The following is an 83364-nucleotide window of genomic DNA, read 5'->3' on the forward strand; positions in this document are numbered from 1 at the left end:
TGCATGCGCGCGATGAGCGCGCGGTGTTCGGAGGCGTCCGGCAGGACCTCCACCACCGGCGGCTCGTGCGCCACGACGCGTTCGACGGTGAGGACGTCCTCACGGCCGCGACGGAGGCGGGGCGACGGTGTCGCCGCCGTGGCCGGTGGCGGGTTCACCGCGGTGACCGCCCCCGGCACATCTCCAGCAGCGCCTCGGCGACGCCCGCTCCGCCCTCCCCCAGCTCCTCGGCGTACCGGCCCCGGATGGAGACCTCGCGCCCGGAGTCGACGTGGGAGCCGCCGCTTCCGGTACGGATCCGCTGGATCTCCCGGGAGGTCTCCAGCCGTTGCTTGAGCGTGCCGATGAGGAAGCGGTCCAGGGCGTCGATCTGTTCGCGCAGCCGGGCGATGTCCCCGGACGCGGGCCCCGTGGGGCCGCCTGCTTCGGAGGTGATCTCGGTGTCCATCGTCTTGCTCCGTTCGTACGACGGGACATGGGCCGCCGAGGGGTACGACCCAAGGGACCTCAGCCCGGGTACGCGCAGCCGCAGGAGGCCGACGGCGCGTGCGGTCGCGGGCCGGTCGGTGCCGTCCGGGCAGTCGGCGAACAGGACCGATCCGCTGCGCCCGTCGGACACGGTCCGCAGGGACACGGCCCGCAGGAAGGGGTGGCGCCGCAGGCCGTCCACCAGCCCGTCGACGTCCTCCGGCCGGCCCGCCAGACGCCCGACCAGCGACGTGCGGTCGGCGCGGGCCGGGTGCCGGGTGCCCGGTCCGCCGGGGCGCGCGCACAGCAGGAACCGGGTGGCCGCGCCGGCGGTGTCCTGTATCCCGGTGAACAGGACCTGGAGACCGTAGTGGGCGGCGGTGAAGTCACCGGCCACGGCGGCGTCGCACTCCCCGTCCCTGACCCGGCGCGCGGCCTCGGCGTTGGACGGCGCCGGGATCCACCGCGCCCGCGGCACGCGCCTGTCGAGCCATCCCGCGACCTGCGTCCCGGCGTGCGGATGGCCGCTCACCGTGCCCACCCGCACGAGGGACGTACCGGGGCGGACCAGCAGGGCGAAATCGACGGGGAACACGACCTCCCTGAGCACGGTCAGCGCGGGTGACTCCGCGAGCGCGCGCACCGTGTCCGCGACGACGCCGGCCACCGTGTTGTGCACGGGCAGCATCGCCGCGTCCACGGCGCCCCGGCACACCAGGGCCAGGGCGTCCGCGGCGGTGGCGGCCGGTGCCAGCGGGGAGCCCGCGGCCTCCGGGAGCGAGCGCAGGGCCAGCTCGGTGAAGGTGCCCTCCGGGCCCAGATAGGCGAACCTCCGCTCCGGGTACGGGAGTCGACCCGAAGCGGGCCGCGCCGGGTTGTCCGGTACCGGCGTCCTCATGTCACGCGCTGGCCAGAGCGGCGTCCATGGTGCTCGCCACCGCGCTCTTGGCCCGCCGCAGTTCCTTGTCCTCCAGCAGCCCGGGGGCGAACGCGGCCGCGTCGATGGTGACGGTGGCCGCGACCCGTCCGGCCTGCTCCACCTCCACCGTCGTGCGGAAGGTGAGCCGGCTGGGTTCCGACACCTCGGACTCGTCCACCGTCAGCCGCAGCGTGGCGCCGACGGGGAAGAGGAAGTTGGAGAAGGTGGTGTTCATGGAGTTGAGGACGATGTAGTAGCGCTGCTGCGGCCAACGGGCCGTGAAGTAGCGCTCCACCACCGCGACGAGCATCTGGCGGGCCGCCTCCACGGCCACCATGCCCTGTACGTGCACGCGGTCCTGGACGTCCACGAGCAGTTCGTTGTGGTCGTGCAGGCGGAGGGCGGCCTCGTACGTGGTGTCGTCGACCTGGGTGAGTCCGGCGACCAGCACGTTGTCCTCGCGCGCCTTGTGCAGGTCCTGGCGGCGGGCGGGCTGCCCGGTGGAGTGCACCAGCACGATCCGGTCGTCCAGCTGCCGCCGGGTGACGGCGTCCTGGAGGTAGGAGATCTCGAACTCCCCGATCCCCTGGCCGGCGACCACGCGCACCGGCCCCTCGACGGTGTCCAGGTCGCCCGCGTCGAGCGAACGGGCCAGGCGCGAGAACGTCTCGGCGCCAACGGCCTCGGCGAAGTCGCGGAACCGGTCGCCGACGACGAGTCGGGAGGTGGCTGAGCTGCTCATGAACATGCCTCCTGGCGGGGGAAGGCCGCGGTCATGCGGAGCCGCGGAAGTGCATTCAGCGTGAAGTCCCCGAAATGGGCTCGCCAGTCGCCTGTTGGGAGTAGGTACGAGGTACTAGCCGTATCGGCCGACTGCCGTCGCCACGGCGCGTCGCGAATGCTGGTGCGGGGTCGCCGGCTCCCGACCGCGGGTGTGCGCACGGGAGTCACGGCCCCTGTCCCCGCGGCCGAAGGAGCCTCATCCACATGTCAGTTCTTGATCCGCCGGGCGTCGCCGAGGACGACGTGACGGCCATGCTGCCCGCCCCGCGACCCCTGAGCCTCATCGACGGCCCGGACGGCGAACGGGCCCTGGACGACCCGGTCCTGCTGGAGCTGTACCGGCAGCTGGTACGGGGACGTCGCTACAACGAGCAGGGACGGCGCTGACCAAGCAGGGCAGGCTGGCGGTCCATCCGTCCACCACGGGGGCAGGAGGCCTGCGAGGTGGGCGCCGTCCTGGCCCTCGACCGGACCGTACGGCAGGCCGCGCGGCGGGCCCGCGAGGGCGGCGGGCCGACTCTCGTGGAGACGGTGACGTACCGCCTCGACGCGCACACCAACGCCGACGACGCGACCCGCTACCGCGACGCGGCCGAGGTGGAGTTCTGGCGCCGCCGGGACCCCGTCGACCGCATGGAGCGGCACCTGCGGGAGCGCGGACTGCTGGACGACGCCGGGGTGGACCGGGTCCGGCGGGAGGCCGAGGAGATGGCCGCGGACCTGCGCGCCCGCCTCTCCGTGGGCCCGTCCCCCGACGCCCTGGACCTGTTCGAGCACGTCTACGCCCGGCGAACCCCCCAGCTCGACGAACAACGCGCGTTGCTGACAGCCGAGTTGGCGGCGGTCGCTACCGCTGGCGGCAGCGGCACAGAGGGGCAGGACAGTGACCGCCACCATGGACGACGTCACCGGTGCGTTCCCCGGCGCCGGGCCGGCCGCCGAGCAGGTGACGATGTCTCGGGCGCTCAACCGGGCCCTGCGCGACGCCTTGGCTGCCCATGCCCGATCACCGTCCGCATCCCCTACGGCGGCGGGATCGGGGGCGTCGAGCACCACAGCGACGCCTCGGAGGCGTACTACACGCACACGCCCGGTCTCCACGTGGTCGCGCCGGCCACCGTCCCTGACGCCTACGGCCTGCTGCGCGCGACCATCGCCTCGGACGATCCGGTCGTCTTCCTGGAGCCCAAGCGGCTGTACTGGTCCTCGGCCACCCTCGTCACGTACGGCCCCTCCCTGCCGGTCTGTCTGGACGCGGCGGAGGCGGCGGCGGCCGAGGGCTGGGACCTGAAGGTCGTGGATCTGCGCACCCTGGTGCCCTTCGACGACGAGGCGGTGCCCGCGTGAGGCATCGACACCCTCACGCGAGGGGCCGCGGCTGCCGCAAGTCGATTGCTTCCACTACGACTTGGGTGACCATTTTCGGGCGTGCGCCCGCCGATGGCCACAACCGCCGTGGCAACCTCCTCGTACAGGTGACCTCGTCCCGTTCGAACTTCATGCGCGCACCGCGCCCGTAGCCGAGCCTGCGCCGGGCCAGGTGGTCCGCCACCATGTCCGTGGTGATCGGCACGCCGGCGGTAAGGCCCTGCAGCGTCGCCACGAGTGCGGGACCGTGGGACTCCCCCGCGGTCAGCCAGCGCAACCTGCTCAACGGTGCTCCTTCAGCGGGACCGGTACGCGTGCAGGGTGACGTGCTCTGGCTCGCCGGGCCGGGCGGGGGCCGGGGCGGCGGCGCGTTCGGTGGCGGCCTCCGCCGGGTGCAGCCCGGTGAGGCAGCGCTGGGCCAGCTTCTGGTACTGGGCCGTCCCGTTGCCCTTCCAGGCGATCTCGTCGGCGGTGAGCTCGCGCACCACCTTGGCCGGGCTGCCCGCCACCAGGTGCCGCTCCGGCACCTGGAACCGGGACTTGACGAAGCTGCCGGCGCCGACGAAGGCCTGCTCCCCCACGACGACGCCGTCCATCAGGACGGACTTCATGCCGATCAGGCTGTCCCGGCCCACCCGGCAGCCGTGCAGCACACTCCCGTGGCCGACGTGCCCGTCCTCCTCCACGACCGTGTCGGCGCCGGGGAAGCAGTGCAGGACACAGCCGTCCTGGACGTTGGAGCCCGCCCGGAGTGCGATGTGCCCGAAGTCGCCCCGCAGGCTGGCGAGGGGGCCGACATAGCACCCGGGTCCGATGTCGACCGACCCGATCAGTACGGCGTCGGGGTGCACGAACGCCGTGGGATGCACGACGGGGACGTTCCCTTCGAAGGAGTAGATCCTTGCCATGTGTCTCTCACCGTTCGTCGATGGTCGTCGGGCCGGTCAGGTCGTCGCGGGCGCCACGGGCGCGGCCGGGGTTCGGGCCGGTGCCGTGGCCGGGCGCAGGGAGCCGAGAGGGTCGTGCCCGTGGATCCAGGCGAGGTCGTCGGGCAGGCCGGCCAGGCGGGCGTTGCGGGCCTCGGCCTCCGGTCCGTCGGGCAGCTGGAAGCAGCCGGCGTTCTTGCGGGAGCCCGCCTGCAGCAGCCGGGTGCGCGGTCGGCGCAGGCGCTCGTAGGCACGCAGGGCCGAGGGCACACCATCGGCGTCCGTACCCGCCAGGAGGTGGGCGAGGACCACCGCGTCCTCCAGGGCCTGGTTGGCTCCCTGGCCGTGGTGCGGCAGCATCGCGTGCGCGGCGTCGCCCAGCAGGGTCACGGGGCCGGAGCTCCAGGCGCGCTGCGGTTCCCGGTCGTACAGCGCCCAGCGGCCCGGGCGTTCGCAGGCTCCGAGGATCCCGGTGACGAACGGGTGCCAGCCGTCGAAGGCGGCCAGCAGTTCCGCGGCGTCGCCCTCCGTGGACCAGGACTCGACGGTCCACGTGCGGTCGGGCACGACGGCCAGGAAGTTCAGCGCGCTGCCGTCCGCCACCGGGTAGGCGATGAAGTGCCGGCCCGGTCCGAGCCACAGCCACAGGACCGGCTCGGCGAGTTCGGGAAGGTGCCGCAGCCGGTCCATGGGGACCAGGGCGCGGTATCCGCTGGTCCCCGAGAACACGGCCTCGTCGGGACCGAAGAGGCTGTGGCGGACCACGGAGTGGATGCCGTCCGCCCCGACGACCGCGTCGGCTTCCGCTTCGCTGCCGTCCTCGAAGCGGATCACGGCGCCGGCGGCCGTCTCCTCCACTCCGGTGCAGCGGGCGCCGAGGCGGACGTGCTCCGTGCCCAGTTCGGCGAGCAGGGCCTGCTGGACGGCCGCCCGTTCCACGGTCCAGAAGGGGGCGCCGAAGCGCTCCTCGTACATGCCGGTGAGGCGGTGCGACACCATGGACCGGCCGGTGCGCCAGTGTCGGAAGTCGGCCCGTACGGGCTGGGCGGCCGCTGCGGTCAGCCGCTCGGCGACGCCCAGTTCCCGCAGGGCCCGGTGTCCGTTCGCGCCGATCGCGATCCCCGCTCCCAGGTGGGCCAGTTTCCGCGCCTGTTCGTGGACGACCACCTCGACGCCCTGCCGCCGCAGTCCGAGCGCGACGGCCAGGCCGCCGATACCGCCGCCCACCACAGCCACGTACGGGCGTTTCCCGGCCATGGCGTCTCCTCTCCCGTTCGCTGCTGGGGGTCTCCGGTGTGTGCTCACGTCGCCGGTGCGACCTCGGTGAAGGTGCCGCGGTGGAAGACCAGGGGCTCGTGGTCGCGGCCGACGGCGCCCAGGACCTGTCCGACGACGAGGACGTGGTCGCCGAGCGTCTGGGTGAGGTGCAGGGCACATTCGAGCGTTCCGGGCCCGTCCGGCAGGACCAGGCAGCCGGTGTGCGGTCCGACGGCCCAGTCGGCGGCCTGCTCCACCGGCGGGCGCTGCGCCGCGGGCGTGGTGAGGACGCCGACCAGGGAGCGCGCCCGGTGTCCGAGGAACGACACGGCCCACTGGCCGGACGTCCGCACGCGCCGCAGGAAGGTCGAGTCGTCGCGCAGGTACATCGACACGAGCGGCGGGTCGAGGGAGACCGAGCTGAACGAGTTCACCGCGATGGCGTCGTGGCGTACTCCGGACCGGGTCTCGAAGCGGGTGGACACCGCGCACACACCGGTCACGAACTGTCCGAGGACGTGCCTGAGATGGGCCTTGTCCGGCAGGACGGAGACTCCGGGCGGGGCAGCGGGGCCGCCCGGAGCGGGGGTACGGCTGCTCACCTCGCGGCCTCGACGGGGGCGGTCGCCCCGGTGTCGGGGGTGCCGTTGCCGATGACGGTGGTGTCCTTGGGGTTGATGAGGTCCGGGACCTTCCAGCCGTTCTCGTCGTACTCCGACAGGCACTGGTCGACGAGCTGCTTGTAGTCGTCGAACTTCCCGGAGCCCTGCTGGGCGTGGAGGGCCTCGAAGCGGATCTGCTCGTGGTTGCCGGCGTAGTTCATCTCGTACAGCTCCCAGCGGGCCCCGAACTCGGTGCCGACCGCGTCCCACGCCAGCTTCATCAGCTTCACCCGGTCGATCGCCTCCACGCCCAGGCCGCGGACGTACTTGTCCAAGTAGGGCCGGACCTCGGGGTTCGACCAGTCGAGGGCGTGGGAGTTGTTGTAGATCAGCGCGCTGCCGAGGTCCCGCAGGAAGATCTCGCGCACCTTCGGGAAGATCGACGAGGACAGGACGCGGAAGGCCAGCGCGGTCTCGCCGTTGGGGGTGACGGTGCCGTCGGGCCACTTGGTGGGGTTCTCGGCCATGGAGTCGACCAGGGCCCAGAACATGTTGCGGTAGGCGAGGACCTCACCGAGCCGGCTCTGCACGCCGCGGAACTCCGAGGTGCCCGTGGTCTCCAGGCACTTGGCGAGCAGACCGGTCAGGAAGTCCATCTTCACGGCGAAGCGGACGCAGGCGTGGAACATGGCGCGGTAGAAGAAACCGGACCCGTAGAAGAAGTTGTTCGCCTTGTCCACGTCGTAGCAGAAGACGTTCTCCCAGGGGATCAGCACCTCGTCGAAGACGAGGATGCCGTCGTTCTCGTCCAGGCGGCTGCTGAGCGGCTGGTCGAAGGGGCTGCTGACGGTGGCCGAGGCGAACTCGTACGACGGCCGGGAGATGATCTTCAGGCCGGGGCTGTCGGTCGGCACGATGAAGTACGCGGAGAACTCCTTGGCGCCCTTCGGGATGACCCCGTAGCTGCCGATGAAGATGTGCTGCGTGAGTGCCGCGCCGGTGCCGACCACCTTGGCACCGGACACCACGAGGCCGGCGTCGGTCTCCCGGTCCACCGTCAGCATCACGTCCTTGAGTTCGGTCAGCCCCCGGTTGCGGTCGATCGGCGGGTTGACGATGCCGTGGCCGATGAACAGCACGTTCTCCTGCGCCTTGCGGTACCACGCGGACGCGTTGTCCTCGAACGGCGCGTAGTGCTCCTTGTTCGACCCCAGGGTGGACAGGAACGCGGCCTTGAAGTCCGGCGTGCGGCCCAGCCAGCCGTACGTCATGCGCGCCCACTCCTCCATGGCCCGCGCGGCGGCGCGCAGGTCGCCGGAGGTGTACGGGGCCTTGAAGTAGGGGTGCGTGAAACCGCCGTTGCCCGTGTCGGTGGGGACGACCAGTTTGCTGTTGCGCTCGGGGTCGTGGAGCGCGTCGAAGAGCCGGGCGACCATGCGTGAGTTGTTGCGGAAGGCCGCGTGGCTCGTGACGTCCCGCACCTTCTCGCCGTAGATCCTCACGTCCCGGCCGTCCCGGAGGCTCTCGAGGTACTCGTCCCCGGTCTGCGGACGGGACACGGACCCGGACGGGCTGGCGGTGCTGCTCATGCGGAATCACCTTTCGAGCCGGTGGCATGGAGAAATGCGGCGGCGGACCGCGCCCGCCGCCGAGTGCCGACGACGGTGTGCGCCTGCCGAAATGCTCCAGGAGTGCGACCGGCCCCGACAGTCGGCCGCTGGGGCTAGTACGCGGGTAGTAGATCCGCCCTTCTAGCCACAACGACCCACTGCCGGGACCCGGCGGCCGCGTGACAGGCTGCGCCCACCGCAAACCCGTGCCGTGCCCTCGGAACAGAAGGCGTTGAGGTTTTCAGCGTGAAATCCCTGGAAATGGACGAGAACTCACTGTCCGATCCCGCTGCCGAAGCGTGGCGGGCGCTGCCCGCGGCGCAACAGCCCGACTGGCCCGATCCCGTGGCGCTGCGGACGACCCTGTCGGCCCTGTCCACCGCGCCTCCCCTGGTGTTCGGCAGGGAGTGCGACACCCTGCTCGACCGTCTCGGAGAGGTGGCCCTCGGCCAGGCCTTCCTGCTCCAGGGCGGCGACTGCGCGGAGACCCTGGAGTCGGTGAGCGCGGAGTCGGTCCGCAACAAGCTGGAGGTCCTTCTCCAGATGGCCGCCGTGCTGACGTACGCGGCCGGCGTCCCGGTGGTCAAGGTCGGCCGGATCGCCGGCCAGTACGCCAAGCCCCGCTCGCAGCCCACCGAGACCCGCGACGGAGTGACGCTGCCCTCGTACCGGGGCGACGCCGTCAACGGGCTGGAGTTCACCGCCGAGGCCCGCACCCCCGACCCGGCCCGGCTGGAGCGCGTCTACCACGCGTCCGCCGCGACGCTCAACCTGCTGCGCGCCTTCACCGCCGGCGGGCACGCGGACCTGCACCGGGTGCACGAGTGGAACCGTGACTTCGTGGCCCTGTCCGCCGCGGAACGCCGCTACGCGCGGCTGGCGGACGAGATCGACGCGGCGCTCGCGTTCATCCGGGCCTGCGGCATGAGCACCTCGACCCTGCGTACCACGGAGGTGTTCGCCAGCCACGAGGCGCTGCTCCTCGACTACGAGTCCGCCCTGGTGCGCACGGACCCCGACACGGGGCGGCGGTACGCGCTGTCCGGGCACCTGCTGTGGATCGGCGAGCGCACCCGCCAACTCGACGGCGCGCACGTCGCGTTCGCCGCCGGCGTCAGCAACCCCCTCGGCGTCAAGCTGGGGCCCGACGCCGCCGTCGACGACCTGCTGACCCTGGTGGACCGGCTGGACCCGCAGCGCACCCCGGGCCGGCTGACGTTCATCGCGCGGATGGGGCGGGGCCGGGTGCGCGACCGGCTACCCGCCCTGGTGGAGGCGGTGCGTGCGGAGGGCGCCCGGGTGGTGTGGGTGTGCGACCCGATGCACGGGAACACCTTCACCGCGACGAGCGGCCACAAGAGCCGGCGTTTCGAGGATGTCCTGGACGAGATCACGGGCTTCTTCGAGGTGCACCGGGCGCTGGGCACGCATCCCGGCGGGGTGCACGTGGAGCTCACCGGCGAGGACGTCACCGAGTGCGTGGGAGGGAGCAACGAGGTCCTCTCCGACGATCTGCACCTGCGGTACGAGACCGCGTGCGACCCCCGCCTCAACCGGGGGCAGTCGATGGACCTGGCGTTCCGGGTCGCCGAGTGGTTCAGCGCCGAGAAGCGCCGCCTCGGCCGCCCCCGCCCCGAGTCCGCCTCCGTCCGTCCCGCGAGCGTGCCGGTGTACGCGGCGTCCTTGCGCTGACTCCCGTTCCCGACCGCTGCCGGACACCCGAGGCGCCCGAGCTCCCCCGAGACATCCGAGACACCCGAGACGAAGGAGCACTCACCGTGCGGCACTTCGAGCACTTCCGCGTCGGCGGCACCTACGAGCTGGGGACCACGCGGCTCACGAGCGAGGACATCATGGACTACGCCCGCGCGTGGGACCCGATGCCCTTCCACCTGGATCCCGAGGCGGCGGCCCGCTCCCCCTTCGGCGGCCTGGTGGCCAGCGGCTGGCACACCGGTGCCGTGGTCATGGGGCAGTTCGTCCGCGCGCTGCTCGCGGACTCCGCCTGCCAGGGTTCCTACGGCATGGACGAGGTCAGGTTTCTGCGCCCGGTGCGCCCCGGCGACGAACTGCGCGGACGGGCCACCGTGGAGGAGGCCGCGCCGCATCCCCGGCGCCCGGACACGGGCACGGTCCGTTTCGTCGTCGAGGCGGACAACCAGCAGGGCGAACCGGTGTACCGGATGCGGACGCGGCTGCTGTTCGGCCGCGCGGAGACCAGCGGCACCCGGCACGAGGACGCGGTCGCACGCCGCTGACGCGCCGCGCGCCGGCGGCTTCCCCCCTGCCCCCCGACTCCCGTTTCCCCTCGGACCTCCCCCGATCCAGGGGGAAACGGGACCCAACCCTCACCGCACATGGCGGATTCCCGCCCTTTGACCATACGCACCGTTGCGTCTAGTCTCGATGGGTCGATCTTCCCGGCCGGTCCTCTCCGACCGTCCCGGGACAGGCGCCGCGACGCGACGAGGAGGGCACGCCATCAACGCCCCACACGACACCCGGCAGCCGGCCGACGCGCCCGCCGCGCGCACCAGGAGCGGCCCGCGGCGCAGCGAGGCCGCCCGGGTCGCGGTCCTGCGGGCCGCCGACGACCTGCTGATGGACGTCGGCTTCCACGCGATGACGGTGAGCGCGATCGCCGAACGAGCGGGAGTGGCCAAGCAGACCATCTACCGCTGGTGGCGGTCGAAGGTGGCCATCCTCCTCGACGTCCTGGAGGAGGATCTCCACGACAAGGCGTCCTGGCCGGAGCTCCCGGACTCCGCACAGACCGCTCTGGAGCAGCATGTGACGCACCTGAGCCGGGTCTTCGCCCAGTCCCCCACCGGTCACGTCCTGTTCGTGCTCATCGGCCACGCCCTGCACGACCCGACGACCGCCGCGGTCCTGCGCGACCAGGTGCTGGACCGGCAGCGGCAGCACGACCGTGCACACGTCCGGCAGGCCCTGGCCTCCCTCCCCCGCGCCTCGGTGAGCCGGAACGAGGCGGACCGGCTCCTCGACCTGCTCGTCGGTCCCGCCTTCCACCGGGCCTTCACGACGGGACAACCGCTGGACCCGCGGTTCGTCGAGCGCCTGACCGCCACCGTCCTGGCCCGCCGACGAGAGGTTCCGTCGGCCGCCCCCTCCCTCTGAAGGGCTGTTCCCATGTTCCGCACCCGTCGCACCCGCTACACAGCCACGGTGGAGGCGGTCTCCCTGATCGCCCCGCGCATGGCCCGCATCACCCTGGGAGGGCCTGGCATGTCCGCCTTCCGCTGCGACGAACCGACGCAGTGGGTGAAGCTGTTCGTGACCGATCCCCTCGACGGGCAGCCGGCCGGCCGCGCCTACACCGTGCGCCACCACTCCCCCGCCGGACCCCGCGTCGACATCGACGTGGTGCTGCACGGCAACGGTCCGGCCGCACGCTGGGCCGAGACCGCCCGCCCGGGCGAGGAGGTCTCCTTCGGCGGTCCCAAGGGGTCCTTCCGTCCCGCTCCCGACACCGACTTCTACCTCCTGGCGGGCGACGAGAGCGCCCAGCCCGCGGTCCTCACCATCGCCGAGAGCCTGCCGCCCGGCATGCGGGGCGCCGTCTACCTGGAGGTGGAGGGCCCTGAGGCGGAGATCGCGGTGAGTCTTCCGGCCGGCCTGGACCTCGTGTGGGTGCACCGGGACGCCGGCCGGGCCAAGGGCGAGGCGCTGCGCGACGCCGTAATCAAGGCCGCCGTGCCGCCCGAGCGCGTCGCCGCGTGGGCCGCGGGGGAGTCCGGCGCCGTCAGGGACATCCGCCGCCACTTCACGGAAGTCCTCGGTCTGGACCGCCGGCGCGCCTACGCGAAGGGCTACTGGAAACGGGACGAGGCGGACCACCGCGATCCCCTGGCCTCGGACTAGCTACCGCCTGCCGTTCGGATCAGGCCCGCGCACCGTGGTCGAGTCCACGGCGACGACGGTCCAGTCGGCGGTGCCGACAGCGTCGCAGTGCTGCTGGACGTGGGCCAGGAGCCGGTCCCCGGTGCCGTCTGCCGACCATCGGCGGAAGCGCGACCCCACACCGGAACCAGCGGCCACACACCAGCCGGCCGCGTCACCAACCTCTCCGGACAGCACACCTAGTGCCGCAGCAGGTGCAGCAGCGGCTCCAGGGAGCCCAGGACCACGTCGGCCCCGGCCGCCCTCAGGAGCTTGGCCTTCCTTCCGTTGCGCGCGTAGCCCAGGAAGGGCACCCCGGCCCGCCCGGCCGCCTCGTGATCGGAGGGTGTGTCTCCGATCATCAGAGCATCGCCCGGCGCCACCCCCATCGCATGCAGTGCCCGGTTCAGACAGTGCGGATCCGGCTTCAGGTGGCGGAGTTCCTGGGTCCGGCCGTAGATGTGGGGGGCGAAGCAGTCGACGAGGCCGCGGCTCGCGAGGTACTTGCGGACCACCCGCGGCGAGTTGTTGGTGGTGACGGCCAGCCGCGAACCCACCGCGGTCCAGGTGCGTATCAGCGGATCCGCGTACGGCGTCGGCATCGCCGAGGTCGCGGCCCGCAGTTCCTCCTGGGTGAGACGCTCCTCCAGCTCGGCGACCAGGTCGCTGCCGGGGTGCCGGCGGTCCACGGCGCGCAGCACCACGTGCGGGTCGAGGGACTCCCGCTCGGCATCGGTCAGCAGGCCGTGCAGGCCCCGGCTCTCGAGCCAGGAGACCAGGTCGCCGGCCACCCGCTCCGCCGAGTGCCCGGCGAACAGGCGGCAGATGGGCCCGTCGAAGTCCCAGAGCACGACGCGCGCGCGTCTGGTCAGATCGCGGAGTTCGTACGGAACGTTCTCGGTCTCGATGGTCACCGCACCAGTCTGCGCCGTATCAGGAGTCACTAGGAGAGTGTCAGGTCCGTCGTGATGGTTTCCCAGAGGGCGTTGAACCACTTCTGGGATTCCTCCACGAACGCACCGTCCCGCCGGCCCGCTCGCCTGGCGAAGGCGAAGAGGAGGGACCGGGAGCCGAGGACGTCGTACATGTCGAGGGTCTGGCTGCCCCACTCCTCCTCGCGCCTGGTCAGCATGTAATAGCCGAGCAGGGCCTCCTCCTCGTTGAGGAGGTACAGCTTCACCGGCGGGGTGAACGGCAGCGCGCGGAAGCGGACGCGTACGTCGATGCCGTGGGTGGAGCGCAGGGCCAGCAGGTTGTGCTGGAGGACCTGGCCCTGGGCGTTGCGCATCGCGAGCCACCGGGTGTGGACCGGGTTGTCCTTCCCGTGGGCCTCGACCGGGACGGGAAAGGCCAGTTCGATGTCCCGGGAGGGGACCAGGATGCGGACGTCGATCGACTCGGGGCGGATGCGGCCCTCGTGGATCAGGCGCAGCGGCTCGCCGATGGCGACCATCAGCGTCTCCGCGGTGTGGCAGACCACGTCGACATGGACGGCCTTCGCCGAGAACGCCTCCGTCAGGCGCGGGGCCAGACCCACCATGGTCGGCTGGGGTTCGCCGCGGGCGGGGGCCGGCGCCGCGATCCGGGGCGGGCTGCCCTTGCTGACGTTGGTGAGCAGACCGTCCTCCTGGAGGACGCGCAGCGCTTGACGGACGGCGCCGCGCTCCACGCCGAACTCCTCCGCCAGTTCGGCCTGGGTGGGCAGACGGTCTCCCGGCTTGAGCTCACCGGCCTTGATGCGTTCGCGCAGGATGTCGGCGATCTCCTGGGGCGAGGACCTTCTGCTGCCGTTGACTGCCACGTTCTCCGCCACGCTCTCCTGGGTCACGACCAAACGCTACAACTCTGATCCATCTGGCGGGAGTTGTTTGAAAGTTGTTTATGACTAGGGGCCAAGTGGGCACAACTTAATCAGAGTTGGTTGCCAACTTCTCGGAGTTGGCGGAAGTTTTGCTTCCGGACTTCCGAAGGGGGAACACCGATGCCCGCCCTCGCACTCCTCTCCGCCGCCTTCGTCGTCGCGTTCGAACAGCTCGTCCAGTGGAAGTACGGTCCGGCCGGCATCGTCGGCCTGATCCTTCTCACCGTCGGCGTCAAGGCCAAGAGCCCGGCCGTCAGCTCCGCGGGAGCCGTGGTGCTCGCGCTGCTGATGACGGGGCCCGCCCGATGAGTCACCGCACCACCCCGGAACGACCCGTGGGAGACGTCAGCTCGTGAGCACCAGCTCCGAACTGATCGTCTCCCACAGTGCGTTGAACCACAGGTGCGACTGCTCCACGAACGTCGTGTCACGCAGCCCGGCCCCCTGCCGGAAGTCGAACAGCATGGACTGGGTGCCCTCGGCGTCGTACATCGCCGGCCGCTCCTGATCGGTCTCGGCCTCCCGGCGCGTCAGCGTGTAGTACGCGAACAGCGCCTCCGTGCCGTTGAGCAGGTACAGCTTCACCGGCGGAGTGAAGGGCAAAGCCCGGAAGGTCACATGGACATCGATGCCGTGGGTGGAGCGCAGGGCCAGCAGGTTGTGCTGGAGGACCTGCCCCTGGGCGTTGCGCATCGCCAGCCACCGCTCGTGCACCCGGTCGTCGTCGCGCCCCTCGACCGGCACCGGGAAGGCCAGGTCGATGTCCCGGCTCGGCAGCAGCACCCGGACGTCGACCTTGGCCGGTTTCAGCCGTCCGGCGTGGATCTGCCGCAGCGGCTCACCGATGGCCAGCGTGAGGGAGATGGACGTCAGGCACACGGCGTCGATCTCGACGTGCTCCGCCGCGAACGCCGACGCTATCCGGGGGGCGAGGGCCACCGTCGTGGGCAGCGGCGGGGCCTCCGGGCCGGTCAGCGCACCGACGGGGTCGGGGGCGACGGTCGCCGGGCTGCCCTTGGAGACGTTGGTGAGCAACCGCTCGGACTGCAGGATGCGCAGCGCCTGCCGCACCGCTCCGCGCTCGACACCGAACTCGTGGGCCAGCTGGGCCTGGGTGGGCATGCGCTCACCCGGCCGCAGCGCCCCTGATCTGATCCGGGCGCGCAGCTCGTCGGCCACCTCGTGATGTGTCCTCTGTGGCCGTTGCGACCTTTTCCGTCCATTGACGGAGTCGTGTTCCGGGTCCACAACTGAACAGTACAACTTCCCGCCATCTTAAGGCAGTTCAGGGAAAGGTGGTTATGAGCCGCTTCCAAGCGGAGATAAGTACAGTGAAGTTGGTCACCAACTTGGGGAACATGGTCAGACCTTCAGGGGGTTGGCCACCCGCCAAGGGACTCCCTTCCGGAGGGGAGCCGGGAGTCCCGCCCGGCCGGCACGGCCGCACGACAACCACAACCGAACAGCTCGCTACGGATGCGGGTCCCAGCACGCCGGCAGAAGGGAGCGGCTCAGAACATGTCCGGGCACCAAGGCCGCCTGGACGTACGCAGCAGGGCGTCGGCCTTCCGGGCGGCGCCCGCTCGTTCTTCGCGCACCCGCCCCAGCTCCGCCAGCCGCACCGCCGACTCGTCCCCGAGCCACAGTGCGCCCAGCTCGCCCAGACCCAGTTCGAGTTCCGCGCTCTGCGTGGTCGGCGTGCAGGACGCCCCCTCGGGCGAGGCCTCCAGCCGGTAGCGCCCGCCGGTCAGCCCGTCCACCCCGGCGACCTCCAGCACCAGCGCCCCCCGCCCCTCGTACGTCCGCGCCTCCAGGGCCCGTTCGACGTCCAGGATCCGCACCCACAGCCAGTCCGCCAGCGAGGTGATCCGCGCCGCCCGCGGGTCGGGCAGGAAGTGCGGGAGCAGGTCGTCGGGCGCCCGCCAGCCGCTCTTCACCTTCACGACCCAGTCGATGGAGCAGACGTACTCCCACAGCGCGCGTTCCGCGGCCGGTGTCACGCCGAGCAGCCACCGCACGCTCGCCGTGTTCAACGGCTGCTTGGCGTCGCCCCAGTTGTCGTCCACGTCGTACGCGGCCATGCCCTCGACCTCGCCGGACGCCGAGCGGTACACGGCGAAGAAGGGCACCTTCCACGACGGGTCCAGCCGCAGGGCGCCGGTGTTCACCTTCCACCAGGTCTCGTCGCGGTCGATGACACCGGGCCGGCCGCGGCGCAGCCGCTCGTGCAGCTCGGGGCCGTGCTTGCGGACGTCCTCGCCCTCCACCAGGTCGATCCGCCCGCCGCCCGCCGGGCCCGCCCAGCGGGCGTCGAGGCCCGCGCGCGGCACGTCGACCGTCCACTCCGCCATCCAGGTCGCCGGCCCGAAGCCGTAGCGGCCGTAGATCGGGTACTCGGCGGCGATCAGCGTCGCGACGACGTCCCCGCGGTCCTTCGCCGCCGCCAGGTCCCGCGCCATCATGCGGCTGAGCAGCCCGCGGCGGCGGTGGGTGGCCGTGACGGTGACCCCCGAGATCGCGTCGGCGGGGACGCTCGCCCCGCCCACGGCCGTGAGCTCCTGGTCGAAGGCCCCGAGATAGCGGCCCTCGACGAACTTCCCGCGCCGGCCCTCGATCTCCTCCTCGGAGAGGACGGGCACGCGCAGAAAGCCGGTGTTCACGGCACGCAGCCAGTCGGCGAACTCGGATTCGGTGATCGGGCGTACGTCGATGTCGTCGGCACGGGACATGGGGGTCATGAACTCACGCTAGGCGGAGGGCCGGTCGGTGTCGCGCAAATATCCGACCGCCGGCCCTCCCCCCGGGCCGGGAGGGGCTCACACCAGCAGGTCGTCGACCTGCGCCTCCCCCTCGCGGTACCGGCGTGCAATCTCCGCGCCGCACTCGTCGGCCGTGCGCTGGAGCCGCTGGCGGCGCCGGGAGATCTGCTGCTCGTAGCGCTCGAGCCGCCCCGTAGCCGTGCTCAGCTCCAGGTCCGTGCGCGCCCCCAGGTCGGACAGCTCGACCTCGGCGAGCATCTCCGCGGCCAGCCGCCGGTACTCCTCGCCCTGCGGGGTGCCCAAGGTGACATGGCGGGCCGAGGAGCGGTGCCGGGCCGGGGCGTCCCGCAGGATCTCCGCCAGCCGCTCCACCACCGACGTCTCCTCGGACACCGCGACGGAGGCCGCGCCCGCCGGTGCACGCCGGGCCACCTCCGCGCGCAGGATGTCGATCCGCCCCTGGAGCAGCCGCCGCAGATAGCTGAGGTCGGTCTCGTCGCGCTGGGCCTCGCGGCGCAGCGTGCGCAGCTCGGGCAGGCTCAGCGCGGGCAGCTCGGGCTCGGAAGCGTCCGAGGGCAGCCGCGGGCTGTCCGTGCGCTGTGTGGGCGGCCGGTGGTACTCCGACGCGCCGATCCCCGTGTACGTCGACCAGACAGCCGCCTGCTGCTGCCCGGTGCTTGATGTGCTCATGTGCCTCAACCGTCCCCTCGACCGGTGTGTGCAAGCATCGTGCCACCCCAAGTGCCCGCTCTGGGAACGAGTGCCCCCGATAGACCCCAGATGGGCGGGTAAGCAGCAAAATACGGCCGTGCAGGGGCTGTTGGCGCCCCGCGCAAACCACCCTTTCGGGCCATCCGCCGACCACCCGCGGCGCCGATGTCACCGCCCTGCATGATGGACGTATGCGAGCAGTGGTGCAGAGGGTGGACGGCGCGAGCGTCGTCGTGGACGGCGAGACCGTGGGGGCGATCGAGGGCGAGGGGCTGTGCGTCCTCGTCGGCGTCACCCACGAGGACACCAAGGAGAAGGCGGCGCAGCTGGCCCGCAAGCTCTGGTCGATCCGCATGCTGCACGACGAGAAGTCGTGCAGCGACATCGACGCCCCGCTCCTGGTGATCAGCCAGTTCACCCTCTACGGCGACGCCCGCAAGGGCCGCCGCCCCACCTGGAACGCCGCGGCCCCCGGGGACGTGGCCGAGCCGCTGGTCGACGAGGTCGTCGCCCAGCTGCGCTCCCTGGGCGCGACAGTGGCCACGGGCCGCTTCGGGGCAGCGATGCGCGTATCACTGACGAACGACGGCCCGTTCACCGTGCAGATCGAAATCTGACCCGAAAGATCTACAAGCCTCAGGGCTCGACGACGGCTTCCTGGGCCGCGGCGGTGTCGCCGGCCACCAGCGGGGCATCGACCGCCACGTTCCGCTTCACCAGAGCGAGCGCGACCGGGCCGAGCTCGTGGTGACGGGCGGACGTCGTGATGAAGCCGACCTTGCGGCCGTCGGGGCCGTCGTCCGCGAGCCGGAGCTCCGTCCCGGCCGCGGGCAGATGGACCTCGCTGCCGTCGAGGTGCAGGAAGACCAGCCGGCGCGGCGGCTTGCCCAGGTTCTGCACCCGGGCGACCGTCTCCTGCCCCCGGTAGCAGCCCTTCTGCAGATGCACCGCCGAGCCGATCCAGCCCAGCTCGTGCGGGATGGTGCGGTGGTCGGTCTCGAAACCGAGCCGGGGGCGGTGCTGCTCCACGCGCAGCGCCTCGTAGGCGAGGATCCCGGCGGGCGGCCCGGCCTGCGCGGCGTACGCCTCCAGGTCGGCGCGGGGCAGGAACAGGTCCCGGCCGTGCGGTGTCTCCCGTACGACGACGCCCTCGGGGATCTCGGCGATGGAGCCGGCCGGGAGGTGCACGACGGCGATGTCGGCCGTGCGGTCGGCGACCTCGACCTTGTAGAAGAACTTCATCGACTCCAGGTACGCGATCAGCGCCTCCTGGGTGTCCGGCTCCACATGGGCCCAGACCGTCCCGCCGTCGTCGACGAGGTACAGCGCGTGCTCGATGTGGCCGTTCGCGGAGAGGATCAGGGCTTCGGTGGCCCGGCCCGCAGGGAGGTCGCTGACGTGCTGGGTGAGCAGCAGGTGCAGCCAGGCGAGCCGGTCCTCGCCGGTGACGGCGACGACCCCCCGGTGCGAGAGGTCCACGAATCCGGTGCCGTCGGCGAGGGCGCGCTGCTCACGGAACAGATCTCCGTAGTGGGCGGCGACGCCTTCGTCCACGCCCTCGGCGGGGACGGCGCCGGGCAGGGTCAGCAGGGGGCTCTTCATATCCGTAAGCCTACGACTCGGTAGTTGAAGCCTTGAGCGTGCAGTCCTCGCACCGGCCGAAGATCGCGAAATGCTTCATGTCGGTGTCGAACCCGAACGTCTGCCGCAGCTTGGCGGTGAACTCGGCCGCCACCGAGACGTCCGCCTCGATCACGTTCTGGCAGTCGCGGCAGACGAGGTGGATGTGGTGGTGCCGGTCCGCGAGGTGGTACGTGGGCGCCCCGTGCCCCAGATGCGCGTGACTGACCAGGCCGAGCTCCTCCAGGAGCTCCAGCGTCCGGTACACCGTCGAAATGTTGACCCCCGACGCCGTCTTCCTCACTTCCACGAGGATGTCGTCGGGGGTCGCGTGCTCAAGGGTGTCCACGGCTTCGAGCACGAGTTGCCGCTGCGGGGTCAGCCGGTAGCCGCGCTGCCGCAGATCGCTCTTCCAGTCGGTGCTCACCACACCCAAGAGTCTAGGACTACTTGCATACGACTAGGTGAGGAAGACGTGCGGCTACTTGAAGAAGGCGATGCCGTCGTCCGGCATGTCGTCGGGCAGGGCCTTGGCCCAGCGCTCGACCTCCTCCGGGGTGACGACCTTCTTCAGGTGGGCGGACATGTAGGGGCGCAGCTCGACCTCGGGGGTCTGCTTCTCGCCGACCCACATCAGATCGCTCTTGACGTAGCCGTACAGCCGCTTGCCGCCGGTGTAGGGCTGGGAGGCGGCCGTGCGGGCGACCGCGTCCGTCACGAGGTCGATCTGCGGCTTCTTGTCGGCCAGCTCGCCGTACCAGATCTCGATGACGCCGTCGTCGCGGGTCATCGTCACCTCGACCTTGCGGCCGGCGTCGATCCGCCAGTAGCCGTGCTCGGACTCCAGGGGGCGGACCTTGTTGCCGTCCTGGTCCAGCACCCAGCTGTGGGACTGGTACTCCAGGAAGTCCCGGCCGTCGTGGGTGAAGGTGACCTCCTGCCCGAAGTTGCACTTCTCGGAGCCGGGGAAGTCGTGCACGCCGGCGCCCGCCCAGTTGCCCAGCAGGAAGGCGAGCGGGACGAGGTCCTTGTGGAGGTCGGACGGGATCTCGATCATGGGAACTTCCTAGACGTGGGTCAGCGCTGGCCCTGGTACAGCTTCTTCACGGTCAGTCCGGCGAAGGCGAGGACGCCGACGGCGACCAGGACCAACAGGATTTCGAAGAAGATCTCCACGGGGTGCTCCTTGAGCGGGGGTGCGAATGGGTGCACAGGGCCGAGCCCAGCTTACGCGGGCCCTTTCGGCACTACGATTCCGGCTATGGCGAAGAAGCTCGTGATCAAGGTGACGGCGGGGGCCGACGCCCCCGAGCGGTGCTCTCAGGCGTTCACGGTGGCGGCGGTGGCCGTGGCCAGTGGCGTCGACGTGTCCCTGTGGCTGACCGGCGAATCCGCCTGGTTCGCCCTCCCCGGCCGCGCCGCCGAGTTCGAGCTTCCGCACGCGGCTCCCCTGCCCGACCTGCTGGACTCCCTCCTCGCGGCCGGCCGCGTCACCCTGTGCACGCAGTGCGCGGCCCGCCGCGAGATCACCGAGCAGGACGTCATCAAGGGCGTCCGCATCGCGGGGGCGCAGGTCTTCGTCCAGGAGGCGATGGCGGACGAGACGCAGGCGCTCGTCTACTGAGACTCCGTGTACAGGCAGAACGGGTGCCCGGCCGGGTCCAGCAGTACCCGGACGTCGTCCTGCGGCTGGAACGCGGCGAGCCGCGCCCCGGCGGCGACGGCCCGGGCGGTCTCCTTCTCGAGGTCGTCGACCTCGATGTCGAGGTGGATCATCATCTGCTGCCGGTCGGGCTCGCCCGGCCAGACCGGCGGGCGGTAGGCGGGTTCCGTCTGGAAGGACAGCCCCGTGCCGCCGTCGGGCGGCCGGATGTGCACCCAGTCCGGGCCGTCCTCGCCGCGCCGTACGGCCCAGCCGGGCAGCAGCCGCAGATAGAAGTCCGCCAGCTCACGGGCGTCCGGTGCGTCCAGAGTCGCCGCAGCCAAGCGCATGGCCCCTCCCCCCGGCCGGATCTCACCGGCGCTTCTTGCCGTCCAGCTCGTCCCACCACTCGTCGGACGTGGGATCCCCGGACGGGTCGTCCCACCACCGGTCCTCCGGCCCGCGCCGGTTCGCGACCATGGCCGCCACGGGCGGGATGACCATGGCGACGACACACATCCCGACGGCGACGGGGACGGACCACAGGCGCACGACACCCCAGGCCAGCACGAAGAGGCCGATGCAGAGACCCATCATCGCGAAGTACGTGCGACGCCGCCGTGCGTACATACGTCCAGCGTAGGTCCGGGCAGGCCGAAGGGCCGCACCCCAGGCGTCCAACCCGAGGGGTGCGGCCCTTCGAGGACCTGTCGCCGTCAGACGGCGATCGCGACCTCCGCCAGGCCGCCCTGCTGGGCGACGACCGTGCGGTCGGCGGTGGCGCCGGGCACGAGGGCACGGACGGTCCAGGTGCCCTCGGCCGCGTAGAAGCGGAACTGTCCGGTCGCCGAGGTCGGCACCTCGGCCGTGAACTCGCCGGTCGAGTCCAGCAGACGGACGTAGCCCACCACGGGCTCGCCGTCCTTGGTCACCTGACCCTGGATGGTCGTCTCACCGGGCTTGATCGTCGAGGCGTCGGGGCCGCCGGCCTTCGCACCGCACATGTCGTACTCCTGAAGTCTGGAAAGGTCGGTCGGGGTTGCTTACTTGTTGGCGCCGAGCTCGATCGGCACGCCGACGAGGGAGCCGTACTCGGTCCAGGAGCCGTCGTAGTTCTTGACGTTCTCCACACCGAGGAGCTCGTGCAGCACGAACCAGGTCAGCGCGGAGCGCTCACCGATGCGGCAGTAGGCGATGGTGTCCTTGGCCAGGTCGACGCTCTCCTCGGCGTAGAGCTCCTTGAGCTCCTCGTCCGACTTGAAGGTGCCGTCGTCGTTGGCGTTCTTGGACCACGGGATGTTGCGGGCGGACGGGACGTGACCCGGACGCTGGGACTGCTCCTGCGGCAGGTGGGCCGGGGCGAGCAGCTTGCCGGAGAACTCGTCGGGCGAGCGCACGTCGACGAGGTTCTGCGAACCGATGGCGGCCACGACGTCGTCGCGGAAGGCGCGGATGGACGTGTCCTGGGCCTTGGCCTTGTAGTCCGTCTTCGGACGCTCGGGCACCTCGTCGCCGGCGACGAGCTCGCGGGCGTCGAGCTCCCACTTCTTGCGGCCGCCGTCGAGGAGCTTGACGCTCTCGTGGCCGTACAGCTTGAAGTACCAGTAGGCGTAGGAGGCGAACCAGTTGTTGTTGCCGCCGTAGAGGACCACGGTGTGGTCGTTGCCGATGCCCTTGTCGGACAGAAGCTTCTCGAAGCCCTCCTGGTCGACGAAGTCACGGCGGACCGGGTCCTGCAGGTCCTGCGTCCAGTCGATCCGGATGGCGTTGCGGATGTGGTTCTTCTCGTAGGCGGACGTGTCCTCGTCCACCTCGACGATGGCGATGGTCGGGTCGTCCAGGTGCTCCTGGAGCCAGTCGGCGTCAACCAGGACGTCGTTGCGGCTCATGCTTCTTCTCCTCCGGGGCAGTTACGGCGGGGCGTGCGAGGTCTGCAGGGCGCGCCCTTGAGGCAGGGCGGCGCACGGGTGCCCTTGATGCAGGGCTGCGGGGATGCGCGCGCCGACGCGACTGCCGACGCGATCGCTCAGAAGGTGCGACAGAGCATGGCGGCGACGCGGCACAGGTCTACTGCCCGCCGCTTCGTGAGGTCCGCCTGTCGCTTCATGCCGTCGATCGTAGGGACGGCAGGGCGGGCGTGTCACCGGTGTGTCGCATACTGAGACGCGAAGATCCGGCATGTGGGACCGGGGTGCCGTCGACGCGGCTCCCGCACGGCCCGTTATCGGATGTATCGACCGTCAGATCTACGCTACGGACTCCGCCGTCTCGCCCACCGGACAGCCCTGGTGGGGCCGTCGTGGGTCTCCGCAGGGATCCCGCCGTGCGCCTTCCTACCCGGCCAGCCGGACGTCGGAACCCTTCACCGTGATCTCGACGCCGTTCGGGGCGGCCTGGACCGTGTCCAGCTCGATGCCGCCGGGCAGGTCGTCGATCTTCTGCTGGAAGTCGGTGATGGCCCGGACGCGGTTCTCGGCGATGTCGACACCGCCGAACTTGGGCAGGCCGTCGGCGTGCACGCGGACGGTGCCGTTGTCGACCTTCACCGAGCTGAGCACGGAGACCGGCTCCGGGAGCTTGGTGCCGAGGACCGTGGCCTCGACGGTGACCTTGATCTTGCCGTTGCCGCCGTCGGAGAGGCCGACGACGTTGGCGGTGACGCCCGGGGCGACCTGGGTGGGCTCGGACTTCGCCGTCTTGAGCAGCTCGTCGTAGGCGATGGTCGCGGTGCCGGTGGCGCTGGAGGCGGTGGCGGAGCTGTAGTCGCCGGAGAACTCGACGCCCTTCATGTCGGCCTTCAGGTCGTCGATGCGGATCTTCTGGGCGCCGTCGCCCGTGGCGGCCTCGTAGTCCTTGATGCCGACCTCGATGTCGTCCAGGGAACCGCCGGCGACCTGGGTGAGGAACGGGAAGCCCTTGATCGACACGTCGGGGGTCGCCGACAGGTTCTCCGTCGTCTTCAGCCGGTCGGCGGCCTCGTCCTCGGCGAAGCCGACCGCGACGCGGTCGGCGATCACGAAGAGCCCGCCCAGGATCACGACGAAGATCAGCAGTATTCGCAGTGCGCGCATGCGGTGTGTCCCCACCCAGTCGGTTAGACGGCGGTCCCTGACGACCGGGTGGCCGTCCCTTGCGTGAGAGTAACCCTGTGGGGAAGGGGCGCCGGAGGATTGTTGATCATCTGTGACAGGGCGGCGGGCGCCCGGCGGCGGTGCCGGAGCTACGCCAGCGCCCTGCCCAGGACGTACACCGCCGGGGCCGCCGCGGCCAGCGGCAGGGCCACGCCCGCCGTGAAGTGGACGAAGCGGGACGGGTAGTCGTAGCTCGCGACCCGGTGGCCGATCAGGGCGCAGGCGGCGGCGCCCGCACCGAGGAGGGCGCCCGAGGTGCCGAGGTCCGTGACCTGCCCGGTCGCGATGCCCGCGCCCGCCGCGGCGAGGAGGGCCACCACCACCGAGGCCGGGGTCGGCAGCGGCAGGGCGCGGGCCAGGACGGCCACCGCCACGGCCACCGCGCCCACCGTCACCGCGTCCGCGGCGGCCGCGAGGTACCCGCCGGCCACGATCGCCAGCGCCGATGCGGCGACCGTCGCCATCAGGCCGTACATCCGCTCGTCCGGGTCGGCGTGCGACCGCAGCTGCAGGACCAGCGCGAGCAGCACCCACACGCCGAGGGTGCCCAGGATGGCCGACGGCGAGCGGCCCGAGACCAGCAGCGCCGCGTCCGCCGCCAGCGCGCCCGCGAAGCCCAGCGCGATGCCCTGCCGGGCCGGCCACATCCCGTTCAGCCGGAACCAGCCGGCCGCGGTGACGGCCTGGAGGACGACCAGCGGCACGAGCAGCGCGTACGTCCCGACCGCCGCCGCACCGGCCAGCAGCAGCCCGAGCAGCGCCGTCAGCGCGGCCGGCTGCATCCCGGGCTCGATGATCGGGGACCGCCCCTCCGCCCGGGCCCGCTGCGCGTCCGTGACGCGCTGGTTCCCGCCGACGGTGGCCGGGCCGTAGCCGGACGCGGAGACGTCGGCGTCGGCTCCGGCCGGGGCCGCGGGTCCCTGCGGCGTCCGGGGACTCCGGAGCGGCTGGGGCGACTGCGGTGTCAGGATCGCCGTCTCCGGATCCGGCGCCTGCGCGGACACCTGCTGGTGGTTCTGTGTCTCCCAGGTCTGCCCCTGCCACTGCTGTGTGTACTGCTGAGCGGCGTGCGGGTCCTCGTACCCCTGGTACCCCTGCCCGGGCCACGCCTGCGGCTGCTGCCCGTAGGGGTCGTACGGCTGGTTCGGCTGGTCGGTCATCGTCATCCTCCTGCGAACGGCGGGAGCACCTCGACCGTGCCGCCGTCGGCCAGCCGTACCGTCTCATGTCCGCGGGTGCCCACGGGGTCGCCGTCCACGAGGAACGAGCACCGGCGCAGCACGCGCTCGAGTTCGCCGGGGTGCCGCTCGCGCACCCCGTCGAGCGCCTCGGCGAGGGTGACCGCCTCGTACGGCTCCTCGGCCACCCCGGCCGCGGCCTTGGCGGCGGCCCAGTAGCGCACCGTGACCTTTGGCATCTGCTTCCTCAATGAATTCGACGGCGAACCCCGTCAGGCTAGCCCGCCCGGCCGGCGACCCATTCCCCGATCCGGGCCAGCAGTTCGTCGCCGGCCGCGTGCTCGGCATGCCCCATCTCCGGCTCCAGCCACAGTTCGCCCTGGTCACCGGCGGCAGCGGCCAGCATCCGCGGGTGGTCGACGGGGAAGTACCCGTCGGCCTCGCCGTGCACGATCAGCAGCGGCGTGGGAGCGATTCTCGGTACCGCCTCCACCGGAGAGAGCGGGACCGGGTCCCAGTCCCGGTGGTGGATGCGGGTACCGAAGCCGTAGCGGCCGACCATCCGGCCCTCGGGCCGCGTCACCAGCCAGTGCAGCCGCCGCATGGGGGCGGTCCCCCGGTAGTACCAACGGGCCGGGGCACTGACCGACACCACCGCGCCGGTCTCGCGGGGGTGCAGCGCCGCGTGCCGCAGCACCACCGAGCCGCCCATCGAGAACCCGACCGTCCCCACGCGGGCGTGCCCCAGCTCCCGCGCCCAGCGCACCGCCGCCGCCAGGTCGAGCACCTCCCGGTCCCCGACCGTGGACCGCCCGCCGGACGCCCCGTGGCCCCGGAAGGAGAACGTGACGACCGCCCCGTAACGGGCGAAGGCCTGCGCCACCCGTCGCACATGCGGCCGGTCAACGGCCCCGGTGAAGCCGTGCGCGACGACGAACACCGGGTGATCGGAAGGCGTCCGGGAGGCGTCGTATACAGCGGTGCCCGGGTCGTATACGGCGTCGATCGTCACACCGTCGGAAGTGCGCAGAAACGTCCTCGACGGCCGCCGAAGGGGCGTTCCCGCAGCCGTCTCGGAGTGTGGACGATCGGTGGAACGCGCCACATGACCTGCCGGACCAGAGCTCATGTGGGCTATTCTGCTGGGCAGAGGACTCGGGCAGCGTAGCCCCCGGGTCCTTTTGTGCTTTCGGAAGCGTTGTATACAACGCGGGAAACCGCAGGTGTACGGGGCCTTCGGGATCGCAGAGCGGTGCTGTGCCAACAAACGTCCTCGCAGGGACCGAGGAGGAACCAGACATATGAGTTCTCTGCTGCTCCTGACCAATGCCCTCCAGCCGTCGACGGAGGTGCTCCCCGCCCTCGGCCTGCTCCTGCACAACGTGCGTGTGGCCCCCGCGGAGGGCCCCGCCCTCGTCGACACCCCCGGCGCCGACGTCATCCTCGTCGACGGCCGGCGTGATCTGCCGCAGGTCCGCAGCCTCTGTCAGCTGCTGCGCTCCACCGGGCCGGGCTGTCCGCTCGTCCTCGTCGTCACCGAGGGCGGCCTCGCGGCCGTCACCGCGGACTGGGGCATCGACGACGTTCTGCTCGACACCGCCGGCCCCGCGGAGGTCGAGGCGCGGCTTCGGCTGGCCATGGGGCGGCAGCAGATCGTCACCGACGACTCCCCGATGGAGATCCGCAACGGCGACCTGTCGGTCGACGAGGCGACGTACTCGGCCAAGCTCAAGGGCCGTGTCCTCGACCTCACCTTCAAGGAGTTCGAGCTCCTGAAGTACCTCGCGCAGCACCCCGGCCGCGTCTTCACCCGCGCCCAGCTGCTCCAGGAGGTCTGGGGCTACGACTACTTCGGCGGTACGCGCACGGTCGACGTGCACGTACGGCGGCTGCGCGCCAAGCTCGGCCCCGAGCACGAGTCACTCATCGGCACCGTCCGGAACGTCGGTTATCGATTCGTTACGCCGGAGAAGGTGGAGCGCGCCGCCGAGGAGGCGAAGGCCAAGGCGGCCAAGGCAAAGCAGGACACCGCGGACAATCCGGTTGCCCCTGAGGCCGCCGAGGTCCGCGCGGAGGCGTAAAGAGGCGTAAAGAGGCGCCGACCTGGGCATCGCTTCCCGCACAGGGTGCCCCGGACGGCGGTCGGGATATCGTACGGAACCTCCTTTACGCCCTGCCCGGAGCGGGTATATCCGCGTAGACTCCGCGCGTGGCCAAGGTGACTCGGGATGATGTGGCGCGGCTGGCAGGGACTTCCACTGCCGTGGTCAGCTATGTCATCAACAACGGACCCCGGCCGGTCGCCCCGGCCACGCGCGAGCGTGTCCTCGCCGCGATCAAGGAACTGGGGTACCGGCCCGACCGGGTGGCCCAGGCGATGGCATCCCGGCGCACGGACCTCATAGGCCTGATCATCCCGGACGCGCGCCAGCCCTTCTTCGGGGAGATGGCACACGCGGTCGAGCAGGCCGCGTCCGAGCGCGGAAAGATGGTCCTCGTCGGCAACACCGACTACGTGGGCGAGCGCGAGGTCCACTACCTGCGCGCCTTCCTGGGCATGCGGGTCTCCGGGCTCATCCTCGTCAGCCACGCGCTCAACGACCTGGCCGCCGCCGAGATCGAGGCCTGGGACGCCCGGGTCGTGCTGCTGCACGAACGGCCCGAGGCCATCGACGACGTCGCCGTCGTCACGGACGACCTGGGCGGCGCCGAGCTCGCCGTCCGGCACCTGCTGGAGCACGGCTACGAGTACGTCGCCTGTATGGGCGGCATAGCCGAGACGCCCGCGGTCGGCGACCCGGTCTCCGACCACGTCGAGGGCTGGCGCCGCGCGATGGACGACGCCGGGATCTCCACGGAGGGCCGCCTCTTCGAAGCCCTCTACAACCGCTACGACGCCTACCAGGCCGCCCTGAAGATCCTCTCCGGCCCGGAGCGCCCGCCGGCGATCTTCTGCTCCACCGACGACCAGGCGATCGGCCTGCTGCGCGCGGCGCGCGAGCTGCGCATCGACGTCCCCGGCGAGCTGGCGGTGGCCGGCTTCGACGACATCAAGGAGGCGGCGCTCGCGGACCCGCCCCTGACGACGGTCGCGTCCGACCGTTCGGCGATGGCCCGGGCGGCGGTGGACCTCGTCCTCGACGACGGGCTGCGGGTCGCGGGGGCCCGGCGGGAGCGGCTGAAGGTGTTCCCGTCGCGGCTGGTGACACGGCAGTCCTGCGGCTGCGCGTAGGGCCCGGACGCGCCTTTATATCGGGCATACGAGGTTCTGTCGGGCTTCTCAGGGAGCACTCAGGAAGCTCTCATGGTCGGGCGACAAGCTCGGTTCCATGACCGAGAGCTTCCACCGCAGTGGCGAGTACGAGAACCCTTACGAGGGTCAGCAGCAGGCCCCGGTGAACCCCGAGTGGCCGCCCCCGCCGGCGTACGCCCCGGCGCATGCTCCGCATCCGAAGAAGCGCGGCCGTGGCCCCCTCGCCCTGCTCGCCGCCGTGGCGATCGTCGCGGCGGCGATAGGCGGCGGCACCGCCTACGGCATCCAGGAACTGACCGGCAACGACACCGTCACCTCCAGCTCCACCAGCACCAACGTGGTCCCGTCCAGCCAGAAGGGCACGGTCTCCGGGGTCGCCAAGGCGGTCAGCCCGAGCATCGTCGAGATCAGCGCCGACTCCAACGCCGGGTCCTCCACCGGCTCCGGCGTGATCATCACGGGCGACGGCGAGATCATCACCAACAATCACGTCATCTCCGGCGCCTCGCAGATCAAGGTGACGACCAACGACGGCAAGTCCTACTCCGCGAAGGTCGTCGGCACCGACAGCAAGAAGGACCTGGCGCTGATCAAGCTGGAGAACGCTGCCGGTCTGAAGGCGGCCACGCTCGGCGACTCCGCCGGGGTGCAGGTCGGTGACGAGGTCGTCGCGATCGGCTCGCCCGAGGGGCTGTCCGGCACCGTCACCAGCGGCATCATCTCGGCCCTCGACCGGGACGTCACGGTCTCCACGGACGAGAGCCAGGAGCAGCAGCAGGGGCAGCAGGGCGGCGAGTGGCCGTTCGAGTTCGGCGGCCGGGAGTTCAACGGCGACACCGGCTCGAACACCACGACGTACAAGGCGCTCCAGACCGACGCGTCCCTCAACCCGGGCAACTCCGGCGGCGCGCTGATCGACATGAACGGCAACATCATCGGGATCAACTCCGCCATGTACTCGGCGGCAGGTGCCTCCTCGTCCGCCGCGGCGGGCAGCGTGGGCCTGGGCTTCTCCATCCCGATCAACACCGTCAAGGCCGACCTCGCGAAGCTGCGGGCCGGTTCGACCGACTGAGTCCCACCGAGCGAGGAGTACGGCGATGATCCAGCAGGTTGTGCACACGGAGCCGAGCGGGGACCCGGCGGCGGTCGGGCCGGCTCTGGCGGTGGCGTCCGCACTGCACGCGCCGACGGGCCGGGCACCGGAGGTGGCGCCGGCGGCGACCCGTCGGGCGAGCCGGGCCGCGGCGGCCCGACGCCGGACCGCGCGGGGCTGACGCGCCTCCCGTCACCGCACGCCACCGAGCCGACGCTCCTGCCGTCCCGGTCCCCCGGCGTGCGACGCTGAGAGCGTCAGAGCACCCCCGTCCCCCTTCACCCCCGAGGACCTCCGACCCATGAGCCCCGCAGACGGCGACCGTGACCCGCAGCGCATCCTGATCGTCGACGACGAGCCGGCCGTACGCGAAGCGCTCCAGCGCAGCCTCGCGTTCGAGGGGTACGGGACCGAGGTCGCCGTCGACGGCGCGGACGCGCTGGACAAGGCGGCGGCCTACCGGCCCGACCTGGTCGTCCTCGACATCCAGATGCCGCGCATGGACGGTCTCACGGCGGCGCGCCGCATCCGCGCCACGGGCGACACCACACCGATCCTGATGCTCACGGCCCGTGACACGGTCGGCGACCGCGTCACGGGCCTCGACGCGGGCGCCGACGACTACCTGGTCAAGCCCTTCGAACTCGACGAACTCTTCGCCCGCATCCGCGCGCTGCTGCGCCGCAGCTCCTACGCGGCGGCCGTGGGCGCGGGGAGTCCGGCCGACGAGGACGCGCTCACCTTCGCCGACCTGCGCATGGATCTGGCGACGCGGGAGGTCACGCGGGGTGGCCGCCAGGTGGAGCTGACCCGCACGGAGTTCACGCTCCTGGAGATGTTCCTGGCACACCCGCGGCAGGTCCTCACCCGGGAGCAGATCCTCAAGGCCGTCTGGGGCTTCGACTTCGAGCCGTCGTCGAACTCCCTCGACGTGTACGTGATGTACCTGCGCCGCAAGACCGAGGCGGGCGGCGAGCCGCGGCTGGTGCACACGGTGCGGGGTGTCGGTTACGTGCTGCGGCAGGGCGGCGCGGAGTGAAGAAGGTCGTACGGCGGTTCCGCTCACTGCCGATCCGGTCGCGCCTGGCGCTGCTGGTGGCGGCGGCGGTGGCGTTCGCGGTGGCGGCGGTGTCGGTGACCTGCTGGTTCATCGTGCAGGGGAAGTTGTACGACCAGGTGGACGGGGACCTGAAGTCGTCGTTCCGGACCCTTCAGGCGGACGATTTCGACGCGTTGACGAAGACGTGCCCCCAGAAGCCGTCGAACACCCTCGGCGGGGCGCCGCGACCGCAGACCTACGCGCAGGTGGTCGGGTCCGACGGCAGGGTCTGCCTCTTCAGCAACCTGATGCCGCAGGTCAAGGTCACGAGCGGCGACAGGGACGTGGCGAAGAATCCCGACCCCAGGACGGCCGTACTGCGCAACGGCACGGACAGCGACGGCAACTCGGTGCGCGTGCTGACCACGGCGGTCGTCGTGAAGAACGGTCCCTTCCAGCAGGGCGTGGCCGCCGACTACGCGCTGGTCATCGCCGTCCCTCTCAAGGGAACGGAGTCCACGCTCAACGAACTGGCGCTGATTCTCCTGCTGGTCTCGGGTGTCGGGGTGGTGGGCGCCGGAGCGGCCGGCCTCACGGTCGCCAGGGCGGGCCTGCGGCCGGTGGACAAACTGACGGAAGCCGTCGAGCACGTGGCCCGCACGGAAGACCTGGACGTCCGCATCCCGGTGGACGACGCGAGCGAGGACGAGGTGGCTCGCCTGTCCCGCTCCTTCAACTCGATGACGTCGGCCCTGGCCAGCTCCCGGGAACTCCAGCAACAGCTCATCGCGGACGCGGGCCACGAGTTGCGTACGCCTCTGACGTCCCTCCGCACCAACATCGAACTCCTCACCCGCAGCGAGGAGACGGGCCGCCCCCTCCCCGAGGCGGACCGCAAGGCGCTGCTCGCGTCGGTGAAGGCGCAGATGACGGAGCTGGCGGCACTCATCGGCGACCTTCAGGAACTGTCCCGCCCGGACACGGGCCAGCACTCGGGCCGGACGCAGATCGTCGCCTGGCAGGACACGGTCGAGTCGGCGCTGCGACGGGCCCGGCTGCGGGGCCCGGAGCTGACGATCACGGCGGACGTACAGCCGTGGTTCGTCCGCGCGGAGCCGTCGGCACTGGAGCGGGCCATGGTCAACATCCTGGACAACGCGGTGAAGTTCAGCCCGGAGGGCGGCACGGTCGAGGTCCGTCTCGCCGAGGGTGTCCTCACGGTCCGCGACCACGGCCCGGGCATCCCCGCCGACGAACTCCCCTACGTCTTCGACCGCTTCTGGCGCTCCCCGAGCGCACGGGCGTTGCCGGGCTCTGGCCTGGGCCTGTCGATCGTGGCCCGCACTGTGCAGCAGGCCGGCGGCGAGGTGTCGTTGTCCCACGCCGAGGGCGGCGGCACGGTGGCGACGGTACGACTGCCGGGGGCGGCTGTGCCTCCGCCGGAGGATCTGCCCGCTACTTCGTGACGTGCGTGAGGAACGACGCCCAGGGGCCAGCGCCGAACACGAGTATCGGGCCGTCGGGCCGCTTGCTGTCGCGGACCGGAACTGTGCCGGGGCAGTTGTCGGCGACCTCGACGCAGTTCGTCTGCCCTCCATCGCTGTAGGACGACTTACGCCACACTGCGGTGCCGGGGTCGAGGGTTCGGTTCATGATCTGCACTCCTCCGAGAGACGCTTGATGAATGCTGTCGACTCCTCCGGAGTCAGCGCCGCGTCCCTCACGAGATCGTAGGACCAGCGGAAGGACAAAACCTTGTCCGGGTCGTCGATCAACTCGCCGAAGCTGTTGCCTTCCACATAGGCAACAGGGTCTCCGACTCGTTGCCACAACAGCGTGAGGTGGCTGTTCATGAGGTCGTGCACGCCTGCCGTGTGCGGCAGTACCTGAAGTGCGACCGAAGGCAGCTCGGCCGCGTCCAGCAAGCGTGACAACTGATCGGCCCACACCTTTGCGTGTGGCACGGGCCGTCGAAGGGCGCCCTCGTCCAGGATCACGCGGATGCTGGGCGCCGGTTCGCGGTACAGCAGTTCCTGCCGTCCCATGCGCAAGGCCACCTGTTCCTCGATCTCCTCGTTGTTGCCAGCCGTTGTCTGGGCTCTGGACAACCCTGACAACACCGTGCGGGCATAGTCCTCCGTCTGCAACAGTCCAGGCACCGCCAACTGGAACATCCACATCACCCGAGCCGTCGCCTCCAGCTCCATGAACGCTTTGTACTTGTCTTTGACGACCTCCCGTCGCGCGTCCCGCCACAGGCGAAGAAGCAGGTCACCGGAGTCGAAGTAGCTGTCCAAGTCCTCCATGACCGACCGCTTGGAAAGCCGCTCCCCCTTCTCCAGGCGGAAGAGATAGCTCTTGTCGTACGCGGTCTCCGCCGACAGCTGCGCAAGCGTCTTGCCTGCCTTCTCCCGCAGGAACCGCAGCGTCCGTCCGAGCTCGGCACGCCTCGATTCCCGGTTCCCGTCAACGAATTCGCCCATGTCACACCTCCCCGTTGCCTGGCGCCCAGACAACGCCAGCCCTCTTCCAGAGCGTAGGCCCGACCAGTGACCATCGAGGCACGAACGGTAATCACCGCTCGTCAAACCCCCTGCTCCGAGAAGGGACACCCCTGTGCGCCTTCGCCTCGCCGAGCTCTGCGAGTCGGCCCTGCTCGCCCTCGTACGGCTCCTGCTGCCCGCCCGGGGGCGACATCGGGCCACCGCGCCTCCCCCGCCGCGGCCACTGCCCCCGCCCGTGCAGCTCCCCCGCACTCTCCACGTGGAGCCCTTCGAAATGGACACCCCTCTCATCCGGCCGTACCTGCACGCCCTGGAGGTCTACGCATGAGGCTGCTCCCCTGGGCCGGCAGCGACGGCAAGCCCTGTTACCTCAGCACTGACAACCCCGACAGCCTGCTCTCGCGGCTCGCCGATGACGTCGAGGCCGCTCAACTCGCCTCCGCCGAGCAGGTGCTCGCGGGAGCCAGGGCCGTACTCGGGGACCCCGAAGCCGGTGAACGCGCCGTGCGTTTCGCGCTGACAAGGGCCGTGGAGTCCCTGGGAGACGTGCTGCGGATCGCCGTCAGCCGCAGGGGTGAGACCCGATAAAGAGGGACATGCCACTCGCCCAGCTGTCGATGTCCTGTCATACCCATCAGTAGCGCAAACTCCCGCCCCTGCTCTGGCATCTTCACTGCCGTCACAGAACCGCAAGCAGGAGTGAGCCAACCCCCATGCGTCTCATTCGCAAGTCAACTCTCAGGAAATGCGGCCTGGTTGCCGCTTCCACCGCCCTCGCCATAACCGGTCTGCTGACCGGTGCCGGGACCGCCGCCGCCGGGCCCGCCGGGGCGACCAACATCCGGGGTGTGGATCCCGGGGACACCGATCTGATGATCGAGCGGCTCTGCAGTCAGGAGACGAGCCTGACCGGCGTCTACGGCGCCCTCAACGTCGACACCGGTGAGTTCAAGACCCAGGACGAGTACCTGCGGGACGTCTTCGGGCTGTGGAAGCCCGCCGGGCCGTGGGAGCTGTTCCGCGGCTGGTGCGGGTACGCCGAGGCCTCGACCTGGTCCATCAAGGGCGACACCGTCCGCACGTCCCGGTGGATCGGCAACCAGGGCTCCGCCGACGACAAGGAGACCTTCGTCAGCAGCTACAGCACCAAGACGTTCGCGAAGAAGAGCGTCGGCAGCACCATCAGCCTCTCCCTCGCCAAGAGCATCTTCAGCGGCACCGTGGGCGGCAGCGCCGGGTACGAGTGGGGCTGGGAGAAGGAGTCCCGGTTCGAGACCCGGAGCGAGAAGACCATCCCGCCCTGCCGGCAGGTCGCCGTGACCTGGACGCCGTACCAGCGCGTGGTGCGCGTGAACCCGGTCTTCCATGTCGAGGACTACCAGTGGAACAAGGGCGACGGCGACCGGACCGTGCACAGCTGGCGTGACCGGGGCTACCAGACCATCTACTCGCACGGCTACTACATCGACGGCATCTCCGACAAGCTCCTCCCCAGCGGCCAGCCCGACGGCCGCGAGGACAAGATCGAGGAGAAGCTCGACCCCAAGTCCTGCACCGAGTAAGGCAGATACCGTTCCTAATCAGTGAGCAGGAGTGAGTCTTGTACCCATTCCTGGTCACTGCGGACACCCCGAACGGTTGTGGATGTCCTGGTTGCCCGCGTACTCGCCGCGTCCGGCGGCACGGATCGTGTCCGTGGTCCGGGGATGCGGGGGCGGGGTCCCTCACGCCCAGGGGCACGCCGGTCGGCCTGGACGGTCCGATGCCCGTGCACATCGCTCTGGTGTGCACGGGGCGGTGTCGTCCGTCGCCGGATCGAGTGCCCTTGGGCGCGTCGTCCGATCGCGATGCTTGCCGCATCGTGCCGGGTGGTCTTACGGGTGGGGCCGGCCATCGGTTTCTGCCAGTGCTGGGCGCCCCACTTGCTGGTGTAGGCCGGGTCTACGGCGATGATCGCGATACCTGTGGCGTCGGCCATGGAGGTCAGCCGGGCGCGGAGCTTGCCGGTCGGCATGCTGGAGATGAGGTGCCGGAATCGGCGCTTGCGACCGTGCTTCTCTCTGGTTTTCTCGGCCTGGAAGTCGAGGTCTTCGACCGCGATGGCCTTGACGCCGCAGGTCTTGGCCCAGTTCAGCAGCCGTGTGAGGGCGTGCCGTACCTGGGCGTCGCGGTGCTGGGCGCCTCGGGACAGGTCGTAGAAGAACCGGCGCGGCCGGCCGATCGGGTTGCCGTGAGTGTCGAGGCGCCATGCGGCGAGGTGATCGGCATTGGTGTCCACGCCGATCACGCCATCGGCGAGGGCGGCTTGGAGTGGGATGGTCTTGGTGGGAGCAATCTGCCAGGAGGCGTCCACGTACCAGCGTCCGCGTCCCGTGTTGTAGTGGATGCGGTAGGCCACGGCCCGGTTGCCCTCCACACGATCGGCCCACTCGTGCCCCCGGTGGGGGAAGCGCACCTTCGCAGCGAGTACGTACCGGCCGTGCTTGGCGTTGGCCAGGTCGGTGAGCGGGGCCGGGAGCTTGATCGATACATCGCCCTCGGGCGTGATGCGGATCGTCTCGTTGCCGAACCTTTTCCCCGACTCGCCGTCCGCCTTCAAAAACCAGCGCCCGGCTTCCCACCGCTCACGCCACTCGGCCTCGGTGAGCTGCGCCTTGTCAAGGTTGTGACGCGTGCCCAGCAGACGTTTACCGCCACGCACGACCTGCACCCGGCCCAGATCCCGGTCGGCCCGAACCTTCTCGAGCCGGTCCTCCAGCACATGCAGCCGTCGCGTCTTGTGGAACCATTCCTGCGCGCAGCGGTAGCCGCCCGGAGCCCGCTTGGTGCCCTTCTGCCCGACCGGCAGCGACAGCCGGTGCCGGATCGTCGTGATACCGGCTTCGAGGGACCGGATGTGTGCGGCCTGGCCGCGCCGGGCGAGTGCCCACTGGTCATGCGTGGCCTTCGTGATCGACCCGGCCCACCGGGACGACGACTGGGCCGTCAGGTCCCGCTTACGGGCCGCCCATGACTCGGTGGAGTGCTCCAGACCGTCGGCGCAACGCGCTTTGAGGTCCTTCGAAGCGAGCGAGCCCAGGTGCGCCCCCACCAGGCGCAGAACCTTCTCATCTGCGGGCGTGAGGTCCCCCAGCCGGGTACGTACCGCCACACCGGACGGGCCGAGAGCGACGAACGGCGCGGCAATCGGGCGGAGGTCAGCCATGTTCGGCGGCTTGCAGTGCCTTGCGGGCCCGGTTCCTCGCCGACCTGGGCCCGTACAGGCGGGCGCACAGCGACGTCAGGACCTCCACCATGTCCCGCACCAGGTCGTCTTCGACCTCGCCGTCGTCCAGCACCAGCAGGCGACGGCCCGTCGCGGACAAGGCGGCCTCGACAAGCTCGACGTTCATCCGGCCGAGCCGGTCCTTGTGCTCCACCACCACACAGGTCACGTTCGGGTCGGCCAGCAGACGCCGGGCCTTGGAACGGCAGCCGTTCATCCCGGAAGCGATCTCCGCCTCCACACGAACGACTCGGTGACCGGCCTTCACCGCCCACGCCGACAGCCGAGCGACCTGGCGTTCCAGATCGGTCTTCTGATCGTGCGAGGACACGCGGGCATACAGGCCCAGACCACCGATGGCCCCGGGCGTGGTGTTCGCGTCGATGTTCACCAGGATCGTGCGGGGCCCGACCCGCTGAGCCGGTACCGGCAACGTCCCCTCACGGAACCAGCGATACGCGGTCTGCGGATGCACGCCTTGCGTCTTCGCCCATTCCGTCAGATTCACGCTCCGACAACGACACTCACTCATACATGGTTACGCTCACCTGCCCGACTTCGAGAAGCAGCAGGGGGAGACCCCGGCAACCTTTCCGTGTGGGGCGGCGACTGATCAGCGGTCATTCCCCCACACGGAACGGATCGCCCTATGAGTGAGCCGCGCAGCAAGGCCCGTCACCGCAGAAGCCGCACCGCCCTGGCGGTCGGGGTCCCGCTGGCCCTGACCGCCGCCGGTACCTTCGCCTACGGCACCGACCTCGGCGTCCTCGGCAGCAGTGTCCAGCAGGCATCCGCCGCCGCCCCCACCTGGGCCGCCGACGCCGCCGACGGCTTCGCCTCCGTCAACTCCCTCGGCCAGAACGGGACGTACGGCGGGCGCGGCGGTCAGGTCGTCACCGTGACGACGCAGGCCGAGCTGGAGAAGTACGCCACCGCCACCCAGCCGTACGTCATCGTCGTCGCCGGGACCATCACCATGAACCCGGTCGGCAAAGAGATCAAGGTGCAGTCCGACAAGACCATCGTGGGCCGGGGGACCGCCGGGCACATCGTCGGCGGCGGGTTCTTCCTCGGCCAGGGCGTACACAACGTGATCATCCGGAACCTGACCATCCGGGATGCGTACCAGGGGATCTGGAACGACAAGGACCACGACTTCGACGCCGTGCAGATGGACGGCGCCCACCATGTGTGGATCGATCACAACGATCTGCGGCACATGGCCGACGGGCTCATCGACGTCCGCAAGGACAGCACGAACGTCACCGTCTCCTGGAACAAGCTGAGCGACAACAACAAGACCTTCGGCATCGGCTGGACCGAGAACGTCAAGACCGACATCACGATCCACCACAACTGGATCCGCGAGACCGAGCAGCGCAACCCGTCCACCGACAACGCCGCCCACGCGCACCTTTACAACAACTTCCTGGAGGACGCCCCGGGCACCGCCATCAAGTCGGCGTACGGGAACTACTCGCGCGGCGCGACCAAGATGGTCCTGGAGAACTCCCTTTTCAAGGGCGTCAACAACCCCGTCATCAAGGACAGCGGCGCCGCCGTCGTCCAGCGCGGCAACTCCTTCTCCGGCACCAGCGGGCGCAACGAGAGCGGCGGGACCGCCTTCGACCCGAAGGCCTTCTACCCGTACACCCTCGACAAGGCCGCCGACCTCCCGTCGGTCCTCAAGGCCGGTGCCGGGCCCCGCGCCTCCATCGGGACGACCGCCTCCGCCAAGAGCACGACGGCCTCCACCAAGGCCGCGGCCGCCACCACCCTCACCGTCGCGGCGGACGGCAGCGGCCAGTACCGCACGGTGCAGGCCGCCGTGAACGCCGTACCGGCGAACAACCCGTCGCGCGTCGTGATCGCCGTGAAGCCGGGGACGTACCGGGAACTGGTGAAGGTGCCCTCCAACAAGCCGCACGTCACCATCCGGGGCACCGGCAGCAGCCGCAAGGACACGACGATCGTCTACAACAACGCGTCGGGCACGCCGAAGCCCGGCGGCGGGACCTACGGCACCGGCGGCAGCGCCACCGTCGCCGTCGAAGCCGACGACTTCCAGGCACGCAACCTGACCATCTCCAACGACTTCGACGAGAAGGCCAACCAGTCCCTCAACGGGCATCAGGCCGTCGCGCTGCGGACCGCCGCCGACAAGGTGTTCCTGGACGGGATCATCGTCAGCGGCGACCAGGACACGCTGCTGCTCGACACCGCGTCGAAGGACCGCCTCGGCCGGGTCTACGTCAGCAACTCCTACGTGATCGGCAACGTCGACTTCATCTTCGGCCGGGCCACGGCCGTCGTCGACAAGTCGGTCATCACGCTGAAGAAGCGCTGGAACGGCACCTCGGCCGGGTACGTCACCGCACCGAGCACCGCCGCGAACCGCAAGGGCATCCTGATCGCCAACTCCACGGTGAACGGCGATGTGTCGAACGGCAGTTTCTACCTCGGCCGGCCCTGGCACGCGGGCGGTGACGCCACTCTCGACCCGCAGACCACGGTCCGCAACACCAACCTCAGCGCCGCGATCAAGTCCACGCCGTGGACCGACATGAGCGGCTTCTCGTGGAAGGACGACCGGTTCGCCGAGTACGGCAACTACGGCGCCGGTGCGGGCCCGGCGAGCACCAACCGGCCGCACCTGAGCGACGCGCAGGCCGCGAACCAGGAGGTCGCGGACTGGCTCGCGGGCTGGACGCCTTCGGCGTCCTGAACGGCTCCCTTCCGGGTCCGGCTGACGAGCGGCGCCGGGCCCGGAAGGGCCACCACCTTCAGGGTGCTTACTGCTTCCAGGCGTAGTGCAGCCGGTCCAGGCCGCTCTGGTTGTTCACCGTCAGGCTGAGGTTCGTGCCCGTGCCCTGGAGCGTGGTGAGGGAGTAGGTGTCACCGTTGCGCAGGCCGGGCCAGTAGACCGAGCCGAGGCCCAGCTCCCGGATGGTGTCGGTCGCGGCCTGGATGTAGGCGATCTCGTTGGAGCTGCCCACCGGGCCGTTGTAGTCCAGGCCGGTGGTCATCGAGGCGCCGAACTCGTCGAGGATCGTGCGCGAGGCGCAGTCGCCGATGCGGCTCTTGAAGTCCGCCTTCCACTGGTCGACGCTGGTCCAGTCGGTGTGCCAGAAGCCGTAGTTGTGCAGAGCCAGGCGCGTGCCCTTCAGGCGTGGGTCGGCGCACACCGGCTTGACGTCCTCGCTGTACTTGTACCCGCCGATCAGGATCCGGTCGCGGGGTATGAAGCGGTGGGTGCTCACCCACTTCGCCGCGATGTCCGTCCACTCCTGGGCGGTGTAGCCGAACGGCTCGTTCATCGGCTCGAAGTACACCTTGGAGTTGCCGGCGTAGGCGGAGGTGATCCGCGCCCACATCCGGTCCCAGGACGCCTGGTTGTCGATCTTGCCGTCCTTGGCGTTGTCGGCCTCCCAGTAGCCCAGGATGACCTTGAAGCCCTTGGCGGTGGCGGCGTCGATCGCGCCCCGGTACGACTTCCAGAACGGGCCGTTCACCGAGGTCGGGTTGACCGGGAGGCGGACGGTGTTGGCGCCGAGCTCGGAGAACCCGCCGATGATCGCCCTGGACTTGGCGTAGGTGGTGGCGTAGCCGTCGGAGGTGGACAGGCCCGAGGGCACGACCGCGTCGTCGGCGTAGTTGTCGCGCGGGTCGGCCCAGTTGACGCCCTTGAAGTCACTGACGGGCGGGGGGCCGGCGGGACGGGGGGCCGGCGAGGCGGCAGCGGGGGAAGCGAGCGCTCCACCGAATGCCGTGACGCAGGCCAGCAGCGCCCCCACGCAAGCTGTCCCGCGATGGTTCTTTCGTGACACGACATCCCCTTCTGAGCAGGTGCAAGGGTGAGCAGCCCGCAGGCGGACCGCTCAGTGCAGCACGAAACTAGAAGGGGACTCGAACACAGGTCAACACATCTGCACACAAAGATTCACTCACGGCGGGGCGGGGCCGCTCAGGAGGACTTCTCTCCGTCGGAGGACGACGAGGACATGTCCTCCAGGTTCTTGCGGGCCTTCTCCGAGAGCTGCTTCTTGCCTGCCAGCACGTCCCGGTAGTGCTGCGCCCCGCCGACCTGGGCCATGGGGAAGTCCTGATCGAACTCCTCCGCCTCGTGGTAGGGGTCGCCCTGCTTCCTCAGGGCGCTGCGCATGGCCTTGCCGGCCCCCGGGAACCTGCGCTCCTCGGACTCGGTCATGATCCCGTACAGCATGGCGGCGGCCCGCTTCTGCGTCGCGTCCATGGTCGCGAGGATGTCCTCGTCCAGCTCTTCGCCCCGCGCGGCGGCGGCGACCAGGGGCTCGTGCTCGGCGTCGAGCGCCTTGACCAGCTCCTCGTACGTGGTGCCGAGGCTCTCGCTTCCCGGGTGTTGCTGCTTCACGTTCGACGTGATGTACGGGGCGGTTCCTCGCCCCTTGTTCACCGTGTACGGGCCGAAGGGGCTCTGGCCGGGTCCGTAGGTCACCGCTGCCTGACCGCGCTTCTCCGCCCGGCGGTTGGCCCGCCGCAACCGGCTCAGCCCGTCCATGGGTTTGTCGTCGGCCGGGCCCTCGCCGTTGTCGCCCCGGGGCATGCGCTGTACGGCCACGAAGGCGGCGTTTCCGGCGGTGCCCTGGAGGGACAGGGCCGCGTCCGGTGTCATCCGCCCTCCCGCCGCCAGCCGGGCCGCCTGCGGGTCGGCCTCGTGCGGCCGGAGCGGGAGCCGGTGGGCGTGCCCGTCCCGCGCGTCCGCCTCCGCTTCCTGAGACCGGCCGTGCCTACGCATCCGCATCATCCTCATCTCAGTCCGGTACGCCGCCATCGTCCGGGCGTCCCCGGGTCCGCACAGCGGCCGCGGGGACAGACTTTCGGGCACGGCCGGCTGCGCGAAGGGCAGCCGGGTGCCGTCAGCCGCCGACCGAGAGCCCCGATCCCGACACCCGCACCCGGATGCCGTCCTCCTCCACCCGTACGTCCTGCAACCGCACGTCCCCCTGCTCCGGCTCGGGCAGTTCGAACGCCAGCGACAGCCGGTCGGCCAGCACCGGGCGGGTCAGGCCCGACAGGGAGTCGAGCAGGTTGGGGTCCAGGCCCAGACGGCGCATGACGTCGGGGTTCTCCAGCGCCAGGTCGATGAGGTTGAGGCCGGCGGCCTGGCGGGCGAAGCGCGGGGAGCCGGTCAGCTCGGCGAGTTTGCCGTCGTCGGCCAGCGCCTCGCGCACGGTCGCCTCGGGCACGCCCATCCGCTGCACGATGGCCGGGACCGACAGCAGCGCCTTGGCCTTGCGGGTCTCCCGGGCGAGGTCGGCGGTGCCCTTGGGCGTCAGGTGCAGGCCCTCCGAGGCGCGGGTGCCCGGCCGGTAGGTGGCCAGGTCGCCGATGTCCAGGCGCATGTTGCCGATCTCGGTGGCGATGCCCCGCTCGCCCTGCCGCTGGATCCGGGCCTCTGCTCGCAGCCGCAGGTTGTGCCCGGCGACCGGCAGGGTGCCGTTCGCCCGGACCTTGTCGCGGCCCTCGCCGGTGAACCTCACCTGGGAGGCGCCGAGTTCGCGGTTGAGGTCGGCGAAGGTGAGCTGGACGTCCCCGTCGAAGCGGGGGACGTGGGCGCCGCGCACGGAGGTGAGGCCGTCGGCGTTCAGCGTCACGTCGTGGGCCGTGGCCGACACCTTCGCCAGGGAGACCCGGTCGGCGGCGACGTCCGGGACGGTCACCTTCACCGAGTCCAGATGCTTGTCGGCGAGTTGGGTGAGGAAGGGGAAGCCGCCGATCTCGACCTCCGGCGCCGCGGCCAGGTCGAGGCGGTCCTTGAGGGTGTCGGCGGCCCGGTGCTCGGCGTACAGCACGGCCCAGCGGTCGCCGAGGGCGGCGAACGAGGCGAGGACGACCAGGCCGACCACCGCCTTCACCGCGAGCGGCAAGCCAGCGAAACGATTCTTCCTACGCCGCTTGCCACCGCGGCGGTGGTCCGGCGGGGCCCAGGCGTCCTCGGCGCCCGCATCGCGTTCCTCCGTGAGGAACTCTTCCAGAGGGGTCTCCTCCAGAGGCCCGTCATCGAGGGCGGCGAGCTCCTCGTACGGGTTCGGACGGGGATGCGCATCTAGGTGGTGGGGGGTACGCATCGATCCATCCGATCATGCGTACCTCCCCCACCCGCAACCTGAACCCCGGGTATGCGACTTACTTCACGATGGTGATGCGGTCCGCCTTCGGCGGGGCGATCGGGTTCGACGCCGAGGAGTTGGCCGTCAGGTACTGCTCCAGGGCGGCCAGGTCGTCGCTGCCGACCACGTCGTTCGTGCCCTGCCCGAGGGTCGGGAAGCCGTCGCCGCCGCCCGCGAGGAAGCTGTTCGTCGCGACGCGGTAGGTGGCCGCCGGGTCGATGGCCGAGCCGTTCAGCCTGATGCTGTCCGTGACCACCCGGTCGGCGCCGGACTTGGTGAGGTCCAGCGTGTAGGTCAGGCCGGACGAGACCTGGAGGACCTTCGGGGCCGCCGCGTTGGGGCCGGTCACCTGCTCCTTGAGCACCTGGATCAGCTGGGTGCCCGTGAAGTCCTGGAGGTTCACGGTGTTCGCGAACGGCTGGACCGTGAAGCCCTCGGCGTAGGTGACGACACCGTCGCCCTCACCGGCCTTGGCCGCGAAGGTCAGCGGTGCGCGGATACCGCCCGGGTTCATCAGCGCCAGGTCGGTCTCCGGGTCGAGCTGCTTGCCGTGGGCGAGCTGGGCGTCGGCGATGAGGTCGCCGAGCGGGGACTCGGTGCCGGTGTTGCCGATGTCGCCGGAGATGTAGCCGATCGGCTTGTTGCCGATGGGCGCGGCCAGCGTGTTCCACTTGCTGATCAGCTCGGTCATGTCGGGCGCCTTGGGGACGTCCCGGGTGACCACGCGGTTCGCCGACTTCACCGCCGTACGGGCGATGTCGCCGGTCCTGCGGTCGTACGTCAGCGTGGTGTCGGTGTAGAGGCGGCCGAAGGACGCGGCCGAGGTGACCATGCGGGGCTTGCCCGCCGGGTCGGCGATGCTGCACACGTACGCGCTGTGGGTGTGGCCGGTGACCAGCGCGTCCACCTGCGGCGTGACGTTCTTGGCGATGTCGACGATCGGGCCGGAGATGCCGTCGCCCGCGCCCGGGGAGTCACAGTCGTAGTTGTACGACGTCGACGCCGGGAAGCCGCCCTCGTGGATGAGGGCGACGATCGACTTCACGCCCTGCTTCTGGAGCACCTTGGCGTACTTGTTGATCGTCTCGGTCTCGTCCTTGAAGGACAGGCCCTTGACGCCCTCGGCGGAGACGATGTCCGGGGTGCCCTCCAGGGTCACGCCGATGAAGCCGACCTTGACGCCGTTCTTCTTCCACACCCAGTAGGGCTTGAGGATCGGCTTCTTCGTCTTCTCGTCGAGGACGTTGGCCGCGAGGTAGGGGAAGTCGGCGCCCGTGAACTCCTCGTCCGCGTAGCAGCCGTCCTTCGGGTGGCAGCCGCCGTTCTGCAGACGGGCCAGCTCCTTGGCGCCCTCGTCGAACTCGTGGTTGCCGACGGAGGTGACGTCGAGGTCGAGCTTGTTCAGCGCCTCGATGGTCGGCTCGTCGTGGAAGAGCCCGGAGATCAGCGGGGACGCGCCGACCATGTCGCCGCCGGCGGCCGTGATGGAGTACTTCTCGCCCTTGCGGGCCTGCCGCAGATGCGTGGCGAGGTACTCGACACCACCGGCGTCGATGGTCTTCGTCGTGCCGTCGTGCTGGTGCTCGGTGACCCGGCCGGAGGAACCGGCGGGCGGCTCCAGGTTGCCGTGCAGGTCGTTGAAGGACAGCAGCTGCACGTCCTGGTAGCGGCCGGGCCCGTACCCGCCCTCGCGGTGGTCCTCCCCGGCGGTCGCCGAGCCCGGCAGCCCCGCGGCGGCCAGCGCGCCGACGGTGACGACACCGGCGGCAAGAGCGACGAAACGGTTCGTACGACGTCTGCGGCGTTCCGGGTGCGCCGGTGAAGTGGCTGGCATACGCCCCCCCTTGTAGGTCTGTCGGGACAGTGATGTCGTCCGGCGCAGCCTAGAGTCAACGCGCGTAGCGCGACAGGTGTTTCATGGTTACATCCTGGTTGCTTCTTTGCCGCCGATTTGCCGGTGGCGCCCCGTACCCTCGTACGCATGACCAGCGACGACACCGTACGGCCAGGACGCCCCCGCTCGATCGAGACCGTTGCCGCGCTCTCCGCGGAGCAGACCGAGGCCGTGCTCGGACTGCTCGACGAGGCGGCCCGGACCGACGGGCAGCAGGCGGTGTCCGAACAGGGCCGGTTGCAGTTGCGCGGCGGGGAGCGGGAGGGCGTGTCCCATCTGCTGCTCACCGCCGGCGGGGAACTTGTCGGTTATGCCCAGCTGGAGGACACGGACCCGGTGGAGCCGCCGGCCGCCGAACTGGTCGTGCACCCCGGGCACCGGGGGCACGGGCACGGACGGGCGCTCGGGTCCGCGCTGCTGGCCGCGTCGGGAAAGCGGCTGCGGGTGTGGGCGCACGGCGGGCACTCCGCCGCCCGGCATCTCGCCCAGGTCCTGGGGCTGACACTCTTCCGTGAACTGCGCCAGATGCGAAGGCCGTTGACCGACTTCGACGCGCCCGAGCCGGTGCTCCCCGAGGGCGTCACGGTCCGCCCCTTCGTCCCCGGCAAGGACGACGCGGCCTGGCTCGCGGTGAACGCCGCCGCCTTCTCCCACCACCCCGAGCAGGGCTCCCTCACCCAGCGCGACCTCGACGACCGCAAGGCCGAGCCGTGGTTCGACCCCGAGGGGTTCTTCCTCGCCTACCGCGGCGACGAACTCGTGGGCTTCCACTGGACCAAGGTCCACGCCGAGGAGGGCCTGGGCGAGGTCTACGTCCTCGGCGTCGGCCCGGGCGCGCAGGGCGGCGGCCTCGGCAAGTCCCTGACCACGATCGGGCTGCGGCATCTGGCGGGGCAGGGGCTGCCGACGGCGATGCTCTACGTCGACGCCGACAACAAGGCGGCGGTGTCGGTGTACGAGCGGCTGGGGTTCGTCACGCACGAGGTGGACCTGATGTACCGGACGGAGACCTGAGCCTTGCCGACGCATGACCTCCAGGTCCGCCCTGCCGCCGAGGCCGATCTGTCCGCCCTCGTGCGCCTCCGCGACGACGCCGCCCGCTGGATGCTGGCCCGTGGGATCACCGGGCAGTGGCGGCCGGGGGAGCTGGACGAGACGCACTTCCGCCGGGTGATGGCGCACGGCGAGGTCTGGCTGGCGGAGGCCGGCGGGCGCCTCGCGGGTGCCTGGGAGCTGTGGTGGGAGGACGAGGACGCCTGGGGTGCGCAGCCGCCCGTGGCCGGGTACGTGCACCGGCTGATGGTGGACCGGACCGCCGCCGCGCCCGGGACGGGGCGGCTGCTGCTGACGGCTGCGGAACACCGCGTGGCCGAGGCGGGGCGGACCTCCGTGCGCCTGGACTGCCTGGCCACGAACGCCCAGCTCAACGCCTACTACCAGGAGGCCGGTTACCGCGTCGTGGGCCGCAAGGAGGGCAAGCCGCAGCCGGGCGGGCCGCCCAAGTCCTTCACGCTGATGGAGAAGCAGCTCGGGTAGGCGAGGGGTCCGCGAGGGCCGCGGGGTCCGCGGGTTTCGCCCACGACGGCCGCCAGGTCTCGCCCCGCGGCGGCCGGGGGCGGGTGGCGACCAGGTAGTCGCGCAGGGCGGTCAGGCCGGGGTGCGGGTTGTCGGTGCGCCAGAGCAGTGAGTGCGGGTAGACCGGGACCGGGTCCACGAGCGGGACGAGCCGCAGGTCGTGGGCGACCGGCCAGACGTGCGGGGTCCGTTCGCTGAGGAAGGTCGCCACGGTCGGGGAGCCGGCGATCGTGTCGAGGAGCGCCTCGAGGCCGAAGTTGGGCCCGATGGTGTCGATGGCCGGCCCGAAGGTGGCGGCGAGTTCCTCGTAGTAGGCGTGCCACTCGGTCCCGGGCACGTTGCCCGGCATCCAGATCCGGTGCCCGGCCAGCCGCGCGGTCGTCACCGAGTCGGCCCGGGCGAACGGGTGGCCGGGCCCGACGCACAGTTGCAGCGGCTCGTCGAGGACCGGGGTCGCCGTGATGCCGTCGGGGAGCCGCTGCCCGGGCATGGTGACGGCCCGGAAGGTGGCGTCGACGGCCCCGTCCCGCAGGGCCGTCACGGCCGTCTCCACGTCGAACAGCGTGACGACGTCCAACGCGATCTCCGGGTGCGCCCGGTGGAAGTGCTGCACCAGCCCGCCGGTGGCGGCCCGGCGTCCCACGACGTCCACCCGCAGCGCCCGGTCCCCGGGCCGCACGGCGGCCGTCGCCCGCTCCTCGGCCTGGAGCAGCACCCGGGCGTGCGGCAGCAGGGCCTGCCCGTCGATGGTGAGCTCCGCCCCGCGCGGCGTACGGACCAGCAGCCGCACCCCGAGGTCCTTCTCCAGCGCGGCGATCCGCTTGGAGACGGCCTGCTGGGTGAGGGCCAGGTCCACGGCGGCCTTCTGGAACTGCCCGGAGTCGGCGATCGCGACGAAGGCGCGTACGGCTTTGAGGTCCACGAGAGGGCAGCCTAGCCGCACAACACCTGGTTGTCGGACGGCCCGACGGTGTCGGATCTCAGGGCCGGACTCGCCCGACTGGCACAACTACTCGATGTACCCGGCGTCCGCTAGGTCGTGTCCGCAAAGTCCCGTCGTCCGCCCGGAGGGCGGGCCCTGCGGCGTCGTGGGGGTACCTCCCGGTCGAGCGCAGCCGAGACTGGGGGAGCGTGCTCTCGGCGTGCCGGGCGGAGTCCCTCGTACTGGACGTACTTGGGGCTTCGCCCGGTGCGGCGAGAGTGCGTGCCGGGCGTCGCGGGGCAGGCGGGACTTTGCGGACACGACCTAGAACCGGGCCCGCCGCCGCACCGGCTCCGCCGCACTCACCAGTCCCAGGATCACGGCCCCGGCCAGCACCACGGCCCACCGGTCGTGGGCCGCCGCCCACCGCTCGTCCTGCACCGGCACGAACAGGGCCCAGCGGCGGGGCCAGAACAGCATGGCCAGGACGGCTGTGGTCAACAGCCCGCCCGCGACCGGCAGTCCGGGCCGGGCCACCTCGCTGAAGCGCACCGCGGCCGCCGCGCCGGTCACCGCCAGGACGAAGGCGGCCCCGGCCTCCAGCGTGATGTCACCGACCGGGGGCCGCGCGCGCGGCGGCACGAGCAGGAGGGCCACCGTCCACCAGGCCGCCGCGGCCGGGACGGCCAGGGCGACGCGCAGGGCGATACGGACCGGGCGCGGCGTCGGCACGGCGGCTGTGGTGTGCCGGGCCGGGTCGTCCAGGAGGAAGGTCAGGCCCACCGCGAAGGCGAGGATCGCGGCCCGCAGCAGGTACAGGGAGAGTTGTTCCGCGCTCTCGCCGGTCCGGGTCAGCGCGGCGAGCAGCAGTCCCGTTCCGCCGGCCGCGGCGACCGCGCCCCAGGGCAGCGTCCGGTGGACGGCGAACACCAACTGCCGGTTCACAGGCACTTGTCCTCCCCCTCGGGCGCGGGCAGGCCCAGCAGCCCGGCCGCCCGGGCCGCGGTGATCTTCGGTGCGGTGAGCTCGTCCCACCGGTCCTTGACCCGTGCACCGGCCTCACCGCGGGGCAGGTCGAGCAGCGCGCGCAGCACCTCGGTCTGCGCCTCGGTCATGTACAGCCCGTTGGTGGGCTGGAGCACCATGGCGGAGCCGGTGACGCTGTCGTCGAGCCGGACGCGGCGCAGCGCGTCGAGAGGGTCGGACTCCCAGCCCACGGCCAGCCACATGAGGGGCACGATGCGGCCGTCGCAGATCGAGGTCGCGGCCTTCTCGTCGCCCGCGATCAGCACACCGGCCACGGCGGCCGAGAACTCGGGGACGCGGTTGCCGCCCCACTGGGTGCCCACCGTCACCTCGTGCGGGCGCTTCAGCGAATCCAGAGCGGAGTCACTGGAGAGGCCGTAGCGCGCCTCGACCCGTTGCCGTACGACGACGCCCTGCTCGCGGGCGCTGCCCCCGGCCAGGGACCGGACGCGTTCCACCACCGTGGCCCAGTCGCCGACCCGCGGCCCCCACTCGGAGAACGCGCAGTACGTCGACCCGTCCCGCCGGGCGCAGGACTGCACCTGCTCGGGGTGCACCGTGGCGCGTTCGCGCGCCTTGACCAACTCGGGGGATTCGCCCGCCGACTGGGCCACTCCGCCCACCACAGTCATGGCCAGCGCCCCGGCGGCACCGGCGAGGATGACCGGCTTGCGGCCGCCGGCCACGAGCACCGCCAGCAGCCCGAGGCTGAGCGCCAGTCCGGCCAGGTACAGGGCGTGCCAGGCGGCGGGCCGGCCCATCAGGTCGGAGGGCAGGGTGTTGCTGGTCCCCTCGCCGACGGCCGGCATGAGCCACTGCTCCCAGCCGTCCCCCGTTCCCGCGCCGGAGAGGAACATGAACGCGAACAGGCAGAACACGATCATCAGCGGGGCGGCCAGAGCCGACCTCACCAGAGCGGCCGCCAGCAGCCCGAGCAGCCCGCACAACAGCACCGTCAGGGGACCCACGAGCAGCTCGCCCACCGAGCCGTGCCCGATCGCGCCGGGGCGGAGGGCCTCCCGGCCGAACTGCGCGGCCACGCACACGGCGGTGAGCAGGGCCGCGGCCACGACCGACAGCGCGTGGGCGACCGTACGGCGCCACGGCGGGAGCACCAGCACCGCGAAGTGCCGCTCCGTGCCGTGCCGTCGGGAGCGCAGCGCGGCGTGGTTGGCGGACAGCAGGACCGCGAGGCCGACCAGCATGGGAGCGCCCTGGGTGGCGCGGTCGGCGTCCTGGAGTGCCGGGTAGCCGCCCCAGGCCCTGCCGGCGCGCCACACGGTCCAGCCGAGGTAGAGGGCGAAGGCGAGGAGCATGGGAATCCGGGTCAGCAGCCGGCGTGACTCGAACAGGGCCAGGGCGAACACGGCCTTCCAGGGCCCGCCCGGCTCGTCCCGCGTCCCGGACACGAGCGGCTTCTCCACCACGGCGGTCATGCGGCCACCTCCGCTCCGGTGCCGTCGAGCGTGAGCAGGTAGCCGTCCTCCAGGGTGGGTTCGAGCAGCTCGGCGCCGGGCGGCGGATCTCCCACGTTCCGGAAGGTCCCGGTCCCGGTGCGCCACCCGGCCTTGGCGCCCGGGTCCCGCTCGGTGCTGCTCCACACGCGCCCCGCGGCCCGCGCGGTCAGCTCTGCCGGAGTGCCCTCGAACCGCACCTGCCCGCCGGCCATGACCACCACGCGGTGGCAGAGCATCGCCACGTCCTCCGTCTGATGGGTGGACAGCAGCACCGTCCGCCCCTCCCCGGCTCCGGCGATCAACTCGCGGAACCGCATGCGCTGTTCGGGGTCCAGCCCCACGGTCGGCTCGTCCAGGACCAGGAACCCGGGGTCACCGACCAGGGCGGCCCCGAGGGCGACCCGCTGCCGCATTCCCCCGGACAGCTTGCGGATCCGCTTGCCCCGCACCTCCGCCAGGCCGACCTCGTCGAGCACCCGCCGTACCTCCCGGTGCCGGGCGCCCCGGCCGGTCATCTCCTTCAGGATCGCCACGTAGTCGACGAACTCGAAGGCGGTGAAGTCCGGGTGGAAGCCCGGCGTCTGCGGCAGATAGCCCAGCCGACGCCGCACTTCCTGCCGGCCGCGGGCGGTGCCCGGGTCGTGCCCGAGCACGGTGAAGGCCCCCCGGTCGGCGGGCAGGGCCGTGGCGAGCACCCGCAGCAGCGTGGTCTTGCCGGCGCCGTTGGGGCCGAGCAGCCCGGTGACGCCGCCGGTCAGTCGCAGTGACACGTCGTCGAGGGCCCGGGTACCGCCGTAGCGGAGGCTGAGCCCGGAGGCGGACACGGTCGGGGTCATACGGCACGTCCCTGGAAGAGGTCGAATCGGTCACGAAGCAGGAAGAGCAGCCCGGCGGCGAGCGCGGCGACCAGCGCCGCGACGCCCTGCCCGGCGGCGGTGAACGGCGCGAGCGGCACATCCGCTCCCGCCCGCAGCGCATCGGCCGTCAGCAGCAGCCCGACCCACGCCCCGCCCACCAGGGACGGCGCGAGCACCGGTCCCAGCCGGGGCATCAGCGCGAGCCCGGTCGCCGTCAGCGCCAGCCCGGGCAGCAGCCAGGCCAGCGCCCGCAGCCCGTAGCCGGGCAGCGCGAGGGTCGCCAGCCCGTTCAGCCCGAGGACGACGGCCAGCACGGCCACCGTCCGGATCATCAGCAGCCGGAAGCCGTGCATCGGCGCGACGACGGCCATCTCGTACGTCGGATCCAGCGCGGGCCCGTACGACAACGCCACCCCCGCCAGCGGCAACAGCGGCGCGAGGGCCAGGAAGAGCGTGGGGAACTCCCCGCCGCGCACGGAGTGTCCGGCCCCCACACTCAGCAGCAGCACGACGACGACGGCTCCCAGCCAGGACCGCCGCAGCACCGGCGTCGCCGCCAGCAGCCGCGCGGTGTGCCCGGCCACGCCGATCCGCACGAGCAGCTTCTCCAGCAGCCCCGTGCGGGGCGCGTCCAGCTCGGCGTCGAGCCGGTCCCACCCGGCGTCGAGCGCGACCGGGTCGCTGACCTCGGCCAGTACCGCGCGGCACCGGGCGCAGGAGGTCAGGTGCGCGTCTGCGGACCAGAGCGCGGGAGCCTCCAACTCCCCTCGCGCGTAGGCGCGCAGATCATCTTCGGACACGTGCCAGCTCATGCCAGTGCCTCCCGCAACTGCTTCCGGGCCCGCATCGCCCGTGTCTTGACCGTCCCGGGCGGTATCCCGAGCAGCACGGCCGCTTCACGGGTGGTCAGCCCGTCGATGACGGTCGCCTGCAGCACCGCCCGCAGCTCCGGCGACAGCCGGACCAGCGCCCCGGCGAGGTCCCCGTGCTCCACCCCCGCGAGCACGCGTTCCTCCGCCGACACCTCGTCCCGGTGCCGCAACCGCGCCAGGGCCTGCCGCAGCCGCCCCCGCGCCCCGTCGCCCCGCAGCGCGTCCACCAGCCGCCGCGACCCGATGCGCCACAGCCACCCGGCCGCGTCCGCGGAGTGGCCCTCCCGGTAGCGGGCCGTGCCCCGCCACACCGCGAGGAACGTCTCCTGCACGACGTCGTCGACGACCCCGAGGTCGGCGCACCGCCCCCGCAGCCGGGCCCTGAGCCACGGCGCGTAGCGCCGGTACAACTCCTCGAAGGCACGCCGGTCGGCGTCCGCGGCTATGGCCCGCAGCAGCTCCCCGTCGCTTCTCGTATCGCTCACGTCTCCTCATCGGACGGCCCGGCTCGAACGGTTCACCTGATCGCTCGGGAGGATGCCTCCTCCCCTCCCTTCACGGAGAGGAGCAGTCGGGAAAGCACGCTCGACTCCCACCTCACGGGGCGCCGAGCGGCCGATCCTCACGGAGGGTGATGACGGCATCACGGCGTTGGACACACGACCCGCCCTTTGGGGACACTCCCGGGGCGCACGGCGTCACCGGGAACCGTCCACAGCCTGTGGGCAGCCGCCCGCCCCTCGCTCCGGCCCTGTGGACCCCCGCGAGCCGCCTCCCGCTATCCCGCACGTCATGTCTCCGTAACCAGCGATTCAGACGAGCTTGCGAAGCTCGGCCAATGAATCCCGCTGTGCCAGAGCCTTCCCCGCCCCGCGAGGGTCCCGAGGGAAACGGGAGCACTCATGTGACACCTCCGCTCCCGCCCGCGCTGTCCGACGCGCCCGTGATGCTCGCGGCGCGGAAGAATGGGTCCATGAGCCAGCCGAACACCCAGGCACAGGTCCAGCACGCGCAGCCCTCCGTGGGCTCCATCGCCGCGCACCGCCCGCACACGGTGGCGGCAGCCGTCTCCGACCTCGAACCGGACATCGACGCCGACCTCGACGCCTACGAGGAGTCGCCGTACGACGGGCCCCAGCTGCCGCAGGGGCGTTTCCTCGACCGGGAGCGCAGCTGGCTCGCGTTCAACGAGCGCGTGCTCGAACTCGCCGAGGACCCGAACACGCCCCTGCTGGAGCGCGCCAACTTCCTCGCGATCTTCGCCAGCAACCTGGACGAGTTCTTCATGGTCCGGGTGGCCGGTCTGAAGCGCCGTATCGCCACCGGCGTGGCCACCCGCTCCGCCTCCGGTCTCCAGCCGCGCGAGGTGCTGGAGATGATCTGGGCCCGCTCGCGCGAGCTCATGGCCCGGCACGCCGCCTGCTACCACGAGGACGTCGCCCCCGCACTCGCGGAGGAGGGCATCCACCTGGTCCGCTGGAACGAGCTGCAGGAGAAGGAGCAGGCCCGCCTGTTCACCCTGTTCCGGCACCAGATCTTCCCCGTGCTGACCCCGCTGGCGGTCGACCCGGCGCACCCCTTCCCGTACATCTCGGGCCTGTCCCTGAACCTGGCCGTCGTCGTACGGAACCCGGTCACGGGCCACAAGCACTTCGCCCGCGTGAAGGTGCCGCCGCTGCTGTCCCGCTTCCTGGAGAGCTCCCCGGGCCGCTACGTCCCCATCGAGGACGTCATCGCCGCCCACCTGGAGGAGCTGTTCCCGGGCATGGAGGTCCTGGAGCACCACGCCTTCCGCCTCACCCGCAACGAGGACCTGGAGGTCGAGGAGGACGACGCGGAGAACCTCCTCCAGGCCCTGGAGAAGGAGCTCATGCGGCGCCGCTTCGGGCCGCCGGTGCGCCTGGAGGTCGAGGAGTCCATCGACCGCGAGGTCCTGGACCTGCTGGTGCGCGAGCTGAAGATCAGCGAAGCCGAGGTGTACCCGCTGCCGGGCCCGCTGGACCTCACGGGCCTGTTCCGGATCGCCTCCCTGGACCGGCCCGAGCTGAAGTACCGCAAGTTCGTCGCCGGCACCCACCGCGACCTCGCCGAGGTCGAGTCGGCGTCCGCGCCGGACATCTTCGCCGCGCTGCGCGAGCGGGACGTCCTGCTGCACCACCCGTACGACTCGTTCTCCACCTCCGTCCAGGCCTTCCTGGAGCAAGCGGCCGGCGACCCGGACGTCCTCGCGATCAAGCAGACCCTGTACCGGACGTCCGGCGACTCCCCGATAGTCGACGCGCTCATCGAGGCCGCCGAGTCCGGCAAGCAGGTCCTGGTCCTGGTCGAGATCAAGGCCCGCTTCGACGAGCACGCCAACATCAAGTGGGCGCGCAAGCTGGAGGAGGCCGGCTGCCACGTGGTCTACGGCCTGGTCGGCCTGAAGACCCACTGCAAGCTGTCGCTGGTGGTCCGCCAGGAGGGCGAGACGCTCCGCCGCTACAGCCACGTCGGCACCGGCAACTACCACCCGAAGACGGCCCGCCTCTACGAGGACCTCGGTCTGCTCACGGCCGACCCGCAGGTCGGCGCCGATCTCTCGGACCTCTTCAACCGCCTGTCCGGCTACTCGCGCCGGGAGACCTACCGCCGGCTGCTCGTGGCGCCCAAGTCGCTGCGCGACGGCCTGATCTCGCGGATCACCAAGGAGGTCCAGCACCACCGTGCGGGGCGGCCCGCGTACGTCCGTATCAAGGTCAACTCGATGGTCGACGAGGCCCTCATCGACGCCTGCTACCGCGCGGCCCAGGCGGGCGTGCCGGTGGACATCTGGGTGCGCGGCATCTGCGCGGTGCGCCCGGGCGTGACGGGCCTGTCGGAGAACATCCGGGTCCGCTCGATCCTCGGCCGCTTCCTGGAGCACTCCCGGGTGTTCGGCTTCGGCAACGGCGGCGAGCCCGAGGTGTGGATCGGCAGCGCCGACATGATGCACCGCAACCTCGACCGCCGGATAGAGGCCCTGGTCCGGGTCACCGACCCGGCCCACCGGGCAGCCCTGAACCGGCTGCTGGAGACCGGCATGTCCGACTCCACCGCCTCCTGGCACCTCGGCCCGGACGGCGACTGGACCCGGCATGCGACCGACGCGGACGGACAGCCCCTGCGCAACGTCCAGGAGATGCTCATAGACGCCCGGAGGCGCCGGCGTGGCACAGCAACACCTTGACCCGACGGATCCCCGGTCCAGGCGCGTCGGGCCCGACCCCACCGGTGACGCCCTCGCGGGCTATCTGCGGGCCCAGGCCACGGAGTTCCTCCGGGCGCTGCGCCTGCACCGGGAGACGGGGTCGGGGGCGAACGGCTCGGAGGGGTCCGTCGAGGCGGCCCGCGCCCTGCGCCGCTCGGCCCGCCGCATCAGCGCCAGCCTGCACACGTTCCAGTCCCTCCTCGACACGGACTGGAGCGAGGCGATGCGCCCCGAACTGGCCTGGGTGTCGGGGACGCTGGCGATGGAGCACGCGTACACGGCCCGCCTGGAACGCCTGTTGACCGCCCTGCACCGCCTGTCGGGCTCGACGGCGTTCCCGGCGCCGACGGGTGCCCGGGTGGGCGCGGCGGCATCCGCCAAGGCCGGCGCCCCCGCCCAGGAACGCGGCAACCTGACCGTGGGAGCGGCCAAGGCAGGCGCCCTGCTCGACCGCCAGCTGACCCTGGCCCGCACCCGCGCCCACTCCACGGCCCTGCAGGCGCTGGGCAGCAGCCGCTTTCACGCCATCGCGGACAAGGTCGCCGTCCTGGCCAGCGAGGTCCCCCTCACCAGGACCGCCGGGGCCACCGACCTGCGCCCCCTCGCCACCGCCGCCCAGGACCGCCTCGCCGACGCCGTCACCGCCCTCCCCCTCGTCACCGCGGGCAACCCGTACAACGCCGCGGCCCTCGTCCACGGTCTGTCCCCGGACACGGTCCCGCACCCGCAGGACGCCCCGTGGCACCAGGTCCGCCTGCTGCTGCGCCTGCACCGCTACGCCCGCGAGGCCGTCAGCGGCCCCAAGAGCAACGCCGTGGTCGACCTGCGCCTGCTCTCCGCGGGCCAGGCCCTGAACCGGCACCGTGACGCCTCGGAGGCGGCGGCAGCGGCGGCCCAGGCGGCCCGCACCCCCCGTATCGCCCCGGCCACGGCGTACGCCCTCGGCGTGCTCCACGCCGACCAGCGGCACGAGGTGGAGGCGGCGCGTTTCGCGTTCCAGCAGGCCTGGCAGAAGGAGACCGTCAGCGCGTCATGACCGCACGGCACCCAGAAGGCGGTGAACACCAGGTGAGCTCACCCGAGGACATCACCGTTCAGGCTGCGGGCTGCGTCCTGTGGCGTCGCTCCCCCGTCACCGGCGAGCCGGAGCTCTGTCTCGTCCACCGGCCGAAATACGACGACTGGTCCTTGCCGAAGGGCAAACTGAAGCGCAACGAGGAGCCGCTCGCCGGTGCCCTGCGCGAGGTGGCGGAGGAGACGGGCTGCCGGGCCGTGCCGGGCGCCGAGCTGCCCACCCTGCGCTATCTGGCCAACGGCCGACCCAAGCAGGTCCGCTACTGGGCCGCCGAGGCGCTGGCCTGCACTTTCGTGCCGACGGACGAGGTGGACCGGGTGCTGTGGCTGGCACCGGCCGCGGCCCGCGCCCGCCTGACGCAGCCCCATGACCGCCCCCTGGTCGACGCGCTGCTGGCCGTGCTGCACCGGCCGCGGCCGACCAGCAGACCGGACTGAGACCGTCCGCCGCCGTCCACGGCGACACGCGCGAAAAGCGGAATCGCCACGTGCTCTCCCCGTGAGCATTCCGTGACCTAACCACACCTTAGGCAGGGGTTCACCCGTCGTTCATGTCTGGCCATCGGCGGCTTCATCTGATCTGCCTAATTTCGGCCGTACCAGATGCGAGCCGCGCCTGCTGGGCGCGTCCGTGTCCGTGTCCTCAAGACTTCGCACGCCGCCGATCAGGACGGCGGCTCCTGGAAGGAACTCAAGTGAAGCTTCAGCGCATGAACCGGCGGGCCCTCGCTCTCGGTGCTCTTGCCGTCTCCGGCGCCCTGGCCCTCACGGCGTGCGGCTCGGACGAAACCGGCAACCCGGACGGCGGCTCCTCCAACGCCGCCGCGCCGAGCAACATCAAGTGTGACGACGCCTCGGGCCAGGTCCTCTCCGACGGCTCCTCCGCGCAGAAGAACGCGGTCGACGCGTGGGTCAAGCAGTTCTCGGCGGCCTGCCAGGTGGAGATCAACTACAAGGCCGGCGGTTCCGGTGCCGGTGTCACCGCGTTCACGCAGGGCCAGGTCCCCTGGGCCGGTTCGGACTCGGCGCTCAAGCCCGACGAGGTCGCGGCCTCCAAGAAGATCTGCTCCGGCGGCCAGGGCATCGACCTGCCGATGGTCGGCGGCCCGATCGCCGTCGGCTACAACGTCCCCGGCGTCGACAAGCTCGTCCTGGACTCGGCGACGATCGCCAAGATCTTCGACAGCAAGATCACCAACTGGAACGACCCGGCGATCGCGAAGCTCAACCCCGACGCGAAGCTGCCCAACCTCAAGATCCAGGCGTTCCACCGCTCGGACGAGTCCGGCACCACGGACAACTTCACCAAGTACCTGATCGCCACCGCCAAGAAGGACTTCCCCTACGAGGGCGGCAAGGCCTGGCAGGCCAAGGGCGGCCAGTCCGCTCCGCAGTCCTCCGGCGTCGCCGCGCAGGTCAAGCAGACCGCCGGCGCGATCGGCTACTTCGAGCTGTCGTACGCCAAGGACGGCATCAAGACCGTCGCCATCGACACCGGTGCCGACAAGCCGGTCGATGCGACCGTCGAGAACGCCACCAAGGCGATCTCGGAGGCCAAGGTCGTCGGCACCGGCAAGGACCTCGCGCTGGAGCTGAACTACGGGACCAAGGCCGACGGCGCCTACCCGATGGTCCTGGTGACGTACGAGATCGTCTGCGACAAGGGCAACAAGAAGGAGACCCTGCCCGCGGTCAAGGCGTTCCTGCGCTACGCGGCCTCGGAGGACGGCCAGAAGATCCTCGCCGAGAACGACTACGCGCCCATGCCCGAAGAGATCATCACCAAGGTTCGCACGACCGTCGAGAGCCTGAGCTGACCTGAGTGCGGTCCGGTCCCCCCAGCGGGACCGGACCGCACCGTCCGGTGCACCGCCGCCAAGGGCCGCACAGCACGTGCGGTTCCGCAGACCGGAGAACCCGATGGACACAACACAGATAGCTGACGCACCTCCCCCCACGCAGCCGCCCACGGCCGAGCAGAAGCGCGCGGCCCGTGGCGCCACCCGACCCGGAGACCGGATCTTCCTCGGCCTGTCCCGTGGCTCGGGCATTCTGCTGCTGGTGATCATGGCCGCGATCGCGGGCTTCCTCACCTACCGCGCCGTCCTCGCCATCAGCAAGGACGACGGCAACTTCCTGACCACCTTCGAGTGGAACACCGGTGTCAACCCGCCGGTCTTCGGCATCGCGGTCCTGGCCTACGGCACGATCGTCTCCTCGATCATCGCCATGGTCATCGCGGTCCCGGTCTCGGTCGCCATCGCGCTGTTCCTCACGCACTACGCCCCGCGCCGGCTGCGCGGCCCCATCGCCTACGTGATCGACCTGCTGGCCGCCGTGCCGTCCATCGTCTACGGCCTGTGGGGCGCCCTGGTCCTCGTTCCGCACATGAACGGCCTCTTCGGCTGGCTGAACGACTACCTCGGCTGGACCGGCATCTTCTCCTGGCAGAACGGCGCCCCGCGCTCCATGCTCACCGTGGGCATCCTGCTCGCGATCATGATCCTGCCGATCATCACCAACGTGAGCCGCGAGGTCTTCCGCCAGGTCCCGCAGATGCACGAGGAGGCCGCCCTGGCGCTCGGCGCCACCCGCTGGGAAGTGATCCGCATGGCGGTCATCCCCTTCGGCCGCTCCGGCGTCATCTCGGCCTCGATGCTCGGCCTCGGCCGCGCCCTCGGCGAGACGATGGCCGTCGCCACCGTGCTCTCGCCCGACTTCCTGATCCACACCAGCCTGCTCGACCCGGGCGGCGGCACCTTCGCCCAGAACATCGCCAGCAAGTTCAGCGAGGCCACCGAGTTCGGCCGTGACGCGCTGATCGCCTCCGGTCTGGTCCTGTTCGTCATCACCCTGCTGGTCAACGGCGCGGCCCGCGCGATCATCGCCCGCCGCAAGGAGTACTCGGGGGCCAACGCATGAGCACCACACCCTCCCTCGCCGACAAGCGCCCCAGCACCCTGCGCGGCGGCCATCTGCCCAAGTGGGCTCCGTGGGCCATCGCCGCCGGATCCGTCGCCCTCGGACTCGGCATCAGCGCCGCCGCCGACCTGCACAGCAGCGTCCAGTGGGCGCTGATCGCCGCGATCCTGCACGTCCTCGGTACGTACGTCATCGCGGCCCGGGTCGAGAACCGCCGCCAGGCCAAGGACCGCGTGGTCACCTCGCTGGTGTGGGTCGCGTTCCTGCTCGCCGTGGTGCCGCTGGCCTCGCTGGTGTGGTCGACCGTCAAGCGCGGCGTGAAGGTCTTCGACCTCTACTTCCTGACCCACTCGATGGGCGTGGTCGCCGACTCGGAGACGGGCGGCGGCATCTACCACGCCATTCTCGGCACGCTGCAGCAGGTCGGCCTCGCCACGCTGATCGCCGCGCCGATCGGCGTGCTCACCGCGATCTACCTGGTGGAGTACGGGCGCGGCAACCTCGCCCGGGCCGTCACCTTCTTCGTCGACGTCATGACCGGCATCCCGTCGATCGTCGCGGGTCTGTTCATCCTCAGCATCATGCTGATCTTCGAGATGCAGCCCTTCGGCTTCGCCGGCTCGCTGGCCCTGGCGATCCTGATGATGCCGGTCGTCGTCCGCTCCACGGAGGAGATGCTCAAGCTCGTCCCGAACGAGCTGCGCGAAGCCTCCCTCGCGCTCGGCGTGCCCAAGTGGCGCACCATCCTGAAGGTGGTCCTGCCGACCTCGCTCGGCGGCATCACCACCGGCATCATGCTGTCCATCGCCCGCATCGCCGGTGAGACCGCGCCCGTGCTGCTGCTGGTGTTCGGCAGCAAGTTCATCAACGCCAACCCCTTCGAAGGGGCTCAGGCCTCGCTCCCGCTGTACATCTACCAGCAGTACGGATCGGGCGAGGTCACGGCGTACGACCGCGCCTGGGCGGCGTCGCTCACCCTGATCGCCTTCGTGATGATCCTGAACCTGGTGGCCCGCGGGATCGCCCGCTGGAAGGCCCCGAAGACCGGTCGCTGACGCGGCCACAGCGACTGATCTGACTGTCTGGAAGTGAAGTAATCATGGCCAAGCGAATCGACGTAAGCGGACTGACCGCCTACTACGGCTCCCACAAGGCGATCGAGGACATCTCGATGACCGTCGAGCCGCGCTCGGTGACGGCGTTCATCGGCCCGTCCGGCTGCGGCAAGTCGACGTTCCTGCGCACGCTGAACCGTATGCACGAGGTGACGTCCGGCGGCCGGGTCGAGGGCAAGGTGCTCCTCGACGACGAGGACCTCTACGGGTCGGGCATCGACCCGGTGTCCGTGCGCCGCGAGGTCGGCATGGTGTTCCAGCGGCCGAACCCGTTCCCCACGATGTCGATCTTCGACAACGTGGCGGCGGGCCTGCGGCTGAACGGCAACTACAAGAAGAGCGAGCTCAGCGACGTCGTCGAGAAGTCGCTCAAGGGCGCGAACCTCTGGAACGAGGTCAAGGACCGCCTGAACAAGCCCGGTTCGGGCCTCTCCGGCGGTCAGCAGCAGCGTCTGTGCATCGCGCGGGCGATCGCGGTGGAGCCGAACGTCCTGCTCATGGACGAGCCCTGCTCGGCCCTGGACCCGATCTCCACCCTGGCGATCGAGGACCTGATCGGCGAGCTGAAGGAACGCTTCACGATCGTCATCGTGACGCACAACATGCAGCAGGCGGCGCGCGTCTCCGACCGCACGGCGTTCTTCAACCTGTCGGCGGTCGGCCAGCCCGGCAAGCTCATAGAGATCGACGACACGGAGCGCATCTTCTCCAACCCGTCGGTCCAGGCCACGGAGGACTACATCTCCGGCCGCTTCGGCTGATCCGAACCCCGCCGATACTCCTCGCGGTGCTGCATGGCGGTGCCACCGCGAGGCCGAAAAAGGGCCCGCCCCTGGCTCCCAGGGGCGGGCCCGTTTCGTATGCGTCCGGTGCGCTACAGGAACGCCAGCGCGACGATCCCGTACGACGCCGCGGCCACCAGCGCGGCGGCCGGCATCGTGATGAACCACCCCAGGATGATGTTCTTGGCGACACCCCACCGCACGGCGTTCACGCGCTTCGTCGCCCCGACACCCATGATCGCGGACGTGATGACGTGGGTCGTGGAGATCGGCGCCTTGAACAGGAACGCCGTCGTGAACATGATCGACGCGCCCGTCGTCTCCGCCGCGAAGCCCTGCGGCGGGTCCAGCTCGATGATCTTCCGCCCCAGGGTCCGCATGATCCGCCATCCACCGGCGTACGTCCCCAGCGACAGCATCACCGCACAGGCGATCTTGACCCACACCGGAATCGGATCGCCGTAGTCCTCGACATCGGCGATGACGAGCGCCATCACCACGATGCCCATGGTCTTCTGCGCGTCCTGCAGACCGTGCCCCAGCGCCATGCCGGCCGCCGAGACGGTCTGCGCTATCCGGAAACCTCTCTTGGCCTTGTGCGGGTTGGCCTTCCTGAACATCCACAGGATCGCGGTCATCACGAGGTAGCCGGCCAGCATCCCGACCACCGGAGACACGAACATCGGGATGACGACCTTCTCCAGCACCCCGTCCCAGTAGACGGTCGTCCCCCCGGCCAGCGCCGCCCCGACCATGCCGCCGAACAGCGCATGGGACGAGGAGGACGGCAGCCCGAAGTACCAGGTGATGAGGTTCCAGACGATCGCGCCCACCAGCGCGGCGAAGAGGATGCCCATCCCCTTCGAGCCGGTCGGCGTCTGGATCAGCCCCTCGCTGACGGTCTTGGCGACTCCGGAGCCCATGAACGCACCGGCGAGGTTCATCACCGCGGCCATGGCCAGCGCGGCCTTCGGCGTCAGCGCCCGCGTCGAGACGGACGTGGCGATCGCGTTCGCCGAATCGTGGAAGCCGTTGGTGTACGTGAAGAAGAGCGCGACCGCGATGGTCACGACCAGAGCGAAGGTGTCCATGAAGTGCTCAGGACTCCTTGACGGCGATGGTCTCCACCGTGTTCGCCACGTGCTCGAACGCGTCCGCCGCTTCCTCCAGCACGTCCACGATCTGCTTGAGCTTGAGCACGTCCATGGCGTCGTACTTGCCGTTGAAGAGGTGCGCCAGCAGCTTGCGGTGGATCTGGTCGGCCTGGTTCTCCAGCCGGTTGACCTCGATCCAGTACTCGGTGAGGTTCTCCATCGTCCGCAGGTGCGGCATCGCCTCGGCCGTCAGTTCGGCCGCGCGCGCCAGCACCTCGATCTGCTGGTCGACGCCCTTGGGCAGTTCCTCGACGTTGTAGAGGACGACCAGGTCGACGGCCTCCTCCATGAAGTCCATGATGTCGTCGAGGGACGACGCGAGGGAGTAGATGTCCTCGCGGTCGAACGGCGTGATGAAGGAGGAGTTCAGCTGGTGGAAGATCGCGTGCGTGGCATCGTCACCTGCGTGTTCCGCTGCCCGCATACGCTCTGCGATCTCGGCTCGGGCGGGTGCGTCCGCCCCGAGCAGTTCCATCAGGAGCTTCGAGCCCGTGACGATGTTGTCCGCGGAGGCGGCGAACATGTCGTAGAAGCTCGTCTCCCTGGGGGTCAGACGAAAGCGCACGTGGGGTCCTCGGGGTGCTTCGGTTTCGGTCAGGCTGATGCTAGGCGCAACATCCGGCCACGGCTATCGGGCCGCCCACCAGTGTCGCCCATCGGGCACAGTGATGAGCACGGGGGCGGTTCCAGGGGCCGTATACCCGGCAAAGTTCGGTACCATATACCCACCAGGGGTATATGTCGGCCCACTGCCCACCAGGAGGAAGCGATGACGGACGTGACCGACGCAACAGATGTCGCACATGTCACCACCGGCACCGCCGACACCACGGGTGCGGACGTGACGACCGATCACGACCACGGTGTGCACGGGTACCACAAGCAGAAGGACGAACACCTCAAACGCCTGCGCCGCATCGAGGGCCAGATCCGCGGCCTGCAGCGCATGGTCGACGAGGACGTCTACTGCATCGACATACTCACGCAGGTCTCCGCCTCCACCAAGGCCCTGCAGTCCTTCGCGCTGCAACTGCTGGAGGAGCACCTGCGGCACTGCGTCGCCGACGCGGCCCTCAAGGGCGGCGACGAGATCGACGCGAAGGTGAAGGAGGCCACCCAGGCGATCGCCCGCATGCTGCGGACGTGAGCCCGGCGTGAGCCCCGCCCGGGTCCTGAGGATGCCCGGGTTCAGCGCCTGGAGGAGTCCCGCTCCTCGGCCACTTTCAGCACCTCGTCGATGCTCTCCAGGCTGAGCCGCTCCTGGGCGGCCGAGGCCGCGATGATCAGCTCTCCGCACAGCTCGATCTCGGCGAGGGCCACGTGGTCCTGAACTGCCGTACCGCCGACCGGAGCCACGTGCATCACCTCGTCTCTGCCGTTACCGACTTCCTAGAGTAGGGAGCGGCCTACACACCGCGCATGGCACGGACGGGCTAGTTCACGCCGGTCACTCCTCGGCGATCTTGCCCGCGTAGATGTCGTCGGTTCTGGGCAACCGTACGCGCACCGAGGCCCCGAAATCGAAGAGCAGCGTGGTCGAGGCGACGGCCACGGGGCTCTTCTGCTGCCCGTTCAGAAAGCTGAAGCGGTGCCTGACCTTGCGGATCCGTCCCTCCTCGTCGAGGTAGGCGTCGAACGGCACCTCGGCGGTGGCGAACCCCTCGGCCGCCGCCTTCAGGGGCCCCGCGTTCCCGTCCGAGGCACGCCGGGCCGCGTCACCGAGGTCCGCCGTCCCCCGGTAGTGCCGCACTGAGGTTCCCGCGACCTCCGTCCTGCCCACATACGTCGCCGTCCGCGTCCCGAGCAGCACCTCGGCCGCCGTGAACGGGTCGGTGGCCCCGCCGGTGACGAGGTTCCCGTCGGACAGGGTCCGCGTGTCCACCCGCACCCACTTGTCCGGGGGCACACCGGCGCCCCGGTTCTTCATGAACAGCGCTCCCGGCGCGAGCAGTTCGGTGATCGGCCGGCGCTCGGCGGCCCCCGCGGGATCCTGCGGCAGCAGCACCTTCAGCCGCCCCATCCGCTTGCGGTAGTCGTACACCCCGGCACCCCGGATGGTCACCCGGGTCCCGCCGGCGGCCATCTCCATCGACGTACGGGCCTTGGAACTCCCCGCGTCGACGAGACGGCCGGCCGCCTGCCGCAACACGACGACCGCGTCCCCGCCACGGGAGTCTCCGGCGACCGCGTCACCCCCGGAGCACCCCGCGGTCCCCAGCCCTGCCCCGGCCAGGACCCCGGCCGCGACGAGCGCCGCGCCCGTCCGCCTGTGCCGCCGTTCCCGCTGCCGCCCAGTCATCGCCTGCCTACCCCCAGCCGGTACGTCCGTCACGGGCCCCCTCGTTGTTCCGGTTAACGACGGGTATGTGCCCCCGTCACGCGAGCCCGCGCCGGCCGCCATACGAATGCTTTACCCGGGGTGGGTAACGTGGTCGCTGTGGCGCAGCAGGACGGGCTGGAAGCTCCCCCCAACCTCCCGGAACACCGCACGTCTACAAGGGAGAAGGGCCCTTTCTGCATGGCGCACTGCATCTGCGGCTGGCGCGGCCCGGCGAGAAGGGCGAGAAGCCAGGCGCGCACGGACGCGGAGAAGCACACGACGGGCTGAGACCCGTGGCGGACGCCGCCGCAGCCGCGGCCGGACCCATGGAACCCCCACCCCCATCACCCCGTCTCCCAGGACGGAACCACCGGGAGGCCCCATGGAACGGCGCACGATCCTCACAGCCGGCACGGCGGCGATCGCCGCGGCCGCCACCCCCTTCACCGCCGCCTGCACGCGGTCGGGCACCCGCTCCGGGGCCACGGCGACCAACGCCTCGCGCACCACCACGACCTCGAGATCCACCGCCGCCAACTGGTCCGCCCTGGCCCGCGACCTCGACGGCCCCCTGATCCGCCCCGGCGACGCCGACTGGCCCGCGGCCCGGCAGCTCTACAACACCCGCTTCGACAACCTGAAGCCCGCCGCGGTCGCGTACGTGTCCCACCCGGACGACATCCGCACCACCCTGGCCTACGCCCGCACCCACGCCCTGCGTGTGGCGATCCGCAACGGCGGCCACTCCTACGCCGGCTGGTCCTCCGGCGACGGCCGTCTGATCGTCGACGTCTCGAAACTCAACCGTGTCCGGGCCTCCGGCACCACCGCGGTGGTCGGCGCCGGAGCCAAACTCATCGACGTCTACCGCGCCCTCGCCGCGAAGGGCGTCACGATCCCCGCCGGCTCCTGCCCGACGGTCGGCGTCTCGGGCCTCACCCTCGGCGGCGGCCACGGCGTGGTCTCCCGCGCCTACGGCCTGACCTGCGACAGCCTCACCCGGGCCACCCTGATCACCGCCGACGGCAAGCAGCTCACCGCCGACTCCCGCGAGAACAAGGACCTCTTCTGGGCCCTGCGCGGCGCCGGCAACGGCAACTTCGGCGTCGTCACGGAGCTGCACTTCAAGACCCACCCGGCCCCGCAGGGCGTCTCGGCATATCTGTCCTGGCCCTGGTCGAAGGCGGCCGCGGTGGTGAAGGCCTGGCAGGAGTGGGGCCCGTCACAGCCCGACGAGATCTGGTCGTCCCTGCACCTGGCGAGTGCCGCGGGCGGCACTCCGACCGTCTCGGTAGCGGCCTTCTCCCTCGGCACCCACGGCGAACTCAAGAACGCCGTCGACCGTCTGGCCGACCGCGTCGGCGCCCCGGCCCGCAGCGTCTCCCTGAAGCGCCGCTCGTACGAGGAGTCGATGGAGGTGTACGCGGGCTGCTCCTCGTTCCCGACGGACGCGCAGTGCCATCTGCCCGGCTCGACCCCGGGCCGTTCCCCGAAGGGGGCGCTGGGCCGCGAGACGTACGCCGCCGCGTCGGACTTCTTCGACCGCTCCCTCTCCACGGCCGGCATCCGCACGCTGCTGTCCCAGATCGGTTCGGTGCGCGGCGGCACGGGCAGCATCGCGCTGACCGCCCTCGGCGGAGCGGTCAACCGCGTCTCCCCCACGTCCACGGCGTTCGTCCACCGCCGCTCGCGGATGCTGGCCCAGTACATCGGGGCCTGGCGGGCCGGCACGAGCGGTACGACCTCCCGCGACTGGCTGGCCTCCGCCCACAAGTCCATGCGGCCCCACGCCTCGGGCGCGGCCTACCAGAACTACACGGACCCGACGCTGACCGACTGGCGCAAGGCGTACTACGGAGACGCGGCGAACCGCCTGGCCAAGCTGAAGAAGCAGTACGACCCCGACCGCTTCTTCACGTATCCCCAGGCGCTGTGAACGGGCCACTCCTTAGCGCCGGGCAGCCTTCCCGGCCAGGACCCTAGGCGGCGAGATCCCTCTCCGAGGCTCGCTCACTCCGAGCCTCGGGGATCATCGCGTCCTCGCCTTCGGCCCGCCCTCTGCTCCGCACGAGCCACCCCACCCGGGACGACCGCTCAACGGCCTTCATCACAGGCGTCAGCAGGGCCATGGCCAGCGGCGACAGCAGCAGCGCCACGGCCGTCCCCAGCGCGAACCCGCCCACGACGTCCGTCGGGTAGTGCACACCCATGTAGACGCGGATGAACCCGCCGAACAACGCCAGCACGAGCCCGACGAGCCCGAACTTCCGGTTGGCGACGAACAGGCCGACCGCCAGCGCCATGACGATCGTCGCGTGGTCGCTGACGAACGAGTAGTCGGTCTTGCCCTGGACGAGCACGTCGAGCCCCTGGTGGTCCAGGAACGGCCGGGGCCGTTCCACGAACCCCCGTATGGGCACGTTCACCAGCACGGCGATACCGGCGGCCAACGGGGCCCAGACCAACGCCGCGACGGTGGACGCCGCGTCCTCGTCGCCACGCCGCCGTACGGACCACCAGCACCCCACCACGAGCAGGACGATGGCGAGCAGCAGCCCGTACTCACCGACGTACTCCATGACGCGGTCGAACCACGCCGGCGCGTCCTTGGCCAGGCCATTGATGTCGTACAGCAGGTCGACGTCGGGGTTCGACCCGGAATCGGCGAGTCCAGCCATGGTGCTGCGGCCCCTTCGTCGTCTCTCCCGGCGCACCTGTGCGTGCGCCGCTCCTGCCACCCCCGTGGTTGTAGATCCGCTTCCGCCGCACGCGTGCGTGACACGTGCCGAATGAACGTCTGCTCGGCTACGTCATCAGGAACGCATGGTCCCCGTCGATACGTTCCACACTCCACCGAATGATCACGCAGACGTTATCGAAGAGAGATACGTCTTCGCAGCTCAGGGGGTGGGTTCACGCACGGTTCACACCGTCGTGGGCAGTGCTTTCGCGCCATCTTCGGTGACGCGGGTGGCTCCGAAGTAGTCAGGGGTGTCGATCGGGTCGAATCGGATGACGGCACCGGTCCGGGGCGCGTCGATCATGTACCCGCCTCCGACATAAATGCCGACATGCCGGATGGCACGGGAATTGGTGAGGTCGTCCGAGAAGAACACCAGGTCGCCGGGGAGCAGTTCGTCCCGCGAGGGGTGCGGACCGGCGTTGTACTGGTCGTTGGCGACGCGCGGGAGCTTGATGCCCACGGTCTCGTAGGCGGCCTGGGTCAGTCCCGAGCAGTCGAAGCGTCCGCCCTGCTCAGCGGTGCCGGTGCCGCCCCAGAGGTAGGGCGTGCCCAGCTTCTTCTGCGCGTACTCGATCGCGGCGGCGGCCTGCTCGGAGGGGTCGACCCGTCCGACCGGCGCCGCGAAGCTCTCGGAGAGCGTCGTGATCCGCTTCACGTAGTTCCGGGTCTCGCTGTACGGCGGCACACCGCCGTACTTGATCACCGCGTACGCCCCCGCGTTGTAGGCGGCCAGCATGTTCTCGGTCTGATTCCCGCCAACCTTCTTCACGTACGACGCGAGTTCGCAGTCGTAGGAGGCGGCCGAGGGAATCGCGTCCTTCGGGTCCCACACGTCACGGTCGCCGTCGCCGTCGCCGTCGATGCCGTGACTGGCCCAGGTGCCGGGGATGAACTGCGCTATCCCCTGCGCGGCGGCGTGGCTCTGGGCCCTCGGGTTGAAGCCGCTCTCCTGGTAGAGCTGGGCGGCGAGCAGGGCCGGGCTGATGGCGGGGCAGAGATTGCCCCACTTCTGCACGAGGGCCGCGTACGCGGCGGGCACCGACCCCTTGGCCAGCGATTTCGCCCCACCGCCCACGCCGTTGACCAGGTTCCCGGCGACGAGGTAGACCCCGACGACGAGCAGCATCACGAACGCCAGGGCGGAACTGATGGCGACACTCGCCACGATCCATGCCTTACGCACCGTCAACCGCCCCTCACCGCCCAGGAGTCCGTTGGTCAGTGTAGAGGCGGCCGCCCCGCCCGGGAATGATCACGGGGAGGAGAGTCGGGGCGGACGGAGGAACGGGGCACAGCACGGGCAGCACGGCGAGAGCACGACGACTCCGGCCCGGCGCACGGGTTCACGGCCCGTCACGGATCCCCCGCCGCCTGCCCGTACAGCCGCTGCGCCTCCGCGCCGAGGACCACGCTGTAGGAGACGCCGGGGGTCGTCCCGCCCTGGTCGTGCCCGCCGAGGACCCCGACGACCTGCCCGTCCCCGTTCACCCAGGGGCTGCCGCTGGTGCCCCCGCTGAAGCCGGGGCACGCGATGCGCTGCTGGGTGCGGCTGAGCGCGTGCGGCTCGGCGGTGCAGCTGACGGCCGTGTCCCGCGCGTTGGGGTACCCGGTGACGGTCACCGCGGTGGCCCCGGGCACCGTGCCGGTGACGAACCGGTTCCCGCCGACGGCGTCCTGGACCTCCTCGCCGCCCCGGGGCGCGACCGCGGCGAATCCCACGTCGCTGTCCTCGTGCCGCCCCTCGGTCCACCCCCGGGCCAGGAACCGCCGCCGCACCTTCCACTCCCCGTAGGGCGCACGCCCGTCCCGGTAGCCCGGCACGAAGACCAGCCCTCCGTCTCCGCCCAGGCAGTGCGCCGCGGTGACGATCAGGTCCCGGTGCGGGGCCTCCACCACGGACGCCGTACAGAAGTGCCGTCCCCCTGCGGCGGGCACGAGCACCCCGACCCGGGCGTCCCGCCCGGCGACGGTCACCCCGAGGGGCCCACCCCGGTCGTCGGCGGTCGCGGTGGACACGGCGAGGAGGGCGACGAGCATCACGACGACGGCCAGGACCCGATTCACCGGGGCGACTGTGCCGGACGAAGGTGAGAGATACGTCAGACAGCGGCCTGTTCGTCCCGCGACAGCGGGAACTGTGTCCCCGTCAGCTCCTCCGACACCCGCCACAGCCGCCGGGCCGCCCGCGGGTCGCCCGCCGCGCGCGAGCGGCCCACCAGGGCCGGGGCGCCGCGCATCTCGCCCAGGCCGTCGGGACCCACGTAGCTCGCGCCGGGGAGGTCCTCGGTGGCGGCGTAGAGCGTGGGGAGGGCACCGGCGCGGTCGTCCTGCGCGAAGAACCTGTTGCCGAGGCGCATGAAGGCGCGCACCACCGGGTTGGCCGCGTGACTCTGGAGGTTGGTGGCCGCGTAACCGGGGTGGGCGGCCAGGGCGCGGACCGCGGAGCCCGACTCCGTGAGGCGGCGCTGCAGTTCCAGGGTGAACAGGAGGTTGGCCAGCTTGGACTGGGCGTAGGCGCGCTGCGGGGTGTAGTTCGCCGCCATGTCCAGGTCGTCGAAGCCGATGGTCGCGCCGCCCCAGCGGTGGGCGCCCGAGGAGACCGTGACGACGCGGTCGGTGATGTGCGGCAGCAGCAGGTTCGTCAGGGCGAAGTGCCCGAGATGGTTCGTGCCGAACTGCATCTCGAAGCCGTCCTTGGTGCGCTGCCTGGGGAGCATCATCACGCCGGCGTTGTTGACGAGGAGGTGCAGCGGCTCCTGCCAGGCGTCGGCGAAGGCCCGCACGGACGACAGGTCCGCCAGGTCCAGCCGGCGCACCTCCGTGCTGCCCTGCACGGTCGCCGCCGCCGCCCGCCCGCGCTCCGGGTCCCGCACGGCGAGGACGACGTGGGCCCCCGCCCGGGCCAGTGCGTCGGTCGCGGTGAGGCCGATGCCGCTGTTGGCGCCGGTGACGACGACGGTCCGCCCGCCGAGGTCGGGGAGGCGGTCCGCGCTCCATGTCTCGCTGCTCCGGGTGTTCCTCTTCTCAGCCATGACCCGAATGTAGGCGTCGACAACAATGCTGTCAATGACAACAATGATGGCGTCGCCAACATCGGGATACGATGGTGCGCATGCCAGAGAGCCGCCCCCCGGAGAGCCGCCGCTACCACCACGGAGATCTGCGCTCCACCCTGCTCGCCGGCGCGGAACGCACCCTGCGGGAGAAGGGGACGGCCGCGCTCTCGCTGCGCGAGCTGGCCCGGGAGGCCGGCGTGAGCCACGCCGCACCCGGCCGCCACTTCAAGGACAAGCAGGCCCTGCTCAACGCCCTGGCGCTCGTCGGCTACGACCGCCTGGGCCAGGCCCTGGAGGGCGCCGACGACCCCACCCTCCCGCTGGAACGACGGCTCACCGCCCTCGCCCGGGCCTATCTCGCCTTCTCGATCGACCACGCCGAGCTGCTGGAGCTCATGTACGCCCGCAAGCACGAACCGGACGCCTCCGAGCAGATGGCCGCGGCCGTCGACCGGACGGTGGGCTCCCTGGAGCGGGTCATCGCCGACGCCCAGGAACGCGGCGAGATCATCGAGGGCGACCCGCAGCACCTCACCCTGCTGACCGGCGCCACCCTCCAGGGCATCGCCTCCTTCGCGGCGGGCGGCATGCTCGCCCCCGAGGCGGCCCTCGGCGGCGTCGACGCGTTCGTCCACCTCCTCCTGCACGGCCTCAAGCCCCGCTGAATCCGGCCGCTCGGCTCAAGCCGCACCCATCGCCCGGCCATCGAGCCGTCAGCGATCAGTAAGCCCCACGCCTCCTTCAGCAATGCGGAGGTCAGAATTCCGAAACCCGTCTTGTTGTCGCGTACTCACCAAGCGATCGTCGTCGCGGGTCGCCGCCCCCGCCGGGAAACGCACCGGCGGTTCCCCCGCCCGCAGGCCTCTGCCCACCACTGCCAGGAGGCTGTACCTTGCGCACGACACCGCACAACGCCCCCTCCACCCGCCGCAGATGGCGCCGCACGCTCTCCGCCGTCACCGCCACCGCCGCGCTCCTCCTCACCGGCCTCACCACCGCCGCCCACGCCGAAGCCGCTGACGCGAGCACCTCCAAGGTCACCTGGACGCGTTCCTGCGCCCTGCCCCGCCACCAGGGCGAGATGGCCTGCAACGCCCTGCGCGTCACGGGGGGCGTCACCGCCTTCCAGAAGCAGCACGGCATCTCGGCGAAGACCGCCGAGGCCTCCTCCCCCTCCGGCTACGGCCCCACCGACCTCCGCAGCGCCTACGGCCTGACCTCCGCCGCCACGAGCAACGGCTCCGGCCGGACCATCGCCATCGTCGACGCCTACGACGACCCGAACGCCGAGTCCGACCTCGCCGCCTACCGCTCGCACTACGGCCTGCCCGCCTGCACCACGGCGAACGGCTGCTTCAAGAAGGTGAGCCAGACCAGTTCCACCACCGCCCTCCCCACCGCCGACAGCGGCTGGGCCGGCGAGATCTCCCTCGACCTCGACATGGCGAGCGCCATCTGCCCGAACTGCCACATCACCCTCGTCGAGGCGAAGACGGCGTCCATGGCCAACCTCGGCACCGCCGTCAACGAGGCCGTCGCCCTGGGCGCCAAGTACGTCTCCAACAGCTACGGCGGCGGCGAGTCCTCCTCCGACGCGTCGTACGACTCCGCCTACTTCAACCACCCTGGCGTCGCCATCACCGTCAGCGCGGGCGACGCCGGCTACGGCGCCGAGTACCCGGCGGCGTCCAAGTACGTGACGTCCGTCGGCGGCACCAGCCTCACCGCCTCCTCCGCCACCCGCGGCTGGACCGAGAGCGTCTGGCGGACCAGCGGCACCGAAGGCACCGGCTCCGGCTGCTCCGCCTACGACACCAAGCCCGCCTGGCAGACCGACACCGGCTGCGCCAAGCGCATGATCGCCGACGTCTCGGCCGTCGCCGACCCGGCGACCGGCGTCTCGGTCTACGACACCTACGGCGCCGACGGCCAGGGCTGGGCCACCTACGGCGGCACCAGCGCCTCCGCCCCGATCATCGCGAGCGTCTACGCCCTCGCGGGCACCCCGTCCGCCGGCTCCTACCCGTCCGAATTCCCCTACGCGAACACATCCGCCCTGAACGACGTCACCAGCGGCAGCAACGGCAGCTGCACCACCAGCTACTTCTGCACCGCCCGGACGGGCTACGACGGCCCGACCGGTCTGGGCACCCCGGAGGGACTCGGCGCCTTCACCGGCTGACGCCTCCCGGCTGGTGACAGACCGTCACCGAGGAGCGCCGCCCGGGGCCGTGGGGGCCCGGGGACGGCAGGAAACGAAGGGGCCGCTGCAACCCAGCAGCGGCCCCTTCGCCTTGCCAGGTAGCCTTCACCCGGGGAACACCGGCGCAACCACTCACCCGACCAGCCGTCAGAAACAGCCCGCAAAGGTGAGAAAGTCCGCAAGAGGGCACAACGACGGAACCACACACCAGGTTCCGCTCAGGCCTCATTGCCCGGCGTGACCTGCCGTGATACACAGAGTGACCATACGATCCTTCGCACACCACCCGTCGCCACCCCTAGGGGCCGGCGCGGAACGGTGGCAAGGTATTCGTACGAAACCCGCCAATCAATGACGCCAAGTCGACATACGACAGCATCATTGTCGGCGAGAATGAGGCCTGACCTCTGCACGACCGCAGAGGGTGCGGAACTACCCAACAGGGGCGGTGACTTACATGCTCTTTGCGGCCGACAAGGGAGACATCAACACCATCATCGGTGGGATCGCTCCGGACTGGGGGCCCTTCGGCAGCCTGGGCAACGAGGCGAAGATCATGATCGAGGTGGTGATGGCGGTGGCCATCCTGCTCTGCCTCGGCATCGCCATCTGGGGCGCCGCCAAGCAGCGCATCGGAGCCACCGCCCTGCGGGACACCTTCAGCGCGGAACAGGGCAAGGGCCTCATCATCGCGGGCCTGACGGGAGTCTTCATCATCGGGTCACTCGGGACGCTGTTCACCATCGTCTACGGCATGGCCGTGTAGCCCGGGCACCATCCGCCCGGCCGGGCACGCCCGGCGCCCCGTCTCTCTCCATCCCACCCGCCCGTCGTGCCCACCGGCTGAGGTTGCGTTTCCCTGATGTCGAGTCACCACACCGCGCCCGCGCGGGAACCAGCACGGCTACCGTCGTACGAGGAGTATGAGAAGTACGACCGGTACGAAGTGTTTCCGCACGACGGCGAGGGGGCGTACGCGGCATGAGTCTCGGTGACGACCACGAGTCTTCCGGCGGCTACGCCGGAACGGGCCAGACCCGCACCCGCCTGCCCGACTCCGGCGACGCCTTCGGCGACCCCCGCCGCCGCGGGTCGTCCCGCAGCCTGGTCACCGTGGTCGGCGTGGTGGTCCTCCTGATCGCAGCCATCGCCTTCGCGAACCGGGGGGACGGCGACGCGTCCTCTTCCACGAACGGCTCCTCCGCCAAGCCCGAGTCAGCGGCGACGGCCCCCTCCGGCCAACGCCCCGTCAAGACCAAGTCGGGCACCGGCATCCCCTCGGGCTTCGCCCAGGACCAGGAGGGGGCGGAGAGCGCCGCGGCGAACTACGCCGTCGTCCTCGTCTCGGCCGACATCCTCAAGCCCGCGCGGCGGCCCGAGATCGTCCGTCAGGTGTTCGACGCCGGCAAGGTCTCCGAGCTGGAGAGAAACCTCGACCGGGTCTACAGCAAGGCCTTCCTGGAGAAGGTGGGCCTGGACGAGAACGGCGAAGCGCCCAAGGGCAGCACCTACGTCTCCCGCACGATGCCGGTCGGCACCAAGGTCACCGACTACTCGGGCAGCACCGCCACCGTCGAGGTCTGGTGCACGGGCGTGTTCGGCATGACGGGGGAGAGCTCACAGAACCCGGTCACCAACGACTGGTTCACCATGGCCCTGCAACTGCGCTGGACCGACGGCGACTGGAAGGTCGACAGCTTCTCCCAGAAGGAAGGCCCCGCGCCGGTCAACGGCGACAACAAGGTGTCGACGTCGGACGACATCTCCAAGGCCGTCGAGGAGTTCGGAGGGTTCACGTATGCCCGGTAGCCCGCGCCGCGCAGTGAAGGTCGCCGCAACCCTCACCGCCGTACAGACCGCCGTGGTCCTGTTCGCGACCCGGGCGGTGGCCGCTCCCACGCCGTCGCCCAGTCCCAGCCCCAGCAACGACAACTGCTCCCTGCTCTCCGGCAGGGCCCGGGAGATCTGCGAAGGCGACACCGGGAGCGGCAGCGGCAGCGGTACCTCCCGGCTCGACCCCACCTCCACCCTCGACCCCCTCTCCTCCCTCGCCAAGGGCTGTGCCGACGCCGCCTCCTGGACCGTCGACAAGCTCAGCGAAGCCGTGAAGGAGACCGCGAACGTCGACTTCACGAACCCCAAGTTCCTCCAGCAGTACGCCGTCGTCTTCGCCGCGTCGACCGTCCTCACGCTCCTGCTCTGGCTCCTGGCCGTGGCCAAGCGAGCCGTCCGCGGCGTCCCCCTGGCCACCGCCCTCTCGGAAGCCATCGGCTTCCTCTGGCTCACCGTCCTGGCCTCCGCCTTCACCCCCCTGATCCTCTACACCGTCGTCTCCGCGACCGACGGCATCACCGAGGTCCTCGCCAAAGCCACCGGCGACCAGACCGACGCGTTCTTCGGCACGTTCTCCGAGGCCCTCAAGAAGGGCGAGGACATCGGCGGCGGCCCGATCATGCTGATCGTCGTCTCCCTGGTCAGCATCCTCGCCGCCGGCGTCCTCTGGCTGGAGCTCGTCATCCGCGCCGCCCTGCTCTACGTCGGCGCCCTCCTCGGCACCGTCGTCTACGCCGGCCTCGTCGACAAGAACCTGTGGGGCCACGTCCGCCGCTGGGCGGGCATCATGATCGCGGTCATCCTCATCAAGCCGGTCATCGTCATCGTCCTCGGCCTCGCCGGCGCACTCTCCGCCGACGACGGGCCGAACGCCTTCTCCGCCGTCGTCTCCGGGCTCGCCATCATCCTGCTCGCCATCTTCGCCAGTGCGATGATCTACCGTTTCGTCCCCGGCTTCGGCGACGAGATCGCCGGCTCCCGCAACAACCGCCTCATGCAGGGCGCCGAGAGCAAGGCCGCCGCGGTCATCAGCTCCCCGGCCACCCTGGTCGCGCAGGGCATCAAGACCCACAGCTCCCGTGCCGACAACAACGGCGGAGGCAGCCAGTCCTCCGCCCCCCGCCCGAGCAACCCCGCCTCCGGCGGAGTCGCCGCGCACAGCGCGCGCGCCTCGAACGGCGGCGGCGGATCTGTCCCCTCCGCCGCACCCGCCCCCCGTTCGAGCAGCCCCGTCAACACTCCCCACGCCAGCAACACCCGCAACAGCAGTACCAACCGCACGGGAGGTGAAGGGCGTTGACGACCGAGTCCCACGTGTCCCATCCGGTCACGCCCCGCCGGACATATCTGATCGGCCGCGCCCGGCCGAACGCGATCATCGGCCGCAACCGCGAGACCGGCGAGATCGCCCTGATCGTCGTGGGCGCGTTCCTCGGCATGATGTGCGGGCTCCTCGTCCCGGTGCTGTCGCTGCGCATCGTGCTGCTCGCCGGGTTCCCGATGCTGGCGCTGGCCGCGGTGTACGTGCCGTACAAGCACCGCACGTTCTACAAGTGGTTCGAGATCAACCGCAGCTACAAGCGGACCCTGAAGCAGGGCACCGCCTACCGCTCCGCCGTCATCGAGGCAGGCACCCGGCTCGACGGCCGCGAGGTGGAGATCGGCCCGCCCCCCGGCATCGGCCGCATCACCTGGCTGGCCGCCCCCTTCGGCCCCGACGAGATCGCCGTGCTCCTGCACGCCGACCGCAAGACCGTCACCGCCGCCATCGAGATCGAGGGCCCCGGCGTCGGCCTGCGCGACAGCGAGGACCAGGAGGCCCTCGTCGACCGCTTCGGCACACTGCTCAAGCACGTGGCCAACGGCGACGGCTTCGTCACCCGCATCCAGATGCTGGCCCGCACCCTCCCGGCCGACCCGGACGCCCACGCCAAGGACGTCTCCGTCCGCGGTGACGAGAAGGCCCTGCCCTGGCTCCAGGACTCCTACGACCAGCTTCAGTCGATGGTGTCCACCAGCAGCGAGCAGCACCGCGCCTACCTCGTCGCCTGCATGCACTACACGCGCGACCTCGCCGCCGAGGCCAACGCCATGGCCCGCGCCGCCCGCGCCCACGGCGGCAAGGTCGACCGGGACGCCGGACTCGCCGTCGTCATGGCCCGCGAGCTCACCGACATCTGCTCGCGCCTGCAGGAGGCCGACATCCGCGTCCGGCAGCCGCTCGGTCAGGGACGGCTGGCCTCGCTGATCCACTCCATGTACGACCCGGACCACCCGATCGACCACATCCAGGCGATGACGAAGCGCAACGCCTGGCCGGCCGAGCTGGACGCCATGGAGCCCACCTACCTCCAGGCCAAGACCCGCGAGTCCTCCACCCGCGCCCCCTGGTGCCACGCGACGGCCTGGGTGAAGGAGTGGCCGATGACCCCCGTCGGCGTCAACTTCCTCGCCCCGCTCCTCGTCCACACCCCGGACGTCATCCGCACGGTCGCCGTCACGATGGACCTCGAACCCACCGAGGTCGCCATCGAGCGCATGCTGACGGAGAAGACCAACGACGAGGCCGAGGCCTCCCGCGCCGCCAAGATGAACCGCACCGTCGACCCGCGCGACGTCGCCGCGAACTCCCGGCTCGACCAGCGTGGCGAGGACCTCGCCAGCGGCGCGGCCGGCGTCAACCTCGTCGGCTACATCACCGTCTCTTCCCGCAACCCCGACGCACTCGCCCGCGACAAGCGCACGATAAGGGCCTCGGCAGGAAAGTCGTACCTGAAGCTGGAGTGGTGCGACCGCGAGCACCACCGCGCCTTCGTGAACACCCTTCCCTTCGCCACCGGCATTCGGAGGTAGGACCTGATGCGGGACCCGCTGTCCGTCCTCACCGACGCCTTCACCTCCTTCCTCTTCGGGAAGGTCGAGACGACCCGGCTCCCGGTGCGCACGTCCACGGGCCAGGCCCAGGCGGTCTATCTCCCGACCGCCGCCCCCGGCCTCGGCGACTCCGGCGTCATCATCGGCCGCGAGGTGTACTCCGGAAAGGGCTACATCTACGACCCCTTCCAGCTCTACGGCCAGCAGCTCCCCGCCCCCCACTGGCTGGTCCTCGGCGAGTCCGGCAACGGCAAGTCGGCGCTGGAGAAGACGTACGTCCTGCGCCAGCTCCGCTTCCGCGACCGCCAGGTCGTCGTCCTGGACGCCCAGGGCGAGGACGGCGTCGGCGAGTGGAACCTCATCGCGCAGGAGCTGGGGATAACTCCCATCCGGCTGGACCCGATGGCGGCCCTGGACATGGGGATCCGCCTGAACCCGCTCGACCCCGCGATCACGACCACGGGCCAGCTGGCGCTGCTCCGCACGATCATCGAGGTCGCCCTGGGCCACGGCCTGGACGAACGCTCCGGCTTCGCCCTCAAGGTCGCCCACGCCTACGTCAACGAGACCATCGTCGACCGCCAGCCTGTCCTGACCGACATCGTCGAGCAGCTGCGTCACCCTGAGCCCGAGTCGGCCGAGGCGATGAACGTCGCCATAGACGACGTACGGGCCTGGGGCCTCGACGTCGCCCTGGTCCTGGACCGTCTCGTCGACGGTGACCTGCGCGGCATGTTCGACGGCCCCACCACGGTCGGCATCGACCTCGACGCCCCGCTCATCGTCTTCGACCTGTCCCACATCGACCGCAACTCCATCGCCATGCCCATTCTCATGGCGATCGTCGGCGTGTGGCTGGAGCACACCTGGATCCGCCCCGACCGGGTGAAGCGCATCTTCCTGGTCGAGGAGGCCTGGCACATCATCAACAGCCCCTTCGTCGCCCAGCTGTTCCAGCGCCTGCTGAAGTTCGGCCGACGCCTGGGCCTGTCGTTCGTGGCGGTGGTCCACCACCTGTCGGACGTCGTGGACGGCGCCGCCGCGAAGGAAGCGGCCGCGATCCTGAAGATGGCGTCGACGAGAACGATCTACGCCCAGAAGGCGGACGAAGCACGGGCCACCGGACGCGTCCTGGGCCTCCCGCGCTGGGCGGTGGAGATCATCCCGACCCTCACCCCCGGCATCGCCGTCTGGGACGTCAACGGCAACGTCCAGGTCGTCAAACACCTGGTCACGGAGACCGAACGCCCCTTGGTCTTCACCGACCGCGCGATGACCCAGTCCTCCGCCGACCTCGCGGACGACGCCCTGCACGCCGCCGAACTCGAGGCGGAGGAACGGGCCGCGGCCTTCGTGGAGCACCACCTGGGCGACTCCGAATCGACGGTGGCGTAGGCACAGGGGAGGACGCGTGAGACCGGACGACCGCCACACCCAGCGGGACGGCCAGGGAGGCATCCCCGACGGCCTGCTGGTCGGCATACTCGCGTTCCTCCTCGGCATGACCCTGCTGGTGTGGACGGCCACCGGCCTCGCCGCCTGGTTCGCCCACGGCTCCTGGCCGTCCGGCGTCACCTTCGCGCGTACGCCGCTGGCCATGCGCGGCCTCATCGCCCAGCCCCACGACATCCCCGGCGCCTGGCCCGACACACCCCCCGGCGAACTCTCCGGCTACGGCCTGTTCTGGGGCCTGTTCTTCGGCCAGCTGATGATCCTGGTCGTCCTGACGGTGTTCGTGATGGGCACGCTGGCCCGGTGGCGGGCGGTTCGGGCGAGGAACCGGGAGCAAAGGGCGACGGCGGCGCAGGACGCGGCGGTGTCCAGGGCACCGGACCGGGGAACCACCGCGTACGAGGCGCACGCCCCCGTGCAGCACGAGGTCCCGACCCCGACGCAACACGAGGTCCCGTCCCCGGCACAGCGCCACGGCCCCACCTCGACGCAACACGAGGCCCCGAGCCCGGCACAGCACGAGGTCCCGACCCCTCGCCGCTCACCCGTCGATCCCACGAGCCCCCTGGATCCCCCAGCAAGCCCGGGCGGCTCCCCCCACCCGGCGACCTTCCCCGCGACCCCGGCATCTCCGTTCGGGCAGGAACGAGTGGGCGGATGGGAAAAGATCTTCGTGGCCCCGCGGGAAACCCGCCAAGCCACCGCAACCCAGGCGGTACGCGACGCGGAGGGCCCCGCCCTCGTCGTCACCTCGAACCCCGCCCTCTGGCAGGAAACCAAGGACGCCAGAGCCAAACTGGGCCCCACCCACCTCTACGACCCCACCCACCTCTGCGACACCCCGTCCCGCCTCCACTGGTCCCCCACCGCCGGCTGCGAGGACAAGGCGACGGCAACCACGAGAGCCACCGCCCTCCTCACTCCCGTCCGCCCCACCGCCAAACTCGACCAAGCCCTCAGCGACACAGCCGAGATACTCCTGCGGAGCTACCTGCACGCCGCAGCGATCGACGGCCGCACCATCCGCCACGTCCACCGCTGGTCCCAGGGCACCCAGATCCAGGACGCCGTACGCATCCTCCGTACGAACCCCAAGGCCGCCCCCGGCTCCGCGGGCGAACTCGAAGGCGCCCTCACGGCCCACCCGGAACGCCGCGACATGGCCCAGCAGTTGACCACCCGCGCCCTCGCGGCCCTCTCCACGGTCAATATCCGCGAGGCCTGCACTCCCAACCGAACTGATGCCCTCGCCTTGGATTCCTTCGTCCACGAAGGGGGCACGCTTTATGTGGTGGGGGAATCCATCGAGGACCCCAGGACGAACCCGGGCGCGATGCCCTTCCTGACGGCCCTCGTCTCCAGCGTGGTCGAGCGCGGCCGGCACATGGCCGAACGGTCATCGGCCGGTCGCCTCGACCCACCAATGACGCTCGTCCTGGACGACGTCGCGGCCGTGGCCCCGCTTCCCCACCTCCCGGAGCTGCTGGCCACCGGAGCGGACCGGGGCATGCCGACCCTGGCCCTGCTCCGGTCCCGCGAACAGGGCCGCGCCCGCTGGCCGCACGACGAACTGCCGGTCTGACCGGCCCCCCGGCCGAAGACGCTCACTCCCGCTCGAGGACGAACTCCAACTCCAGCTCCCCGGCGTCCCCCAGCGGCACCGTCACCCCGCTCGGCAGGAACCCCACCCGACGGTAGAACCGCTGCGCCCGCCCGTTCTCCTCGTGCACGATGAGCCGCACCCGCTCCAGACCCTGCCCCCACGACCACTCCAGGGCCGCGTCGAACAGCACCTCGGTCAGCCCGCTCCCGCGCTCCTCGGGCCGTACGAACACGCCGACCAGATGCCCCTGCTTCCGCTCCACCGGAAACCCGGCCCAGTCGGTCGTCCCGGGCTCCTCCACGAGCACGGTCAGCGTCCCCACCCACCGCCCGTCCGGCCCCTCGGCGATGATCTGCTGCTTCGTGTCCGCCCCTTCGGCGGCACCGGCCGTCCGCTCCTGCCAGAAGGAGTCCGGCTGGGCCACGGACTCCTCGTACGTCTCCAGGAAGGCCAGGTGCGCCACCGGATCCCGCAGCGCCGCGAGCCGCAACTCCTTCGCCGCGGGCCACTCATCAGCACGGACGGACCGGATCACATAGCTCATGCGGCCACGGTAGTACCCGGGTACGACGCCCCTCACCCCGATTACCCCGCCGGTCCGACGCCCACCGCCCCCGCACGCACGAGCATCGAAGCATGCTGACGGCACACGAACTCACCAAACGCTACGGCGACCGGACGGTCGTCACGGACCTGTCCTTCACCGTCCGCCCCGGCACCGTCACCGGCTTCCTCGGCCCGAACGGCGCCGGCAAGTCCACGACCATGCGCATGCTCCTCGGCCTCGACGCCCCCACCCGCGGCCACGCCACCGTGGCCGGCCGCTCCTACTCCCGCCACCCCGCGCCCCTCACCGAGGTCGGCGCCCTGCTGGAGGCCCGCTCGGTCCACCCCGGCCGCACCGCCTACCACCACCTGCGCGCCCTCGCCCACACCCACGGCATCCCCCGCACCCGGGTCGAGGAGGTCCTCGGCCTCACCGGTCTGACCGACGTGGCCCACCGCCGCGTCAAGGGCTTCTCCCTCGGCATGGGACAGCGCCTCGGCATCGCCGCGGCCCTCCTCGGCGACCCGGCCACGCTCATCCTCGACGAGCCGGTCAACGGCCTCGACCCGGAGGGCGTCCTGTGGATCCGCAACCTGCTCAAGTCCCTCGCCGCTCAGGGCCGCACGGTCCTCGTCTCCTCGCACCTGATGAGCGAGATGGCCCTCACCGCCGAGCACCTGGTCATCATCGGCCGCGGCCGCCTCCTCGCCGACACCACGGTCACCGACTTCGTCCACCACTCCGGCGCGGGCACCACCAAGGTCGTCACCCCGGAGGCCACCACCCTCGTACGCCTCCTCACCGCCCCCGGCGTCGACATCACCACCGACACCCCCGGCACCCTCCAGGTGCGCGGCACGGACGCCGAACACATCGGCCGCACGGCGGCCGCCCACGGCATCCCCCTCTTCGAACTGACCCCCTCCGCCGCATCCCTGGAGGAGGCCTTCATGGACCTCACCCGCGACGCGGTGGAGTACCCGGCGACCCTGCAAGGAGCAGCGGCATGACCACGGCGACCCTGCCCTACCGCGTGACCCCGGCCCGCGTCCTGCGCTCCGAGTGGCACAAGTTCTGGACCCTGCGCTCCACCTGGATCACCCTCGTCGTCACCAGCGCCCTCACCGTCGCCATGGGCGCGGGCCTCGGCGCCGCCTACGACGGCTCCGGCGAAGGCGGCATGGACACCGTCATGTTCGTCCTCCTCGGCACCCAGTTCGCCACGATCAACCTCGGCGTACTGGGCATCCTGGCCACCGCCGGCGAGTACTCCACCGGCCAGATCCGCGCCACGATGACCGCGGTCCCCCGCCGCCTGCCCGTCCTGTGGTCCAAGGCCGCCGTCCTGACCGCGGTCGCACTCCCCCTCACCCTGGCGACGAACCTCCTCACCTTCCCCCTCGCCCAGTCGTTCCTCGCCGGCACGGACCTGTCCGCCTCCTTCGGCGACCCCGGCGTCCTGCGCGCCCTCGTGGGCAACGCGGCGGGCCTCACCCTCCTCGCCGTCCTCGCCCTCGGCATCGGCGCCCTGCTCCGCTCGGTCCCCATGGCCATCGGCGCCTTCATCGGCCTCGTCATGATCCTCCCGGAGATCCTGGCCATGCTTCCGTACGCCTTCGTCGACGACGCCGTCCGCTACTTCCCCGGCAAGGCCCTCGAAGCCCTCACCACCGCCCAGCCCCTGCCCGGCGCGGCCTCCCCGGGCGCCGCCCTGCTGGCCATGTTCCTGTGGACTGCGGCCCTCCTCACGACGGCCGCGGTGGCCCTGCGCCGCAAAGACGTATGACGACCCGTGTCGCATCCCGCACGATGGACCCCGTGACGGAAGACCGGGCGCCGGAGCCCCTCACCGAGTACGCCCAGCGCCTCACCCACAAGGTGCGCGCCTTCGACCGACGCCACCCACTGCTGTGGGACCTGCACTTCACCGGCTTCTGGGTCACAGCCGCCCTGATCGACTACGCCGGCGGCGGCTGGCGCAACAACGCCCACCACCTCGACGTCCCCGGCTGGCTCCTCCTCACCCTGAGCCTCGGCCTCTCGGCCCCCCTGCTCCGGCGCCGCACCCACCCCGGCACGGTCCTGGCCGCCATGGCCCCCTTCGCCCTCGTCAACGCCTGGACCGGCGCCGCCCTCCAGGCAGCCCTGCTCCAACTGGTCCTCGTCTACCACCTCGCCCTGCGCCGCCCCCTGCGCAACCTGTGGTGGGCGACGGCCCTGGTGCTCACCCCGGTCCTCGTGTCGGTCCTCCGCCACGGCGAGGGCACCTGGGACCAGCAGATCGGCTCGCAGCTGATGTCCATCACCGTGGCCGCCCTCATCGGCGCCACCGTCCGCACCCGCCGCGACTACACCAAGGCCCTGGAGGACCGCGCCCGCCGCCTGGAGACCGAGCGCGACCAGCAGGCCCAACTCGCCACCGCCGCCGAACGCGCCCGCATCGCCCGCGAGATGCACGACATCATCGGCCACAACCTCTCCGTCATCACCGGCCTCGCCGACGGCGGCCGATACGCGGCCACCAAGTCCCCCGAACGCGCCGCCCAGGCCCTCGACGCCATCGCCACCACCAGCCGCCAGGCCCTCACCGAACTCCGCCGCCTCCTCGACGTCCTGCGCGAGGAAGAGAAGCAGCAGCCCGACCTGACCCCCCAGCCCGGCCTCACCGACCTCGACCAGCTCCTCGACGGCGTGCGCTCCGCAGGCCTGCCCGTCAGCACCACCACCCACGGCAGCCCCACGCTCGCCCCGGGCCGCGAACTCACCGTCTACCGCGTCATCCAGGAAGCCCTCACCAACACCCTCAAGCACGGCGGCCCCGACGCCACCGCGGAGATAGAGCTCTCCTACGAGGAGCAGGCCGCCGTCACCGTCACGATCACGGACACCGGCACCGGCGGCCGCGCCGACGGGACTTCCCGGGGCGGCCGCGGACTACCCGGAATGCGCGAGCGAACCGCCCTGTACGGCGGCACACTTGAGGCCGGCCCTCGCCCCGACCCGGAGCAGGGCTGGCGTGTCCGTCTTCATCTCCCGGAGGAATCCCCGCAGTGACCACGGTCCTCATCGCCGACGACCAGCCCCTTCAGCGCTTCGGCTCCCGCATGCTGCTGGAGAGCCAGGACGACATGACGGTCGTGGGCGAGGCGGCGAACGGCAGCGAAGCGGTCCGCATGGCGGCCGAGCTCCACCCGGATGTCGTCCTCATGGACATCCGCATGCCGGGCCTCGACGGTATCGAGGCGACCCGCCGCATCACCGCCGCCGGCGACCGCACCCGCATCCTGATCGTCACCACCTTCGACCTGGACGAGTACGCCTACGCCGGCCTCCGCGCGGGCGCCTCCGGCTTCCTCGTCAAGGACGCCCAGCCCGAGGAACTCCTCGCCGGCATCCGCGCGGTGGCCACCGGCGACGCGGTCGTCGCACCCAGCCTGACCCGCCGCCTCCTGGACGCCTACGTCCACCACCTCCCGGCCGGCCCCACCACGCAGGACGGCACACAGGAGGACGCCCGCCTCGCTTCCCTCACCGACCGGGAACGCGAGATCCTCACGGTCATCGGCCAGGGCTGGACGAATTCGGAGATAGCCACGCGTCTCCACCTGGCCGAGTCGACGGTGAAGACCCACGTGGGCCGTATCCTCGCGAAGACCGGTTCCCGCGACCGCATTCAGGCGGTGATTCTGGCGTACGACACAAAGCTGGTGCAGCCGTCCTAAAACGCAGAAAACCCCCGCATCCGAAGATGCGGGGGTTTTCTCAACAATTGTTCGGCGGCGTCCTACTCTCCCACAGGGTCCCCCCTGCAGTACC

General features: G+C 70.9%; 87 protein-coding genes and 5 pseudogenes. 43 read left to right on the forward strand and 49 right to left on the reverse strand.

The window, feature by feature from the left end; genetic code table 11:
- The 3 genes and pseudogenes from AB0G20_RS36970 to AB0G20_RS36980 form a co-directional block, all read right to left on the reverse strand.
- A pseudogene (locus AB0G20_RS36970) lies at positions 1 to 86 on the reverse strand (alpha/beta hydrolase); the annotation flags it as partial.
- 68 nt (positions 87 to 154) lie between these two features.
- Entirely contained in the window at positions 155 to 1366 is a 1212-nt protein-coding gene (locus AB0G20_RS36975) for a chorismate mutase (protein WP_361310591.1), read from the reverse strand.
- A gap of 1 nt (position 1367) precedes the next feature.
- Positions 1368 to 2129 carry an AfsA-related hotdog domain-containing protein gene (locus AB0G20_RS36980; RefSeq protein ID WP_361310593.1) on the reverse strand — a complete coding sequence of 254 codons (762 nt, stop codon included), beginning with the start codon at positions 2127 to 2129 and terminating at the stop codon, positions 1368 to 1370.
- 245 nt (positions 2130 to 2374) lie between these two features.
- Here AB0G20_RS36980 and AB0G20_RS36985 point away from each other — a divergent pair, with 245 nt between their 5' ends.
- The 3 genes and pseudogenes from AB0G20_RS36985 to AB0G20_RS36995 form a co-directional block, all read left to right on the forward strand.
- Entirely contained in the window at positions 2375 to 2557 is a 183-nt protein-coding gene (locus tag AB0G20_RS36985; protein WP_361310595.1) for a hypothetical protein, read from the forward strand.
- A 57-nt stretch (positions 2558 to 2614) separates the two neighbouring features.
- A pseudogene (locus AB0G20_RS36990) lies at positions 2615 to 2872 on the forward strand (thiamine pyrophosphate-dependent enzyme); the annotation flags it as partial.
- A 211-nt stretch (positions 2873 to 3083) separates the two neighbouring features.
- Positions 3084 to 3514 (forward strand): annotated as a pseudogene (locus tag AB0G20_RS36995) (transketolase C-terminal domain-containing protein); the annotation flags it as partial.
- A 130-nt stretch (positions 3515 to 3644) separates the two neighbouring features.
- On the opposite strand, the pseudogene AB0G20_RS37000 reads toward AB0G20_RS36995, so the two are convergent.
- From AB0G20_RS37000 to AB0G20_RS37020, 5 genes and pseudogenes are all read right to left on the reverse strand, one after another.
- Positions 3645 to 3824 (reverse strand): annotated as a pseudogene (locus AB0G20_RS37000) (chorismate synthase); the annotation flags it as partial.
- 10 nt (positions 3825 to 3834) lie between these two features.
- Positions 3835 to 4446, reverse strand: coding sequence for a transferase hexapeptide repeat family protein (locus tag AB0G20_RS37005; RefSeq protein ID WP_355818400.1), 612 nt, complete (start codon positions 4444 to 4446; stop codon positions 3835 to 3837).
- A gap of 36 nt (positions 4447 to 4482) precedes the next feature.
- Positions 4483 to 5721, reverse strand: coding sequence for an FAD-dependent monooxygenase (locus AB0G20_RS37010; protein WP_361310599.1), 1239 nt, complete (start codon positions 5719 to 5721; stop codon positions 4483 to 4485).
- A gap of 44 nt (positions 5722 to 5765) precedes the next feature.
- Entirely contained in the window at positions 5766 to 6323 is a 558-nt protein-coding gene (locus AB0G20_RS37015) for a flavin reductase family protein (protein WP_361310601.1), read from the reverse strand.
- Positions 6320 to 7912: a 4-hydroxyphenylacetate 3-hydroxylase N-terminal domain-containing protein gene (locus AB0G20_RS37020; protein WP_361310604.1), complete on the reverse strand. Its 1593-nt coding sequence runs from the start codon at positions 7910 to 7912 to the stop codon at positions 6320 to 6322. The genes AB0G20_RS37015 and AB0G20_RS37020 overlap by 4 nt, the downstream gene beginning before the upstream one ends.
- A 282-nt stretch (positions 7913 to 8194) precedes the next feature.
- Here AB0G20_RS37020 and AB0G20_RS37025 point away from each other — a divergent pair, with 282 nt between their 5' ends.
- The 4 genes from AB0G20_RS37025 to AB0G20_RS37040 all read left to right on the forward strand — a co-directional run bounded on the left by AB0G20_RS37025 (position 8195) and on the right by AB0G20_RS37040 (position 11815).
- Positions 8195 to 9625 (forward strand): class II 3-deoxy-7-phosphoheptulonate synthase, encoded by a 1431-nt coding sequence (locus tag AB0G20_RS37025; protein WP_361310782.1) that lies wholly within the window; start codon positions 8195 to 8197, stop codon positions 9623 to 9625.
- An 86-nt stretch (positions 9626 to 9711) separates the two neighbouring features.
- Positions 9712 to 10191, forward strand: a complete 480-nt coding sequence (locus AB0G20_RS37030) for a MaoC family dehydratase (RefSeq protein ID WP_361310607.1) — start codon at positions 9712 to 9714, stop codon at positions 10189 to 10191.
- A 148-nt stretch (positions 10192 to 10339) separates the two neighbouring features.
- The gene (locus AB0G20_RS37035) at positions 10340 to 11071 is read left to right on the forward strand and encodes a TetR/AcrR family transcriptional regulator (RefSeq protein ID WP_361310610.1); all 732 of its coding nucleotides are present in this window, start codon (positions 10340 to 10342) and stop codon (positions 11069 to 11071) included.
- A gap of 12 nt (positions 11072 to 11083) precedes the next feature.
- On the forward strand, positions 11084 to 11815 hold the full coding sequence (locus tag AB0G20_RS37040; protein WP_361310613.1) for a siderophore-interacting protein: 732 nt from the start codon (positions 11084 to 11086) through the stop codon (positions 11813 to 11815).
- A 27-nt stretch (positions 11816 to 11842) separates the two neighbouring features.
- On the opposite strand, the pseudogene AB0G20_RS37045 reads toward AB0G20_RS37040, so the two are convergent.
- The 3 genes and pseudogenes from AB0G20_RS37045 to AB0G20_RS37055 all read right to left on the reverse strand — a co-directional run.
- Positions 11843 to 11965: pseudogene (locus AB0G20_RS37045) on the reverse strand (IS5/IS1182 family transposase); the annotation flags it as partial.
- Positions 11966 to 12033: 68 nt separating this feature from the next.
- The gene (locus tag AB0G20_RS37050) at positions 12034 to 12747 is read right to left on the reverse strand and encodes an HAD family hydrolase (RefSeq protein ID WP_361310616.1); all 714 of its coding nucleotides are present in this window, start codon (positions 12745 to 12747) and stop codon (positions 12034 to 12036) included.
- A gap of 29 nt (positions 12748 to 12776) precedes the next feature.
- A complete protein-coding gene (locus AB0G20_RS37055) occupies positions 12777 to 13667 on the reverse strand; it encodes a winged helix-turn-helix domain-containing protein (protein ID WP_361310619.1) in 891 nt (296 codons plus the stop codon).
- A gap of 147 nt (positions 13668 to 13814) precedes the next feature.
- On the opposite strand from AB0G20_RS37055, the gene AB0G20_RS37060 reads away from it, so the two are divergent.
- Complete coding sequence (locus tag AB0G20_RS37060; protein WP_031143363.1) at positions 13815 to 14003, forward strand: hypothetical protein; 189 nt, start codon at positions 13815 to 13817, stop codon at positions 14001 to 14003.
- A 36-nt stretch (positions 14004 to 14039) separates the two neighbouring features.
- On the opposite strand, the gene AB0G20_RS37065 is transcribed toward AB0G20_RS37060, so the two are convergent.
- From AB0G20_RS37065 to AB0G20_RS37075, 3 genes are all read right to left on the reverse strand, one after another.
- Positions 14040 to 14957, reverse strand: coding sequence for a GntR family transcriptional regulator (locus tag AB0G20_RS37065; RefSeq protein ID WP_361310622.1), 918 nt, complete (start codon positions 14955 to 14957; stop codon positions 14040 to 14042).
- A 248-nt stretch (positions 14958 to 15205) separates the two neighbouring features.
- A complete protein-coding gene (locus AB0G20_RS37070) occupies positions 15206 to 16423 on the reverse strand; it encodes a GNAT family N-acetyltransferase (RefSeq protein ID WP_361310784.1) in 1218 nt (405 codons plus the stop codon).
- Positions 16424 to 16510: 87 nt separating this feature from the next.
- Complete coding sequence (locus tag AB0G20_RS37075) at positions 16511 to 17143, reverse strand: aerial mycelium formation protein (RefSeq protein WP_361310624.1); 633 nt, start codon at positions 17141 to 17143, stop codon at positions 16511 to 16513.
- Positions 17144 to 17355: 212 nt separating this feature from the next.
- On the opposite strand from AB0G20_RS37075, the gene dtd reads away from it, so the two are divergent.
- A complete protein-coding gene (gene dtd / locus AB0G20_RS37080) occupies positions 17356 to 17781 on the forward strand; it encodes a D-aminoacyl-tRNA deacylase (RefSeq protein ID WP_030242984.1) in 426 nt (141 codons plus the stop codon).
- A 19-nt stretch (positions 17782 to 17800) separates the two neighbouring features.
- Here dtd and AB0G20_RS37085 read toward each other — a convergent pair whose 3' ends face one another.
- The 3 genes from AB0G20_RS37085 to AB0G20_RS37095 are packed head-to-tail and all read right to left on the reverse strand — an operon-like array spanning position 17801 to position 19841.
- On the reverse strand, positions 17801 to 18766 hold the full coding sequence (locus tag AB0G20_RS37085) for a folate-binding protein (protein WP_361310626.1): 966 nt from the start codon (positions 18764 to 18766) through the stop codon (positions 17801 to 17803).
- Positions 18767 to 18776: 10 nt separating this feature from the next.
- On the reverse strand, positions 18777 to 19214 hold the full coding sequence (locus tag AB0G20_RS37090) for a transcriptional repressor (RefSeq protein WP_190900358.1): 438 nt from the start codon (positions 19212 to 19214) through the stop codon (positions 18777 to 18779).
- Positions 19215 to 19265: 51 nt separating this feature from the next.
- Positions 19266 to 19841: an FABP family protein gene (locus AB0G20_RS37095; protein ID WP_361310629.1), complete on the reverse strand. Its 576-nt coding sequence runs from the start codon at positions 19839 to 19841 to the stop codon at positions 19266 to 19268.
- Between the two features lie 204 nt (positions 19842 to 20045).
- Between AB0G20_RS37095 and AB0G20_RS37100 the strand changes: the two genes are divergently transcribed.
- The gene (locus AB0G20_RS37100; RefSeq protein WP_361310632.1) at positions 20046 to 20408 is read left to right on the forward strand and encodes a DsrE family protein; all 363 of its coding nucleotides are present in this window, start codon (positions 20046 to 20048) and stop codon (positions 20406 to 20408) included.
- On the opposite strand, the gene AB0G20_RS37105 is transcribed toward AB0G20_RS37100, so the two are convergent.
- From AB0G20_RS37105 to AB0G20_RS37145, 9 genes are all read right to left on the reverse strand, one after another.
- The gene (locus AB0G20_RS37105) at positions 20402 to 20776 is read right to left on the reverse strand and encodes a VOC family protein (RefSeq protein ID WP_361310635.1); all 375 of its coding nucleotides are present in this window, start codon (positions 20774 to 20776) and stop codon (positions 20402 to 20404) included. The genes AB0G20_RS37100 and AB0G20_RS37105 overlap by 7 nt on opposite strands.
- Before the next feature lie 22 nt (positions 20777 to 20798).
- Positions 20799 to 21056: a DUF3099 domain-containing protein gene (locus tag AB0G20_RS37110; protein ID WP_361310638.1), complete on the reverse strand. Its 258-nt coding sequence runs from the start codon at positions 21054 to 21056 to the stop codon at positions 20799 to 20801.
- An 86-nt stretch (positions 21057 to 21142) separates the two neighbouring features.
- On the reverse strand, positions 21143 to 21430 hold the full coding sequence (locus AB0G20_RS37115; protein ID WP_003991226.1) for a DUF1416 domain-containing protein: 288 nt from the start codon (positions 21428 to 21430) through the stop codon (positions 21143 to 21145).
- Between the two features lie 39 nt (positions 21431 to 21469).
- Positions 21470 to 22315: a sulfurtransferase gene (locus tag AB0G20_RS37120; protein WP_361310641.1), complete on the reverse strand. Its 846-nt coding sequence runs from the start codon at positions 22313 to 22315 to the stop codon at positions 21470 to 21472.
- A gap of 137 nt (positions 22316 to 22452) precedes the next feature.
- The gene (locus AB0G20_RS37125; protein ID WP_350310325.1) at positions 22453 to 22533 is read right to left on the reverse strand and encodes a putative leader peptide; all 81 of its coding nucleotides are present in this window, start codon (positions 22531 to 22533) and stop codon (positions 22453 to 22455) included.
- A 226-nt stretch (positions 22534 to 22759) separates the two neighbouring features.
- Entirely contained in the window at positions 22760 to 23497 is a 738-nt protein-coding gene (locus AB0G20_RS37130; protein ID WP_361310644.1) for a DUF2993 domain-containing protein, read from the reverse strand.
- A 149-nt stretch (positions 23498 to 23646) separates the two neighbouring features.
- Entirely contained in the window at positions 23647 to 24717 is a 1071-nt protein-coding gene (locus AB0G20_RS37135; protein ID WP_361310647.1) for a hypothetical protein, read from the reverse strand.
- Positions 24718 to 24719: 2 nt separating this feature from the next.
- Complete coding sequence (locus tag AB0G20_RS37140; protein ID WP_234845559.1) at positions 24720 to 24974, reverse strand: MoaD/ThiS family protein; 255 nt, start codon at positions 24972 to 24974, stop codon at positions 24720 to 24722.
- Positions 24975 to 25012: 38 nt separating this feature from the next.
- Positions 25013 to 25864, reverse strand: coding sequence for an alpha/beta fold hydrolase (locus AB0G20_RS37145; RefSeq protein ID WP_361310650.1), 852 nt, complete (start codon positions 25862 to 25864; stop codon positions 25013 to 25015).
- Between the two features lie 172 nt (positions 25865 to 26036).
- On the opposite strand from AB0G20_RS37145, the gene AB0G20_RS37150 reads away from it, so the two are divergent.
- The 6 genes from AB0G20_RS37150 to AB0G20_RS37175 all read left to right on the forward strand — a co-directional run bounded on the left by AB0G20_RS37150 (position 26037) and on the right by AB0G20_RS37175 (position 31589).
- Positions 26037 to 26816, forward strand: a complete 780-nt coding sequence (locus AB0G20_RS37150; RefSeq protein WP_361310653.1) for a response regulator transcription factor — start codon at positions 26037 to 26039, stop codon at positions 26814 to 26816.
- A 128-nt stretch (positions 26817 to 26944) separates the two neighbouring features.
- Positions 26945 to 27967 (forward strand): LacI family DNA-binding transcriptional regulator, encoded by a 1023-nt coding sequence (locus AB0G20_RS37155; protein WP_361310655.1) that lies wholly within the window; start codon positions 26945 to 26947, stop codon positions 27965 to 27967.
- A gap of 97 nt (positions 27968 to 28064) precedes the next feature.
- Positions 28065 to 29063 carry a trypsin-like peptidase domain-containing protein gene (locus AB0G20_RS37160; protein ID WP_361310658.1) on the forward strand — a complete coding sequence of 333 codons (999 nt, stop codon included), beginning with the start codon at positions 28065 to 28067 and terminating at the stop codon, positions 29061 to 29063.
- A gap of 25 nt (positions 29064 to 29088) precedes the next feature.
- Positions 29089 to 29265: a hypothetical protein gene (locus tag AB0G20_RS37165; RefSeq protein ID WP_361310661.1), complete on the forward strand. Its 177-nt coding sequence runs from the start codon at positions 29089 to 29091 to the stop codon at positions 29263 to 29265.
- 120 nt (positions 29266 to 29385) lie between these two features.
- Positions 29386 to 30123 carry a response regulator transcription factor gene (locus tag AB0G20_RS37170; protein WP_361310664.1) on the forward strand — a complete coding sequence of 246 codons (738 nt, stop codon included), beginning with the start codon at positions 29386 to 29388 and terminating at the stop codon, positions 30121 to 30123.
- Entirely contained in the window at positions 30120 to 31589 is a 1470-nt protein-coding gene (locus tag AB0G20_RS37175; protein ID WP_361310666.1) for a HAMP domain-containing sensor histidine kinase, read from the forward strand. The genes AB0G20_RS37170 and AB0G20_RS37175 overlap by 4 nt, the downstream gene beginning before the upstream one ends.
- Here the strand turns inward: AB0G20_RS37175 and AB0G20_RS37180 are convergent.
- Positions 31579 to 31776, reverse strand: a complete 198-nt coding sequence (locus AB0G20_RS37180; RefSeq protein ID WP_361310669.1) for a DUF397 domain-containing protein — start codon at positions 31774 to 31776, stop codon at positions 31579 to 31581. The genes AB0G20_RS37175 and AB0G20_RS37180 overlap by 11 nt on opposite strands.
- Positions 31773 to 32606, reverse strand: coding sequence for a helix-turn-helix transcriptional regulator (locus AB0G20_RS37185; RefSeq protein ID WP_361310672.1), 834 nt, complete (start codon positions 32604 to 32606; stop codon positions 31773 to 31775). Before AB0G20_RS37185 ends, AB0G20_RS37180 begins: the two co-directional genes overlap by 4 nt.
- Before the next feature lie 133 nt (positions 32607 to 32739).
- Between AB0G20_RS37185 and AB0G20_RS37190 the strand changes: the two genes are divergently transcribed.
- The 3 genes from AB0G20_RS37190 to AB0G20_RS37200 all read left to right on the forward strand — a co-directional run bounded on the left by AB0G20_RS37190 (position 32740) and on the right by AB0G20_RS37200 (position 34189).
- On the forward strand, positions 32740 to 32955 hold the full coding sequence (locus AB0G20_RS37190; protein WP_361310675.1) for a hypothetical protein: 216 nt from the start codon (positions 32740 to 32742) through the stop codon (positions 32953 to 32955).
- The gene (locus AB0G20_RS37195) at positions 32952 to 33215 is read left to right on the forward strand and encodes a hypothetical protein (protein WP_361310677.1); all 264 of its coding nucleotides are present in this window, start codon (positions 32952 to 32954) and stop codon (positions 33213 to 33215) included. Before AB0G20_RS37190 ends, AB0G20_RS37195 begins: the two co-directional genes overlap by 4 nt.
- 125 nt (positions 33216 to 33340) lie before the next feature.
- The gene (locus AB0G20_RS37200) at positions 33341 to 34189 is read left to right on the forward strand and encodes a hypothetical protein (RefSeq protein WP_361310679.1); all 849 of its coding nucleotides are present in this window, start codon (positions 33341 to 33343) and stop codon (positions 34187 to 34189) included.
- 14 nt (positions 34190 to 34203) lie between these two features.
- Here the strand turns inward: AB0G20_RS37200 and AB0G20_RS37205 are convergent, their stop codons facing one another.
- Positions 34204 to 35832, reverse strand: coding sequence for an IS200/IS605 family accessory protein TnpB-related protein (locus AB0G20_RS37205; protein WP_361310681.1), 1629 nt, complete (start codon positions 35830 to 35832; stop codon positions 34204 to 34206).
- Positions 35825 to 36400: an IS607 family transposase gene (locus tag AB0G20_RS37210; protein ID WP_361310684.1), complete on the reverse strand. Its 576-nt coding sequence runs from the start codon at positions 36398 to 36400 to the stop codon at positions 35825 to 35827. The genes AB0G20_RS37205 and AB0G20_RS37210 overlap by 8 nt, the downstream gene beginning before the upstream one ends.
- A 141-nt stretch (positions 36401 to 36541) precedes the next feature.
- Between AB0G20_RS37210 and AB0G20_RS37215 the strand changes: the two genes are divergently transcribed.
- Positions 36542 to 38617 (forward strand): pectinesterase family protein, encoded by a 2076-nt coding sequence (locus AB0G20_RS37215; protein ID WP_361310686.1) that lies wholly within the window; start codon positions 36542 to 36544, stop codon positions 38615 to 38617.
- 67 nt (positions 38618 to 38684) lie between these two features.
- Here the strand turns inward: AB0G20_RS37215 and AB0G20_RS37220 are convergent, their stop codons facing one another.
- The 4 genes from AB0G20_RS37220 to AB0G20_RS37235 form a co-directional block, all read right to left on the reverse strand.
- The gene (locus tag AB0G20_RS37220) at positions 38685 to 39719 is read right to left on the reverse strand and encodes a cellulase family glycosylhydrolase (RefSeq protein WP_361310688.1); all 1035 of its coding nucleotides are present in this window, start codon (positions 39717 to 39719) and stop codon (positions 38685 to 38687) included.
- Between the two features lie 137 nt (positions 39720 to 39856).
- Positions 39857 to 40666 carry a hypothetical protein gene (locus AB0G20_RS37225; protein WP_361310690.1) on the reverse strand — a complete coding sequence of 270 codons (810 nt, stop codon included), beginning with the start codon at positions 40664 to 40666 and terminating at the stop codon, positions 39857 to 39859.
- Between the two features lie 121 nt (positions 40667 to 40787).
- Positions 40788 to 41999: a DUF2993 domain-containing protein gene (locus AB0G20_RS37230; RefSeq protein WP_361310693.1), complete on the reverse strand. Its 1212-nt coding sequence runs from the start codon at positions 41997 to 41999 to the stop codon at positions 40788 to 40790.
- Between the two features lie 58 nt (positions 42000 to 42057).
- The gene (locus tag AB0G20_RS37235) at positions 42058 to 43875 is read right to left on the reverse strand and encodes a bifunctional metallophosphatase/5'-nucleotidase (protein WP_361310695.1); all 1818 of its coding nucleotides are present in this window, start codon (positions 43873 to 43875) and stop codon (positions 42058 to 42060) included.
- A gap of 147 nt (positions 43876 to 44022) precedes the next feature.
- Here AB0G20_RS37235 and mshD point away from each other — a divergent pair, with 147 nt between their 5' ends.
- Together mshD and AB0G20_RS37245 are read left to right on the forward strand one after the other, a co-directional pair.
- Positions 44023 to 44949, forward strand: coding sequence for a mycothiol synthase (mshD, locus tag AB0G20_RS37240; RefSeq protein WP_361310698.1), 927 nt, complete (start codon positions 44023 to 44025; stop codon positions 44947 to 44949).
- Between the two features lie 3 nt (positions 44950 to 44952).
- Positions 44953 to 45471, forward strand: coding sequence for a GNAT family N-acetyltransferase (locus AB0G20_RS37245; RefSeq protein ID WP_361310700.1), 519 nt, complete (start codon positions 44953 to 44955; stop codon positions 45469 to 45471).
- Here the strand turns inward: AB0G20_RS37245 and AB0G20_RS37250 are convergent.
- The 6 genes from AB0G20_RS37250 to AB0G20_RS37275 all read right to left on the reverse strand — a co-directional run bounded on the left by AB0G20_RS37250 (position 45443) and on the right by AB0G20_RS37275 (position 51129).
- Positions 45443 to 46432: a LysR family transcriptional regulator gene (locus AB0G20_RS37250; RefSeq protein WP_361310703.1), complete on the reverse strand. Its 990-nt coding sequence runs from the start codon at positions 46430 to 46432 to the stop codon at positions 45443 to 45445. The genes AB0G20_RS37245 and AB0G20_RS37250 overlap by 29 nt on opposite strands.
- 324 nt (positions 46433 to 46756) lie before the next feature.
- Positions 46757 to 47383, reverse strand: a complete 627-nt coding sequence (locus AB0G20_RS37255; protein WP_361310706.1) for an ABC transporter — start codon at positions 47381 to 47383, stop codon at positions 46757 to 46759.
- Entirely contained in the window at positions 47374 to 48894 is a 1521-nt protein-coding gene (locus tag AB0G20_RS37260) for an ABC transporter permease (protein WP_361310709.1), read from the reverse strand. The genes AB0G20_RS37255 and AB0G20_RS37260 overlap by 10 nt, the downstream gene beginning before the upstream one ends.
- The gene (locus AB0G20_RS37265) at positions 48891 to 49751 is read right to left on the reverse strand and encodes an ABC transporter ATP-binding protein (RefSeq protein ID WP_361310712.1); all 861 of its coding nucleotides are present in this window, start codon (positions 49749 to 49751) and stop codon (positions 48891 to 48893) included. The genes AB0G20_RS37260 and AB0G20_RS37265 overlap by 4 nt, the downstream gene beginning before the upstream one ends.
- Positions 49748 to 50584, reverse strand: a complete 837-nt coding sequence (locus AB0G20_RS37270) for a zf-HC2 domain-containing protein (protein ID WP_361310715.1) — start codon at positions 50582 to 50584, stop codon at positions 49748 to 49750. Before AB0G20_RS37270 ends, AB0G20_RS37265 begins: the two co-directional genes overlap by 4 nt.
- Positions 50581 to 51129, reverse strand: a complete 549-nt coding sequence (locus tag AB0G20_RS37275; RefSeq protein ID WP_361310717.1) for an RNA polymerase sigma factor — start codon at positions 51127 to 51129, stop codon at positions 50581 to 50583. The genes AB0G20_RS37270 and AB0G20_RS37275 overlap by 4 nt, the downstream gene beginning before the upstream one ends.
- 488 nt (positions 51130 to 51617) lie before the next feature.
- Between AB0G20_RS37275 and AB0G20_RS37280 the strand changes: the two genes are divergently transcribed.
- The 7 genes from AB0G20_RS37280 (at position 51618) to pstB (ending at position 59742) form a co-directional block, all read left to right on the forward strand.
- Positions 51618 to 53849, forward strand: coding sequence for an RNA degradosome polyphosphate kinase (locus AB0G20_RS37280; protein WP_361310720.1), 2232 nt, complete (start codon positions 51618 to 51620; stop codon positions 53847 to 53849).
- Positions 53830 to 54906 (forward strand): CHAD domain-containing protein, encoded by a 1077-nt coding sequence (locus AB0G20_RS37285; protein WP_361310722.1) that lies wholly within the window; start codon positions 53830 to 53832, stop codon positions 54904 to 54906. The genes AB0G20_RS37280 and AB0G20_RS37285 overlap by 20 nt, the downstream gene beginning before the upstream one ends.
- Positions 54903 to 55382, forward strand: coding sequence for an NUDIX hydrolase (locus AB0G20_RS37290; protein WP_361310724.1), 480 nt, complete (start codon positions 54903 to 54905; stop codon positions 55380 to 55382). Before AB0G20_RS37285 ends, AB0G20_RS37290 begins: the two co-directional genes overlap by 4 nt.
- Before the next feature lie 257 nt (positions 55383 to 55639).
- Positions 55640 to 56761 carry a phosphate ABC transporter substrate-binding protein PstS gene (gene pstS, locus AB0G20_RS37295; protein WP_361310726.1) on the forward strand — a complete coding sequence of 374 codons (1122 nt, stop codon included), beginning with the start codon at positions 55640 to 55642 and terminating at the stop codon, positions 56759 to 56761.
- A gap of 103 nt (positions 56762 to 56864) precedes the next feature.
- Complete coding sequence (gene pstC, locus AB0G20_RS37300; RefSeq protein WP_193508171.1) at positions 56865 to 57866, forward strand: phosphate ABC transporter permease subunit PstC; 1002 nt, start codon at positions 56865 to 56867, stop codon at positions 57864 to 57866.
- On the forward strand, positions 57863 to 58921 hold the full coding sequence (gene pstA, locus AB0G20_RS37305; RefSeq protein ID WP_361310728.1) for a phosphate ABC transporter permease PstA: 1059 nt from the start codon (positions 57863 to 57865) through the stop codon (positions 58919 to 58921). Before pstC ends, pstA begins: the two co-directional genes overlap by 4 nt.
- Positions 58922 to 58965: 44 nt before the next feature.
- Positions 58966 to 59742 carry a phosphate ABC transporter ATP-binding protein PstB gene (gene pstB, locus AB0G20_RS37310; RefSeq protein ID WP_086602334.1) on the forward strand — a complete coding sequence of 259 codons (777 nt, stop codon included), beginning with the start codon at positions 58966 to 58968 and terminating at the stop codon, positions 59740 to 59742.
- Between the two features lie 113 nt (positions 59743 to 59855).
- Here the strand turns inward: pstB and AB0G20_RS37315 are convergent, their stop codons facing one another.
- A complete protein-coding gene (locus tag AB0G20_RS37315; RefSeq protein WP_361310730.1) occupies positions 59856 to 60854 on the reverse strand; it encodes an inorganic phosphate transporter in 999 nt (332 codons plus the stop codon).
- Positions 60855 to 60861: 7 nt separating this feature from the next.
- Entirely contained in the window at positions 60862 to 61482 is a 621-nt protein-coding gene (locus tag AB0G20_RS37320) for a DUF47 family protein (protein ID WP_361310733.1), read from the reverse strand.
- Positions 61483 to 61686: 204 nt separating this feature from the next.
- Between AB0G20_RS37320 and AB0G20_RS37325 the strand changes: the two genes are divergently transcribed.
- Positions 61687 to 62064 (forward strand): metal-sensitive transcriptional regulator, encoded by a 378-nt coding sequence (locus AB0G20_RS37325; RefSeq protein ID WP_361310735.1) that lies wholly within the window; start codon positions 61687 to 61689, stop codon positions 62062 to 62064.
- Between the two features lie 41 nt (positions 62065 to 62105).
- Here AB0G20_RS37325 and AB0G20_RS37330 read toward each other — a convergent pair whose 3' ends face one another.
- Together AB0G20_RS37330 and AB0G20_RS37335 are read right to left on the reverse strand one after the other, a co-directional pair.
- Positions 62106 to 62273, reverse strand: coding sequence for a hypothetical protein (locus AB0G20_RS37330; protein WP_167345922.1), 168 nt, complete (start codon positions 62271 to 62273; stop codon positions 62106 to 62108).
- A gap of 91 nt (positions 62274 to 62364) precedes the next feature.
- Positions 62365 to 63216 (reverse strand): hypothetical protein, encoded by an 852-nt coding sequence (locus AB0G20_RS37335; RefSeq protein ID WP_361310738.1) that lies wholly within the window; start codon positions 63214 to 63216, stop codon positions 62365 to 62367.
- A gap of 403 nt (positions 63217 to 63619) precedes the next feature.
- Between AB0G20_RS37335 and AB0G20_RS37340 the strand changes: the two genes are divergently transcribed.
- Positions 63620 to 65173 carry an FAD-binding oxidoreductase gene (locus AB0G20_RS37340; protein ID WP_361310740.1) on the forward strand — a complete coding sequence of 518 codons (1554 nt, stop codon included), beginning with the start codon at positions 63620 to 63622 and terminating at the stop codon, positions 65171 to 65173.
- Positions 65174 to 65216: 43 nt separating this feature from the next.
- On the opposite strand, the gene AB0G20_RS37345 is transcribed toward AB0G20_RS37340, so the two are convergent.
- The 4 genes from AB0G20_RS37345 to AB0G20_RS37360 all read right to left on the reverse strand — a co-directional run bounded on the left by AB0G20_RS37345 (position 65217) and on the right by AB0G20_RS37360 (position 69012).
- On the reverse strand, positions 65217 to 65915 hold the full coding sequence (locus AB0G20_RS37345; RefSeq protein WP_361310743.1) for a phosphatase PAP2 family protein: 699 nt from the start codon (positions 65913 to 65915) through the stop codon (positions 65217 to 65219).
- Between the two features lie 246 nt (positions 65916 to 66161).
- Positions 66162 to 67169 (reverse strand): NlpC/P60 family protein, encoded by a 1008-nt coding sequence (locus tag AB0G20_RS37350; protein WP_361310746.1) that lies wholly within the window; start codon positions 67167 to 67169, stop codon positions 66162 to 66164.
- 164 nt (positions 67170 to 67333) lie between these two features.
- Positions 67334 to 68017: a trypsin-like peptidase domain-containing protein gene (locus AB0G20_RS37355; RefSeq protein ID WP_361310787.1), complete on the reverse strand. Its 684-nt coding sequence runs from the start codon at positions 68015 to 68017 to the stop codon at positions 67334 to 67336.
- Positions 68018 to 68079: 62 nt separating this feature from the next.
- A complete protein-coding gene (locus AB0G20_RS37360; RefSeq protein WP_361310749.1) occupies positions 68080 to 69012 on the reverse strand; it encodes an oxidoreductase in 933 nt (310 codons plus the stop codon).
- Between the two features lie 71 nt (positions 69013 to 69083).
- Between AB0G20_RS37360 and AB0G20_RS37365 the strand changes: the two genes are divergently transcribed.
- The 8 genes from AB0G20_RS37365 (at position 69084) to AB0G20_RS37400 (ending at position 78980) form a co-directional block, all read left to right on the forward strand.
- Complete coding sequence (locus AB0G20_RS37365; RefSeq protein ID WP_361310751.1) at positions 69084 to 69701, forward strand: TetR/AcrR family transcriptional regulator; 618 nt, start codon at positions 69084 to 69086, stop codon at positions 69699 to 69701.
- A 227-nt stretch (positions 69702 to 69928) separates the two neighbouring features.
- Positions 69929 to 71218: a S53 family peptidase gene (locus AB0G20_RS37370; protein ID WP_361310754.1), complete on the forward strand. Its 1290-nt coding sequence runs from the start codon at positions 69929 to 69931 to the stop codon at positions 71216 to 71218.
- Positions 71219 to 71696: 478 nt separating this feature from the next.
- A complete protein-coding gene (locus AB0G20_RS37375) occupies positions 71697 to 72005 on the forward strand; it encodes a hypothetical protein (protein ID WP_356688907.1) in 309 nt (102 codons plus the stop codon).
- Positions 72006 to 72220: 215 nt separating this feature from the next.
- The gene (locus AB0G20_RS37380) at positions 72221 to 73048 is read left to right on the forward strand and encodes a hypothetical protein (protein ID WP_361310759.1); all 828 of its coding nucleotides are present in this window, start codon (positions 72221 to 72223) and stop codon (positions 73046 to 73048) included.
- Positions 73038 to 74372 carry a hypothetical protein gene (locus AB0G20_RS37385; protein WP_361310762.1) on the forward strand — a complete coding sequence of 445 codons (1335 nt, stop codon included), beginning with the start codon at positions 73038 to 73040 and terminating at the stop codon, positions 74370 to 74372. The genes AB0G20_RS37380 and AB0G20_RS37385 overlap by 11 nt, the downstream gene beginning before the upstream one ends.
- Complete coding sequence (locus tag AB0G20_RS37390; RefSeq protein ID WP_361310765.1) at positions 74369 to 75925, forward strand: SCO6880 family protein; 1557 nt, start codon at positions 74369 to 74371, stop codon at positions 75923 to 75925. The genes AB0G20_RS37385 and AB0G20_RS37390 overlap by 4 nt, the downstream gene beginning before the upstream one ends.
- Positions 75926 to 75931: 6 nt before the next feature.
- The gene (locus tag AB0G20_RS37395) at positions 75932 to 77341 is read left to right on the forward strand and encodes an ATP-binding protein (RefSeq protein WP_361310767.1); all 1410 of its coding nucleotides are present in this window, start codon (positions 75932 to 75934) and stop codon (positions 77339 to 77341) included.
- A gap of 16 nt (positions 77342 to 77357) precedes the next feature.
- A complete protein-coding gene (locus AB0G20_RS37400) occupies positions 77358 to 78980 on the forward strand; it encodes a type VI secretion protein (protein WP_361310769.1) in 1623 nt (540 codons plus the stop codon).
- 22 nt (positions 78981 to 79002) lie between these two features.
- Here AB0G20_RS37400 and AB0G20_RS37405 read toward each other — a convergent pair whose 3' ends face one another.
- Positions 79003 to 79545: a GNAT family N-acetyltransferase gene (locus AB0G20_RS37405; protein ID WP_361310771.1), complete on the reverse strand. Its 543-nt coding sequence runs from the start codon at positions 79543 to 79545 to the stop codon at positions 79003 to 79005.
- A 92-nt stretch (positions 79546 to 79637) separates the two neighbouring features.
- Here AB0G20_RS37405 and AB0G20_RS37410 point away from each other — a divergent pair, with 92 nt between their 5' ends.
- From AB0G20_RS37410 to AB0G20_RS37425, 4 genes are read left to right on the forward strand one after another with little or no spacing between them, the layout of a single operon-like run.
- A complete protein-coding gene (locus AB0G20_RS37410) occupies positions 79638 to 80558 on the forward strand; it encodes an ABC transporter ATP-binding protein (RefSeq protein WP_361310773.1) in 921 nt (306 codons plus the stop codon).
- The gene (locus tag AB0G20_RS37415) at positions 80555 to 81334 is read left to right on the forward strand and encodes an ABC transporter permease (RefSeq protein WP_361310776.1); all 780 of its coding nucleotides are present in this window, start codon (positions 80555 to 80557) and stop codon (positions 81332 to 81334) included. Before AB0G20_RS37410 ends, AB0G20_RS37415 begins: the two co-directional genes overlap by 4 nt.
- Before the next feature lie 23 nt (positions 81335 to 81357).
- On the forward strand, positions 81358 to 82602 hold the full coding sequence (locus AB0G20_RS37420; protein ID WP_361310790.1) for a histidine kinase: 1245 nt from the start codon (positions 81358 to 81360) through the stop codon (positions 82600 to 82602).
- The gene (locus AB0G20_RS37425; RefSeq protein ID WP_361310779.1) at positions 82599 to 83270 is read left to right on the forward strand and encodes a response regulator transcription factor; all 672 of its coding nucleotides are present in this window, start codon (positions 82599 to 82601) and stop codon (positions 83268 to 83270) included. The genes AB0G20_RS37420 and AB0G20_RS37425 overlap by 4 nt, the downstream gene beginning before the upstream one ends.
- Positions 83271 to 83364: the final 94 nt, after the last annotated feature.

The organism is Streptomyces sp. NPDC024017 (genome assembly GCF_040638895.1).
GTDB lineage: Bacteria > Actinomycetota > Actinomycetes > Streptomycetales > Streptomycetaceae > Streptomyces.

Excerpts from the sequence above, each read along its gene's own strand:
- AB0G20_RS36975 (WP_361310591.1), bottom strand. The coding sequence starts at position 1,366 with ATGAGGACGCCGGTACCGGACAACCCGGCGCGGCCCGCTTCGGGTCGA.
- AB0G20_RS36980 (WP_361310593.1), bottom strand. The coding sequence starts at position 2,129 with ATGAGCAGCTCAGCCACCTCCCGACTCGTCGTCGGCGACCGGTTCCGC.
- AB0G20_RS36985 (WP_361310595.1), top strand. The coding sequence starts at position 2,375 with ATGTCAGTTCTTGATCCGCCGGGCGTCGCCGAGGACGACGTGACGGCC.
- AB0G20_RS37005 (WP_355818400.1), bottom strand. The coding sequence starts at position 4,446 with ATGGCAAGGATCTACTCCTTCGAAGGGAACGTCCCCGTCGTGCATCCC.
- AB0G20_RS37010 (WP_361310599.1), bottom strand. The coding sequence starts at position 5,721 with ATGGCCGGGAAACGCCCGTACGTGGCTGTGGTGGGCGGCGGTATCGGC.
- AB0G20_RS37020 (WP_361310604.1), bottom strand. The coding sequence starts at position 7,912 with ATGAGCAGCACCGCCAGCCCGTCCGGGTCCGTGTCCCGTCCGCAGACC.
- AB0G20_RS37025 (WP_361310782.1), top strand. The coding sequence starts at position 8,195 with ATGGACGAGAACTCACTGTCCGATCCCGCTGCCGAAGCGTGGCGGGCG.
- AB0G20_RS37035 (WP_361310610.1), top strand. The coding sequence starts at position 10,340 with ATGGGTCGATCTTCCCGGCCGGTCCTCTCCGACCGTCCCGGGACAGGC.
- AB0G20_RS37040 (WP_361310613.1), top strand. The coding sequence starts at position 11,084 with ATGTTCCGCACCCGTCGCACCCGCTACACAGCCACGGTGGAGGCGGTC.
- AB0G20_RS37060 (WP_031143363.1), top strand. The coding sequence starts at position 13,815 with ATGCCCGCCCTCGCACTCCTCTCCGCCGCCTTCGTCGTCGCGTTCGAA.
- AB0G20_RS37070 (WP_361310784.1), bottom strand. The coding sequence starts at position 16,423 with ATGTCCCGTGCCGACGACATCGACGTACGCCCGATCACCGAATCCGAG.
- AB0G20_RS37075 (WP_361310624.1), bottom strand. The coding sequence starts at position 17,143 with ATGAGCACATCAAGCACCGGGCAGCAGCAGGCGGCTGTCTGGTCGACG.
- dtd (WP_030242984.1), top strand. The coding sequence starts at position 17,356 with ATGCGAGCAGTGGTGCAGAGGGTGGACGGCGCGAGCGTCGTCGTGGAC.
- AB0G20_RS37085 (WP_361310626.1), bottom strand. The coding sequence starts at position 18,766 with ATGAAGAGCCCCCTGCTGACCCTGCCCGGCGCCGTCCCCGCCGAGGGC.
- AB0G20_RS37095 (WP_361310629.1), bottom strand. The coding sequence starts at position 19,841 with ATGATCGAGATCCCGTCCGACCTCCACAAGGACCTCGTCCCGCTCGCC.
- AB0G20_RS37100 (WP_361310632.1), top strand. The coding sequence starts at position 20,046 with ATGGCGAAGAAGCTCGTGATCAAGGTGACGGCGGGGGCCGACGCCCCC.
- AB0G20_RS37105 (WP_361310635.1), bottom strand. The coding sequence starts at position 20,776 with ATGCGCTTGGCTGCGGCGACTCTGGACGCACCGGACGCCCGTGAGCTG.
- AB0G20_RS37110 (WP_361310638.1), bottom strand. The coding sequence starts at position 21,056 with ATGTACGCACGGCGGCGTCGCACGTACTTCGCGATGATGGGTCTCTGC.
- AB0G20_RS37115 (WP_003991226.1), bottom strand. The coding sequence starts at position 21,430 with ATGTGCGGTGCGAAGGCCGGCGGCCCCGACGCCTCGACGATCAAGCCC.
- AB0G20_RS37120 (WP_361310641.1), bottom strand. The coding sequence starts at position 22,315 with ATGAGCCGCAACGACGTCCTGGTTGACGCCGACTGGCTCCAGGAGCAC.
- AB0G20_RS37125 (WP_350310325.1), bottom strand. The coding sequence starts at position 22,533 with ATGAAGCGACAGGCGGACCTCACGAAGCGGCGGGCAGTAGACCTGTGC.
- AB0G20_RS37130 (WP_361310644.1), bottom strand. The coding sequence starts at position 23,497 with ATGCGCGCACTGCGAATACTGCTGATCTTCGTCGTGATCCTGGGCGGG.
- AB0G20_RS37135 (WP_361310647.1), bottom strand. The coding sequence starts at position 24,717 with ATGACCGACCAGCCGAACCAGCCGTACGACCCCTACGGGCAGCAGCCG.
- AB0G20_RS37140 (WP_234845559.1), bottom strand. The coding sequence starts at position 24,974 with ATGCCAAAGGTCACGGTGCGCTACTGGGCCGCCGCCAAGGCCGCGGCC.
- AB0G20_RS37145 (WP_361310650.1), bottom strand. The coding sequence starts at position 25,864 with ATGAGCTCTGGTCCGGCAGGTCATGTGGCGCGTTCCACCGATCGTCCA.
- AB0G20_RS37150 (WP_361310653.1), top strand. The coding sequence starts at position 26,037 with ATGAGTTCTCTGCTGCTCCTGACCAATGCCCTCCAGCCGTCGACGGAG.
- AB0G20_RS37160 (WP_361310658.1), top strand. The coding sequence starts at position 28,065 with ATGACCGAGAGCTTCCACCGCAGTGGCGAGTACGAGAACCCTTACGAG.
- AB0G20_RS37165 (WP_361310661.1), top strand. The coding sequence starts at position 29,089 with ATGATCCAGCAGGTTGTGCACACGGAGCCGAGCGGGGACCCGGCGGCG.
- AB0G20_RS37170 (WP_361310664.1), top strand. The coding sequence starts at position 29,386 with ATGAGCCCCGCAGACGGCGACCGTGACCCGCAGCGCATCCTGATCGTC.
- AB0G20_RS37180 (WP_361310669.1), bottom strand. The coding sequence starts at position 31,776 with ATGAACCGAACCCTCGACCCCGGCACCGCAGTGTGGCGTAAGTCGTCC.
- AB0G20_RS37185 (WP_361310672.1), bottom strand. The coding sequence starts at position 32,606 with ATGGGCGAATTCGTTGACGGGAACCGGGAATCGAGGCGTGCCGAGCTC.
- AB0G20_RS37195 (WP_361310677.1), top strand. The coding sequence starts at position 32,952 with ATGAGGCTGCTCCCCTGGGCCGGCAGCGACGGCAAGCCCTGTTACCTC.
- AB0G20_RS37200 (WP_361310679.1), top strand. The coding sequence starts at position 33,341 with ATGCGTCTCATTCGCAAGTCAACTCTCAGGAAATGCGGCCTGGTTGCC.
- AB0G20_RS37205 (WP_361310681.1), bottom strand. The coding sequence starts at position 35,832 with ATGGCTGACCTCCGCCCGATTGCCGCGCCGTTCGTCGCTCTCGGCCCG.
- AB0G20_RS37215 (WP_361310686.1), top strand. The coding sequence starts at position 36,542 with ATGAGTGAGCCGCGCAGCAAGGCCCGTCACCGCAGAAGCCGCACCGCC.
- AB0G20_RS37225 (WP_361310690.1), bottom strand. The coding sequence starts at position 40,666 with ATGCGTAGGCACGGCCGGTCTCAGGAAGCGGAGGCGGACGCGCGGGAC.
- AB0G20_RS37230 (WP_361310693.1), bottom strand. The coding sequence starts at position 41,999 with ATGCGTACCCCCCACCACCTAGATGCGCATCCCCGTCCGAACCCGTAC.
- AB0G20_RS37235 (WP_361310695.1), bottom strand. The coding sequence starts at position 43,875 with ATGCCAGCCACTTCACCGGCGCACCCGGAACGCCGCAGACGTCGTACG.
- mshD (WP_361310698.1), top strand. The coding sequence starts at position 44,023 with ATGACCAGCGACGACACCGTACGGCCAGGACGCCCCCGCTCGATCGAG.
- AB0G20_RS37260 (WP_361310709.1), bottom strand. The coding sequence starts at position 48,894 with ATGACCGCCGTGGTGGAGAAGCCGCTCGTGTCCGGGACGCGGGACGAG.
- AB0G20_RS37265 (WP_361310712.1), bottom strand. The coding sequence starts at position 49,751 with ATGACCCCGACCGTGTCCGCCTCCGGGCTCAGCCTCCGCTACGGCGGT.
- AB0G20_RS37270 (WP_361310715.1), bottom strand. The coding sequence starts at position 50,584 with ATGAGCTGGCACGTGTCCGAAGATGATCTGCGCGCCTACGCGCGAGGG.
- AB0G20_RS37280 (WP_361310720.1), top strand. The coding sequence starts at position 51,618 with ATGAGCCAGCCGAACACCCAGGCACAGGTCCAGCACGCGCAGCCCTCC.
- AB0G20_RS37290 (WP_361310724.1), top strand. The coding sequence starts at position 54,903 with ATGACCGCACGGCACCCAGAAGGCGGTGAACACCAGGTGAGCTCACCC.
- pstC (WP_193508171.1), top strand. The coding sequence starts at position 56,865 with ATGGACACAACACAGATAGCTGACGCACCTCCCCCCACGCAGCCGCCC.
- pstA (WP_361310728.1), top strand. The coding sequence starts at position 57,863 with ATGAGCACCACACCCTCCCTCGCCGACAAGCGCCCCAGCACCCTGCGC.
- pstB (WP_086602334.1), top strand. The coding sequence starts at position 58,966 with ATGGCCAAGCGAATCGACGTAAGCGGACTGACCGCCTACTACGGCTCC.
- AB0G20_RS37315 (WP_361310730.1), bottom strand. The coding sequence starts at position 60,854 with ATGGACACCTTCGCTCTGGTCGTGACCATCGCGGTCGCGCTCTTCTTC.
- AB0G20_RS37325 (WP_361310735.1), top strand. The coding sequence starts at position 61,687 with ATGACGGACGTGACCGACGCAACAGATGTCGCACATGTCACCACCGGC.
- AB0G20_RS37335 (WP_361310738.1), bottom strand. The coding sequence starts at position 63,216 with ATGACTGGGCGGCAGCGGGAACGGCGGCACAGGCGGACGGGCGCGGCG.
- AB0G20_RS37340 (WP_361310740.1), top strand. The coding sequence starts at position 63,620 with ATGGAACGGCGCACGATCCTCACAGCCGGCACGGCGGCGATCGCCGCG.
- AB0G20_RS37345 (WP_361310743.1), bottom strand. The coding sequence starts at position 65,915 with ATGGCTGGACTCGCCGATTCCGGGTCGAACCCCGACGTCGACCTGCTG.
- AB0G20_RS37355 (WP_361310787.1), bottom strand. The coding sequence starts at position 68,017 with ATGCTCGTCGCCCTCCTCGCCGTGTCCACCGCGACCGCCGACGACCGG.
- AB0G20_RS37360 (WP_361310749.1), bottom strand. The coding sequence starts at position 69,012 with ATGGCTGAGAAGAGGAACACCCGGAGCAGCGAGACATGGAGCGCGGAC.
- AB0G20_RS37365 (WP_361310751.1), top strand. The coding sequence starts at position 69,084 with ATGGTGCGCATGCCAGAGAGCCGCCCCCCGGAGAGCCGCCGCTACCAC.
- AB0G20_RS37375 (WP_356688907.1), top strand. The coding sequence starts at position 71,697 with ATGCTCTTTGCGGCCGACAAGGGAGACATCAACACCATCATCGGTGGG.
- AB0G20_RS37380 (WP_361310759.1), top strand. The coding sequence starts at position 72,221 with ATGAGTCTCGGTGACGACCACGAGTCTTCCGGCGGCTACGCCGGAACG.
- AB0G20_RS37385 (WP_361310762.1), top strand. The coding sequence starts at position 73,038 with ATGCCCGGTAGCCCGCGCCGCGCAGTGAAGGTCGCCGCAACCCTCACC.
- AB0G20_RS37395 (WP_361310767.1), top strand. The coding sequence starts at position 75,932 with ATGCGGGACCCGCTGTCCGTCCTCACCGACGCCTTCACCTCCTTCCTC.
- AB0G20_RS37405 (WP_361310771.1), bottom strand. The coding sequence starts at position 79,545 with ATGAGCTATGTGATCCGGTCCGTCCGTGCTGATGAGTGGCCCGCGGCG.
- AB0G20_RS37410 (WP_361310773.1), top strand. The coding sequence starts at position 79,638 with ATGCTGACGGCACACGAACTCACCAAACGCTACGGCGACCGGACGGTC.
- AB0G20_RS37415 (WP_361310776.1), top strand. The coding sequence starts at position 80,555 with ATGACCACGGCGACCCTGCCCTACCGCGTGACCCCGGCCCGCGTCCTG.
- AB0G20_RS37420 (WP_361310790.1), top strand. The coding sequence starts at position 81,358 with ATGGACCCCGTGACGGAAGACCGGGCGCCGGAGCCCCTCACCGAGTAC.